The following is a 114,455-nucleotide window of genomic DNA, read 5'->3' on the forward strand; positions in this document are numbered from 1 at the left end:
CGTCCCCGAACTGGTGCTCCCGGACCAGCCGGAAGGGCAGCCCAGCACCTCGGACAACAGGATCATCAGGCACTTGTCCGATGCGTTGCGGTTCTACTTCGAGTTCCACCGGCGCTACGACCAGGGCTACCTTGCCCACGTCCATGACTTCTTCGCCGCCGGGGTGGCCGCGGGAACGCTGGAGTACACGGCCCGGCCGGCTACCGTGGACGTTGAGGCGGAATCGCCGCTTTTCGCCGGAACAACGGTTGCCGATTTCCGCGGCCTGTGGGGCATCGAACCCAACGCCAGGATCGTCTCCGGCAACAACCCGGAGCAGGCCTTCCGCGAACTGGTATCCGCCGTCGGAAGCCTCGCAGCCAGGCTGGGCTGAAATACTCCACCACCGGTAGAATGGTCCCCGGCCCGCCGGTTGGTAATCCGGTGCGGCTGCTGCCGAGGTGACATAGGTGGCGTCCCGCACGGCCCGGCATTTCCGGGCCCTGAAGTGCCGCACCCCAGAAGGAACCCCATGTCATCGCCCTCCCTGACGTTGCCGTCTCCAGCCCCCGCTGCCGCCCGCAGGCGCCGGCTGCTGGAAATCCTCGGCGGCCTGGCCATCGCCGCCACCTACATCTACCTGGTGCTCAACCAGCCTGCCGACATCACCGGCGGCCCCGGCAGCGCAGCGGCCCTGGTCGCCCTGTCGGGCTTCCTGGCCGGGGCTGTCCTGCTGATCGTCGCCATCCTCCCCACGCTTCCGGCCTCCACGGTGGTGCTGATCCCGGTGGCCCTGGTCCTGAACATCGTCCTCGGCCAGTTCGTGGGCAGCACCCTGGTCCCGTTCTACCTGGACGCGATCGGCACCGTCCTGATCGCCGTCCTGGCAGGACCGGCAGCCGGTGCCGCCACCGGCGCCCTCAGCAGCATCGTCTGGTCCTTCTTCAACCCCACAGTGCTTCCCTTCGCCGCCGGTGCCGCACTGATCGGCTGCCTCGCCGGGCTGGCCGCGCGCTACGGCCTGTTCCGCCGCTTCTACCTCGCGCCCGTGGCCGGCTTCGCCACCGGGATCATCGGCGGCGTGGTGTCCGCACCGGTTGCGGCCTTCGTGTTTGGCGGCACCTCCGGGGTGGCCACGGGTGCGATGGTCAGCGCCTTCCGCTCGATGGGCGATACCCTCCTGGCCGCCATCACCAAGCAGGCACTCATTTCAGACCCCATGGACAAGGCCATCGTCTTTACCGTGGTGGCTGTGCTGGTCTACGCACTGCCGCGCCGCGCCAGCCATCAGTTCCCGTTCGTCCGCCGGCACCGCGTGCTGGCCGGCAAGGCCCCCGCGCCGGAAGCAACGCGGACCGAAGCGACGGTGCAGCGGCCGGGTCAGGCGTCCTAGGCAGACCCGTGAGGATTCATCCGCTGACCGGAATGGCAGCGGCCGGCAGCACAGCAGTGATCACGACGGCGGCGGCGAGCCTTCCGCTGTCCGTCGCCGTGTCCGCCGCTGCGCTGGCGCTCTCGGTAGCCGCGGGCACCGCCCGCCGGATGCTGCCCGCTGCCGCCGCCGTGCTGCTGCCCCTGGGACTGTCCCTGCTGATAGTGCACGGGCTGTCCTTTCCGGAGGGGCTGACGGTTCTCGCCCAGTGGGGTCCGGTCCGCGTCACCGCAGAGGGTCTGTCCTTCGCGCTCGAGCGGGCGGCCCAGCTGTCCGCGGTGGTCCTCGTCCTGCTGGCCTACTCCTTCAGCGTCAGCGTCCCGGACCTGGTGGCGGCCCTGTCCGCGCGCGGCATCCGCGGCCGGTTCGGGTTCGTGCTCGCCTCCACCCTCACGTTGCTGCCGGCCATCGCTGCCCGCACCGGGCGGATCAGGCAGGCCCAGGAATCCCGCGGTCTGGTGATCCGGCGCGGGCTCCTGCACCGGGCGGCCGCCTTCCGCCTCCAGGCCGTCCCGCTGGTCCTGTCACTGGTGGAGGACGCCGGAACCCGGGCCGCTGCCCTGGAGGCCCGCGGCTTCAGCAGCACCGGGCCCCGCACCAGCTACCGGGTGGTGCCGGATTCGCCGCCGCAACGGGTCCTGCGCCTGGTGCTGGTGCTTGCTGCTGCGGCCGCGGTTGCCGTGCGCCTGTGGCACTACGCAGAGGGGAACTGACGTGCACCACCTTCTCCGCCCGGTGCTGGCAGCAGGCATCCGCAGCTTCGCCTACCACGGCGGCGGTGCACCGGTCCTTTCCAGCGTGGATCTGGAGCTCGCCCCGGGAACACTCACCGCAGTCCTGGGCGCTTCCGGCAGCGGCAAGACGACGCTTGGCAAACTTCTCGCCGGCTGGCTGTCCCCGGGTGCGGGTGGCGTGCTGGCAGGATTCCTGGAACTGGCCGGGCAGCGGCTGGAGTTTGACGGAAGCGCCACGGATCCGCGGATCGATCCGGCGCAGTGGGGCCGGCAGGCGGGGTTCGTCCCGCAGGATGCGTCTGCCATCCTGTCCACGGTCAAGGCAACGGTGGCGGAGGAACTCGCGTTCGGCCTGGAAAACGCCGGGATGGAACGCGAGGACATGCGGGCGGCGGTGGAACACACTGCTGGCCTGCTCGGGCTCACCGGACTGCTGGAGCGGGACCCTGCCCGGCTCTCCGGCGGCCAGCTGCGGCGGCTGGCCATCGGCTGTGCCATCATCACCGGCCCGCCGGTGCTGGTCATGGACGAGCCGTTCGCCTCCCTCGACGCCCCCGGTGTCCGCGAAGTGGAGGTGCTGGTGCGCCGCCTGACCGCGGCCGGAACCGCCGTCGTCATCCTGAGCCAGGTGCTCGACGCCCCGCTGCTGGACGCCGTAACGTGGGTTGTCCTGGCGGAAGGGACAGTCAGCGCCAGCGGACCGCCGGCCCATTTCCAGGCTGGCGGTGCGCTGCCGGCGGGAATCCGGCGGCCGCACGGGGCCCCGGCGCGGGAAACCGCGATTTCCCGCCGCAGCGGCAGCACGGCCCCGGCCCTGGAACTTCGGAACGTGACCTTCGGCTACCGCAACGATGTACAGCGCAGACGGGGCTTCAGGCGCAGGCCAGGCCAGGACTCTGCTGCCGGCAGCCTCCCGTCCCCGGTACTGCAGGGCATAGACCTGGCCGTCCACCCGGGTGAGGTGGTGGCCATTACGGGTCCCAACGGTGCGGGCAAGTCCACACTGCTGCGGCACTTCAACGGCCTGCTCAGGCCGGGAAGCGGGTCAGTGCTTGTCCAGGGCACCGACATTGCACGGCGACCCGTGGGCAGCACCGCGGCATCCGTTGGAATTCTCTTCCAGCAACCACGGGACCAGCTGTTCGAGCGGAGCGCCCTGCGCGAGGTCCGGTTCGGCCTGGACCGGCACGTCGGCCGGGCCGCGGCGGGGGAACGGGCGGAGGCGGCACTGGCCGCCGTCGGGCTGGAGGGCGAGGAGCACGCGCATCCCGCGGAATTGCCAGCATCCGGCCAACGGCTGCTGGCCCTTGCCACAGCCCTCGCCCGCAGGCCGGCCGTGCTGGCGCTCGACGAACCCACGGTGGCGCTCGACGGCGCGGGCCTGGCGATCCTTGACGCTGCCGTCCGGTCCGCAGCGGAGGAGGGCGCCGCCGTCGTGCTTGTCACCCATGACCTGGCATACGCGCGGCAAGTGGCGCACCGCATCCTGGCGCTGGACGGCGGCCGGCTGGCGGAAGCCTGAGGTACCGCCTAAGCCGCTGCTGAGGGGCTTGAAGCCACGCCCGCCGGCAGGAAGCGCCTGCCGTTGACCCGCTCCGATGCCCCCACGCGGTCCAGGTAGGGGGTGATGCCGCCGAGGAACAGGGGCCAGCCGGCGCCCAGGATCATGCAGAGGTCGATGTCTTCGGGACCCGCCACCACGCCCTCGTCCAGCATCAGGCCGATCTCCTCGGCAAGGGCGTCCTGGGTGCGCCGCAGCACCTCTTCACGTGAGGACGGTGCGGTGCCAAAGGACATCAGTGCCATGGTGGACCCGGGGATGGCGCGGGTTCCGTCCGGAGCCGTTTCCCAGAGGCCCTTGACGCCGTTGTCGATGAGTTTCTGAAGGTTGGCGGAGACGGGGAAGCGGCTGCCGAATGCAGCGTTCAGGGATTCCTGGACGTGCTGGGCCACCGGAAGTCCCACCATCGCGAGCAGCGTGAACGGGGTCATCGGCAGGCCCATCGGGCGCAGGGCGTTGTCAGCCACCTCCGCGGGCGTCCCTTCGTCGAAGGCCGCGGTCACTTCGCCCATCAGCCGGAGCAGGATCCGGTTGACCACGAAGGCGGCAGCATCCTTGACCAACACTCCCGTTTTCTTGAGGGTCCTGGCGAGCTCGAACGCGGTGGCGAGGACCTCGTCCCCGGTCCGCGGGGCACGGACGATCTCCAGCAGCGGCATCACGGCCACCGGGTTGAAGAAGTGGAACCCCACCAGGCGTTCCGGGTGCTGCAGGTCCTCGGCCATGGCGGTGACTGACAGCGAGGACGTGTTGGTGGCCAGGATGCAGTCGGGCCGGACGATGCCCTCCAGCTCGGCGAACACCTGCTTCTTGGTGCCCAGCTCCTCGAAGACGGCCTCGATGACGAAGTCGGCGTCGGCGAAGGCTTCCTTGGACACGGAACCGGTGACCAGCGCCTTGGTCCGTGCAGCGGCATCAGGGCTGATGCGCTCCTTTGCCAGCAGCTTGTCCACCTCGGCTTGGACGTAGCCAACACCTTTGTCCACCCGGGCCTGATCGATGTCCGTCATGACCACGGGGAGCTTGAGCTGGCGGGCGAAGAGCAGCGCCAGCTGGCTGGCCATCAGTCCGGCACCCACCACGCCCACCTTGGCGACCGGCCGGGCCAGGCTCCGGTCCGGGGCGCCGGCCGGGCGCTTGGAGCGCTTCTGGACCAGGTCGAGGAAAGCGTAGACCGTTGCCCGGAACTCATCGGTCTGCATCAGCTCCGCCAGGGTTTCGCATTCCAGCGCGGCGGATTCCGCCTGGCCCAGGGTGCGGTTGGCTTCGAGGAGGTCAAGGACCTTGCCCGGGGCGGGAGCCGCGTCCGAGGTCTTTGCTGTGACGAACTGCCGGCCTGCCGCCACCGCGGCGGCCCACCGGGCGGCCGTGTCCGGCGCGGAAGGGTCGACGGCGTTGGGGCGGTCCGGAACAACCTCCCCGGTGATGACTCCCGCAGCCCAGGCCAGGGACTGCTCCAGGAAGTTGTCCGGGCCGAAGAGGGCGTCCGCCATGCCATGGTCGAAAGCCTGGGCGCCGGTCAGCGTCCGGTTGTTGCTGAGCGGGTTCTCGATCATCACCTGGACTGCGCGTTCCGGGCCGATCAGGCGGGGAAGTAGGTAGACGCCGCCCCAGCCCGGCACCAGCCCGAGGAACGCTTCCGGTAGCGCCAGCGCTCCGGCGCCCGCCGAGACCGTCCGGTACGTGGACTGCAGGGCCACCTCGAGGCCGCCGCCCAGGGCCGGGCCGTTGACGAACGCAAAGCTCGGAACCCCCAGGTTGGCAAGGGTCCGGAACACCTCATGGCCAAGCTGTGCCATCCGCAGTCCGTGTTCGCGCTTCGCCAGGGATTTCACCGCCGAGAGGTCCGCGCCGGCAACGAAGTAGGAGGACTTGCCCGTGATGCCGACGCCGGCGATCTCCCCGTTCGCAGCCCGTGTCCGCAGACCCTCGAGCACGGTGCCGAGTTCCACCAGGGTGTTCGGTCCCAAGGTTGTGGGCTTGGAGGCGTCCAGCCCGTTGTCCAGGGTGATGAGGGCGAATGTGCCGGCCGCGCCGGGCAGGTCGACGTCCCGGACGGTGGCGTGGGTGACGGTCTCGTCGGGGAACAAGCTGGCGAAATCGGAAAAGTCTGCGGCGCTCAAGACGGGGCTCCTTAGGACGGGGATGTATCCCAGATGTTACTCACCGGTAACTTTGCCCGCAAGGCCACCGTCCCGCCCTCATTCCCCGGCTGCTGCCACGGCGGCTTTGGGTTCCTTGGGCGGCAGCGGCTGCGGATTGAGGAAGGCGCCGGCAATCAGCGGCGCGGTGAGTTCCACCTGCCAGTCCCGTGCGCCCAGGGCTCGCAGCTCGGCAGCCACGGACGCCTCGCTGATGTGGGCTGGCGGCCGCCATGCCACCCGCCGGAGGAAATCAGGGGTCAGGAGGTTCTCCAGCGGCAGGTTCAGCTGTTCGGCCTTTTCCTGCAGCAGGGGCCGGGCCGTGGCCAGCCGCGCGGCGGCGTCCGGGTCGCGGTCCGCCCAGACGCGGGGCGGGGGCGGGGCGTTCGTCGCCAGGTGCAGCGGAGGCAGTTCCTCGAGGTCCCGGGCGGCGGCAATGCACCGCAGCCAGCGTGGAGCCTCCCGCTGTGCCGCCCTGCCATGGAATCCCTTGGTGCCCAGCAGTTGCGGCACGGTGGCGGGCATGGCCTTCGCGGCCGCCACCAGGGCGGAGTCGGGAATCAGCCGTCCCGGTGCCACGTCCCGTTTTTGTGCCAGGGAGTCGCGTTCCAGCCACAGCTCCCGGACGGCAGCGAGCTGGCGGCGGTCCCGGATCTGGTGCAGGCCGGAGGTCTTCCGCCAGGGATCAACCCGCGGCGGGGCCACGCCGGCAGCGAGGATGGCGGCAAACTCCTGCTCGGCGTACCCGAGCTTCCCGTCGGCTTCCAGCAACTCCACCAGCTCTTCACGCAGCTCGCTGAGCACCTCGACGTCGAGGGCAGCGTAGCGGAGCCAGGGTTCCGGAAGGGGCCTGGTGGACCAGTCCGCTGCCGAATGTTCCTTGGCGAGGCTGAATCCCAGGAGCTGCTCGATGACCGCGGCCAGGCCAACCCGGGGCAGGCCCGCCAGGCGTGCGGCGAGTTCGGTATCGAAGAGCTTGTCCGGCCACATCCCCAGCTCCAGGAGGCAGGGCAGGTCCTGGGTGGCCGCGTGGAGGATCCATTCGACGCCGCGGAGGGCGTCGTTGATGATGGTGAGGTTCTCGAAGGGTTCGGGATCGATCAGCCAGGTGCCGGCGCCTTCGCGGCGGATCTGGACCAGGAACGCCCGCTGCCCGTAACGGAAACCGGAAGCGCGTTCGGCATCAACCCCCGCCGGGCCCGTGCCGGCGGCTATGGCGGCGGCGCACCGCTCCAGCCCGGCCTGGGTTTCGATGACCAGTGGCACGCCCTCCCGGGGTGCTGCCAGCTCGATGATTTCGGGGATGGGGCTGTCGAAGCCTTCCACCGTGATGTGGGGTGCGGTATCAGCAGCCGGGACGCCGGCCGTGGTGTTTTCCGGAATGTTAGGGGTCATGATGCCCTTAGTTTACCGGGCAGCCCCGGAAAGGCTGCCTGCCTGCACGCCGGCAGCGGTGCGCGTGCACTAGTTCCGGCGCCGATGCGGCAGGGGCGTCACGCCGTCGGGCAGCGGAGGCAGCCCGGCGAACGTGCACACCATGTCGGACCACGCTTCAAGGTGGGCAGTGACGTGGGAGGACGCCGGGGTCCACGACGCCCGGAGCTCGATGTCGATGGACCCCGGCCGTTCAGCGAGGGTGCCGAAGCTTTCGGACAGGACCCGCGTGGCCGTGCCGCCCGCTGCCCGGTAGGGCGCCTTGTGGTTCTCCAGCGCTTCCACCAGCCAGGTCCAGGCCACCGTTCCGAGCATTTCGTCGTTGCCCATCTCCGGCTCCAGCTCGGCCCTGATGTAGGTCACGATCCGGAATTCGCCATCCCAGACGGCCGAGCCCTCGGGGTCGTGGAGAAGGATGAACCGCCCGGTTGCCAGCTCCGTTTCGGAGTCGTCCCCGGAACCCGCCGCGGCCGCCAGGGCCATGGCGGCGGGTCCGTGCAGGGGAGTGGCAGGAGTGGCGGCACCGGGCGCCATGACTTCTGCTCCCAGGGCGACGGCGAAGGGCGCAAGGCGCGCGGGCGCAGGAATTTCCGCGAGGCGGAGTTCCTTGCGGCACTGGGCTTTCCTGAGGGTTCCCAAGGCGTGGAGAAAATCCGGGGGAACCTGGTCAAGTGCGTTCACCTTGGCAGATTACGCAACAGGCCAAGCCAGAACGGGAAGGCTCGCCGTCACCGGCGGCCTAGGTACCCTGCCCGCGCCGGTAATCGCGGAGTTCGTAGCGGATTGCGGCAGCGAAGGCATCAACATCCTCCTCGGTGGTGTCGAAGGAGCACATCCAGCGGACTTCCCCGGCGGCCTCGTTCCAGTCGTAGAACCGGAAGGACGTGCGGAGCCTGTCTGCCACGCCCGGGGGCAGCATGGCAAAGACGCCGTTGGATTCGGTTTTCTGGGTGGGCCGGACGCCGTCGATGGTGTCAACGGCGGCGCGCAGGCGGGCAGCCATGGCGTTGGCATGCGAGGCCGACCGCAGCCAGAGGCCGCCCTCGAGGAGGGCGATGAACTGGGCGGACAGGAACCGCATCTTGGAGGCCAGCTGCATGTTCATCTTGCGGAGGTAGACCAGCCCGTGCGCGGCCTCCGGGTTCAGTGCCACCACCACTTCACCGAACAGCAGGCCGTTCTTGGTGCCCCCGAAGGAGAGGATGTCCACGCCGGCATCCCGGGTGAAGTCCCGCAGCGGAACCTGCAGGTGGGCGGCCGCGTTGGCCAGCCGGGCGCCGTCCATGTGCAGCTTCATGCCCCGCGCGTGGGCATGGTCCGCGATGGCGCGGACTTCCTCCGGGGTGTAGCAGGTGCCAAGCTCGGTGGTCTGGGTAATGGAGACGGTGAGCGGCTGGGCGCGGTGTTCGTCGCCCCAGCCCCAGGCCTCGCGGTCGATCAGTTCGGGCGTCAGCTTGCCGTCCGGGGTGGGGACATGCAGCAGCTTGATGCCGCCGATCCGCTCGGGGGCGCCGTTCTCATCCATGTTGATGTGCGCGGTGGAGGCGCACACCACGGCGCCCCAGCGGGGCAGCAGCGACTGCAGGGCCAGGACATTGGCACCGGTCCCGTTGAAGACGGGAAAGCATTCGATGCCTGGCCCGAAGTGCTCCGCCATCAGTTCTTCCAGCCGTGCCGTGTAGTCATCCTCCCCGTAGGAGACCTGGTGCCCGCCGTTCGCGGCGGCGAGGGCCGCGAGGACCTCGGGGTGGACGCCGGAGTAGTTGTCCGAGGCAAAGCCGCGCACGCCGGGATCGTGCAGCCGCGCCGCGTGCCCGGTTTCTGCCGTTGTTGTTGTCATGCTTTTGCTCACGCTTTCAGTCTAGGTACAGTCACTGCGGCGGCTGGCCGGCCAGCCGGAGGCGCGTGCCGTTCAGTTCGTCCGCGGGCGCCTTGAAGAGCCGGACGACGGCGGCCGCCAGCTCCTCCACGTCCGTGGCCCCCGGGAAGGAACGTTCCGGGTGGCTGCGCCGCAGGCCTTCGTCCACCAGGGCCTTCACCACCAGCACGACGGCGGCAGCCTGCCCGCCGTCCACCTTGCGGAAGCCGTCCGCCATCGCCATGGTCCAGGCTTCAGCGGCCGCCTTGGCTGCGACATAGCTGGCCACACCTGCCGTGGGGTGGTCAAGGGCCGTGGAGGAGACCATAACGAACCTGCCGTTGCCCGAGGCGGCGATGTCATCGAAGAACACACGGGAGACATTGCGCAGCGTGGTGACTGCGCCCTGGTGCAGGAAGTCCCAGTCCTCGTCGGACTGGTCCGGGATGCCGGAGGCGCCACGCCAGCCGCCCACCAGGTGGATCACCGCGTCCACCGGCCCCGCGGCTGCGGAAACTTCTTCCCGCAGCCGCCGAACGTCGTCGAGCCTGGCAAGGTCGCACACCAGGGGGGTGACGCCGTCGCCCGCCTGCTGTGCCGCCGCCTCGATCCGGTGCCGGTCGGAGCCGACAGTGAAGACCCGGCAGCCGGCCTGGTGGAGCGCGCGGGCCACCGCCACGCCGGAGGCGCCGCTGCCGCCCGTGACCAGGACGTTCAGCGGTAGTTCGCCGTTCCGGGGGCTGCTCACAGTGCGGAGCTGCCGGTGATGCCGGCGGTGGATTCGATAACGGGGCGCATTTTCTTTTCCAATGCCTCGTAGAACATGGACAGCGGGAACTCGTCGTCCAGCACCTGGTCAGTGAGGCCCCGCGGCGGACCCGCGAGGGGCAGCGCCTCCGGTCCCTTGGCCCAGACCGACGCCGGATTCGGGGTGACGGTCGCGGAGATCAGCTCGTAGGCGGCCAGCCAGTGTGCGGTCTTCGGCCGGTCGATGGAGCGCCAGTACAGGTCATCGATGGCGTTGCCGAGGGCAATGACGGCGTCAGCCACTTCATCCCAGTCGATGGTGAGCCGGGTGTCGGTCCAGTGGAGGACATGGTGCTGGTGCAGCCACGCGAAAAGGAGCTGTCCGCCCAGGCCGTCGTAGTTGCGGACCCGGCTGCCAGTGATGGCGAAGCGGAAGATGCGGTCGAAGATGATGGCATACTGCACCAGCTTCGCGTGCCGGCGTGCCTCCGGATCCGCGTTCTCGTCCTGCTCGATCCGCACGGACTCGCGGAAGGCAGTCAGGTCGCAGCGGAGCTCTTCCAGGGAGTACAGGAAGAACGGCATGCGCTGCTTGATCATGAACGGGTCGAAGGGCAGGTCGCCGCGCATGTGGGTGCGGTCGTGGATCAGGTCCCACATCACGAAGGTGGCCTCCGTGAGGTCCTGGTCGGCGAGCATGTCCGCGGCACCTTCGGGCAGTTCCAGGCAGGTGATCCCGGCGGCCGCCTTCAGGACGCGGCGGAAGCGGGCTGCTTCCCGGTCGGCGAAGATCGCGCCCCACGTGAAGGTGGGGGTTTCGCTGACGGCAACGGTTTCGGGGAAGAGGACGGCGGAGTTGGTGTCATAGCCGGCGGTGAAGTCCAGGAAGCGGATGGGGACGAACAGCTTGTTGGAGTAGTCTCCGCTTTCCAGGCCGGCGATGAATTCCGGCCAGATGACCTCGATGAGGACTGCTTCCACGAGGCGGCTGCTGCTGCCGTTCTGCGTGTACATGGGGAAGATGACCAGGTGCTGCAGGCCGTCGCGGCGCTGCTCCTGTGGTTGGAAGGCGAGCAGGGAGTTCAGGAAGTCGGGCACACCGAACCCGCCGGCCTGCCACGCTGCGAAGTCGCTGCAGGCGGCGTCGAGGTATGCGGCGTCGTGCGGGAACGCGGGGGCCAGGGCCCGGACCGCGGCGATGATCCCGTCAACGGAAGCGGAAGCCGCGGCATGCGCTGCCGTGTCGGGGATTGAACCGTCCTGCGCCTGCAGGAGCTGGAGTGCCGCGGCCGCGGCCTTGAGCCGGAGCCAGTCCGGGTTGGTAGCGGAGATTCCGGTCAGGGCGGTGGTCAGGACTTCGGTCATCGTCGGCTGCCTTTCTGGTTGCTTGCTGTCTATGGGGAGCGTAGCAAGCAGCCAGAAGAACTAATCTGAAAAGGGGTCCAGCCCAAGAAAGACTGTTGCTTCGGGCTGAACCGGAGGGCCCGAGCCCTCCGGGTGCTGGGGGATCAGGCCTCGGGGCTTCCGCCGCTGACCTGCGGTTCTTCCCGCGGAACCAGCTTCAGGGACACGGAATTGATGCAGTAGCGCTGGTCCGTGGGAGTGCCATAGCCTTCGCCCTCAAAGACGTGGCCAAGGTGGGAGTCGCAGGTTCCGCAGCGGACTTCCACGCGGTCCATGCCAAGGGTGCGGTCATGGATGTAGCGGACCTTACCCTCAGCCAGCGGAGCCCAGAAGGACGGCCAGCCGCAATGGGAGTCGAACTTCTCGTTGCTGGTGAACAGTTCCGTCCCGCAGGCGCGGCACTGGTAGGTGCCCGCCGTGTGCGTGTCCCAGTACTCTCCCGTGAAGGGACGCTCGGTGCCGGCCTGCCGCAGGACGTAGAACTCCTCCGGAGTCAGTTCCTGCCGCCATTCGGCATCGCTTTTCCGGACGGTGCCGGTTCCGTCGGCGGGTTCCGTGGGGGACTCCTCCTGGGCGGTGTCCTGCCCCGCGGCAGGATCCGCGACGGCATGGGTGGCCCGGTTACCGAAGATGCTGTTTCCGAAGATGTTCATACGGTTGTCAACGCTCAGGAGTCGCCGATAAATCCCGAGCCCGCATACAGGTGCAGCACGGGCACGCCCAGCCGGTCCTGCGCCTTGTTAGCCCAGTCCGTATGGAAGGTGTCGGCCACGGCATGGGGCCGGGTGATCACCACTGCCTGGGACGCGCCGGTCTCGCGGACTTTGGCCACCAGGCCGTCAACCGCTCCGCCCTCCACCACCTCACCTGAAACGCCGCTGCCCAGTCCTTCGAGGGCAGCGACCGAGGCCGACAGTGTTTCCGCCGCGCGGGCCCGCTCGGTCCCCGGATCAGGTGCGCCCGCTGTCAGTTCCCGGAAAGCCTTGGCAATGTCCAGCAGGGAAAGGTTCTCGAGGAAATCCACCAGCAGGTGCCGCTCGGTGTTGGCGGGCACCAGGACAAGGAGGCGTGTCTCTGCTCCGTCCACAAGCCGTTCGATGTTCACGCGGTCGTCCGCGCCCAGGGGTTCTTCGGTCAGGATGACGATGGGTTCGCTCATGGCCTTAGCCTAGCCCTGCGCCCGGGGAGCCGCACCCGGTCACCGACCGGCTCCCGGGTGCGTCCGCGGTCCATGAATGCGGGCTACCGTCCGCGGGCGGTAAGAATAGTGCCATGGCTCTTTTCCAGCGCACCGGCCCGGTTCCCGTATCACCCGCCAGCGAATCCGGCGGCATGTCATCGCGGGCCAAATGGGCCATCGGCGGCGCGATAGGCGGCGGAGCCCTGGCCGGACTCCTTGCCACCGGCTCGTCGGCCCTGGCGGTCTACTTCGCCCGGCGGGTCATCACCCCCTCCCGGCAGCGGACCGCGGACCAGGAGGTGCTGGCCGTGATCCGGGACGGCCAGAAACAGCAGGTGATCCTTGCCGCCACCGACGACACAACCGTGGACGGTGTGTATGGGTTCTTCTTCGACGGCGGCCAGGGGCACGCGCGGATCGGCCGGATCGTGTCTTATTCTCCGTCGGAGCGGACAGTGCTGCGCGACGTGGAAGCCGTGTACGCCGGCGACCTTTCCACTGCACGCTGGGGCTGGTGGAGCGGGGCTGTCTACCCGGACCCTGCCGCCGTCGGGCTTCCAGCGGAGGACGTGGTGATTCCGGTGGACCGCGGCGAGGCGCCGGCGTGGCTGGTGCGTGCCGGTGGCACTGCCCGGACGTGGGCGGTAATGGTGCACGGCCGGGGCGCCAGCCGGCAGGAGGCGCTGCGTGCGGTGGGCCCGGCGCTGGAACTCGGCCTGACCAGCCTGCTGGTCTCCTATCGCAACGACGGGCTCGCGCCCTCGGCCGGTGACGGGCGGTATGGCCTGGGCTCCACGGAATGGCGGGACATTGAATCCGCCATTGAGTACGCGCTGGCCAACGGCGCCGAGGAAATCGTGCTGTTTGGCTGGTCGATGGGAGGTGCCATCTGCCTGCAGACCGCCGACCTGTCCCGGTACCGGCACCTGATCCGTGCCATGGTGCTCGATGCCCCGGTGATCGACTGGGTGAACGTCCTGGCGCACCATGCGCAAATCAACCGGATTCCGTCCCTGGTGGGCCGGTACGGGCAGCTGATGCTCGGGCATCCGCTGGGACGCCGGCTGACCGGGCTCGCCGCGCCCGTGGACCTGAAAGAGATGGATTGGGTGTCCCGTGCCGTGGAACTGCGGACACCCACGCTGATCATCCACAGCGTTGACGACGAATATGTGCCGTACAAGCCGTCCACGCTGCTGGCGGAACGGAATCCGGAGATGGTCACCTTCGAGCCCTTCCACCAGGCCCGCCACACGAAGGAATGGAACGTGGACCCGGAACGCTGGGAGCGGCTCGTGAAAGCGTGGCTGCGGCAGCAGCTTGCGCCACGGCTCAATCCGGGCGCCAGGTAGCCCCCTCCGGCAACTGTTGAGCCGCAGGCGGTCCTAGGCCAGGGAGCTGATGGGTGCCGTGGCGGCGTTGGTTAGGCGGACAAGGTCCGCCGGGGCGAGTTCGATATCCAGGCCCCGCTTACCCCCGGAAACGAGCAGGCTTTCCAGCGTGAGGGCGCTTGAGTCCAGCACAGTGGGGGAGGGCAGCCGCTGGCCAAGCGGGGAGATGCCGCCAAGGACATAACCGGTCCTCCGCTGGGCGGCAGCGGGATCAGCCATTGCCGCCTTCTTCGCCCCCATGGCGGCGGCAAAGGCCTTCAGGTCAAGGCTTCCGCTGACAGGCACGATCCCCACCGCCAGCTTTCCCTCCACCTCGACCATCAGCGTCTTGAACACCCGGGCCGGATCGATGCCCAGGACTTCCGCGGCTTCGGTCCCGTAGCTGGCCACCGAGGGATCGTGGGTATAGGGGTGCAGCACAAAGGGAACCCCGGCCGCGGTCAGTGCCGCTGTGGCCGGGGTTCCCTGGAAAGCGCTCTTGCGTGCCACCGGTACGCGGATCAGGCGCGGACGCCGCCGGCAGCGGCCACCTTGCGCTTGATCCTTCCCAGCATTGCCGTCATGCCGCGCATCCGCAGCGGCGTGATGGCCCTGGTAAGGCCGAGAAGTTCGGGCATGTCGTCGGGCACCGAGAGGATCTCTTGGGGAGACAGCCCGTCAAGCCCCTCATGCAGGACGCCGGCGAAACCGCGCGTGGTGGGAGCCTCGGCCGGGGCCTTGAAGTACAGGCGCACGGCAGGCGCCTGCCCGCCGTCGTTCTTCTCCGTCTCAATGGTGAGGAACAGCGGCGACTGGCACTCCACCACCTGCTCGAGGAGCTCGGGATGGTCGTTCAGCCGCTCCGGAAGCGGCGGCAGTCCCTCGGAGAACTCCAGCAGCAGCTGCAGCCTCTCGGGTTCGCTGAGGGCCTGAAAGTCGTCGACGATGGCCGCCAGGGCGGAGGGCAAGGCTTGAGTAGTCATCAGTCCAAGTTTACGCGGGACGGTGCCCGCGTCAGACTCCTGCCGGGACGGAAACGGAACCGCGCTCGGCGCCCTTGACGATCGGGACGCGGACAGCATTGCCCCACTCGGTCCATGAGCCGTCATAGTTGCGGACGGACTCGAAGCCCAGGAGGTACTTGAGGGCGAACCAGGTGTGGCTGGAGCGCTCGCCGATGCGGCAGTAGGCCACGACGTCGTCGCCCGCGGTGAGGCCGGCCTCGCCCAGGTAGATGGCCTCGAGTTCCTCGCGGCTGCGGTAGGTGCCGTCAGCTGCGGCGGCCCGTGCCCAGGGGACGGAGGCGGCAGTGGGGATGTGGCCGCCGCGCAGGGCGCCTTCCTCCGGGTAGGCGGGCATGTGCGTGCGCTGGCCCGTGTACTCCTCGGGGGAGCGGACGTCGATCAGCGGCCCGGTGCCCAGGTGCGCCAGGACGTCTTCCTTGAACGCGCGGATGGGGGCGTCATCGCGCTCCACCACGGGGTAGTTGCCGGCGGCGGGTGCGGGCTTGTCCTTGGTCAGTTCCCGGCCTTCGGCAATCCACTTGTCCCGGCCGCCGTCGAGCAGCCGGACGTCCTGGTGGCCGAAAAGGGTGAAAACCCACAGGGCATAGGCGGCCCACCAGTTGGACTTGTCGCCGTAGATGACCACTGTTGTGTCCCGGGAAATGCCCTTCGACGCCGCGAGCTTGGCGAAGGCGGCTCCGTCCACGTAGTCGCGCGTCACCTCGTCGTTCAGGTCCGTGTGCCAGTCGATCTTCACGGCACCGGGGATGTGGCCTGTTTCGTACAGGAGCACGTCCTCGTCGGACTCCACGACCACAAGGTCGCCGTTGGCCACGGCACCCTCTGCAAGGGCTGCAGCAAGCCATTCAGTGGAGACCAGGCGCTCGGGGTGGGCGTAGGCGGCGAACTTCTCGTTCTGCTCAACGGGGTAGGGCATTGGTGATGGCCTTTCATTAGAGACACGGGAGGACCGCTGGACCTGGAGTGGCACCGGCGTCGGGACCTGTTCCCACACTAGCCAGCGCCCAGCACGTTGTCCGTATTCCGTTAACAGGACGAAATGTTCGCTTCATCACTGCGGCGCCGGCAGCAGGCCGGGGAACCGGGCGGGGCACCGCATTGCCGGTATCCTTTCTGGGGACCTCCTACCAGCAGAACGGACCACCTTGGTACAGATCGAACAGCTTGCCGCCCGCACCCCGGCAGTTTCGGTGGGTGAACTCCTCCAGGGCTTCTATCCCTCGCCCCGGTTCGGCCAGGTGTCATTCGCCAGCTACCGTCCGGACCCCAAGCAGCCGAGCCAGGCCGCGGCAGTCCGGGCACTCCAGGGTTTCGCCGACGGCGTGGGCCCGGCCAACGGCGGCGGCGGCCTGTTCAAGAAGCTGTTCGGCAAGAAGGACGACTCCCGCGCCGGAATCTACCTGGACGGCGGCTTCGGCGTGGGCAAGACCCACCTGCTGGCCTCGCTGTGGCACGCGTCCCCCGGCCCCAAGGCCTTCGGCACGTTCGTTGAATACACCAACCTGGTGGGCGCCTTGTCCTTCCGGAAAACCGTGGATGCACTCAGCAGCTACAGGCTGGTCTGCATTGACGAGTTCGAACTGGACGATCCGGGCGACACCGTCCTGATGTCCCGGCTGATGCGGGAACTGGCCGACGCCGGCGTCAAACTCGCCGCAACGTCCAATACGCTGCCTGGTTCCCTGGGTGACGGGCGGTTCGCAGCAGTGGACTTCCAGCGTGAGATCCAGGTGTTGGCGGACCAGTTCGACGTCATCCGGATCGACGGCGAGGACTTCCGGCACCGCGGGCTGCCAGCCGCGCCGGCGCCCCTGAAGAACAGCGAACTCTCCTCGCACATGAAGGCGGAGTTCGACGGCAAGACGGTGGCCCAGGACGAATTCTCCACGCTGATCCACCACCTCGCGGGCGTGCACCCCAGCCGTTACCGGCAGCTGATCGACGGCATCGACGGCGTGGTGTGGCGCAACGTGGAAACCATCACCGAGCAGGCCGTGGCCCTGCGGTTCGTGGTCCTCGCCGACCGCCTCTACGACAAGGACGTCCCCATCCTTGCCAGCGGCGTCCCGTTCGACAAGCTCTTCACCGAGGAAATGATGACAGGCGGCTACATGAAGAAGTACTTCCGTGCCGTATCGCGCCTCACCGCGCTGGCCCGCGAGGGCCAGAACCACGAACCCTCCTAGCGGCTAGGCTGCAGCCCGGGGGAGGCGGGGCTTCAGTACGGCCCGGACCAGCAGGCCCGCAGCCAGTGCCCAGAATGCCGAGCCGATGCCCAGGAAAGCCAGCCCGGACGCCGCAGCCAGGAAGGTGACGGACGGGGCAATCCTGTCCTCGGGATCGGCCAGTGCCGCGGAGACTGCGGCGGCCAGGGTCCCCAGCAGCGCCAGTCCGGCCACGGCTTCCAGCATGCCCCCGGGCGCGGCGTTGACCAGGGTTACGAGGGCCGCCGAGAAGGCAGCCAGGACCAGGTAGGCAAGGCCGGAGGTGACACCGGCAACCCACCGCCTGCTCCGGTCGTGGCCGGCCTCTTCACCCGCGGCAAGCGCGGCGCTCAGCGCGGCGAGGTTGATGGCATGGCCACCGAAGGACGCGCCGAGGGCAGTGCCCGCGCCGGTCACCAGCATGGCCGGCCGCCACGGTGTGTCGTATCCGAAGGAGCGCAGGACTGCCACCCCGGGCACATTCTGTGAAGCCATGGTCACCACGAACAGCGGCAGGGCTACGCCCACCATGGCCTGCAGGCTGAACGACGGGGTGGTCCAGACCAGCGTGGGCAGCAAAGTTGTTTGCGGGATGCCTGTCCCGCTGGCCGCCAGCGCAACGGCGATCACTCCGAGGGCAACCAGCAGGGCACCCGGCACTGCCCAGCGCGGCGCGAACCTCATCAGCAGCAGCCAGCAGATGATGACCGGACCCACCAGCAGGGGGACGGTGCCCAGGGCCTTGAACGGTGCAAGGCAAAGCTGCAGGAGCACGCCGGCGAGCATGGCCTGCGCCAGCGACGTCGGGATCCGTGCCATCAGCCGGCCCAGTGCCGGCACCAGGCCGGTCAGGGCTACCAGTACCCCCGTGGCAAGGAACGCGCCGACGGCGGCCGGCCACCCGCCGTCGGCCGCTCCGGATGTGGCAAGCAGCGCCGCCCCGGGCGTGGACCACGCCAGGGTAACCGGCACCTTGGAGCGCCAGGCCAGCAGCACAACGCCGAGGCCCACCGCCAGCGTCAATGCCAGCAGGCCGGACGCTGCCTGGGCGGGGTCGGCGCCCACGGCCTTCAGGCCGGCGAGGACAACGGCGAAGGATGAGGTGAAGCCCACCAGGGCGGTGACCATACCCGCAACGATAGGCCGCGAATCCAGCCTCGATGGAGCGCCGGCCGATTGCAGTTTGAGGGATGCAGGGGACTTCGCCATACCCGCAGGTTACCGGTGCCGGACGGCATGGCAGGAATCGGACAGCCTAAGCCCGATGCGGGATCCGGGCGGAGCGGGTTAAACGCCAAAGGCGCGGGTGCCGCCTCCCGGCGGGACCCGCGCCCCGTTGACGTACTAGGGCAAAGCCCTGGCCAAATCCTTTACGGTGTCCTGTCAGCCGGCGGAACCGGGTTGACGGGAGGGACCGGGGGAACCTGCCCGGCGGCAGGTGCCTGGCCTGGGGTTCCGTTCTTGTCAATGAGCTTGGAAGCGCCATTCTGGACCTTGTCGACGTGGCCCGAGTACTTGCCTCCGGTCTTGGTGTCGACGAAATCACCGGCCTTGCTGATGCCGTTCTTGATGGCCTGCTCGTTGCCACGGATGAGACCCTGAGCTTTGCCCTTTAGATCGCCAATTAGTCCCACGAGCACCTCCCTTCAATCGCGGAGCCAGGTCGCTCCTCGCGCATTCGATCCTAGACCCGCCGGAAAGGCCTGCCAAGGACATCGGGAGCTTTGGCCGTTCGCCGGCAGCGCAATCACGGGGGTGCAAGAGTTCCGGACAACAAAAAAGCAGCTCCGAAGAGCTGCTGCAAAGTGTGGGCGATACTGGGATCGAACCAGTGACCTCTTCCGTGTCAGGGAAGCGCGCTACCGCTGCGCCAATCGCCCGGAACCGGAAGACCGGCGTATGGGTTGTGTAAAAGGTAAGAGAGCGGACGACGAGATTCGAACTCGCGACATCCACCTTGGCAAGGTGGTGCTCTACCAGCTGAGCTACGTCCGCATGTGCGTTCCGGCCGAAACCGGACTGCGTTGTGGCAAGTGACCTTGCCGAGTGGGCGATACTGGGATCGAACCAGTGACCTCTTCCGTGTCAGGGAAGCGCGCTACCGCTGCGCCAATCGCCCATTGCACCGGATGGCATCCGGAAACCATGGTTTTCACCGAGGTGGGTACGGGATTCGAACCCGTGTATACGGCTTTGCAGGCCGCTGCCTCGCCTCTCGGCCAACCCACCGTGTAAGCGCTGATTCCGGGGAACCGTTGCTGTGACAGTGTCCTGCGAGCGGACGACGAGATTCGAACTCGCGACATCCACCTTGGCAAGGTGGTGCTCTACCAGCTGAGCTACGTCCGCATTTTGGAGGGTGATTCGCTGCCGTTCCCGGCATTTCCTCGCGTTCCAACGAGTAAAAACAATATAGGAGGTTCCGGGATTCTCCAAATCGGGGGCGCCGCAGCCGGCGCCGATGTGCCTGCTTCCCTGCAATGGCGCGGAAGTGGCCAAGTTACAGCTGTGTAATTCCCGACGGCGGCGGGCCGGAGTTCTCCTAAAGGGGGACCTGCCTGTGTCTTCTTGAGTGACATTCAGGGAATGTCGATGCCTGGGTGCCGCCGATTTTTGAAATGGCGGAAACGTGGGCTAGCATTCAAATGCATCAGGGCGATTGGCGCAGTGGTAGCGCGCTTCGTTCACACCGAAGAGGTCACTGGTTCGAACCCAGTATCGCCCACCAGAGATTGGTCCGTTTCCGCTCAATGAGCAGGGGAAGCGGACCTTTTTTGTGCCCGGAGCATCGCCCGGAGACTTTGTCGGCCCCCTGTGAAAGAGTCTTTTCCATGACTGATCCGCTTCTTGCCCACGCCACGGAATACGGCCGGATGTACGCCCGGTCCACGTCGGAGCAGTTTTCCGTGCCGTCCATTACCACCGTCATCAGCCAGCAGCCGCATGGCATGGACGGGTGGTTCGGGTACATGGGGGCCAGCAGCCTGGCGAAAGATCCCCTGCTGGCGGACTGCCTGGGAAGCCCAGCCAAGATCAAGCAGGCAATCAACCGGGCGGCCAAGGCGGCCGAAACCTACCGGGATGAGGCAGCCCGGCGCGGAGACCGAGTGCATTACTACTGTGAACAGGTGGCGCTCCGGGCACTCGGCCGCCCCCATGCCATGAAGGAAGCCCGGGAAGCCCTGGCGGCCAACGGTGAAGAAGCGTTCGCTGTCCGGTTCGACGAATGGTGGGAGCTCTTCCGGGTTGAACCAATCGCGCCGGAAATCACTGTATGGAACAACTCCGTGGGGTACGCCGGAACGCTTGACCTTGTTGCCCGCATCAACGGCCGCGTCTGCCTGATCGACTACAAGACCAAGGGCACAACCCGTGACGGCACGGTCAAACCGCTGGATGACAAGGTGGTCATGCAGCTGGTGGCGGGCATGAAGGCGGAGGAAAGCCTGGTGGACCCGGTCGCGGGAACCTGGGAGCCCTGGAAGTACGGTGACAACCCCGTGCTGCTGGCAGTGGCCATCGGCGAAACCGAAGTCCGTCCCGTGCGTGCCAACCCCGAGGTCCTCAAGCACCACTGGTGGAAGTTCTGCGCACTCCGCCGGGTGTGGGAGTTGTCCGCGGACACAATCAGCGCCGGAACGGCGCTGCTTCCCATCGCCCCGCCGCCCCTGGTCCCTGCCCGGACGGCCTGACGCCGGTTACTGCACCTAAACTGTATTGGTCCCCTTTGCCGCAACCGTGAGGAAAAACAGCGCATGGCTATCCTGAATATCCGCATCATCGGCGATCCCGTGCTGCGCACAGTCGCCGAGCCCGTGACGGAATTCGGACCCGAGCTTGCCAAACTTGTCGCCGACATGACCGAGACCATGGAGGACGTGGAGGGCGCAGGCCTCGCCGCACCGCAGGTGGGCGTCAGCCAGCGTGTCTTCACGTACCGCATCGGCGGCGTGGAAGGACATATTGTCAACCCGGTGCTGGAAAACAGCACTGACTACCAGGAGGACGAGGTGGAAGGCTGCCTCTCCATCCCGGGCCTCGGCTTCCCCGTGCGGCGGTTCCGCGCAACCCGCGTGACCGGCGTGGACATTCACGGCAACCCGGTGTCCGTCGACGCCGAAGGGATGCTGGCACGCTGCTTCCAGCACGAAAACGACCACCTGGACGGCATCCTCTACACCGACCGGCTTGAGGGGGAGGACCGGAAGGCGGCCCTGCGCTCCATCCGCAACGCCAATTACGACGCCGTCACGGAACGGACCACGGCCAAGCGCGCCAAGACCGTCGGGTCCAGTTTCGGCGGCTCCAGCTTCGGAACCGGCGCCGCCGGCAGCGCCGGGTGAGGGTCCTTTTCGCGGGCACCCCCGCCGTCGCCGTCCCGTCCCTGAACGCCCTGGTGGAGGCCGGCTTCGACGTCGTCGCCGTGCTGACCCGCCCGGATGCCCCGATCGGGCGTAAACGCGTGCTCACGCCGTCGCCGGTTGCCGCCCGGGCCGCGGAACTGGGCATCGACGTGATCCGGGCGTCCCGCGTCGACGCCGAAGCAACGGCCAGGATCGCGGAAGCCGAACCGGACGTCGCAGCCATCGTCGCGTATGGCGGCCTTGTTCCGCCCGCTGCCCTCGGCATACCCCGGCACGGCTGGGTCAACCTGCATTTTTCCCTGTTACCCGCCTGGCGCGGCGCAGCGCCCGTGCAGCGCGCGGTGATGGCCGGGGACGATATCACCGGGGCTGTGACGTTCCAGCTTGAGGAAGGCCTGGATACCGGGCCTGTCTTCGGCACCCTCACCGAGAGGGTGGGGCCGGAGGACACCGCCGGAGAGCTGCTGGAGCGGCTCTCCCACAGCGGTGCGGTCCTCCTGGCGCAGACCCTTTCGGCCATCCAGGCAGGGAAGGCGTCACCGGTCCCGCAGTCCGGCGACGTTTCCCTGGCACCGAAACTCACGCTCGAGGACGGGCACCTCAACTGGAGCCACCCTGCCCTCGCCATCTCCCGGCAGGCCCGCGGTGTCACCCCGGAACCCGGCGCTTGGACACTCCTGGACGGGCAGCGCGTGAAACTGGAACCCGTCCGGCTTCGGTCCGACGTGGACGGGCTGGCGCCCGGCGCCCTGTCCCTGCACGGCAAGAGTGTCCTGGTGGGCACGGGGTCGCATGCCGTTGAACTGACCCGGATCCAGCCCGCCGGGAAAAAGATGATGTCCGCTGCTGATTGGGCACGCGGCCTGGCTTCACTGGAAGGCGTGGTATTCGAATGAGCGGTTCCGGCGGGAATCAGGGAGGACCCGGAAAAGCGGGCGGCCGCGGCAACGCCGGCGGGCAGGGCGGCAACTCTGGCCAGGGCGGTCCGAGGGGCGGCCGCGGCCAAGGTGGCCCCCGGGACAACAGCCGGCGGAACGCCCAGGGCCGTGAGCGCAACCGCGGACCGCAGCGGAACTTCACTGAAAGCGCTCCGTCTCAGCGCACCCGGCGGGCGGATCCGGCGCGTCTGGTGGCCTTCGAGGTCCTGCGCGCTGTCGCGGCCGAGGATGCCTACGCAAACTTGGTGCTGCCGGCACGGATCCGGCACCACGGGCTGGACAAGCGTGACGCCGGCTTCGCCACGGAGCTCAGTTACGGCGCCCTCCGGGGCCAGGGAACTTACGACGCCATCCTGGCGCGGTGCGTGGACCGGCCGCTGGACCAGCTGGACCCCGCCGTCCTCGACGCCCTGCGCATCGGCACGCACCAGCTGCTCGCCATGCGGGTCCCGGCGCATGCAGCCTTGGACCAGACCGTGGGGCTGGCCAGGGCCGTGATCGGGGCAGGACCATCGGCCTTGATCAATGCCGTCCTCCGCAAAGTCGCGGCCCGGAGCCTGGACGAATGGCTGGACCTCCTGGTGGAGGGCGAAACCGACCAGACCCGGATCGCCGCGCTGCGGCACGCCCACCCTGAATGGATCGTCCGCGCCATGCGCCAGTCCCTTGTGGCGCACGGCCGTCCGGCGGCTGAAATCAACGAGCTCCTGGAAGCGGACAACGCCGCCCCGGTGGTCAACCTCGTGGCCCTGCCCGGGCTGGGAAGCCTGGACGAGGCACTGGAGAGCGGCGCCACCCCCGGCGAACTCGTGGAGGGGTCCGCCCTGTCCAGCGGCGGGGACCTGGGCCGGCTCTCCTCGGTCCGCAACGGCACCACCCGCGTCCAGGACGTGGGCTCGCAGCTCGTGGCCCGGGCCATGGCGGCAGCGGACCTCGGCCCGGGCGGCGCCGGTACCGGCGAGGCGTGGCTGGACCTCTGCGCAGGCCCCGGCGGGAAGGCCGCCCTGCTGGGCGCGCTTGCCCGGGCGCGCGGCGCCACGCTGCTGGCCAACGAGCCGGCCCCGCACCGTGCCAAGCTCGTCAGCCAGGCACTGTCCGCGGTACCGGGGGACACGTGGCAAGTCCGCACCGGCGACGGCCGCGAGGTCGGTGCCGAACAGCCGGAGTCCTACCACCGGGTCCTGGTGGACGTTCCCTGCAGCGGCCTCGGCGCGCTCCGGCGCCGGCCCGAGTCCCGCTGGCGCCGGTCCCCGAAGGACCTGACCGATCTCGCACCCCTGCAGCGTGAACTGCTTGCCTCGGCACTGGCCGCCGTCCGGCCAGGGGGAGTGGTGGCCTACGTGACGTGCTCGCCGCATCCGGCCGAGACCAAGGCCGTGGTGGCCGATGCCCTCCGCAAGCGGGACGACCTTGAGCTCCTCGACGCCGGGGCTGCCCTCGACGCCGTCAGCCTGACCGGAAACCTGGGTGCAGGCCACGAATCCACGGCGCAGCTCTGGCCGCACATCCACAGCACCGACGCCATGTTCCTGGCCCTCATCCGCAAGAAGGCCTGACCGGCGCAGTCGAAGCGTGGCTGCCGCGCAGGCCAGCCCTGCCCGGACCGACCCCTCCACCAGAACCAGTGAAAGGCATCCCCGTGACGCAATGCTGCATCAACCCGAGCATCCTCTCCGCCGACTTCGTCAACCTTGAGGCTGAACTGCAGCGCATCAGCAATGCGGACGCCGTGCACGTGGACGTGATGGACAACCACTTCGTGCCCAACCTGACCATCGGGCTTCCCGTGGTTCAGCGCATCCAGGCCGTGAGCCCGGTGCCGCTGGACGCCCACCTGATGATCGCCGATGCTGACCGCTGGGCTCCCGGTTTCGCCGACGCCGGCCTGGCCTCGGTCACTTTCCACGCCGAGGCGTCCATCGCCCCGGTGAAGCTTGCCCGCGAACTCCGCAGCAGGGGCTCCAAGGCGGGGATGGCCCTGCGGCCCGCCACTCCGGTTGAGCCCTACCTGGACATGCTGCCCGAACTGGACATGCTGCTGATCATGACCGTGGAGCCCGGCTTCGGCGGCCAGGCTTTCCTGGACATCACCCTCTCCAAGATCCGCCGGGCCAGGGCAGCCGTCGACGGCTCGGGAGTGGGCGTGGCCATCCAGGTGGATGGCGGGATCACCGAGGAAACCATTACGCGCGCCGCCGAAGCCGGGGCCAACGTCTTCGTGGCCGGCTCCGCCGTCTACGGTGCCGACGATCCCGCCGCCGCCATCGACAGGTTGCGGGAAGAAGGCGCGCGGACGTTACGCGCGGCGACGGAATAACAGGGCACCCCTCCTGTTGTGGCACAATAACAAAACACATACGTGCTCCGGGGTCGGTGTAAGTCCGAACCGGCGGTGACAGTCCGCGACCCGCGAGCCGGTGCTTCTCCCAGGAGAAGGCCCGGCGGACGGTTGAACCGGCGAAATTCCGGTACCGACAGTTAAAGTCTGGATGAGAGAAGCACGTACAGCTGTATCTGCAGGGCCGTCCGGCCCCGCAGCGTTCTGCTGTCGTATACCCCCGGAGCCATCGCGGTTCGAGAGGGAAGGAACGACGCAGGAATGAACCCCATGCGATGGCTCTTTGATGATGCCGAAACTGCTGCTGCCTCCGCAGCCGCCACCACCACCGGTTTAGCGGTTTCCGCATGACCGTCAGCAACCCGCCGTCCAGCCGGACCATTGCCTCCAGCCGGACCATTGCCTCCAGCCAGGCAGAGGCCGGCCGCATGGCAGGACACCCGGACCTCCGGCCGGCCAGTGGGACCGTCACTGCTTTCAGCCCCGCCGAGACCTCGGCCATGGAGGCTGCGCTCGAAGCAGCCCTGCAGGGACCACGCGGGGCCAACCCGCTGGTGGGCGCCGTCGTCGTTGGTCCTGACGGGATCCCACTGGTCACCGGATACCACCGCGGCGCCGGAACGGCCCACGCCGAAGCCGACGCGATCGCGCAGGCGAAGGAGGCCGGGCTGGACCTGGCCGGCTGTACCATGGTGGTCACCCTGGAGCCCTGCGACCACGTGGGCCGCACCGGCCCCTGCACTGAGGCCATCATCGCCGCCGGCATCACCGACGTGGTGTACGCCGTGGATGATCCGCACGACCCCGCTGCCGGCGGGGCAGCCACGCTGCGCAACGCGGGCGTGCGCGTCCGCAGCGGCCTCGGGGCCGAGGAAGCACTGGACCTGAACCGGCAATGGTTCGAGGCAGTGGCCGCAAAACGCCCCTTCGTGACGCTTCATATCGCGCAGACTCTCGACAGCCGCATCGCCGCCGAGGACGGCACCAGCCAGTGGATCTCCAGCCCCGAATCCCTGGCTGACAACCACGCCATCCGCGGGCGGATTGATGCCATCCTGGTGGGCACCCAGACGGTGCTCGTGGACAACCCGCGGCTGACTGCCCGGGACCGCCAGGGGGTGGCGGCCGCGAAGCAGCCCGTCCGCGCCGTGATGGGGCTCCGGGAGATTCCGGCCGACGCCGCCATCCGCGGGGAGGACGGTCTCGCCGTCCATCTGCCCACCCGGGACGCCGGCGATGCGCTGTCCCTGCTCTACACCTCCGGCGCCCGGCACGTCATGGTGGAAGGCGGCTCCCGCATCCTCAGCGCCTTCCTCACCGCAGGACTCGTCGACGAACTCGTCGTCTACCTGGCGCCCACGCTGCTGGGCTCGGGAACGCCCGCCCTCAACGGCCTGGGCATCACCAGCCTTCCCGATGCCCAGCAGTGGGAATGGGACCCGTCCGACGGCGGCGCCGTGCGCACGCTGGGCCGGGACCTTCGACTTCACCTACGACCGCAACGGTCTGTTGCCCTCGATCCACAACCGTCCCGCCACAGCGCGGAGCAAGCCCAGGGAGGCCACTGATGTTTACCGGAATTATTGCCGAACAAGGGCACGTGCTGTCCGTTGACCGGGATGGCGATACCAGCGCCACCATCCGGCTCCACGCACCCGGCACCACCGAGGGCCTTGCCCTGGGCGGCTCGATCGCAGTCAATGGCGTCTGCCTCACGGCCACCGAAATCGACGACAAGGAGTTCAGCGTGGACGTCATGGGGGAGACCCTGGTCCGCAGCACCACCGGCGAGCTGGCTCCCGGCGACTCCGTTAACCTCGAACGCTGCGTCCCGGCCGGCGGACGGCTGGACGGCCACGTTGTCCAGGGACATGTGGACGGCGTGGGTGTGCTTTTGGAGCGGGAACCGCTTGGCAACTGGGAACGGCTGCGGTTCGGCGTGCCGGCGAACCTCGCCCGCTACATCGCGGAGAAGGGCTCCATTGCCATCGACGGCGTATCCCTCACCGTCACGGCCGTGAGTGATGCCGGGGAAGCGGAGCCGTGGTTCGAAGTGGGCCTCATCCCCACCACCCTCGCCGAGACCGGTCTGGGTGCCAAGCGGACCGGCAGCCGCGTTAACCTGGAAGTGGACGTGCTGGCCAAATACACCGAGCGTCTGCTGGCATTCCGCGATTCCTCGGCACCCGCCGGTGGTGCACTGTGAACGCCGCTGTCCGGCTGAAGCCGGAAACAGGGCAGCCCGAGGCTGTGGCACCGGAAACCGCCCGCGGAGCCGCAGCAGGACAGGAGCATGTCCTGAATTCCATCGAGACCGCCGTCCGTGCCATCGCGGCCGGAAAACCTGTCCTCGTGGTGGACAACGAGGACAGGGAAAACGAAGGCGACATCATCTTCGCGGCCCAGCACGCCACGCCGGCCCTGATGGGCTGGACCATCCGCTACAGCTCCGGCGTTATTTGCGTGCCGCTCTCCGGAGAACGGGCCGACGCCCTGGCACTGCCTCCGATGGTGACGGTCAACGAGGATGCCAAAGGCACCGCCTACACTGTCTCGTGCGACGCCGCCGTTGGCGTCAGCACGGGAATTTCGGCCACCGACCGCGCCCTCACCGCCCGGGTCCTGGCCGACCCGCAGGCCGGACCGTCCTCAGTGACCCGGCCGGGGCATATTTTTCCGCTCCGGGCAGTTGACGGAGGTGTGCGGGAACGCCCCGGCCACACAGAGGCCGCAGTGGACCTGTGCCGCCTTGCAGGCCTGGAGCCCGTGGGCGTCATCGCGGAAGTGGTGTATGACGACGGTGAGATGATGCGCCTGGACGGTCTTCGGACGTTCGCGGCGGAGCATGGCTGCCCACTGATCTCCATCGAAGATCTGGTGGGTTACCTTGCAACCGGGGCGGGGGATGCTCCGGGGCACGGCGTACGGCCTGCACCGGCCGGGGAGAAGGAGGAACGATGACGGCATCTGCAGCCAGCAATGGCAACCACCAGGACGGCCACCACCAGGACAGCCATCACAGCGGGCGGACCGGCAGCGGGGTGGTGCCCCATCCGGTGAGCGGCGGCCCTATCGTGCAGCTGCCCACCGCCTTCGGCGACTTCGTGGCGCAGGCCTGGACAGACATGGTCACCGGTGTTGAACACCTGGCCGTCAGTTCCCCCAACCCGCCCCGTGACGGCAAGGCCCCGCTGGTCAGGCTGCACTCCGAATGCCTCACCGGCGACGTGTTCGGCTCCTACCGCTGCGACTGCGGCGAGCAGCTCGCGTACGCCCTGGAGCTGATCCAGGAACAGGGCGGAACCCTGCTGTACCTCCGCGGCCAGGAGGGCCGCGGCATCGGCCTGGCGAACAAGATCAAAGCCTACGCACTGCAGGAGGCCGGGTTCGACACGGTCGAAGCCAACGAGCAGCTGGGACTGCCCGTGGACGCCCGGTCCTACAACGCCGCCGCCCAGGTCCTCGCCGAAATGGGCCTGCACGAGGTCCGCCTGCTCAGCAACAACCCGGACAAGCAGAACCGGCTCGCCCGGGCAGGCGTGAAGGTGGTGGAAATGGTTCCCACCGAAGTTCCTTCCCGTGACCAGAACATCCGCTACCTGCAGACCAAGAAAGACCGGATGGAGCACCGCCTCCTCCTGGACACCCACGTGGCACCCGTGCCCGTCACCACCCCCGACACCCTCATCCACGAACAAGACTGAACGGAAACAACGTACCTATGAGCGGACACGGCGCCCCCGACATCGACCTCACCACCCTCAGCCCGGCCGAAACCTCCCAGCTGCGGCTGGCCATCGTGGCAGCCAGCTGGCACACCCAGATCATGGACGGACTCCTCGACGGGGCCCTGCGCGCCGCCAAGGACGCCGGCATCAGCGAGCCCACCGTCCTGCGCGTCCCGGGCAGCTTCGAACTTCCCGTTGCCGCCGCCCGGCTGGCGCCGCACTTCGACGCCGTGGTGGCGCTCGGCGTCGTCATCCGCGGCGGCACCCCGCACTTCGACTACGTCTGCCAGGCCGCGACGTCGGGACTCACCGACGTCAGCGTGAACACCGGCGTGCCGGTAGGCTTCGGCGTCCTCACCTGTGACACCGAACAGCAGGGCCTGGACCGCGCCGGCCTGCCGGGCTCCAAGGAAGACAAGGGCCATGAGGCCGTCACCGCGGCGCTGGCCACCGCCGTCGTCCTCAAGCAGTACAAGAGCTAACTGGCCGCATGATGGCGGGCGCGTGTGTGTTCCCTCACATCGCGCCCGTCATGCTACGGCCCGGGAAGCGCCCTCCCGCCCGCAGCAAGTAGGCTGGAGGGCGTGAAGAATTTCGAGACGCTGTTCGCTGAGCTCAGCGACAAGGCAGCCACCCGCCCGGAAGGCTCCCGCACCGTCGCTGAGTTGGAGTCCGGTGTTCACGGCATCGGCAAGAAAGTCGTTGAGGAAGCAGCCGAAGTATGGATGGCTGCCGAATATGAATCCGACGAAGCCGCGGCCGAGGAAATCTCCCAGCTGCTATACCACCTGCAGGTCCTGATGCTCGCCAAAGGCCTGACCCTGGAAGACGTCTACAAGCATCTGTAGCCACCGGCCCGGCGCGCTTCCCGCCGCCGAGCCCGCTGTGGCCTGCACTGCCTGAACACCCAGACCTTCCAATCCAGAAAGACATTTTCCATGCTGCGAGTAGCCGTCCCCAACAAGGGATCCCTGTCCGAAGCCGCCTCCGCCATGCTGTCCGAAGCCGGATACCGCCAGCGCCGCGACACCCGCGAACTGGTCATGGTGGACCCGGACAATGACATCGAATTCTTCTTCCTCCGTCCCCGCGACATCGCGGTCTACGTGGGCCAGGGAACGCTCGACGTCGGCATCACCGGCCGGGACCTGCTGCTGGACGCCGAGGTGGAAGCCGAAGAACTCCTTCCCCTGGGATTTGCTGCGTCCACGTTCCGCTTCGCCGGTCCGGTGGGCGATTTTTCGGCCGCCGAGGAACTCGAGGGCAAGCGCCTGGCCACCAGCTATGACGGACTCCTCCGCGGCTACCTGGCCGAACGCGGCATCAACGCCAAGGTGGTCCGGCTGGACGGCGCCGTGGAATCCTCCGTCCGCCTGGGCGTGGCCGACGCCATCGCCGACGTCGTGGAGACGGGCAACACCCTGAAAGCCGCCGGAATGGAAATCTTCGGCGAACCCATCCTCAAGTCCGAGGCCGTCCTGATCCGCCGCACCGGTGAAGGCGGCGCCGCCAACGGCACCGCCCGGGAAATCGACGTCCTCATCCGCCGCCTCCAGGGCGTCCTGGTGGCGCGGCAGTACGTCCTCATGGATTACGACATCCGCAAGGAACTCGTGGAGAAGGCCGCCGCGCTGACCCCCGGCCTGGAGTCGCCCACCGTGTCCCCGCTGCGGGACTCGGACTGGGTTGCCGTCCGGTCCATGGTGCCCAAGAAGGAAACCAACCGGATCATGGATGAGCTGTACGACCTTGGCGCCCGTGCCATCCTGGTCAGCAGCATCCACGCCTGCCGCATCTGAGCCCTTTAACCCCAGCGCAGCAGGACCACCAAAGATTTCCAGGAGTTTCCCATGGCAGTAGCAGTACGCGTCATTCCCTGCCTTGACGTGGACGCCGGGCGCGTCGTCAAAGGTGTCAACTTCGAGGGCCTCCGCGACGCCGGCGACCCCGTGGAGCTGGCGCACCGTTACGACAATGCCGGTGCCGACGAACTGACGTTCCTTGACGTCACCGCCTCATCCGGCAACCGCGAAACCACCTTCGACGTGGTGCGCCGCACCGCCGAGGAAGTGTTCATCCCGCTGTGCGTGGGCGGCGGCGTCCGCGGCGTGGCTGAAGTGGACAAGCTGCTGCGCTACGGCGCGGACAAGGCTGCCATCAACACCGCGGCCGTGGCCCGGCCGGACGTGATCGATGAAATCACCCGGCACTTCGGCTCCCAGGTCCTCGTCCTGTCGGTGGACGCCCGGCGCACCCGCCCGGGGTCAGAGCCCACGCCGTCGGGCTTCGAAGTGACCACCCACGGCGGCCGCACCGGCACGGGCATCGATGCCATTGAATGGGCCAAGGAAGCAGCCGACCGTGGCGTGGGGGAGATCCTGCTCAACTCCATCGACGCCGACGGCACCAAGGACGGTTTCGACCTGGAGATGATCCGCGCTGTCCGCGCCGCCGTGAAGGTTCCGCTGATCGCTTCTGGCGGGGCAGGTGAGCCGGCACATTTCCCGCCGGCAGTTGCCGCGGGCGCCGATGCCGTACTGGCTGCCTCGATCTTCCACTGGGGCCCGAACGACATGATGCACCAGGTCAAGGACGCCATCAGGGCGGCCGGCTTCGAAGTCCGCTGACCGGCAGCTGCCGGTTACAGCCCCACTTCGGCTGACTGGAGAAGCGCGACGGCGTCCGGCTGGCCCTCGAATGTAACCAGGGCGTGGCGCGTGCGGCCGTGGGCGTGCATCAGCAGTTCCCCCGGGTCACCGACGATGGCCACGGAAACCGGAGCACGCCTGGCGACGTGCCGGGGGCCTGACGGGCGCACCAGGACGATACCGAGGTCCACGCCGCGGTAAAGGATGGCGGCACGCTTGACCAGTTCATGCCAAAGGGCGTCCGAGTAGGCCTCGTCCAGGGCCCTGGGGGCCCAGCGGTCAACGGCGCGGCGGACATCCTCCGTGTGCACGAAGTATTCGATGAGGTTGGAGCTTTCGTCCAGGGCCTTGATGTTCATCGGCGAGAATGCCGGCGGGCCCGCGCGGAACGTGTTCACCAGTCCGGCGTAGTCCTCGGGAGCGGTCAGCTTGGCAGCGAGCTTTGCCGTGGCCTGGTCCGAGGCTTTGGCCAGGCGCTTGATGATCAGGCCCAGCCCCACGGCAGCTTTCCGCTCACGCAGGTAAAGGTGCGCGGCGAGATCCCTGGTGCGCCAGCCCCTGCATAGCGTGGGCGCATCAGGACCGGCCGCAAGCAGGGTCTCGGCCAGGACTTCTCGGGACGGTTCGACGAAATGCATCACTTGGAAAACTAGCACGACAGCCGCGAAGTTGGGCACCTTCCGGGGCGCTGCTGGCGTGCCGTTGTTCACATCCGGAACGGCTCCACCGAAGGCACTAGACTTGACCTGATGTCTGAGCAGCCCGCCCCCGTCCAAGCCTCCGGTTCCGCCGTGCCCGAAAGCCCCGCCGCCGCTGAAACAGGCCCGCTCCCCGCGGAGCTGGCAGCCGCCCTGAAGCGGGACAGCGCAGGCCTGGTGGCCGCCGTTGTGCAGCAGTACGACACCAACGAGGTCCTGATGCTCGGCTGGATGGACGACGAAGCCCTCCACCGCACCATGACCACGGGCCGTGTCACCTTCTACTCGCGCTCCCGCCAGGAATACTGGCGCAAGGGGGACACGTCCGGGCACGTCCAGTGGGTGAAGTCCGTCGCCATGGATTGCGACGGCGACGCACTGCTGGTGCGCGTGGACCAGGTGGGTGCCGCCTGCCACACCGGCACCCGCACCTGCTTCGACGGCAGGGAACTGAACGTCACCACGGCCCAGGCGGTCTGAACCGCACCGGCGGCCCTACCGGCGCCCGCAAGACAGCGGCAGCCACGGCCCGATGCAGGAAAATTTAGGCGTCCGGCGCTGCCGGCCCTCACGAGAACAGGCGGAAACCATAGCCATGCAGGACCTTGGAACCATCAGCCCGAGCCTGGAGGAGTTCCGGGAACTCGCCGGCCACAGCCGCGTTATCCCCGTCCGGCTGAAGGTGCTTGCCGACGCCGAGACCCCCATCGGCCTGTACCGCAAGCTGGCCCAGGGCCAGCCCGGGACATTCCTCATGGAGTCAGCGGCAGTGGGCGGCGCCTGGTCCCGCTATTCGTTCATCGGCGCAAGGTCTCGGGCCACGCTGACCACCAAGGACGGCAACGCGCACTGGCTGGGCGAGCCCCCGGCCGGAGTGCCGGTGGACGGCAGCCCGGTGGACGCCATCCGCGACACCATCGAAGCCCTGCGCACTGACCGCTTCGAGGGGCTCCCGCCGTTCACCTCCGGCCTGGTAGGGTTCCTGGGCTGGGAAACCGTCCGGCACTGGGAGCGGCTGGTCAGCCCTCCCGAGGATGACCTGCACCTGCCCGAAATGGCCTTGAACCTGGTCACCGACATGGCGGTCCACGACAACGTGGACGGCACAGTGCTGCTGATCGCCAACGCCATCAATTTCGACAACAGCTCCGAACGCGTTGACGAGGCCTGGCATGACGCCGTGGCCCGGGTCAAGGCCCTCCTGGCAAAGGTCAGCAGCCCCGTGGCGCAGCCCGTGTCGGTCCTGGCTCCGGCAGCCCTGGACTTTGCCTCCAGCGTCCAGGAGCGCTGGGACGAGAACGAATACCTGGCCGCCCTGGACCGGGGCAAGGAAGCAATCGTCGACGGCGAGGTCTTCCAGGTGGTCATCTCCCGCCGGTTCGAGATGGAGTGCAAGGCCTCCGCGCTGGACGTTTACCGGGTGCTGCGCAACACCAACCCCAGCCCCTACATGTACATCTTCAGCCTGGCGGACGCCGACGGCCGGGAGTACTCCATCGTGGGCTCGTCACCCGAGGCCCTGGTCACCGTCACGGGCGGGGAGGTCATCACGCACCCCATCGCCGGCTCGCGTCCCCGCGGGAAGACCGTGGAGGCGGACAAGGCCCTTGCCGAGGAACTGCTGGCCGACCAGAAGGAACGCGCCGAGCACCTGATGCTCGTTGACCTGTCCCGGAACGACCTCTCCAAGGTTTGCGTTGCCGGAACGGTGGACGTCACGCAGTTCATGGAGGTGGAGCGCTTCAGCCACATCATGCACCTGGTGTCCACGGTGGTGGGCCAGCTGTCGCCACAGGCCAAGGCCTACGACGTCCTCAAGGCGACTTTCCCTGCCGGCACGCTGTCCGGTGCCCCGAAACCCCGGGCGCTGCGCCTGCTCGATGAACTGGAACCCCATCGCCGCGGCATCTACGGCGGCGTGGTGGGCTACCTCGATTTCGCTGGTGACATGGACATGGCCATCGCCATCCGGTCGGCGCTGCTCCGCGACGGCCGTGCCTACGTCCAGGCCGGCGGCGGCATTGTGGCCGACTCGGTGAACCCCACCGAGGCGCTCGAAACCGTGAACAAGGCCGCGGCACCGCTTCGTGCAGTCCACACGGCCGGCTCCCTGCAGAACATTTCCGTGGAGTCACTTCCCGGCGGGACCGACGTCTGATGCCCCAGCAGGGAACGGCGTCCGGGCAGGCCGGCAGCGAAAAGAGGGCTGCCCCCGCCTGGGCACGGAAGTCAACGCTGGTGCTGCTCATCGCGGTCCTGGCGCTGGCGGTTTTCGGCACTACCACCCAGACCTGGATGTCCGTCACCCTGGATCCCAACGAGGTGGGCCAGGCAGGTGCCGGGCAGGAACCGCTCACGGTCCAGGGCAGTGATGCCGCCACCACAGTGACGGCGCTGGCCTTGGTGGCGCTGGCCGGGGGACTGGCAGCAGCGATCGCGGGCAGGATCGCCCGGTGGGTCATCACCGCCATCATCGTCCTTGCCGCGGCAGGCATCATCGCCGCGGCTGCTACCGTACTCGCGGACCCCCTTGCGGCAGCACAGGGCTCCATCGCAGCCGCAACAGGCGTGAGTGGCAGCCAGGCGCAGGTGGACGTGACCGCCTTCCCCACCCTCGCCGTCGCCGCCGGCTGCCTGCTGGCACTGGCCGCCCTGCTCATCATTCCTGCAGGCCGGCACTGGAAGACGCGGAGCAAATATGACGCGCCGGGGGCGGCGGGCAGCGCCCCTGCGGCGGGGCCGGTGGACGAGATCGACAGCTGGGACCGGCTCTCCCGCGGAGACGATCCCACCTGACCCGGCCGAGCCCCGCACCCGGTGACGGGACGGGCAGCCGCCGATAAACGGTCACGGCCCAAAAAATGGCAGAATGTAAGCAGTATTCATCCTGAGGAGATTTTCCATGAGCAAAGCACCTGCGTCCGTTTCCAAGTCCGGCACCCGCACGGTAGCCCCCGGCGCCATCGACCACAGCCAGGAACTCGGCCACGGCAACAGCCCGGCAGCCTGGACCTGTGTCATCACCATGCTGGTGGGCGCGCTCATCGCATCGATCGCGTTCGTCATCGCCAGCACCCCCATCTTCATCGCCGGGGCCGGCGTGATGGTGGTCGGCCTCATCCTCGGTTACGTCATGCGCAAGGCAGGCTACGGAGTCGAAGGCAGCAAGCTGAAGAACTCCGGCCACTGATGGCAACTGTTCTCGACGACATCAATGCCGGTGTCCGGGAGGACATGGAGGCCAGGAAGCGCCTCGTTTCGCTGGCTGAACTAAAGGACCTGGCCCAATCCGTTGCGCCTGCCCGGGATGCCTGGGCCGCCCTGGGCGGTCCGTCACGGGACCGCAAAGAGCTCAAGGTCATTGCGGAAATCAAACGGCGCAGCCCCTCCAAGGGCGACCTCGCCAGCATCGGCGATCCCGCGTCCCTCGCCCGGCAGTATGCCGACGGCGGGGCTTCCGTCATCAGCGTCCTCACCGAGCAGCGCCGCTTCAACGGGTCCCTGGCGGACCTCGATGCCGTCCGTGCCGCCGTCGACGTCCCCCTGCTGCGCAAGGACTTCACGCTGGACGAGTACCAGATCTGGGAAGCCCGCGCCCACGGCGCGGACCTCGTCCTGCTTATTGTCGCGGCACTTTCCGACGCCCAGCTCAACGACTTCAGCGCCCTCAGCGCCGAGCTAGGCATGAACGTGCTGGTGGAAACGCACACCGAAGAGGAAATCGACCGCGCCGCCGCGGCCAACGCCCGCATCATCGGCGTCAACGTCCGGAACCTGAAGACCCTCGACGTCGACCGTTCCCTGTTCGCATCGCTGGCCGGACGCATTCCGTCCGGGGCGCTGGTAGTGGCGGAATCGGGCGTCCGGGACGCCGACGACGTCACGCACTACGCTGCCAGCGGCGCCAACGCGGTGCTGGTGGGGGAGGCGCTGGTAAGCCACTCCACCCCACGGGAGCGGATCGCGGAGTTCACGGCCGCTGGCGCGGCCGCCATCGCCGCCCGCGGCTGACCTGCTGCGCTGTCCTCCTCGCGGCTGCACGGCCGTGGACGAACGGCAGCGATGCCCGGCACTCATCCCGGCCCCGGCCGGACCAAACTTTTGACCGATCAACTTCGAACAGGACGGGACTGATGGCCGACGCACCCTCAGGAAACGCTGACAACAAGGCCGCGGACGCATTCCTGGCGGGCGGCTCCCTCCGGCACGCCCCGGGGCCGTACTTTGGCAGCTACGGCGGACGCTGGATGCCCGAGTCCCTGATCGCAGCCCTGGACGAACTCGAGGAGACCTTCGACAAGGCGAAGAACGATCCAGAATTCCGGGCCCAGATCGCGGACCTGAACAAGAACTACTCGGGCCGCCCCTCGCTGCTGACCGAAGCCAAGCGGTTCTCCGAACACGCCGGGGGCGTGCGGGTGTTCCTCAAGCGCGAGGACCTCAACCACACCGGATCGCACAAGATCAATAACGTGCTGGGCCAGGCCCTGCTCGCCAAGCGCATGGGCAAGACCCGCGTCATCGCCGAAACCGGCGCCGGCCAGCACGGCGTGGCCAGCGCAACGGCCGCCGCCCTGATGGGGCTGGAGTGCGTGGTCTACATGGGCGCCGAGGACTGCCGCCGCCAGGCGCTGAACGTGGCCCGGATGGAACTGCTGGGGGCCACCGTCATTCCCGTCACCAGCGGCTCACAGACCCTCAAGGACGCCATCAACGAGGCCCTGCGCGACTGGGTGGCGAACGTGCACAACACCCACTACCTGCTGGGCACCGCTGCCGGGGCCCACCCGTTCCCCGCCATGGTCCGCTACTTTCACGAGGTCATCGGCGAAGAGGCGCGCGCGCAGATCCTGGAGCAGGAAGGGCGCCTCCCGGACGCCGTGTGTGCCTGCATCGGCGGCGGATCCAACGCCATCGGCATTTTCCACGGTTTCCTCGATGACCCCTCGGTCAGGATCTACGGCTTCGAAGCCGGCGGCGACGGCGTGGACACCGGACGCCATGCCGCCACCATCACGCTGGGCAAGCCCGGCGTCCTCCATGGCGCCCGCTCCTACCTCATGCAGGACGACGACGGCCAGACCATCGAGTCGCACTCCATCTCCGCGGGCCTCGACTACCCGGGTGTGGGGCCGGAGCACTCCTACCTCGCCGACATCGGGCGGGTGAACTACGAGCCCATCACGGACGGCGAGGCCATGGAGGCCTTCCGGCTCCTCTGCCGCACGGAGGGCATTATCCCGGCCATCGAGTCCTCGCACGCCCTGGCCGGGGCCATCAAGGTGGGCCAGCGCCTCGCCGCGGAGGACGCCGCTGCCGCGCGGGACAAGATCGTGATCGTGAACCTGTCCGGCCGTGGCGACAAGGATGTGGCCACCGCCGCCGAGTGGTTCAACCTGTTGGACAAGGATTCCGCGGAATCGGAAATCGGCAAAGAGGGAGAGCAGTTGTGAGCAGCGCGCAGATGACGGGCAAGGCACAGACGACCAGCAAGTCGGCGGCGGCCATCGACAAGGCCCGCGCCGAAGGCCGTGCCGCGCTCGTCGGCTACCTGCCCGCCGGCTACCCCACCGTGGAGGAAAGCATCGCCGCGGGCATCGCCCTCGCGGAGAACGGTGCCGACCTGATCGAGGTCGGCATCCCGTACTCCGATCCCGTGATGGACGGCCAGGTCATCCAGGCCGCCACCACGCAGGCGCTGGCCAACGGCTTCTCCGTCCGGCAGGTCTTCGACGTGGTCGCCGGCATCACCAGCAAGACCGACGCCGCCGTCCTGGTGATGACGTACTGGAACCCCGTGGTCCGGATGGGCGTGGACGAATTCTCCCGCCGCCTGGCCGAAGCCGGGGGAGCCGGGCTCATCACGCCCGACCTCATCCCGGACGAGGCCGACGAATGGATGGCCGCCTCGGACAAGTACGGGCTGGACCGCGTGTTCCTCGTTGCGCCGTCGTCCACTGCCGAGCGCATGCAGCGGACCGTCGACGCCAGCCGCGGCTTCGTCTACGCCGTCTCCATCATGGGCGTCACCGGCGCCCGTTCCTCGGTGAGCACCGCCGCCCGGAACGTCGTGGCCGCGGCGCACGCCGCCGGGGCGGAGCGCGTGTGCGTAGGCCTGGGCGTCTCCAACGCCGACCAGGTCCGCGAAATCGCCGCCTATGCCGAGGGCGTCATTGTGGGCACCGCTCTCGTGTCCGCACTGGGTAACGGCGGCGTGGACGCCGTCGGCTCCCTTGCCAGGGAGCTCAGCTCCGGACTTGCCAGGGAAGAAGCCTAACCAATGCAGAGCCTCCTCCAGGCAGCAGCCCTGGTACCCGCCAGCATTCCCAGCCCGGACTGGTCCGGATTCGACATCCCCCTGCCGTGGGGGACGCTGCGCATCCACGCCTACGCCCTCTGCATCCTGGCGGGCATCGTGGCGGGTCTCTGGCTGACCTCGGTCCGCTGGGCCAAGCGCGGCGCGCCTGAGGGAAGCGTTTGGGACATCGTGGTCTGGGCCATTCCGTTTGGCATCATCGGCGGCCGCCTGTACCACGTGTTCTCGTCGCCCGACGCCTACTTCGGTCCCGGCTTCGACGGCACCGGCGACCTTTCCCTCATCCCGCAGATCCAGCGTGGCGGCCTGGGAATCTGGGGCGCCGTGGTGCTCGGCGTCCTGGGCGCGTGGATCGGCTGCCGCCGTGCAGGCGTCAGGCTTCCCGCCTTCATGGACGCCGCCGCGCCGGGCCTCCTGCTGGCCCAGGCCATTGGCCGTTGGGGCAACTGGTTCAACCAGGAACTCTTCGGCGGGCCCACCACGGTGCCGTGGGGCCTGGAGATCGACGCCGACAACGCGAACTTCCCCGCGGGCGTTCCCGCCGGGACCCTGTTCCACCCGACGTTCCTGTATGAATCGCTCTGGAACCTTGCCGGCGTCGCGCTCCTGCTCGTCCTGGACCGCAGGTTCAACTTCCGCCGCGGCCGGCTGTTCTGGCTGTACGCCATGTACTACACCCTGGGACGTGTGTGGATTGAGGCCATGCGGATCGATGACGCGGAGCAGATCTCGTTCTTCGGCCTCACCACCCGGCTCAATGTCTGGACCAGTATTTTCGTCTTTGTGACTGCGCTGGTGGTCTTCATCCTGCTGGGCAGGAAGGGTCGCCCGGAGCCCGACACCGTCTATCTTCCGGGGCGGGAACCGGCGGAACCGGCCGTCAGCGGCGACGCTGGGGCCACTAAAGACGGGGTCCGTGATACGGACCCGGTTGTCTCAGATAGTGAAGCGCGTGATAATCTCCCTGATAACCAAAACGGTTCCAGGCTCGATTCCGCCCCCACGGAAGAGGCCACGGCGGCACCCTCCGGCGCAAAGCCCGGGACGGATGCCACCGCTGCCGGACACTCCGGCAGCACAGCCACAGGATCCGCATCGGAGGCCGGCACCAGCAAGTAAGCGCCGGCCACCCGAGGGCAGCAGAGCCACCGCTCGGAGCTCCCGGAACCACAATGTCGTGGCATGGGGCCCCACCCGCGCAGCATAGAGCTGCTGCCGGCTGGAGCCTTGGGCAGGGGCCTCTGCAACCGTTAGTTCAGCAGGCCGGGCTGACCTACAATTTCCATGTAGTAACACTTTGTTGTGCCCATCATCTGGGGCCTGACGAGTGGGGCCAACGGTGTCCCTTCCATACGCACGATCAGGAGGAAGGACGTCTTCCATGACCCAAACTCTGCACACTCCCAGCTGGTCCGAACCGGATCAGCCCGAGGCTGCCTTGTCGCCGTTCAAGCGCTTCGCAGCCCTGCCGGAGGCCGCCGGGCTCTACAACCCCGAGCAGGAGAAGGACGCTTGCGGCCTTGCGATCATCGCAACGCTCCGCGGCGAACCCGGGTACGACATCGTTGACGCCGCACTCACCGCCCTGCGCAACCTCGAGCACCGTGGTGCCGTGGGCGCCGATGAAGGCACCGGTGACGGCGCCGGCCTCCTGATGCAGATCCCGGACGAGTTCTTCCGGGCGGTCACCGAGTTCGAACTTCCCGCTCCCGGCCAGTACGTGGCCGGCACGGCGTTCCTGCCTGCTGAGCGGCGGGAAGCCGATGCCGCGAAAGCCGGCATCGAGGGCCTCGCCGCAGACGAGGGGCTGAAGGTCCTGGGCTGGCGCGAAGTGCCTGTCGTCGCCGACTTGGTGGGCGCGATGGCCCGCGCCTGCATGCCCTACTTCTCCCAGCCCTTCCTCGCGTCCGCCGCGGGCGAGGAACTGGACCGCAACGAACTCGATGCCCGCGCCTGGCGTATCCGCAAGCGCGCCCAGAACAAGTTCGGCGTCTACTTCCCGTCGCTGTCCTCGCGCACCATCGTGTACAAGGGCATGCTCACAACCGCCCAGCTGGAGCCCTTTTATCCGGACCTCTCGGACAAGCGCTTCAAGACCAAGCTGGCTATTGTCCACTCGCGCTTCTCCACCAACACGTTCCCATCCTGGCCGCTGGCGCAGCCCTTCCGTACCATCGCCCACAACGGCGAGATCAACACGGTCAAGGGCAACCGCAACTGGATGCGTGCACGGCAGTCCCAGCTGGCCAACCCGCTGCTCGGCGACGCGCCCGAAGAGCTGTACCCCATCTGCACGCCCGGCGCCTCCGACTCCGCATCGTTCGACGAGGTGGCGGAACTCCTGTGGCTCTCCGGCCGCCCCATCACGCACGCGATCATGATGATGATCCCGGAGGCATGGGAAAACCACGCCACCATGGATCCGGCCCGCCGCGCGTTCTACGAGTACCACTCGTTGCTGATGGAGCCGTGGGACGGTCCCGCCGCCGTGTCCTTCACCGACGGCAACCTCGTGGGCGCAACCCTGGACCGCAACGGCCTGCGCCCCGGCCGCTTCTGGATCACCGAAGACGGCCTGATCGTCTTCGCCTCCGAGGTGGGCGTCATCGACGTCGAACCCTCCAAGGTGGTCAAGAAGGGCCGCGTCTCGCCCGGCAAGATGTTCCTGGTGGACACCGACGCCGGCCGCATCATTGACGACGAAGAGGTCAAGGCGGAGGTTGCCGCCGCCAACCCGTGGGCGGACTGGGTCAAGGACAACCTGATCGACCTGAACGACCTTCCCGAGCGCGAGCACGTGGTCCACACCGCCGCGTCCGTGAACATCCGCCAGCGCACCTTCGGCTACACCACTGAGGAACTGAAGATCCTGCTGGGCCCGATGGCCCGCACCGGTGCCGAGCCGCTGGGCGCCATGGGCTCCGACACCCCGGTTGCCGTGCTGTCCAAGCGCCCCCGGCTGCTCTTCGACTACTTCGTGCAGTCCTTCGCGCAGGTCACCAACCCGCCGCTGGACGCCATCCGCGAAGAGTTGGTCACCTCCCTGACGTGCGCCATCGGCCCCACCGGCAACCTGCTGGATACCAAGCAGGTCCGCCAGCCGCAGGTCCAGCTGCCGTTCCCCGTGATCAACAACGACCAGCTCGCTAAGATCGCCAACATCGAGGACGCCGACGGCAACCGCGTGGCCATGAGGGTCCGCGGCCTGTACCGCCCGGAGGGTGGCGAGTACGCCCTGCGTTCTCGGCTTACCGAGATCTGCGAGCAGGTTTCCGGCGCCATCAACCGCGGCGTGCAGTACATCGTGCTCTCGGACCGTGACTCCAACGCGCAGTGGGCACCCATCCCGTCCCTGCTCCTGGTCAGTGCCGTGCACCACCACCTGCTCCGCAGCGCCAACCGCACCAAGACCGCCCTGGTGGTCGAGGCGGGCGACGTGCGCGAAACGCACCACGTGGCCGTGCTCATCGGCTACGGCGCGTCCGCCGTGAACCCTTATCTGGCCATGGAATCCGTGGAGCAGCTGATCGCTGCCGGAGACGTCACCGGCGTCACCCCGCAGGACGGCGTCTACAACCTGATCAAGGGCCTCGGCAAGGGCGTCCTGAAGATCATGTCCAAGATGGGCATCTCCACCGTGGCGTCCTACACCGGCGCCCAGACGTTCGAAGCACTTGGCCTCGGCCAGGAGCTGGTGGACGAATTCTTCGCCGGCACCCACTCCCAGCTGGGCGGCGTGGGCCTGGACGTCATCGCCGCCGAGGTCTCGGCACGCCACCAGATGGCGTACCCCGAGGGCGGCATCGAGCAGCCCCACCGCCCCCTGTTGGGCGGCGGCGAGTACCAGTGGCGCCGTGACGGCGAACCGCACCTGTTCAACCCGGAGACGGTCTTTCGGCTGCAGCACGCCACCCGCGAACGCCGCTACGACATCTTCAAGGCGTACACCAAGGGCGTGGACGACCAGTCCAGCAACCTGATGACGCTGCGGGGCCTGCTCAAGTTCAAGAACGAGCGCCCGGCGGTTCCGCTCGAGGAAGTGGAGCCCGTCTCCAGCATCGTCAAGCGGTTCTCCACCGGCGCGATGAGCTACGGCTCCATCTCGCAGGAGGCCCACGAAACGCTGGCCATCGCCATGAACCGGCTGGGCGGCAAGTCCAACACCGGTGAGGGCGGCGAGGACGTGGACCGCCTGATGGACCCGGAGCGCCGCTCCGCCGTCAAGCAGATCGCCTCCGGCCGCTTCGGCGTGACCAGCCTCTACCTGACCAACGCCGACGACATCCAGATCAAGATGGCCCAGGGCGCCAAGCCCGGCGAAGGCGGCCAGCTGATGGCGCAGAAGGTCTACCCCTGGGTGGCCCGCACCCGCCACTCGACCCCCGGCGTCGGCCTCATTTCCCCGCCGCCTCACCACGACATCTACTCCATCGAGGACCTGGCGCAGCTCATCTACGACGCCAAGCGCGCCAACCCCTCGGCCCGCGTGCACGTGAAGCTGGTGTCGGAAGTCGGGATCGGCACGGTGGCATCCGGCGTGACCAAGGCGAAGGCCGACGTCGTGCTTGTCTCCGGCCACGACGGCGGAACCGGCGCCTCGCCGCTGAACTCGCTCAAGCACGCCGGTGTCCCGTGGGAGCTCGGCCTCGCCGAGACGCAGCAGACCCTGATGCTCAACGGCCTGCGCGACCGCGTGGTGGTGCAGGTTGACGGCCAGCTGAAGACCGGCCGCGACGTTGTGATCGCAGCCCTGCTGGGCGGCGAGGAGTTCGGCTTCGCCACCGCCCCGCTGGTGGTGGAAGGCTGCATCATGATGCGCGTCTGCCACCTGGACACCTGCCCGGTGGGCGTTGCAACCCAAAACCCGGAGCTCCGCGCCCGGTTCACCGGCAAGCCCGAGTTCGTGGTCAACTTCTTCGAGTTCCTGGCCGAGGAAGTCCGCGAGATCCTGGCCGAGCTGGGCTTCCGCAGCCTGGAAGAGGCCATCGGCCACGCGGAGGTCCTGGACACCCGCGACGCGATCGACCACTGGAAGGCCGACGGCCTGGACCTGGACCCGATCCTGCACGGGCTCGAGTTCGACGACGACGCTCCGCTGCGCAACATGACCGGCCAGAACCACGAGCTGGACAAGCACTTCGACCAGCGGCTGATCACCATGTCCACTGAGGCCCTGACGGACCGCAGCCCGGTGAAGATCACCGTGGACGTCATCAACACGGACCGCTCCGTGGGCACCATGCTCGGCCACGTGGTCACCAGGACCTTCGGCACCGACGTGCTCGCCACGGACACCATCGACGTCACGCTGAACGGCACCGCCGGCCAGTCCCTGGGCGCCTTCCTGCCCGCAGGCATCACCCTGCGGCTGTACGGCGACTCGAACGACTACGTGGGCAAGGGCCTCTCCGGCGGCCGGATCATCGTCCGCCCGGACCGCACCAATGTGTTCAAGGCGGAGACCAATGTCATCGCCGGCAACGTGATCGGTTACGGCGCCACCAGCGGCGAGATGTTCCTGCGTGGCCAGGTGGGCGAACGCTTCCTGGTCCGCAACTCCGGTGCCACCGCCGTCGTCGAAGGCATTGGCGACCACGGCTGCGAGTACATGACCGGCGGCCAGACCCTGATCATCGGCCGCACCGGCCGCAACTTCGGCGCCGGCATGTCTGGCGGTACCGCGTACGTCCTGGACCTGGATACCGCCAAGGTCAACAAGGACGCCCTGCAGTCCGGCGAACTCCAGCTCCGCGAGCTGGATGCCGAGGACCGCGACATTGTGCACGGCCTGCTGGTCAAGCACGTTGAAGAAACTGACTCCCAGCTGGCTGCGCGCCTCCTCGAGAACTTCGACGACACCGCCGCCCGCATCACCAAGGTGCTGCCGCGCGACTACGCGGCCGTGCTGCAAACCCGTCTCGACGCCATCGAAGAGGGCCTTGACCCCGACGGCGAAGAAGTATGGTCTCGAATCCTGGAGGTGACCGGTGGCTGATCCACGCGGATTTCTGAAAGTACGCCAGCGTGAAACCCAGCCGCGCCGTCCCGTTCCTGTCCGCATCATGGACTGGAAGGAAGTCTACGAAGCGCAGGAAAAGGGCACCCTGAAGGCCCAGGCCGGCCGCTGCATGGACTGCGGCGTCCCGTTCTGTCACCAGGGCTGCCCGCTGGGCAACCTGATTCCCGAGTGGAACGACCTCATGTGGCGGGACAAGGGCGAGGAAGCGATCGAGCGGCTGCATGCCACGAACAACTTCCCCGAATTCACCGGCCGGCTCTGCCCCGCCCCCTGTGAGGCGTCCTGCGTGCTGGGGATCAACCAGCCTGCAGTCACCATCAAGCAGGTTGAGGTGTCCATCATCGACGAAGCGTGGGACAACAACTGGGTCCACCCGCTGCCGCCGGCGCGCCTCACCGGCAAGACGGTCGCCGTCGTAGGCTCCGGCCCTGCCGGCCTGGCCGTGGCCCAGCAGCTCACCCGCGTGGGCCACACCGTTGCCGTCTACGAACGCGATGACAAGATCGGCGGCCTGCTCCGCTATGGCATCCCGGACTTCAAGATGGAAAAGGAGCAGGTGGACCGCCGCGTCGAGCAGATGAAGGCGGAAGGCACCCGCTTCCGGACCGGCGTCGCCGTCGGCACCGACGTGACGTGGGAGCAGCTGCGGCGCCGCTACGACGCCGTCGTGGTGTGCACCGGCGCCACCGTTCCGCGCGACCTGCCCATCCCGGGCCGGGACCTGGACGGCATCCACTTCGCCATGGACTACCTGGTGCCGGCCAACCGCGCCGTGGCGGGGGAGACCATCGAAAACCAGATCCACGCCCAGGGCAAGCACGTGGTGATCCTCGGCGGCGGCGACACCGGCGCCGACTGCCTCGGCACCGCGCACCGGCACGGTGCTGCGTCCGTGACCACGCTGGCCATCGGCAAGCAGCCGCCCGCCGAGCGCGCCGCGCACCAGCCCTGGCCGACGTTCCCCACCCTGTTCGAGGTGGCCAGCGCCCACGAGGAAGGCGGTGAGCGCACATACCTCGCCTCCACCGTCGAGTTCGTGGGCGAGGACGGCAAGCTGACCGGCGTCAAGGTCGCGGAGACGGAATTCGTTGACGGCAAGCGCCTGCCTAAGGCCGGCACGGAACGCATCATCCCCGCGGACCTGGTGTTCCTGTCGCTGGGCTTCACCGGCGCCGAGCCGGCGGGCATCACCGAACAGGTGAAGGCCGAATTCGACGGCCGCGGCAACGTGGCACGCGACGGCTACTACATGACCAACACCGAGGGCGTTTTCGTGGCCGGCGACGCCGGGCGCGGACAGTCCCTCATCGTGTGGGCCATCGCCGAAGGCCGCGCAGCGGCTGCCGCCGTGGACAAGTACCTGATGGGAAGCACCATCCTTCCCGCTCCCGTCGCGCCGACGGACCGCGCCATCGCCGTCCTCTAGCGCTCCACCTGCGGGCAGAAGTTCACCCCCGCGACAACTTAACCAATGCAAGTGACCAATAGGGTAGGTATATGAGACGCGCAAAAATTGTGGCTACTTTCGGCCCGGCGATTGCCAGCTATGAAAACACCCTCGCGGTGCTGGAAGCAGGTGTTGACGTCGCCCGGATGAACATGAGCCACGGCGACTACACCGTGCATGACAACACCTACGAAAACGTCCGCAAGGCGGCAGCGGACCTGGGCAAGGCCGTGGCCATCATGGCCGACCTCCAGGGTCCCAAGATCCGCCTGGGCCGTTTCGTCGACGGCCCGCACGCCCTCGCCGTCGGTGACGCCTTCACCATCACCACCGAGGATGTTCCCGGCACCAAGGACATCTGCTCCACCACGCTGAAGAGCCTCACCGAGGATGTCAACGTGGGCGACGCACTGCTGATCGACGACGGCAAGGTGGCCCTGCGCGCCGTAGCTGTCGACGACGTCAAGGTGGTCGCCGAGGTGACCGTGGGCGGCATGGTGTCCAACAACAAGGGCATCAACCTGCCCGGCGTGGCCGTGAACGTACCGGCGCTGAGCGAAAAGGATGAGGACGACCTGCGCTGGGCGATGCGCCGCGGCGTGGACCTGGTGGCCCTGTCCTTCGTCCGTGACGCCTCGGACATCACGCGGGTGCACGAGATCATGGACGAGGAAGGCCGACGTGTGCCGGTCATCGCCAAGATCGAAAAGCCGCAGGCTGTTGACCAGCTGCCGGAAATCATTGACGCGTTCGACGCGATCATGGTTGCCCGTGGCGACCTGGGCGTGGAGCTTCCTTTGGAGGAAGTGCCGATCGTGCAGAAGCGCGCCATTGAGCTGGCACGCCGCTGGGCCAAGCCCGTCATTGTGGCAACCCAGGTCCTGGAGTCCATGATCGACAACCCGCGCCCCACCCGTGCGGAGGCCTCCGACTGCGCCAACGCCGTGCTGGATGGTGCCGACGCCGTCATGCTGTCCGGTGAGACCAGCGTGGGCAAGTACCCGATCGACACGGTCAAGACCATGGCCCGGATCATCGAGTCCACCGAGGTCCACGGCCTGGAGCGCGTCCCCCCGCTGGGGACCAAGCCCAAGACCCGTGGCGGCGCCATCACCCGTGCCGCCGTCGAAATCGCCGACCAGCTGGACGCAAAGTACATCTGTGCGTTCACACAGTCCGGCGACTCGGCCCGCCGCCTGTCCCGCCTGCGCCCGATCAAGCCGGTGTTCGCGTTCACCCCGGTGGAGCAGGTCTGGAACCAGCTGGCGCTGACCTGGGGAATCCAGCCGGTCCTGGTACAGATGGTGGACCACACCGATGCCATGACCGCGCAGGTTGACCGCAGCCTCGAGGAAATGGGCCTGGTGCAGGACGGTGACTTGGTGGTCATCGCCGCCGGTTCCCCTCCCGGAAAGGCCGGTTCCACCAACTCGCTGAAGGTCCACAAGGTGGGCGACCTTGCCGACTCCACCCGTGCGGGGGACGTCATCAGCAACAAGGAAAAGCTCGGCCCCTGGCCGGAAAGGAAGAAGAAGGCTTAGCCTTTCTGACAACGAAAAGGACCCCTGCCGGATTGAACTGCTCCCCGGAAGTTGGACTGAGAAATTCAGTTCTAACTCCCGGGGAGCAGTTTTTGCGTGTAGATAGTTCGTTGTCCGAGGATCAGCGTGAGGCGGCTGTAGCGTGGTTTGAGAAAGGTCTTGCAGATAAGGCGACAGCTAATCTGCTGGGCGTGTCCATTTGGCCGGTCAAGAGGCTGTATCGGCGGTGGAGGATTCGTGGTCGAGGAGCGCTGGTGACCAAGCCGACGAAACAGTCATACTCTTTCGACTTCAAGCTCGCTTTGGTCGAACGGTTTCTCGCAGGCGAGACTGCCTCTGATCTGGCAGCAGAGGCTGATTTACCTCTCACCGGTCATGGACCTCTTCGACCGGCAAATCATCTCCCACACCATCGGCACGTCTCCGAACCTTGACCTCAGCAACACATCGCTGCGCAAGGCCCTGACCTGCCTGAAACCGGGCCAGCATCCGCTTGTGCATTCAGACCAAGGATTCCAGTACACTCACCCGTCCTGGAGGGCTCTCCTTGAAGGTGCCGGCGCGGTCCAATCCATGTCCCGAAAGGGCACCTGCTACGACAACGCAGTGATGGAGAACTTCTTTGGCCACCTCAAAGAAGAGATGTTCCACAACGTCCGGTACATCAGCACCGATGCATTGTCCACGCACCTAAATGAATACATCCACTGGTACAACACCAAACGGATCTCAACAAAGCTCGAGGGCCTGAGCCCGGTGCAATACCGAACCCAGGCCCTCGCGGCTTAGGATCTTATTTGGCCAGTCCAACTATCGGGGACCAGTTCAGATGGCAGGGGTCCTTTTCGTTGGGCTGCGGGGTGGTGTCGGGTGGCAGGAATCCGGCAGGCCGCCGTCGTGCGTTACCTGCCGTGACGCCGAGGTTAGTTGACCTGGTTGATGATGGTCTCGGCGACTTCGCGCATGCTCAGGCGGCGGTCCATGGAGGTCTTCTGGATCCAGCGGAACGCTTCGGGCTCGGTGAGGCCCATCTTGGTGGTGAGGAGGCTCTTGGCGCGCTCCACGAGCTTGCGGGTGGCGAACTGCTCCTGCAGGTCCGAAACCTCGCTTTCGAGGGCCTTGATTTCCTCGTGCCGGGAGAGGGCGATCTCCAGGGCCGGAATGAGGTCCGCCGGGGTGAAGGGCTTCACAACGTAGGCCATGGCGCCGGCGTCGCGGGCCCGCTCCACGAGTTCCTTTTGGCTGAAGGCGGTCAGAAGTACCACGGGGGCGATCCGGGCCTTCACGATCTTCTCTGCTGCGGAGATGCCGTCCATCACGGGCATCTTGACGTCCATCAGGACCAGGTCCGGCTTGAGTTCCTCAGCGAGCTGGACGGCCTTCTCGCCGTTGTCCGCCTCACCCACGACGTCGTAACCTTCGCCGCGCAGGATCTCGATGATGTCGAGGCGGATGAGGGTCTCATCCTCGGCAACAATGACGCGGCGCGCCGGCTGGGACGTGGGCTTGGACTCCGTCTGTTCAGTCACGGGATCTCCTTGAAAAGGTACGGCGGGACATCACTATCTTAGGTGCCACCGCGGCTGTACTTGGCTTGCATGGTCATCCGCGGCGTCGGCGGCGCGATTCTGGAATTCAGCCTATCTGCATGTAGAGTAATTCCGCGTACGTGAAGCGATCGCGTTGCTCACAGTCAGCTGTGGGCGTACCTTGTTGCTCAACGTATTCCGCGCCCGAGTGGCGGAATTGGCAGACGCGCCGCACTCAAAATGCGGTATCGAAAGGTGTGTGGGTTCGAGTCCCACCTCGGGCACGACGTTTTCCCTCGTCAGAGGCGATTTTGCTTTGACGTGTTGACAAAGCTTGCAGTCGCGTCGCTCTGACGGGTGGTTCGCGGTCTTTGGCCTGGCCGCCGCGGTGGCCTATTCAGATGTGTGGGTAGCGGGGTTCGATTCCCTGGCTAGTGGGACTTCCGCCTGCTGCGGGCTGGGATCATATGGTTCCTCTTTCCGGTTCTGCCGGGTTGGTCCTGGTTTGCCAACACCTGTTCATGGCCTTGGTATGCGGGAACGACATGACCAAGAACTCTCCGAAGCTTCCCGGTCTTGGAAGGCCGCTTGGTTGCGCGGGGGAGTCGTGGTGCAGGATTGTCCTACCAAATGAGGTGTGGACAGTGTCCACACCTCATTTGCTTTATGGAGCGGCCATACAGGTGGTGTCCACTGTCAGCTTTGGGTACCTGAGTTCACGGCGGCGGTGTCAATAAAAGAAGAGACCGAGCCCAGCAGGACATCCTTCACACCACCGGTTGACGTCAGGTTGGGGTGTACGCGAATTTGACGGGCATCGCTGCCACTTACGCGTCTGGTCTTCTAACGCAGGGACCCCCGCAGCTCAGAGGCGCGCGGGGCGACCGCCCCCCACGGCGTTTGCGAGAGTGCGCGGCAGCCGGTTCGGGCGACACTGCGGCAGCGTCGGGCCGAGCGCCACGGCGGGACGGCCTAGCGCAACCGACCCTAAGCGCAAGGGTGCCCTGACCCGCCATAGTGAGTCAGGGCAAATGCCTGGAGCAGCTCGCCGGTAGCGTGGCCGCCAGTGTGAAGGGCGACGGAGACGCCACTTTTCGGGGTGCTGGTACAGACCGGGTGTCAGGATTTAGAGCTTGGTCGACCAGGGATATGGCTAAGAATGGACTTGGTAAAGCCGCCATCGACGCAGATGTCTTGCCCCGTGACGTACCCCGATAGCGGGCTTACGAGGAACTCGATCACGTTCGCAATGTCCACGGGTTCTCCAATTCTTGCCAACGGGATGATGTTTTCCCTAGCCTTTTTGATTTGGGGATCGGCATACATATTTTCGGTCATCCGCGTGTGGGTCATGCCTGGTGAGACGACGTTGACGCGAATTCCTTCGGGTGCCCATTCCAGCGCAAGTGTTTGGGCCAGCATCGTCAGCGCGGCTTTGCTGGGGCTGTAGGCGCCTGATCCAGCATGCGGTACCTGACCAGACATGGAAGAGGTGAAGCAGGCGGATCCGCGGCTCTGCCTCAAATGTGGGTAGCTTGCTTTCGCGAGAAGCCACGGGCCGCGAAGGTTGACGGCGAACATTTCGTCCCAGTCTTCAAGGGACACGTCGCAGATGGCGCCGGGGTTTGCGATTCCCGCGTTTGCTACGAGTGCGTCCAACCCGCCAAATTCGGTTACCGCGGCTTCTACCAATTACCTGGCACCTCTGGGTCGCCAAGGTTGCCTGCCAATGCAATAGCGGTACCCCCCATTGACTGGATTGAACGAACGACTTGTTCCTGGTTGCCGTTCGAATCGTGCCCTGCCACGGCGATCATCGGGTGCACGCCACGAGCCAGAGCCGCCTCTGCGATTCTGAGGCAGGTTGCTGCTCCTATACCGCTGCTTCCGCCACTAACCAAAGCTCTCATCGCTCATACTCCTTTATCAGCGGTTCACATGCCAAAAATTGCTGCTGCAAATCTCATGCAAATCATGACCTGCCACATTCCTGGCGTTGATGATCGATTCGCAATGTGAACTATTTACAAATTTTCCTGCGGATCTTCCGCTACCGCGCCACGTCACCGGACATCGGGCTAGTTTGCCAGTTCCCAGCCCTGATCTTTGAGGTCCTGCATTGCCTTCTGAAATTCTTGGACGGGGTTCTCTTCGCGAATGATCTCAAGATGTCGTATCCGCCGGCGTTCAGTGACCTGATTTTGGCGCCATATTCATTAAGTCTTTCACGGATTGCCGCACGTTCGCGGGCGGATATTTCATCCGGCCAGCAATGTGGGGAGCTGACCGGAACTTCGAAAGTTTTATACCCGTTGTCGACTAATTCGGTGATTGCATCAATTGCCGAAGATGACCATAGGTAGGAAAACGTGTTAATAATCATTTGGTTCATGTGGGAACACCCTTTAGTTCTGCGCCTATGGAAAAATTGTTTCGTTCATACGGCAATGTCTATTTCGATCGTGCTTAAGGGATCGCACCCTTCACGAGTCGGGCGGCTCGACGAGGCCCGGGGCCGTCACGCCCCTTGTGCCCGGTCGAGCCGCCGCGGCTTCCCAGGGCGACAGCGTGCCTAGTGGGAACGCTTCACCGCGCCGGTGGCCTGCGAGGTGCTCGCGAGCAGGTGTTCGCCTTCGAGTACTTCAGGGTCAGCAAGCGCCACGGTGACACGGTCGCCGCGGTTGCCCGTCTCCGGGAGGGTGAAGTAGACGATGAGGCTGAGGGCGACAATGGCGATCATGTAGACCGCGACGAGCATGGGCTGTCCGGCGCCGACGAACGCTGCGGCGATCAGCGGGGCGGTGCCACCGAAGACGGCGATCACGATTTGGTGTGCGAGGCCGATGCCCGATACACGTACCGAAGCTGGGAACAGTTCGGCCTGGATGGTGGGGTAGACCGACTGCCATATGCCGAGAACCACCCACCCGGATGCCGAGACCAGAACGTACACGCCGAAGCCGGGCTGGTTCAGCAGCAGGAGCATGGGGTAGAAGAGAACGATCATGCCGATGGCGCCGACGATGGGGAAGATTTTGCGTCGGCCGAGGCGGTCGGAAAGGTATCCGCAGGCCGGAACGATGATCACGAGCAAGACCAGCCCGATCACGCTCCCGGCCAGGGTGGAGGACAGGTCCCGGCCGGTGGTGAGCTTTGCGTAGGTAGGAAGGAAGGTGGCCCAAGTGTAGTACGCCACCGCCGGGGCGGACAGCGCAGCTGCCTGCAGCAGCGCCTTGGGGTGTTCGCGGACCAGGTCCACCAGGCGGGCCGCAGCGGACTTTTGATCAACCAAGGACTCTGCCTCAAACTCAGGCGTTTCCTGTGCGCGGGCCCTCAAGATGAGGCCGACTATACCGAGGATGCCTCCAATGACGAACGGGATGCGCCAACCAAAGGCGGCAAGGTCCGCTGGGGCAAAGGATGCTGTCACCATTGCCGCGGCCCCGGTCGCCGCGAGCGTCGCCAGACCGCTCGCCATGTTGGTGAACGAACCGAACAGGCCCCTCCGGTTCGCGGGGGCGTGCTCGACCATGAACGCGATGGCGCTCTGACCCTCACTGCCGGCGGAGATGCCCTGGATGATGCGTGCAACCAGGAAGAGAACCGGCGCTGCATAGCCGATGGTCGCAAATGAAGGCGTGAGGCCGATGATGAGCGAGCCGAGCGCCATCCCGGAGACGGACAGCGTCAGGATGAGCCGCCGGCCGAAGCGGTCGGCCAGTGGGGAGATGATGATGCCGCTGAGCGGGCGGACAACAAACCCGACCGCGTAGGTGAGCAGTGCTGCGACCAGGGAGGCGAACGGGTCATCGCTTGGGAATATCTGTGATGAGAACACCGCTGCCAGGAGCCCGTAGATGTACCAGTCATACCACTCCACGAAGTGGCCGATCGTGCCCGCCACGACGTTGCGGTAGCCACGACCGGGGGCCTTGAGATCGGTAGGGCCCGGGCTGCCGGGGACGTCTTGTGAGGTCTTCATTGAACTCTCCATATTTTTCCGTGTACTAGGAGGGGTGTTGGGGTATTCCCGGCCACCTGAAACGGTACGCGGCTCTCTCCCGGCTGCAACCCGGTTCAACCGGACAACCGCCGGCTAAAGCCAAAAGCCGAGCCGCAACGCCTACGCGCTGCCTGCCTTCACGTGGGAAGGAAAGCAATCCAGCCCCTCCACATGGTCAGTGAGATCGGTTGCTGAGATCGGTTGCAAAGAACGATACGGACCCCATGTGATCCTTGTCAATGTCTTGTGAGGTTCTAGCGCGAATTTGGATGAAAGGTCTTTACTTCGGAGCAAATACAGGGTCAAGGCTGTGACTTCTCCGTGCCCCGTTGATCATCGTGCGCGAGCCGGTGCCCCGAATGCGCGGCGCGAGTTCACTTCAATCGACTTGAAGGGGTGCCTCATTGTTGAAGTCTTGGAAATCCACTCCGGACCAAGCGCACTCCAGGCTGCCGTATACAGACCAGTAGTCATCCCAGTGGGCAAGTTTCCACTGGTCCCGCTCCAGTCCGCGCCGGGTGAGCCGGGTACGCAGGACGTCTTGAGGTACCTGGACACGTATCACGGTGATCACGGGGGACGGCCATTGGAAGTCTTCTGCTACACGCGTCAAATAGTCTGGTTGTCGGAAATAGGCTCCGAAGGGAGCATCGAGGACAACGGATCGGCCGAGGCGCAGGTTTATCCCCGCGACATCCATGAGAGTTTCATACTCGAGGGGCAGCAAATGATCGCGATAGTAGTCGTTGGACTCGCGGTCGCTGGGATCATGCCCGGTGGCGGTTAGCGCGAACTCGACGAAGCGGCCACTGACCCGGTCCTTGTCCAGGTAGGCAGCCTCATGCTGTTGAGCTGTCTGCTGGGCAATGGTCGTCTTTCCCGATCCGGCAGGACCGATAACAATAAAGACGCGGGGCGACATTATTTGCGTGCCTCTGCTACTGCTGTGAGGAACGCCCGGGCCGCCTCCGTGACACGGGCGAAGTCGCCGTCGCGTTGCCATGCTTTTGTCACGTAGCTGCCCACGCCGACTCCGGCCACGCCCGCCGCGAACCAGTCGCCGACATTTTCAAGGGTGACGCCGCCTGCCGGCATGATCGGCAGGTGTGCCAGCGGTGCCAGCACGGACTTCGCATACGGGATGCCACCGGCTTCGGTGGGGAAGAGCTTGAGGATGTCAGCGCCGGCTTCGGCGGAGTTAATGAGCTCGGTTGGCGTGTAGGCCCCGCTGACGGTTGGTACCTGGTACCGGTTCGCTGTCCGGATCATCGCGGGGTTCACCTGAGGGCTGACCAGGAACTGGGCGCCGGCCCGGATGCACTCGTACGCTGCGTGCTCGTCGAGTACTGTCCCGGCACCGATGGCCACGCCGCTGGGTCCATGTTTGGCGGCGAGCCGACGGATCACGTCTACGGCGCCGGGAATTGAAAGCGTGATTTCGAGGGCACGGAAACCTCCTGCGATGGCAGCTTCCGCAACGCGCTCGGCAACCTCGGCGCTCTCCAGTCGCACAATGAGGACGGCCCCGGACTCGTCGATGGTTTGCAGGGTGCGAAGTTTCTTATACATGCTGGCCTCTCTCTGGCCGGGTATGCCCTAACTTCTTCAGCGTCCCGGCCCCTATGGGTGTTGGTTCCATTGACAAACTCTCCCACCATCCATACGGTTATTGCAACCGATCTCAGCAACCGATCTCATGCAAGGGGGTATCGCGGTTGACTCACGTACGCACAATCATTCTGGGTGCTTCGCACTGGCATGTTCCGCTCTGCGCGCAGGCGATTGCCGAAGAGCACGAAGTTATCGGGGTCGGTGACGATGATGTTTCCCTGGTGCAGGTGCAGGAGCTGGCCAAAGTTTGGGGCGCACCGCTTGAAGCCGACTGGCAGAAGCTGGTTGATCTCCCGGACGTCGGGCTGGCCTATGTCTTTGGTCCCCATGACGGTATGGCCGAAAAGTGTATGGCCCTGATCGAGCGCGGTATCCCGTTCGTCGTCGAAAAGCCATTGGGCACTTCCCTCAACGAGCTTTCTGCCGTGCGCCAGGCCGCCGAGGCAGCTGGAGTGCCTGTAACTGTCCCCCTGGTCCAGCGCGGCGGACCCACCGAAAAATGGCTTGCCAAGGCAGGCCCGCCTACCTACCAGCGGACCTCATTTATCGCTGGTCCACCATCCCGGTATCTTGAAAATGGCAATCCCTGGATGCTCGACCCCGTGAGGGCGGGCGGGGGTTGCCTGGCCAACCTTGCACCGCATTTTGTCGATCTGTTCCTCCGGGGCTGCGATGAGTCGGCAGCACATGTGGACTCCCGGCTCTCATCTGTTCTTCACCACCAAGCCGTTGAGGATCATGTAAGCCTCATCATCACGACACCGCAAGGACGTGAAGCCATTGTGGAGGTCGGCTACGCATTCCCTGGCTCTCCGCTTAAGCGCTACTGCAGCTTTACATCGGTCGGTGAGGCAGGATTCGCCTCCGTTGATTCGGACGGCACAGCTACTTTCACGGCACTGGACGGCACCACGGAGGTCGACAAGATCAATGTGGACAGCGACCCTCTCTACGATCCGTTTGTGCGGAGCGTTGCCCGGACGCTGGAAGATGGATTCCGGGGCCTGACTACGCTGGCCCAGCTCGAAAATGTCATGCGCCCCATCTGGCAGGCCTATGACGACCAGCACGGAGGAAAAGAACATGCCTGACTTGAGTATCGACGTCGTTGCAAAAGCTGCCGGTGTCCACCGCTCTACGGTTTCCCGGGCGTTCTCACGCCCTGAGGCTGTGAAGAGTGAAACCCGCGAGCACATCCTCCGGGTCGCCGAGGGACTCGGCTACACGATGAGTCCGCTCGCCCAGGCGCTTCGGACCAAGACCAGCACGTTCATCCCGCTGATCGTCCCGGACATCACCAACCCGTTCTTTGCAGAACTTGCCAAGACGATGACGCAGGCGGCAGACGAGCGCGGCTACCAGCTGTTGCTCTGCGTGACCAATGGCGACCCTGTCAAGACCGACGGATATTTCACCGCCATGCAGGCTATGTATGCCCCCTTCGGTATCGTCGCGCCCTCCACAAAGGTCGATACCGAGGCCCTGAAACGCTTCGACTTCGGCCACAAGGTGGTGGTGATCGACCGGGTGGAAGGGGACGATGCGGTCCCAACCGTCACCGTCGACAGCCGGCGGGGCATCATGCTCGCACTGGAGCACCTGCACGGCCTCGGGCACACTTCGATCGGCTATGTTTCCGGCATCGCCGGAACGCACACCGCCCAGGACCGGATGGACGCGTACCTGGAGCTGTCCGCAGAGAGCGGCAGCACGCCTGTTGTGCTCGACAGCGGGTCGGATCTGGATGCGGGCACGCGCGGCGCCGAACATTTCCTCGAAATGGACAATCCGCCGACCGCCATCATCGCGGCAAATGACATGGTGGCCTTTGCAGTCATGTCGGCGCTCGGCCAACGCGGGGTGCGGGTACCAGAGGACGTATCGGTCATCGGGTTCGACGGTCTCGCTCTCGGCGCCCGGTTCAACCCTCCTCTGACCACGGTTCGGCAGCCCATCGCCGACATGGGACATATCGCCATTGAACTGGCTGAGAAGCAGAACGCGGACGGCTCCGTGGACCATATCGTCCTCGAACCTGAACTCCTGGTCCGCGGCTCCACCTCGGGACCGCGCAAATGACCGCGCAGACTAACGGCGCCCCGGCAGGAACACTGCGGCGGCTACCGGGACTCCAGCACACAGACCACGTCGGCCTAACGGTGCCCAATCTTGAAGACGGGATCCGGTTCTTCGTTGAAGTCCTGGGGGCTGAAGAGCTGTACCGCTCCGAACGCGGGCCCGACGAAGACTTCATGCCCACAAACTTTGAAGTCCCGGCCGATGCCAAGCTCACACTGGCGATGCTGCGCCTGCCACCGAACCTGAACATCGAGCTTTTCGAGTGGAGCAGCGCTGAGCGGCGCGAGACGCCGCCGCGGCACTGCGACGCCGGCGGGCACCACCTGTGCTTCGTCGTGGACGACGTGGATGCAGCGATCGCAGTGCTGCAGGAAACACCTGGGGTACGCGTGCTTGGTGAACGCAAGGAAGTCGCTGGCGACAGCCCCCGCGTAGCCGGCAACCGCTGGACCTACTTCGTCACCCCGTGGGGATTGCTGATGGAAATCGTGGACCGGTCCCGCGTCGCAGCACCGCCCCGGCTGGTCGGTCCTGCGGACTGGACAGCAGCTCCAAACATCTCAGAAAGGACATAACCAATGCGGCTAGCCGGCCACACCCTAGGCACCCCGGACCACACGGTTCCCCAAGCACTTGATCTCTTCCAAGCCGCTGGGCTCGACGCCGCCGAGGTCATCTACCAGAATGACTACAAATCAGGATTGCCGTTAGGTGACCGTCGCGCCGCGATGGAGGCATTGAGAGCAGCCGAAAGCGCAGGCGTACCCATCGTGGGTCTGACGCCTTACACCACCGCCATCAACTCACTGAATAACGTCGAATGGCGCACAGCAGTCGATGAATTCCGTGGCGCCATAGAGACCGCACACCTGCTCGGCGCTGACCGGGTCCGCGTCTACGCCGGATCCTGGCATCACGGGGACAACGACCACGCAGCGCATTGGGCAAAACTGCGCGAGGCACTGGAAACTCTCGCGCCCGTTGCAGACCAGGCCGGGGTTCGCCTTTGCGTGGAAAACCACTTCGGTACCATGACCCAGACCGCGGCGGATACCGCTGGCCTGGTCCGGGAAATAGACCACCCTGCCGTCCGCGTTCTGTACGACCAGGCGAACCTGACATTCACGCACGACGAAAAGTATGAACAAGCCCTCGCTGTTCAAGGTGACCTGATCGGTCACGTCCACGTGAAGGACCTTGTCTTCACGGATCCCGACGCGGCCTTCCGCGCCACGGAAACGGCCCGGGTCAACGCTTCCGAGCGCGCTGTCCGGTCCCGCGTCGTCGGAAACGGCGTCGTTCCGTGGCCTCAAATCCTCGCCGGGTTGCTGAAGCATGGCTACGACGACGTGCTGAGCATCGAGCTCGAGTACCGTTGGCACCCGCAAGACCTCCCTGCGCCCGAGGACGGATTCCGGGAATCTGCCGCCGTCCTGCGCTCAATGCTCTCTAATTTGGCTGAAGTGAGGAACGCCTGATGAACACCACCCGTCTCCGAGTCGGAGTTGTCGGCGCAGGCAACATCGCTACCATCGCCCAATTACCCACCCTCGTCCAACGCGATGACGTTGAGCTGGCCGCCTTGGTGTCCCGGCGTGAGGATCCAAGCAGCCTGGTCCGGCGCTGGGGGTTCAACACCGCCTACAAAACGGTGGAGGACATGCTGGATTCACAGGAACTGGATGCAGTCTTCGTGCTGACGCCCCGCTCAGAGCACGCCCACGGCGTCCAACTGTGCCTGAACCGTGACGTCGATGTGTTCTGCGAAAAGCCATTAGCCCCGGAAACCGATGAAGCAGAACGCCTGGCAGATCTCGCCGACGAGCGGGGCCGGATCCTGATGGTGGACTTCAACCGCCGCTATGCGCCCGTCTATACCGCCGGTCGCGAAGTCTTTGGCGCCAAAGGCGCCACCTTCTGCGTCGCCCAAAAAAACCGCCCGGGATCGGAATACCGTGCAACATTCGAGAACGCCATTCACATGGTCGATCTCCTCCGCTGGTACTGCGGCGGTGAACCGGTAGACGTCGCCGCCCACGCCGCCGGTGACGACCCCTGGGAAGAAGACGGTGTTGCAGCAACCATCCGCTTCAGCACCGGGAACACCGGAGTGCTGATGGCAGCCCGCACGGCAGGAGCATGGAACGAAAAACTGGACGCCTACGGCGACGGGAAGACCGTCGAAGTCAGGGCACCGGAGACGGTTTCGACCACCGTCAAGGGCGTTACCACATCACGGGAACTCAGCGCTGAGGCATATGGCTGGGCTACGGCGACAGACACTCTGGGATTTTCGGCCGCCGTTCATCATTTCCTGGACCGGGTTGCTGACAGGGCGCAGCCACTTACTTCAGGCCGGGAAGCTGTCCACACCCAGCGCTTGCTCGACCGGATTCTCGCTGCCTCCGGTTTGCCCACAGAAGAGCAAGCCGGCCGGGAATGGGCCAGCCACGCAGTAAACGGAAGCTAACAACCAACCGAGGTCGCCCTTCTGCACAACACTCGCAACCCTTGAGCACTGCGGAACTGTGGCTTGAACAAACCTGCTGAAAAATTGGAGGTGCAGACATAGCTCTACTTCGCCTCCGTCAGGGCAGACCACAAGCCGGGGAAGCGGGGGGACAACCGCTACGCGGCCGGCTCGCCGCGCTTGCCGGTATCGTGCTGGTCGCGTTCAGCGCCAGAGAAGCGGTTTCGGCGGTGTCCCCCCTCCTTGATCCGATCAGCGGGGATCTTCCCCTCGATGCGGTGACGACAGGGATCCTTGGGATGCTTCCGACCGCGGGTTTCGCAGCGATGGGCTTCCTGGCTATGCCGCTCCTCCGGCGAATCCAACTGGAACACCTGCTACTGGTTTCGATCCTGCTGACGACACTTGGTCAGGTCGGCCGCGCACTGGGGTGGAATACCCCGACATTTTTGGTGTTCACCTGGGTCGCCATGCTCGGGATCGGGCTGGTCAATGTCGTGGTTCCGCCTTTGCTGGTGAAGTACTTTCCCGACAAAATCGGGATCCTCGCAGCGCTCCACGTAACTCTCCTGGGCGTCAGCACCGCTGTGGCCGCCCAATCTGCCATACCCTTGGCAGATCTTTATGGCTGGCGGTTCTCCGTCGGCATTTGGGCGGCCTTCAGCGCGGTCGCCGCGGTGCCTTGGTTGATTGTTCTCGCAGGCAAGCGGACTGTGGCCCGCTCCACGACATCACCAGCCAACGATGGGCGGTCTCGGCCAACGAACGCGATCAAACCTTGGAGATCATCGATTGGCTGGGGTGTAGCACTAGTCTTCGCAGGGTGTTCAAGCAATACTTTTGCGGCGCTCACGTGGCTTCCGGCTGTTCTTATTGACAGAGGAATGAGTCAGGGAACCGCTGGATCCATGCTGGCGCTCTATTCGATCCTCGCCCTGCCTGTCGCCTTGGTTGTGCCTCTGGTAGTAGTGAGAATGCCTCGTCCGCTACCCGTCGCAATCCTGTTTGTCGTAGCATTCGCCATCGGCTACGGGGGCATAATCTTTGCTCCACCAGCCTCTGCAGTGGTCTGGGTGGCTATTGCCGGACTTGGCCAAGGCGTGTACTCCTTCGCGTTCACGATGATCAATAAGCGAACACGAACGCAATCCGGTTCAGGGATCCTCTCCGGGTTTGCTCAAGGAGTCGGTTACGCCCTGGCAAGCGTTGGCCCGTTCCTTTTTGGTCTGCTGCATCATCCAGGAGACGGCTGGCAGCCCTCGTTCGGCATGCTCGGAGCCTGGCTCCTGGTGCTTTCGGCAGGAGCCGTGATGGTCAACAAGCCACGCTTTCTCGAGGATGCCTTCCAACTGGCACAGCCAGGCACTAAAGAAACCACTGCAGAGCCGGACTGCAGCAGATCAACAAGCCGAAATATTCCTCGCCGAAAGCGGAGAACGCCGGGCAAGAAAATTCGAACCGAATAGACCCCTGACAGACCCTTCCTGCAACCGACCTTTATTTGCAACCGACCTCGAAGGAGAGATGTGATGATCAGCTGGTTCCTCCCGTGCCCGACCTTTGGCGGTATTACACGATGACCGGGGTGGGAAATGCTCCTCGCGTCGCTGTCGTAGGCGCGGCCGGCTGGGCCGGATCACGGCACGCGCGGGCATTTACCGCGGCAGGTGCTATGATCACCGTCCTTGTGGAGAGGGACGAGCGCGGCGTCGCCCTCGCGCAGGAGCTCGGCGCACAGTTGATGCCCACTACCGCAGAACTCCACCCCGAACATTTGGACCTGGTGGTCGTAGCCTTACCCACCACGGTGCAACCGGTCCTATGTGCAGATCTGCTGAACCGGGGATTCCGGGTGCTGACTGAAAAGCCGGTGGCCGCAGATTCGGAAGGTGCTGCCGTCCTGGCTGCCGCTTCCGGGGTGAACGAGAGGCTCATGGTCGGGTATACGCTCCACCAGCATCCCGCCGCCGCACAGATCACTCAATGGATCAGGGACAAGAACGTGATCGCCGTTTCTGTCCGTTCGGTCGCCCACAAACAGAACGTCAATTCATGGCGCGCTGATCCGAAGGAGGGCGGCGTCGCTGTCGTGAACGGCATTCACGCCATCGAATTAGTCTCATCATGGTTTGACGGCGACCCGAAAGTACTTGCCACCAGCGCCAGCAGCAGCCTATATGGGTCGCCGGTACCGGAGCACGTCGTGTCTACCCTCGAGTTTCCTGAGGGCGTCGTATTCACCATGCAGAGCTACTGGTCTCCCTGGCAGGAACCTCAAGGTCTCAATCAGGGCGACTGGAGCCTCACCATCGATGTCCTGGCCAGTGAAGGCCGGATGCTCTGGACCAACGACTCCCTTCAGGTGTGGGAGCGTGAGGGCGACCACTACGAAAAGACCTTCGAGCCCTCCGACCTCTTCCTGCGCCAGGCAGAGACGGCGCTGAAGTTCTGCGCCGGTGGAACCCCTCCGGTCACGTTCGCCCAGGCACTCCGCGCCACGCAAATCGCCGATGCTGTCCTGGCAGCATCCGGCGCTGACACCACGATCGCCCGGTAGGGTCACCAAAAACCTGAACACTGCCCACCGTCCATTGCACAACCTTAAGTAAGGAACTAGACATGAAACCAGCAACCCGCGTTCCGACCGCAGGAGATCCGCGCGGAGTCCAGAGCGGAGAGAACCGATGAGCCTCAAAGACCAGGTGGTTCTGGTAACCGGATCAAGCGGAGGAATAGGCGATGCCGCCGTCAGTGCATTCACAGCTGCCGGCGCCACCGTCATCGGTGCTGATCGTTCCGCTAAAGACGACCAAACCCTGGACGCCTTCTACCCCCTCGACATCACCTCGGAACAACAGTGCGCAACGACTGTGAAGGACATCGCGGCGCGGTATGGCCGCATCGATGTCCTCGTCCATGCAGCTGGAGTGCTTGGTACAACCCCCGACATCATGGAGACAACCACCGAAGAATTCGATTCCATTCTGAGGATCAATGCCTCTGCAACGTTCTCGATGGTACGAGAGACAGCAAAATCAATGCTCGGGTCCGGCACGGCTGGCTCAATCGTGGTCTTATCCTCAGTGGCGGCCAAGGAAGCACGCCTCAACTACCTGCCCTACAATGCGAGCAAACTCGCAGTCCTGCACATCATGTGGTCATTCGCAGAACTGCTGGGACCTCAAGGCATTTCCGTCAACGCCATCGTCCCAGGTCCAGTGAACACACCCATGCGGGCACAGTTTGACAACGATTCGAGCCCGGACGCGGCAGCCAGCCGCGCGAAGAGGGCAGCGCAACTGCCGATGCGCCGGTTTGCCGAACCCGACGAAGTCGCCCGCGCCATCCTTTTCCTGACCGATCCCGACAACCGCTACATCACCGGAGTGTCTCTGGATGTCGCCGGCGGGGCACACCTGGGAATAGGAACCTGAACCCCCTGTACCGTGCCCCGCAATCGTAGAGGCCCGTGCCACACCTATTTGCAGTGCGGCACCACGCATGCCCATATGCCAGGCAAACCAGCACGGCCCCTCAAGGCTGTGTCTGACCAACCCTGACCAAGTTTAGGTCCGCAACGACGAGGAGAAGACCTGATGTCTGTTCTTTTGGTCCAGTTCAAGCCCCTGGGAATGTTTAGGCGGGAGAAATGAAAACTGCAATTCGACATCATCACACTGCCCTGCACGTTACGGACATGGAGCGCAGCGCACGGTTCTACGTGGAAGGGCTTGGCCTTACCCGCGTGAAAGCGTGGACGTCGGGTCCATACGTGGGCGAACTTTACGGCCGTCCCGACGTCAAGGTCAAAGCCCTAATGCTCTCAACGGGTGACGGGACCTTCAACTTGGAGCTGGTCCAGGTTGAGGATCCGCTACCCGCTGTAAATCCATCAGAGGCGCAGCCGGGGACTGCCCATCTTGCCTTTACCGATATTGACTTGCGCCAGGTTTACGCCAGAATGACAGCGCTCGGGTACAGGGCTTTGTCCGAACCGGTTGCCCCCACGTCGGGGCCGGTTTCAGGAGGCCTGCTGATCTACCTGCTCGATCCGGACGGAAATCGCGTGGAGCTGATTCAGCCGCCCGACTGGCGGCCAAACGACAACTCTTGAGCTATCCGCATCCGGAGAAATTGACTTGTGACGCGGGCTGAGGGGCCTGCCAGGGTCTAGAGATTGCAGATCCGGTGAGCTGCTCTACACAGGCACGCACATGACCGCTCGGAAGCGGTCATGTGGCGTGCTTTCTGGGTTGGGCCCGGCGGGAGAACTCTTGCTTCAGTTATCCCTTAACACCACCGGACGTCATGCCGGCAACAAACCAGCGCTGGAACGCCAGGAAGATTGAGAGGACGGGGATGAAAGCAACGACGATGAATGCGGCGAAGAGTCCCCAGAAGCTACCGAAGCCGGTGGTTATGTATCGCACTATGCCGTTCTGTACGGTCTTCATGTCTTCTGTCGTGGCGAGGACGGTGCCCACAAGGAAGTCGTTCCACACGAATACGAAGATGAAGATGGCTACGGCAGCGATACCGGGACGGATGAGCGGGAGGATGATTCGCCACAATATCTGTATCCGGGAGCAGCCATCGATCGCGGCCGCTTCCTCAATCTCAACGGGGATATTCTCAATAAAGTTGCGCAGGAACAATATGGTCTGTCCACAGATAATGGCCGTGTAGACAACGATCAGCAGCGGGTAGGTGTTGATCAAGGCGGTTCTGACGAACATGGAGTACAGGGCGATGAAGACCACGATCGCGGGAACCATCGAAAGCACCAGTATGCCGGTCATCAGAGTTTCCATGCGCCGGCTTCGGTACCTGGTGGCAACGTATGCCGCAGGAATGGAAATCGCCAACGCGAGAATGATAGAGCCCACAGCGTAGATGAGGGAGTTAATAAAGAACCGGCTGTTCGTTGAGGTCAGCAGGCCAACATAGCCCTCGAATGAGAGCGGGTCCGGGATCCACCGTGGCGGGAACTCGATGGTATCCGAGGCGGTTTTCAGCGAGGTGGAGACGATCCATGCGACAGGCGGCAGAACGACTGCGGCTGAAAGGATGACGTATGCCCAGGCCGGAACCGCCCGAAGGACCGCGCCGAGCCGACCTTGGCGACGCGAGGTTGTGGTGCTCACAGGCTTTCCTTCCGTCGGAAGCGAATCGCGACAAGGGTGAGGACGATATTTACGGCAAAAAGGAGGATGGCCGTTGCTGATGCCCCGGAAAGATCGAACCTGTCGAACATCTGGTTGTATACCCGCATTGACAGCGTCTCGGTCGATCCGATAGGACCGCCTCGTGTCGTCACCAGGATGATGGTGACCATCTGTACATAGAGCATGAGTAGAACGATCACCACGGAGACGATCGTGTTGCGCAGGTGAGGCAACGTGACGTTGAGAAATGCGTGCCGAATGCCCCCGCCGTCCACTTTGAGGCTTTCGTACAATTCCACTGGAACGGTCTGAAGGGCACCGAGAAAGAGAAGCATGGCCTGCGGGTAGGACCACCACGCCGTCATCAGAGTCACAGCAACGAGCGCGCTGTTTGGGGACGAGAAAACATCAGTAGGACCGAACCCAAGGGCTTGGGTGATAGCTGAGGCCGGCCCGTAATTGGGGTTAAGAAACCAAAGCCAGATTGTTCCTGCTGTGGCCTGGGAAAAAAGCCACGGCAACAGGAAAAGACTGCGGACGGAACGCTTGAACCGATGCAGGTTGTTCAGCACAATCGCAGACAAGAGTCCAGCAGGCAACGCGATGACCAGCGCCCCGAGCGAAAATACAAGCGTTGTCCAGATGCGGGCGGGAAGCTCGGAGTCCGAAAACAGCTCCGCAAAAGAGTTCAGACCCGAGAATTTGCCAATCTGGTAATACGAAGTCTCGTGAAGCGCTGTCCATGCCGTGTAGATAAGCGGTCCAACGAAGACAAAGAGAAACACGGCAGTGACGGGGACGACGTACACCCAGACCATGCGGTCTTTACGAGCCCGGCGGAAAGCCTGGATTCCTGTGGGTGGAGTGGCCGTCTCATATGAAGTGCGGGTCGGGTTGTTTGTTGACATTATCTCTCCCTTCCGGGGAGAGCCTGATTTTCAGGCTCTCCCCGGACGTTGGGCACTATTTCTTGTTGGCCGCATCTTGGGCGGAACGGATAAACTCGCTCCCCGATAGATTGTTGAGGGTTAGTCTTTGCCCGGCCTGGGAGAGTCCGGTGGCCAGCGAGGTCCAGTTATTGGAGTATGTGCGGGGTTCGCTGTTGCTCTTGACGTAGGCGGCGATGTCGTTCACCGTTTTCGCTTCGGGTGTGGAGAAGAACGGCTGCTCATAAGTGGCCGCACGCGTGGGGACCTCACCGCCGGTGGCCATCTTCGCACCGGCTTCAGGGCCGGTCATGTACTCGATAAACTTCCAGGCCGCCTCTGTATTCTTGCTCCCAGAGCCTATTCCCAGAGTCCACCCAATGGTGGTGCCGGTGGTGTCTCCGGTAGATGCCTTTGGCAGAGCGGTCCACTTGATATCCGGGTTTTGGGAAGCGAACGAAACGATTCGTTCGGTGCCCATGACTGACATTGCGACAGTGCCGCTGGCCATGCCGTCCGCTACGGTGCCGTACGTGTCGGAAACAACGTTGCTACCCAGCGCCTTTGCGTCCCGGAGCTTGGCTAGGAAGTTGCCAAACTCCTCGGCCTTCTGGGTGGCGAAATCCGCTTGTCCGTCTTCAGTCCATATGTCCTGATCAACTTGCGTCATGAAGCAGTTGAAGAAAGTGCTGATGATGGCTGAGTTGTCGGTGTCCGAGAACCCGGTTCCAAACCCGGTGAATCCAGCTGCTGCAGCTTTCTGTGCAACGTCAACGACTTCCTCGTAAGTGGTTGGAGCGGTCGCACCGATCTGAGACAGGATTTTTTCGTTGTAGTACAGGGCGCAGGTGCGGTACTCATAGGGCACCGCGACCTGCTTGCCGTCAGGACCCGCAAAAGTGTCGGTAGGACGGAGCCAGTCGGTGACCTCCGACGCAGCATCAGGCAGCGGCGAGTAAACGCCGGCAGAGGCCATCTGGGGGACGAGAGGGGTGAACATCTTAAACACGTCCGGCGCCTGCCCAGCCGCTGCTGACTGCGGCAGCCTGTTCAACATATCGCCCAGCGAAACCACCGAGAGATTGATCTTGATGTCGGGATTTGCCGCCTCGAAATTGGCGACGTTTTCCTTCAGTGCCTTCGATCGCGGATTGTCTTGGCTGGGATCGAGGAAGTCCCAATAGCTGAGCGTCACCGGCCCCCCGGGTTCCGAAGTTGAGGGGGAGCAGCCGCTAAGGGCAAGGCTGACTGAGACGGCTGTGACGAGTGCCAGGCCCCATCGCTTTTTGATCATGAGTTTCTCCTGTGGACTGGGTTGCTGATGCGGGAGCATGCCGTACTCAAAACGACGCCTGCTAACTGTGGGGCCACCGAAGGTCCGGGGATGAGCCAGTTGATCATCGAGTCTCTCCTTTGAGATCGGTTGCATTCGCTGGAGCAGTGAGATCGGTTGCTGAGATCGGTTGCAATAAACATAGGGCTACAGGAAGGCTCTGTCAAGGATTCTTTTTGTTCGGATCTTTGGGGTCCGGATTTCTGGACGGTCATCGAATATTTCGTTTGTGCTCTGCCGCGATAGGGCTCTGTATCAGCTTCTTGATTCGTTCATCTATGGAAGATTTGCCTTGGTAGCCGCCAAAAGGGCGAGTCGCGCCATGGTGGGCGCGGGCTACGGGCAATCTGCGATCTGCCTAGCACAGGAAGATGCCAGGCGACGGACTGGGACGAGTCATCCCATCCACCTCTACTCGTCCCACTCAAAGGCCAATATTGGACCTTTCGTCAGTCTGCCTCGGCGGGGCAAACGCGTGCTCACTGACCACGCGACCGGTTCTGGTGGCGACTTTGATCCGTCATGGCTGGAGTCAATTCAGGTTATCCACTGCCGGAAAGTAGGAGCCGTCGGTGTGCTCCCTGGCAGCAGTAGCGGTGGATAACCTACGAGAATTGTCCCCGGCTGTGGGCGGGCGGACCCGACTTCTCGTTGAAAGTAGATCAGTTCCGGTTGTTCCGCGGACCACGGCAAGGAGCCGTGTGTCAGCTTGGAGTTGCCGCTGTGAAAGGCTGCAGTTATGGACACCTCATCTCGGGAACATGACCTCGTTCTCTACGGAGCGACGGGTTTCGTCGGCAGACTGATCGCCGGCTACGTCGCGGAGCATGCACCGGCAGGTATGCGAGTCGGACTCGCGGGCCGATCGAGGTCCAGACTCGAGGCGGTTCGGTCGCAGTTGCCGGTCGCGGCGCACGGATGGGCCCTCATCGAAGCCGACTCGGAGGACGCGGACTCGATCGCCGCCCTGGCCGCGGGCACACGCGTGCTCTTCACAACCGTCGGTCCATACGCGAAACACGGACTACCCGTCGTCGACGCCTGCGCACGGGCCGGTACCCACTACGCCGACCTCGCTGGTGAGGTGTCCTTCATCCGGGAGGCGATCGATCGCTACGACGCTCTGGCCAAGACGAGCGGGGCCAGGATCGTGCACTCCTGCGGCTACGACTCCGTGCCGTCCGACCTCGCCGTACTGCTGCTTCATCAGGCAGCAGAAGCCGATGACGCTGGCGGTCTGGGCGAGGTCCAACTCGTTGCTACGGCCAAGGGCGGCATCAGCGGAGGCACGCTCGAATCGATGCGCGGGCAGCTCGACGCGATGCGATCGAGCACCGCCCTGAGGTCATTAGCCGCGGACCCCTACGCTCTGAGCCCCGACCGCACAAGGGAGCCGACGACTCAACAGCCTCCTGACACCGGTCCTGTGCGCCGTACCGATGACGGCACCTGGACCGCGCCTTTCATCATGGCCCCGGTCAACACTCGGATAGTGCTCCGCAGCAACGCATTGCAGGGCTGGGCCTATGGCCGCTCCCTTCAGTACGGCGAGGTGATGGGGGTGGCCCCCGGACCGGCCGGAGCTGTCATCGCCAGGGCAATCGCCCTCGGGATCCGGGCATTCACCGCCGTGATGGCAGGCGAGACTGCACTCGCTTTAGCCCTCGACGGTGACCGGCTGCCGCCCGCCAAAGGGTCACTGACACCGGCCACCGCACTCGGCAACGTGCTCATACAGCGACTCCGCACGGCCGGCCACACTTACCAAGTAACAAACAGGGGAGCGTGCCTCACTCCACCTAGGGGGATCGGCCCCGGGGCGAAAACTTCGTCTCGGAGCCATCCACCTCACTCCGGGAAGTTTTCGTTCCCGGGGTCGGCGCGGTAGCGCCTTGGTTGCACGGAGGATTCGCCCAGCGATCATGGGGGCATATCAGAATGACGAGCAGCCGTGGCACTTTTGTCTGTCCATTGACGCCAAGCAATAAAGCGGCTGGACTTCTGCAAGGCACAGGCGACGGGGATCGCTTAAACGCTCATGAGTGCGGCTTTCGAATTATGACGGTGACCGCACCTGTCTGATCTTCTTAGTGTCGGCTGGTCGCGGGTACCTGCGGCATGTGCCGCCAGTTTCCGAGCCTTGGTCTCCTGTAAGTTCCGGCTCGGTCATGCCCCTGCCCGATTTCTACCGGCGACGATCAGCAAGAGCAAGGACGGAAGACCGAGAGGGCCGGGCTTCGTCTACACCTCCGCCAGATGCACCTTTGGGTTTTTGGCCGGAATCTCTTATTTTGTTCAGCAGACGCGGCCCTGATGGAGCCTGCAGGCTAGGCAGTCGCAGATCGGATGCTCACGGAACATACGGCGACTGAGTGCACAAACTCAACTGATGACACGGTTCCTCCCGGACAGTACGGCCATGACGCATAGAACGAGCATCAGCATGGCGGTGGCGGTCAGCGGGAGAGTCCAGCTGCCGCTGAGATCGTGGAGGGCGCCGAATGCCACGGGCCCGGCGGCGGCGATCGCGTAACCCACCGACTGTGCCATTCCCGAAAGCGAGGCGGCCTGCACGTGGTTCACGGCGCGGAGGCTGAACAGTGACAACGCGATCACGATGAGGCTCCCGCACCCCAAGGCTCCGACCACCACCCACAGCAGGGTGAGTTGCGGCGCAAGGGCGAGGCCCGCATACGCGCAGAACGCGAGGATGCTGCTGCCAAGGGCGATCGGCCGCTGGTCAGATGTGTGGTGCAACACGGCTCCGGCGGCTAGGCTTGCCAGCACGCCAACCAACAGGAACACCGAGGTGTGCAGGCCGGAGGTGGCCGCAGGAATCCCTTGTTCATGTTCAATTCCGGGTAGCCAGGCGACCATGACGAAGAACGCCAGCGACTGGAGCCCCATGAAGAGCGTGACCTGCCAGCCCAGCGCTGACTTCCACGGGGAACGCAGATGGCCTTGGGCATGGCCTTCGACCTTGGCCGCGATGGGATTCCGGGACCGCAGCTTTGGGAGCAGGATGGCCAGCGCGATCAGCGCCAATCCCGCCCAGACGCCAAGCGCCAGCCGCCAGCCGTATGTGCTGGCGTTGGCAATAGGAACGACGACGGCGGCACCGGCCGCGGCAACGGCACCTTGAACGGCAGTGTAAATTCCGGTCGCCTGACTGACTCGCGTAGGCAGGTCTCTCTTGACCAGCGATGGCAGCAGGACGTTCAGGAAGGCGATGCCGCTTCCGATGAGCACGGTACCGGTCCAGACAGCGGCTTCCACCGGAATAGAGCGGCCGAGGATTCCTGTCGCGAGCAGCAACAGCGATACCCACAGTGCCCTCTCTAAGCCCAGCCGGCGCGCCAGACCCGGGGCGACGGGGGAGAAGACGGCGAAAGAAATCAACGGCAGCCCGGTCAGCAGGCCCGCAGTGCTACCGGACCAACTAAATTCGGCGCTGATGTCTGAGAGCACCGGACCCACGATGACGAAGGCTACGCGCAGGTTCAGGGCGATGAGCAGGATGCCGAGGAAAGCCGCGCCAGCCTGTGCCGTGCGTATCGTTGTTACCCGTTCAGTCACCGGCACGCGCCCTACTCCTGCTCCCGTTTTTGGTTCTGGCACTGACCCGCAATTACGGCGGAAGCTCCCATTGTGGCACGGTGGATGAAGGGCAATCTTTCCAGTGACGGCAGGACACTGTGTGTCTTTGCCGGTAACGTTCCAAATAGGGCAAAAAAGAAGAGTGTGGACAATGTCCACACTCTTCGCTTCGGACCCGGACGTACAGGCCACGGACTGCTCCGAATTCCGCATGTTTCGGGAGTTCCCAGTGTTTGCAAAGGCTTGGACTGCAGTTCAAGTCCCACCTCGGGCACGATGTTTTCGCAGGTCAGGAGCTTTTTGTCTTCTGACTGTTGACAAAGCTTGACTTTTAGCCACGCAAGGTGTCGTTACGGTGCACCATTACGAGGGCTGGTACGGGCACCGTAATGAGGGACATAAGGCCCCGGACCGCGCTCACGGCCCGTCTTTGCACATATCAGGGCACAATTACATCGACACATAGCTGAACAGAGTGTCGTTGAGCGCTGCAATCTTCTAAGCATCGGGGCTTCCAGACAGAGCGGCCGCAGGGCGTGCCTGCCAACCGGCAGCTGTGTCGGACACGACATACGTGTATCTTCAGGCCGTTCTAATCGAGCAGATCTGGCAGCAACTGCGGCGCTCCGCTCCCAGAAGGACGGGCGAGCTGCAAAAGGCGACCGTCAGGGTACCAATGACTTCATGCAGCACCCGATCCGTATGGACGCGTGATCGCCTCGAGGAAATGCCCGTCAGGATCCGCGAAGTAGACGCCACGTCCGCCGTCGTTGTGGTTGATTTGCTGCGGGCGGGAGCGTCCCGGGTCAGCCCAGTAGGGGATGCCCTGGGCCTGGATCCTTGCGAAGATTCCGTCGAAGTCCTCCTCGCTGACGAGAAAGGCGTAGTGCTGCGGGGAGATGGGCCGGTCCGCGGTGGCGAAATCGAGGGCCACTCCGTGGTCGAGGGGCACGGTCATGAATGACCACATGGCTTGGGGTTTCGGCAGTCCGAGCACGTTCGCCAGGAAGTCCGCCGAACGGCGCTTGTCCGTTGCGTAGACGATGGTGTGGTTGAAAGTGATCGTCATGGTGTCTCCTCAGCTGTTTTGTCCAGCAGTCGGGGAAGCTCTCACTGCTGATGGCAACCACTCGGTGTGAGTACCTACAACGGGTGCTACCCCAACATAACCGTAGCGCTCGGGGCGGTCGACCGATCGGCCACGTGCCCCTGTCGGCGACTCACGCTTTCGGTAACCCCTCCAACACGGACGAGTTCCAAATCGTCCGATCGACAGTTTTCGCCGACGACGGCAACTGAGTGCGGGAACGGACGTTGCACCTGCGGTTATTCGCTTCAAAGAAGTGAGGGGGCAGACCGATTGAAGATCTTGGGAGCCCGTCTTCCCCGGGGCAACCCCGGAGCAGCTGCGGCGCGCTTAATTTACACGCGGCAGCTGTTCGGACGTCACTTGGAATGTGGCAAAAAGGAAGTGTGGACAGTAATGTCCACACTTCTGGCTTCGGATCGGTCCGTATAGCGGCCGGTTGGGCTACTGCATGACCAACGGGTTGCTTTCGTCTTCTTGGCCAGGCTCGATCGGCAAGCTAGCTGACCCCAAGCATCGGGATTCCCGCTGGCAGGGCGGCCTGGTACTCGGGCTCTGCCTCCAGGCCTTCCAGTTCGCGGCCAATGGATCGGGGCGTCGTTCTTGCAGCGGAGCTACCGCTTGCGGCCCTGGTTGCGCGGAGGCCCCAGCGACGATGAAGCATCAGAATGACAGGCAGCGATGATTCGTCTGATCACTCGGGACAGTTGGATCAAGGCAGTGTGTCGCGCGGTGTAGATTTTTGCAGTGAGAAAGCCATGTGTTAAACGGGAGCCAGCCCAGAATGAACCCCTGATGCTCGCATGAGGCTCGCGGAGTTCTTGAGTCCAGTTGTGGGTTATCGTCGACTTTCTTGATGCGAAATGGGCTCGATCGCCCGAATTCTGTGCTACCAAGCCAAAATTCCACCCCTTAGATAGGCTGTCCCAGTGACAGACGAGATAGAGTGGCCCGCCTTGCCAGCTCCTCACGCACGCGGCCAGGGCTGCGGCCGTGACCGTCTCACGCGCTGGCGCTAATCCGCCCACGCGTGCCGAACTCGACTGCATTGAAACCGCCGCAGAGGACGCTCCTGCCGTCGGGTGCGGAGCTTGACAGCAACTGAAAGGCAGCCATGAAAACGCATGATCCATTTGCACCAACATCCGGGATCGAATCCTTCGAAGTCATCAGCGAATCCTTCGAGGATGGCCAGGTTCTTCCGGAAGCCCAACGCAGCGCCGTCCTGGGAGCCGGCGGGCGGGACGAATCGCCCCAACTCACCTGGTCGGGCGCGCCCGAGGGAACCAGGAGCTACGCAGTCACCGTCTTCGACCCCGATGCCCCAGGCGCGGGCTACTGGCATTGGGCTGTGGTGAACATCCCGGCAGACGTCACCTCCGTCCCGGCCGGTGCAGGTTCCCGGGACAACTCCCGGTTACCGTCTGGTGCAGTGCAATTGAAGAACGATGCCGGATTTGCCGGTTTCGTGGGAGCTGCCCCGCCTCCCGGGCACGGTCAGCACCGGTATTTGCTGGTGGTCCACGCCATGGATGTTGAACGGCTGGACCTTCGCACTGATGACACCCCGGCCGCCCTGCAATCCGCGCTCTCCACCCACACCTTGGGCCGGGCGAGGCTGACGGGAACCTTCGAACGCCGCTAGCGTGTCTCCCAAGCCCTGAGGCGGTGTCCGGAATGCGTGATGGGTGTCTCGTATTTCTATGTTTTGATTTGACTGATGAGCAGTGGGCCCTTATTTAGCCGTTGCTGCCGTCTTCTATTGGTCGCCGGGGTCGCCCCTTCCGGGACGACCGGCGGGTGGTCGAGGGCATTATTTACCGATACCGCTGCGGGATCGCTTGGCGGGATGTGCCGGCCGAGTTGGTCCGTGGCAGACGCTTTGGAAGCGGCACCGCCGCTACAGCGGTGACGGAACTTGGGACAGTATCCTGGCCGCGCTGTTGACGGTCGTGGATCGGCGTTGCCAACTTAACTGAGACAGGACCCTTGCTGGTACTGTTTTGGTACCATTGGTGGATGGCTATGAATCTGCGTGTTCCCGAAGATCTTGATCGGCGTTTGGACCAGCTGGCTGCCGAGGAACATACGTCCAAGTCCGCGCTTCTGTTGCAGGGCGCAGAGTTGGTTCTGCAGCGCCACGCGCGCCGACGTGAAATCAGCGCAGGTCTTGATTTTGTTATGAGTCATGACGCTGATCTGCTGAAGCGCCTTGAAGACGCGTGACAGCGTACTTGGGCATTGAGGATGCACTTCAGGTAGTTGATCGGTACGGCTTCCATATCCGTGATGTCGGGTTGTTGGCCTCGGCATTGGCCAGGCCGGCTACGACTGTCCTGGGCGCGGAAGCCTATCCGGAACTCGCGGTGAAGGCGGCAGCCTTGTTGGAGTCGGTCGCCCGGTTCCATCCACTCATTGACGGCAACAAACGGACGGCGTGGACGCTCATGGTGCTGCTGCTGTGGATCAACGGTTACCGGCATGACTTCACCACGGAAGAAGGCTTCGACCTCGTCGTCGGAGTCGCCGCGGGCACTATCGACCTGCCGAACGCTGCCGCCGAGATTTCCAGGCATCTGGTGCCCCGGTAGTCCTCCAGCGCCCCGAAAGGGGGTGTGGACAATGTCCACACTTTTCGTCTCGTACTGGGCCAACCAGCCTTCGTACTGGCTAGGATTCCGCATGTTTTCGCGGGTTCCCAGTGTTTACAAGGGCTGGAATGCAGTTCGAGTCCCACCTCGGGCACGGTGTTTCGGCAGGTCAGTGCCTTTTTCCAAGTTCCGTTCGACGACGCTGCGGGCTTTGTAGTCCTCTTTGTCGAAGGCCGGAGGCCTGCCTCCCGTGGACCCGCGCCGCTTCCGGTGGCCCGATCTGGTCAGATGGTTGCGGGATGACAGCGGTGATGCCGCGGTCGCGCGAGTGGGTCCGGATTGCCTTGGATGAGTAGGCCTTGTCACCGCGGACACGGTCCGGACGGGTGCGTGGCCTGCCCTTGCCATCGACCAGGGCGTGAATCCTGGTACTCAGTCCGCCGCGGAACGGCCAATGGCATGATCATCCGGTTCACCAAACAGATTCATGTAATTCGACCGGTCCCCCTGTGACGCGCGGAAGATTGGTGCCGTGCTGGTGGGCGCGGTTGACCGTCGAGTCCACCGAAATTGACCAGTCCACTTCGCCTTGAGCGTCTGCGACCGTTAGCAGCCCGGCCAGGATCCTGTCCCAGGTACCGTCACGCTGTAGCGGCGGTGCCGCTTCCAGATCGTCTGCCATGCCCGAATTCGGCAGGCACGTCAGGCCAGGCGATCCCGCACCGGTATCGGTAAATGATGCCTTCCACCACGGCCGGTCATCCCGGAACGGACGACCGCGGCGGCCATCAGAAGCCGCCAGCAACGGCTGAATACGGGCCCACTGACCATCAGTCAGAACAGAAGTACGAGACACCCGTCCAGCATCCCGAACAACTAACCCAGGCTTTAGGAGACGCCCTAGTTCCTCGTTGGGTATAGGAACCACGTGGTAGCCCTCGGATGCCGTTGCCCCAATGAAAGGATACCCAATGACGCCCACCCGTCCGCCGTTACGGCAGTAACGGTCAAGTTCTGCCGCCAGTTGGGCGTTGCTTCCTTGGTCCTGCTGCCGGCTGGATCGTGAGCCGGCAATGACGATGGAATCCGCCCGATGGGCCGCGAACGCCCGCGACGGCGGCGCATTCAACGTCTGGTGTGCCGTCGGTGGTTGCCAGCAGGACCCTCTTATGTTGCTCACGCGCGGCCTGCTGGACGCCGCAGGCTATGCCGGCAAAGTAGGGGTCGGCGATGTCGTGGCCGGGTTTCCTCATGGAGCCGTTGAGGACCCGCGAGGCGGTGGAGAGTGAAACGCCTGCCGCGTGGGCGACTTCCGAGAGCGTGCTCACCGCCATGGGTTGCTCTTCCTGGCTTTATGCCGGTTGGTGCGGGGGCGTTCGAGTCTGGACGAGCAAGGGGCTGTGGTCATTGATGAAAATGACCACAGCCCACGATTCACAGCTCTTTTGCGTCTGCCTAGACGGCAGTCTCGTGTTCGTGGGTCCTGGCGTAGACCGGCCTTGTGGTGGGCCGCGACGTTTGCGGGGTCGTCGACGGCGTCCTTGAGGCTGTCCAGGTCACGACCAATGGTTTCGGGCGTGAAGAAGATAGCGATTATAGTGATCACGGTCAGGAGTGACAGGTACGCGGCGATGGGTACCCAGGCACCCAGTCCTGCACCGTCAACCCCGGGGCCGCCGTCCGCGGTGACGACCAGGGAGATGATCCATGCGCCGAGGGGGTGCGACGCCACCAGAGATCACGGCGGAAATTTCTCGGGCGACGGACACTCCGAGGTAGCGCTGACGGGAGCCGAAGAGTTCGGACATGAAGGCGCTCTGGGATCCGAACATGCCCCAGGTGCCGATGCCGAGCGCGAGGGAGATAGCGAGTTCTGTATTGGATTGAAGAATGGACACTAGCGGTTTCTATCAGCCTCGTCCTGTTTAGGCGCCGATGACCTGCCTTCCGTCAAGCTACGTCTGGGCGCCGCGACACAAGGACGGCGCTGGCAGGGCAGCGTTCAGGTTGACCGAGGCCTCGAAGCTCCTGTCAGGTTGAGTTCCATGGAGCGGGAAGGCATCCGTGACGCGATCACTAATCCGCCCTTTGCCGATCATGGATATTCCATCAAGCTATCTGCCCTAACAGGTTAGGGAGGTGACGACTATTTTTCGTCCGGCCCCAAGTCCGGGCCGACCACAAACTGTACGTCCCGAGTGGAGCTGGCCTGGAGTTCGAGGATGGCGAGTTCGTTGTTGCCCTGTCGGATCAGTGGGCCGGGAACGTAGAGGGTACGTTGGGGGCCGCGGCTCCAGTAGCGGCCCAGGTTGAATCCGTTGATGAAGGCGTTGCCCTTTGTCCAGCCATCCAGCCGCAGGTACCGGTCGCCTGGCCCGTCGGCCTCAAATGTTGCGAAAGCCATGGATGGACCGGCCATACCGCCGCGCCCCACAAGCTCGCTGGCGGCGGCCCGGAAGGCGGCCAGCGACGAAAGGTCGACGGGCCGGATACTCCAGTCCAACACCTCATCCCCGTCCAGCAGCGCAGGTCCGATCAAACCTTTCGCTTCGCCGATGCGCAGCCCGTAGTTGACCCTGCCCTGGTCCTCGACGAGGATTTGCAGCAATCCGGCGTGAGGGAGGGCGATCGAACGCTCTTCGAGTTCGCGGCTCAGGGTGCCCAGCGGTGCTCCGTCGAGGAAGAACTGTGCCCTGTCCCGGACTTCACTGAAGGTGAGGACGCCGCCGCCGGTCAATTGTCGTTCGTAGAGGAAGAAGCCGCGGTACTGGCCGGTCACCTCGCTGACAGGAAGGGGCCCTGCCACTGCTACGGATTCCGGAAGCCCTGCCAGGACGTCCAGCAGTGAAACGCCGTCGGAGACGGACACCGTTGATTCCGCAGTGTCGACCCGTGGCGCGGGGACCTCCATGGGGACCGGGAAGTGTTTTGCGATGACGTCCCGGAAGGCGAAGTACTTGTCGGTGGGGAAGCCGTCCTCAGAGAGGGGTGCGTCGTAGTCATAGGACGTGATGGTGGGTTCGTAGATGCCTTTGTCGTTGGCGCCGTTGGTGAAGCCGAAGTTGGTTCCGCCGTGGAACATGTAGATGTTCACGGACGCGCCGGCGGACAGCAGCGCGTCCAGTTCCGCGGCGGAGGCGCTGGCGTCGGTGGTGTGGTGGTAGGTTCCCCAGTTATCGAACCAGCCGTTCCAGAATTCGGCGCACATCAGCGGCCCGGTGGGTTGCCGCTCCCGCAGAAACCCAAGCCGCTCCTCGGCGCGGGAGCCGAAGGTTCCGGTGTTGTGCAGCGCGGGCAGCGATCCGTCTTCGATCATGCCGCCAGACGGCTGGTCGCAGGTGAACAGCGGAACCTCCACGCCGGCGCGCTTCGCCTCGTCCACGAGGTGTTGCAGGTACGCCTTGTCGTTGCCGTAGGCGCCGTACTCGTTCTCGATCTGGAACAGGATGACCGGCCCGCCGCGGGTGATTTGGCGGTCCACCACGACGGGCAGCAGCTTGGCCATAAAGGCGTCGACGGCGGAGAGGTAGCCCGGTTCGCTGCTTCGGACGCCAATGGTTGGATCTGTGAAGAGCCAGGCAGGCAGGCCGCCGTTGTCCCACTCAGCGCAAATGTAGGGGCCAGGCCGGACGATTGCCCGCATCCCTTCTGACTGGACCAGGTCCAGGAACCTTCCGAGGTCGAGCCCTCCATCGAGGATAAAGGTGCCCGGCGTAGGCGAGTGTTCGTTCCACGGCACGTAGGTTTCGATGGTGTTCAGGCCCATCAGCCGGGCCTTGCGGATCCTGTCCGTCCACAGGTCAGGGTGGACCCGGAAGTAGTGGATGGCGCCGGACAGGATGCGGAAAGGTTCGCCGCTAAGCAAAAAGTCCTTGTCGCCAATCGCGAAAGTTTCCATCAATTCCTCAAGATGGTCAGGGCGAACGAAGCGCAGTGTGGAAGGCGTAGGCGGCGTTGCTCCAAACAACGAACAAAAGCGGAGCGGGCGCCAGTGCCACGCCGAGGACCGGCTGCACCAGGGCGGCCGCGGCGATGATGCCCAGGAGCACCAGCATGGCCACGCTCAGGTACCAGCGCTGGACCGACAGGTAGAGGGAAGCCTTCATCAGGCCTCGAAGGCCTGCCTCGGGGAGGAGTACGACGCCGGCAATCGCCATCACCGCGACGGTCACCGTGAGCGCCGCAACCACGGTTATCACCGGAACCAGCACGGCGGCCGCCGGCATGGACTGGACGATCACCAGATCCACCCCGAGAAACAGCAGCACTGCGACGGCAGCGAGCCCCAGCGGGGCTTCCCGCGGGAAGCTGCGCCGGTAACCGCGAAGGAACGCGGCAACCGGCTTGACCGCACCGCCGTCGTCGTTCAGTGCCTGGAAGGAGGCAAACAGGCCGGCGAGCGACGGCGGAACGGTGACCGAGAGCGCCAGGAAGAACGGCCAGGCGGCGGTGGGGTCCGCCACCAGGGCCAGGCACAGCACCAGCGGGGCATTGGCCAGCGCCATCAGCACGTTTCCGGCCAGGAAGGTGTAGATGAAGCCGAAGATCCCGCCGAACGTCTCGAAGCCCGGGCTGGGGATGCGGCCTGCGAGGCCGCGCCGCCGCGTTGAGTGCTGTGCCACGGACGTCATCCTTTCATGCCGCTCGTGGCGATGCCCTGGATGAAGTACCGCTGTCCGATCAGGAAGATGACCAGGATGGGGATCACGGAGATCACCGAACCGGTCATGATCATGGCGTACTCCGCGTCGAACTGGCCCACGAAGGACCGCAGGCCCAGCTGGACGGTCCACAACCGGTTGGACGTCAGGTAGATGAACGGGCCCATGTAGTCGTTCCACGTGTGCACGAACGTCAGCAGCGCCAGGCTGGCGAGGGCCGGCTTGGACAGGGGCAGGATCACCCGCGCCCAGATGCCGTATTCGCTGAGCCCGTCAATGCGGGCCGCTTCGCAAAGCTCGTCCGGAATGGTCATGTAGTACTGGCGCATCAGGAACACTCCGAACGCTCCAAACGCCTGGAGCAGGATCAGTGCGTTGAAGCTGTTGGTCACGCCCAGATTCTGCATCATGATGTACTGCGGCACCATATAGGCCTGCCAGGGCACGGCAATGGTACCTATGTACGCCAGGAACAGCACGTCCCGGCCGGGAAACCGGACCTTCGAGAAGCCGTAGGCGGCCAGGGACCCGGTTAGCACCTGGAGGCAGGTGATGATCACAGCAAGGTATAGGGAGTTCTGCACGTACCCCATCATGGGGATGCGGGTCCAGATGTCCGTGTAATTGCTCCACACGAACTCGGTGGGAATCCACTGGATGGGCACCGTGAGGACCTGGTTGTTCTCCTTCAGCGAGGAGGACAACATCCAGATGAACGGCACCATGAGTGCCACCACCAGGACGGCCAGCACGGCGTAAATGACCATGTCGGTGGTGCGCTTTTTCTGCTCCCGGAGGGAGCGCCTGCCGTTGCTTGGCCCGGGAGTACGGCGGCGGTCTTCCGCAGCGGGTGCCAGGCCGGTCCCGATGAACGGTGCCTCGGCCTTGAGGTCTTCGGCCATGTTGGTCATCAGCGTTCCCTCCGCTGTTGGATCTTGAACTGCAGGACGGTAACCGTCAGCACGATCAGGAACAGCACCAGGGAGATCGCCGACGAATAGCCGAACTTCCCTTCGCCGATGCCCTCCTGGTAGATGAGCTGGGACAGCACCGTGGTGGAGCGCCCCGGACCGCCGTTGGTCATCACCACGATCAGGTCGAACACCTTGAAGCTGGAGACCGTCAGCATGACCACCACAAAGAACGTGGTGGGCCGCAGGGACGGGATGGTGACATTCCAGAAGCGCTGCCAGGCGCTGGCGCCGTCCACTTCGGCCGCCTCGTACAGCTCGGGGGGGATGGCCTGCAGGCCGGCAAGGTAGAGAACCATGTAGTAGCCCATATCCCGCCAGACGCTGGTGATGATGACCGCGGGCATGGCCCAGTCGGAGCTGGAGGTCCAGCCCGGGGCGTTGGCGATGCCCACTGCGTGCAGGAACTGGTTGATGGGGCCGTTGTCCGGGCTGAACAGCATGTTCCAGACGACAGCGACCGCCACCAGGGAGGTGATGTACGGGAAGAAGATGGCTACCCGGAAGAATCCGATGCCCTTGAGTTTCCGGTTCAGCAGCATGGCCAGGAGCAGGGCCAGCGCCATCGTGAGGGGCACGTGGCCGATGGCGTAGACCACGGTGTTCCGCAGCGCCACCCAGAAGGTGTCGCTGGCGAACATCCGCTGGAAGTTCTCCAGGCCGACCCAGCGCGGCGCCGTGAATGAGGTCCACTCCATGAAGGAGAGGGCGAATGCGGCGAGGACGGGAATGAGGGTGAAGGCCAGAAATCCCAGGAAGTTCGGCAGGATGAAGGTCCAGCCGACCAGCGTGTTGCGGCGGGCCTGCTTCCGGTTGCCCCGGCTGGTGACAGCCGGGGCCGGAGTGATTGTCTTAGTCGCCATGATGGGTTTTTACTGACCGAGGATTTCGCTCTTGACGCGTTTGCCCATTTCCGCGATGCCGTCTTCAACGGAGCGTTCGCCCACCATGATGAGGTCGTGCTCCTGGCTGAGGATCTTGTCCGTGGCTGCGGATTTGTCGCTGACCGGCATCTCGAGGGCGGTTTCATCCGGCGCGAAGGCCTTCTTAGACAAGTCGTCCGTGGGCAGGCCCTCGAGCTGGAAATAGGTCTCCGTCACGGCGTCGTTCTGCAGCGCGGGGACCACACCAATCTTGGAAACGGCCTTGGCCCCTTCTTCACCGGCTGCCCATTCGATGAACTTCCGGGCTTCCTCGGAGTGCACGGCGTTCTTGTTAACGGCGAAGGCCGTGGGGGAACCAAAGGTGCTGACCTTGCCGTTGGACTCCTTCTGCGGCAGCGGGGCCAGGCCCCAGTCCACGTTTGTCTTGCCGTCCCTCTTGGCCTGCAGGACCCCCGCGATGTACCAGGTTCCCATCGGCATCATGGCGGTCTGGCCGGTTTCGAACATGGTGCGGTAGCTCATCTTCTGGCTTTTGGCGGTACTAAAGCCCAGGGTGGCACCGCTCTTCTGCAGTTCCAGGGCGGTGGCGTACTGGTCTTCAAAGAAGCTGTACTCGCCACTGATCTGGTCGCCGTTGTTCTGGGCGGCCGCGATGGCCTGAACTACCGAGCGCCAGATGTGGTGGTAAGTGCCGTAGACAGCCTTGCCGTCGGCGCCCTTGGTCGTAAGCTTCTGGGCCAGCGCGGTGTACTCGTCCCAGGTCAGGTCCGCGGGGGTCTCCACACCGGCGGCCTTGAGGAGTTCCTTGTTGTAGTACAGCAGCCAGAAGTCCTGCCGGTATGGCGCCGCGTAGTACTTGCCGCCAATGTCGAAGGCGTCCAGGCCGGCGAGGTCCTCCTTGCCGATGCTGTCCACCACGCCGTTGATTTCCTGAAGCTGGCCGTTGCTGGCGTACCTGGCATATTCGGTGACGTTCTTCATGGTCAGGACGTCGGTGGTGTCCCCGCCGGCCAGCATGGTGGTGACCTTCTGGGAGTAGTCATCCGCCAGGATGTCCACCGGTTCAATATCGATGTCCGGGTTGGCGGCCTCGTAGCCGTCGAACAGTGCCTTGAACTCCGGCGTACCTTCGTAGTTCCACACGGATACAGTCAGGCGGGTCTTGCCCTCCTGGCTCTGGGGTTCAGCGGGCCCGGCCGCGCCGGCGCAGCCGGACAGGCCGAGTCCTGCTGTCACTGCCAGGGCGATGGCGGCGAGGGTTGTGCGCTTCATTGCGTTCTCCTTTGTAAGGTTTCAAGGCGGCCACAGCTGCGGCCGGGTTTTGTCAGGCGCTGAGTGAGAGGTCTTCGGAGACCACCTGCGCCACGAGCTTCTGTCCGGTCAGGTAGCGTTCCAGGTCGTTCAGGGCGGCATCGGACATCCGCCGGGTTTCGGTGCCAAGGGAGCCTGCGATGTGGGGAGTGATCACCACGTTGGGCAGGTTGTAGAGCACCGAGTCACCCGGAAGCGGTTCGGGTTCGGTGACGTCCAGCAGGGCCTGGATTCGTCCGGTGGCGCATTCGGCCTCCAGAGCTTTGGTGTCGACCAGGGAGCCCCGGGCTGTGTTGATCAGGGTGGCGTTGTCCTTCATCGCCCGCAGTTCCGCCGCGCCGATCATGTGGCGGGTTTCGGGCAAAGCTGGTGCGTGTACCGACACAATGTCAGATGCGGCCAGCAGTTCCGGCAGCGGCACCAGTTGGCCGCCGGCTGCGGCTACGGCAGCAGGATCTGCATGAGGGTCGGACACCATGCACGTGACATCCTGCAGTTGCTGGACGAGCTCCACTACCCGCCGGCCTATCCGTGAGAAGCCGATGATTCCGATCACCCGGCCGATGTTGCCGAGCTCACCCCGCCGCCTGATGTAGGACCAGTCTTCACGGAAGGTGCGGGCGTCGTTGGCCAGCACCTGCGCCTTTTTGCCGGCCAGGACGATGGATGCGAAGGTGAACTCCGCGACCGGGATGGCGTTTGCGTCGGCGCCGTTGGTTACCAGGATGCCGCGGTCCCACAGTTCCTGGCTGACGAAGCTGCGGACGGTGCCCGCACAATGGAATACAGCGCGGAGGTTTGGCATGCGCCGCAGCGCCGCTCCGTCCAGACGTGGTACGCCCCAGCTGGTAAGGAGGATTTCGACCTCTTCGAGGTGTCCGGCGAGCTTGGGGTATTCAAGGGAGTCGGTCCACGGCTGGCCGCCGAGGTCCACCAGGCCCGCCAGTCGCTCCAGCCGCGTGGTATCAAACTGATCCGCATACGTTCCGCGGTTCATGACCAGCAGGGCCCTGGGTTTTCGTGACATAGGGGCTCCTTTCTGTGTGTTGGTCCTCTCCGCCGGCGGCGAGGCAATGTCTTGCATCACATCTAACAATCAGTAGATACTCATAAACAAGACGATCCAACCAACGTGATCAGGATCGTTCTCGATCAATCTAATTCAAACAAAGATGTGATGCTGATGGCTCCGCCTTCCTCCTTACTGCAGCCCCGGGGGCGCCCTCCAACTCCACTGGCAACTGCATGGGGGCCTGCGGCAAAGGAATCCGCGCTGGGTGCCCTGCTTACAGGTGCACGCACACGTATTGTGATGCCCCCGGCTGGCCACGCCGCTTGGGCGGGCTTGCCCCGGGTGGCCTTGGATGCCATGGGGGAGCAGGCGCGGCAGGAGAAGGGTCTGCCATGGCCGCAACCGTTGGTGTCCCATTACGCACGGTACTTCCGGGGTGGAAACCGCACTGCCTACGAGGGGCTGGTGGCTGCGCGCCAGCAGCGGCTTACGCGTGCTGTGGTGATGGCCTTGGTTTCCAGCCAGGCGCACGGGGCAGCATCGGGCCAGCCGTGTTCGGATATGAATGGTTGGCTGGATGAAGTGATCGATGGTGCCTACCTGCTATGTGAGCAAAGCTCCTGGAGCTGGGCGGCGCACGATGACGTTTTCAGCCGTTCCGGAGAAGTGGTGCCGGATATGTCCCGGCCGTTCCTGGACCTGGGAGCCGGTGAAGTGGCCGCACAGCTGGCGTGGATTGATCACGTCCTGGGCGGAGATCTTGGGCGGCGGGCTCCCGGGCTGCGGCGCCGGATCCGCGAAGAGACGTCCAGGCGGGTTATCCGACCGTTCCTTGAGCGGATGGACTGGCACTGGCTGGGTCTGGGCGGCGACGTCCACAACTGGAATCCCTGGATCCACACCAACCTGATCGCCGCAGCACTTTTCCTGATCGATGACCTCGACATTCAGGCCCGGACCGTTTCCCGGTGCATCGAGGGCCTGGACCGCTTCCTGGCCTCGATCCCCGACGATGGCGCCATCGACGAGGGCTTCGCCTATTGGTGGAACGGTGCGGGACGGGCGCTGGAAGGGCTCACACTGCTCGAGCAGGCCACCGGGGGAGCGCTCGACGGCGGCCTGTCGGTGGTCCGCGAACTGGTCGCCTTCCCGCACCGCATGCACATCGGTGGCAGCTGGTTCGTGAACGTTGCCGACGGGCCGGCGAGGGCCGCGGTAGCCCTCCCCTGGGACATGCTTTATCGCTGGGCCCTGCGACTTGGGGACAAAGACGCTGCCGCCCATGCGGCCGCCATGATTTCCGGCCACCCGGAAGCCGCCGCGGGACTGGGCAGAGTCCTGCATGCACTGCTGAACGGCATCGCGCGGGCTGATGAAGCAGGGCCTGGTAGCGGAGACAACCCACCTCTGGTTCCCCTTACTTACTTTCCTTCTGTACAGATCATGACTGTGCGGGAAACCGCTGGAAGCCCAACGGGCCTCTTCCTCGCGGCGAAAGGCGGCCACAACGGTGAGCACCACAACCACAAGGATGTTGGCTCGGTGGTGGTCGCCGTGGACGGCGTTCCGTTGCTGGTGGACGCCGGCCAGCCGACCTATACGGCCAAGACGTTCGGCCCTGACCGCTACGACATCCAGGCCATGCAAAGCGGCTGGCACAGCGTCCCGGCGCCGTTCGGGCTGGAGCAGGGCGCCGGCAAGGAGTACGCCGCCAGGGTCCTCGCCGCCCCTGACACCGAGAACCTCCGACTGGAGCTGGCGCTCGGTGCGGCCTATGGCCTGCAGCCGGAGCAGTGGCTCCGCTGCTCCGCGCTGGACCGCACGGCCCGCCGCATCACCATTACGGACCGCTGGGAATTACAGCCCGCGCGGGAAGACGTCCCCGCGGGGGGCAATACTTTCGACGTCGACGTCACCTACCTTGCGGCCGGCACCGTCCGCCTGCGGGAGGGTGAGGCAACGGTCCTGCCGACCGGCATTCCCGGCGCCGGAACCGGCAGGGGAGCGGCCCTGCGCTGGGAGCCCTCCTCCGCCGTCGTCCTGGTGGACGAATGGCACCTCGACGATCCGCTCCTGGCGGACGTCTGGGGCGCTAAACTCACCCGCCTGCGTTTCCGCATGTCCACCGGGCTCCTGCCCGAACCATCCAGTGCCGCCGGCGCACTCACCCTCACCGTGGAGGCAACATCATGAACCCCGAAAAACCATCCGAGCCTGCAGGGAAGTCCCTGTTTTCGCTGCAGCGCCGTGAGCGTCTGATGGAGGAGCTCCGCGCCCATGGTGCCATCACCGTCCGGGGGATTGCCGCGAAGCTGGGCGTCAGTGAGCTCACCATCCGCCGTGACGTGAACATCCTCGCCGACGAGGGGCTGGTGTCCCGTGTGCATGGCGGCGCCACGCTGCCCAGCCCACTGGACCGTGCGACGGCGGCCGGCCGGCCGGCCGCGCACAGCTACTCCATCGGCATGGTGGTGCCGTCCCTGGGCTACTACTGGCCCCAGGTTATCAGCGGTTCCCGCGCGGAAGCGGAGGAGCAGAACTTGCGGATTCTGGTGCGCGGTTCAGCGTACGACGCCGGGGACAACCGCAGGCAGGTCCAGGCCCTGCTGGACACCCAGAACATCGACGGGCTGATCGTGGCGCCGGATATGAGCGGTGTACATGGCCAGGACCTGTTGCGCTGGCTCAACGCCCTGCCCATCCCGGTGGTGCTGGCAGAACGGCGGTCGCCGACCGAAATTCCCGCGCACCGGCTGGAATGGGTTGCCACGGACCATGCCTTCGGCGCCGGGATGGCTGTCCGGCACCTTTGGCAGGAAGGGCATAGGAGGATCGGCTGCCTCACGGACCGGTCCAGCCCCACCAGCCCCCATGTAGTGCGGGGCTGGCGCCAGGCGCTGGCTGCCCTGAAGATTCCCGAGCAGGTTACGGTTCACGAGGACTCGGGCATCCAGGAAAACGATGACCGGGCTCAGCACTTTGACCGTGTGCTTGAGCTGTGCACCAAGACCGGAACCACGGCCATGCTGGTCCACTCGGACACCCAGGCGGTGGCGTTTGTGCAGCACTGCGTGGACCGCGGACTTGCCGTCCCGGGTGACATTGCCATTGTCAGTTACGACGATGAGGTGGCTTACCTGGCCGAGCCCGCCATCTCAGCAGTGCGCCCGCCCAAACAGTACGTTGGCAAGGTGGCGGTGCAGCTGATGGCTGCCCGGCTTGCCGAAGGGCGGATGCGGCCTGTCCACCGGATCGAGCTCAATCCGGAACTGATCCTCCGGGAATCCTCCGTGGGGGCCCCGCGGGTACCAGTGTCCGGTGTCCTGGAGGATTCGATGTGATGGCGGGAACAACTGCACCCATGCCAAAAGCGCTGCTGCTCAGCGGCACCGGGCGGTACGCGGACCCCTGGCATCCCTTTGCGGAGACGTCCCGCGCGCTGGCGGGCGTGATCGGGGAGGCGGGGTTCGACGTCGAAATCCCCGCCGACGTGGACGCCACTCTGGCCCTTTTGGGGCGGACGGACGAGCCGGACCTGCCGGCGTTGCTGGCCGTCAATGTGGGCCTGCCGCGGGACGGCCTGCCTTCCCCCTGTTCTCCCGAAGCCGCTGCGGGGCTGACCCGTTGGTTGGACTCAGGGCGGCCGTTGTGGGTCAGCCACTCAAGCTCCACGAGCTTCCTGGACTTGCCCGCGTGGGAGGACGGGCTGGGCGGGCGCTGGATCAGGGGCACGTCCATGCACCCCGAGTATGGGCTGGCACGGATTTCGGTGCGGCAGGGCTCCGGGCCGGTGGACGGCGTTCCGGACTTTGAACTCCTGGACGAGTGCTACAGCTACCTCCGCACTTCTCCCCGCATCACGGTCCACGCCACGCATCTGCATGACGGCGTCGAGCATCCGGTGCTGTGGTCGCTGGAGCGCAGTTCAAGGGACGGCGGTCCTTCCGGCCGGACGTTCTATGACGCGCTGGGCCACGATGCCGCCTCCTACGAATCGCCTGAGCATCGGGACGTGGTGCTCAGGGCGGTCGCCTGGCTCACTGACCGCAAACCTTCAACCTCTTCCAAACCCTAGGAACCCATGCCCTCCATTGCTCCGCCCCTTGACCTGGTGCTGCCGCCGCTGGATCGGAAGCTTTCCCCGTACACCGGACTGAGCCGGGACCACTGGTGTACCTACGCCGACTATTTGTTGCGCTCGGCGCACCGCTACGCCACGGACGACCACGCCAACCTGCACCTGCCCGGCGCCACCAGCGCCTACGGGACGCGCAGCGATTCGCTTGAAGCCTTCGCCCGCACCTTCCTGCTGGCCTCCTTCCGGATAGCCGGGGACCCGGGCGGCAGCGGGTGGATTGTCGACTGGTACGCCGAGGGGTTGGACGCCGGCACCAACCCGGCCAACCCGAACCGCTGGCCCACCCCGGGCGAGCTGAACCAGGCAAAGGTGGAAGCAGCCTCACTTGCCGTGGGGCTGGCACTGACCCGGGAAGTGCTCTGGGACAAGCTGCCGCAGCGGGTGCAGGAGCAGCTGATCGCCTGGTTTGAGACGGTGATCTCTGAAGAGTACCCGCCCATCAACTGGGTGTGGTTCCAGATTGTCGTGGAGATGTTTTTGGCCAGCGTTGGGGGCAGGTACTCGGATGAGGACATTGATACCGGACTTGCCCTGCATGACTCGCTGTACCGCGGCCACGGCTGGTTCGCGGACGGCCCCGAGCGCGCCTACGACCATTATGTTGGCTGGGCATTCCAGGTTTACCCGCAGCTGCTGCAGCTGATGGCGCCTGAGGATCCCCGCGTGCAGGCCCGGGCGCAGCGCGACGGCGAACGGCTTGCCGACTTCCTGGACGACGCCGTGCATTTGATGGGCGCCAACGGTGCGCCACTGATCCAGGGGCGCAGCCTGATCTACCGCTTCGCCGCGGCCGCCCCGTTCTGGAGCGGGCAGCTGCTGGGCAACAGCCGGATCAGTCCGGGCCTCTCCCGGCGTGCCGCCTCCGGAATTCTGGACTACTTCGTCCAGCGCGGAGCAGTGAATGACGACGGCCTGCTCACCATCGGCTTCCACGGCGAGTTTCCGGGGATGAAGCAATCCTATTCCGGGACCGGGTCGCCGTACTGGGCGGCCAAGGGCATGATGGGCCTCGCGCTGCCGGCAGACCATCCGGTGTGGACCGCCGTGGAGGAACCGCTGCCCGTAGAGGTAGCGGACACCCGGCGGTTCATCGAAGCGCCGGGGTGGCAGGTGGAGGGGACGGTTGCGGACGGGGTGGTCCGGATCCTGAACCATGGAACGGACCACGCCAATCCCGGGGTGAAGGTGACGGATTCACCGCTCTACGCCCGGCTGGGTTACTCCACCGCCACGTTCCCGGACCTGGAACCGGAGTCCCTGGACAACGCGGTCGTGTTTGTCGATGCGGATGGCCGGCTCACGCACCGCACCGGCTTCGAGTTCCTGGGCCAGTTCGAGGTTGGCGGGGTGCAGGTGGGCGCCTCCCGCGCGGCCACGAACTGGATCACCATCGACCCTGACGGCGGACCCGACCACGGCAGTGGTGCCACAGGGACGGCCAGTCCGGGGCCCGAGATGACCGTGGCGTCGCTGACCCGCGGTGCTGTAGAGCTGCGGCTGGTGCGGGTCAGGGGTGCCAGTGGCGAAGCCAAACTGCGGATCGGCGGGTGGCCGGTCGATGCCCCGGCTTTCCTGGCCAGTGAAGTCCGCCCCGTCTCCTGGGGAGGGGTGCTTGACGACGGCGGCACTTGGGAACGGCAGGCCCCGCACCCGATGGGGGAGCACCTGACCATTCCCTGGATTGGTACCTCCGGCGCGGCTGCAGACGGTGACTACGCCGCCGCCGTCGGACTCGGCGGAAAAGGCGTGCGATCCGAACTCGACGCCGCGCGCTTCTCCGAGGCCGGCCTCTTTGTGTTCGCCGACGGCACGGTGGTGGACCCGGAAGCCGTGTGGGCGCAACTGGGGTGAGCAACAGTTGGCGTAAACGCAAAGTAGCCCTTGGCCGGAATTCCGGCCAAGGGCTACTTTGTTTAGATCAGGGGCTACTTGGAGCTGAAGAAGCTCACACATTCCCCTTCGTTCCGGAACCCGGGCTCCACATTGGTGGCCCAGCCGCCGTTGGCGCACGCATCCTTGCCCGTCACGAAGTTCACCGTGTACTGCCTGGTGGTCCCGTTCGGGGCAGTCACGGCGACAGCCGCCGTCGGGCTCTCCGCGGTCGCTTGGGCCACTGCGACCTTGGCGTTGGTGTCCAGCGGGTGGGCGGCGACAGTTGGCACCGCCGCCGATGAGGTCAGCACCGTGTAGCCGGTGGTTTCGGCAGTGAAGCTGTTTACCGATTTCTGGTCCACGAGCAGCCGGCCCAGATCGACGAGTCCTGCGTCAGCCAGCCGCGAGCCGCTGATGGCAACCTCGGCCACCTTGGTGTAGGAGCCGGTGGTGGTGAAAATGACCCGGATGCCGCGGGTGCTGACCGGCGTGTACGCAACCTTGGCCGGGGCCGCGGTAGTCAAGCTAGTAACGGTCCCGGCGGAGGTGTCCTGCCAGGTTCCCGCAGCGTCCAGGTACTGCACCTTCAGGCCCTGCGCCGCCTTCTCGGCCAAGGTTACCGTCACCGAGTCCACGGTGTAGTTGCGCCCGAAGCTGTAGGTGAGGCTATCGCCGGCCCGGCCGCCGCTCACCCAGTTGGACCAGCGGGTGGAGGTGTTGCCGTCGCAGGTGTTCCGGGCGATGTAGGAACCTTCGGTGTAGCTGGCCGTGACGGCGGTGGCAGAGTCGTCCCTGCAGATGTTGCTGCTGGCAACGCGGTCCACCACCAGGATAGTCAGCAGGGCGTCCAAAGGCTTTTCCTTCTCGGCCCCGGTGTCCGCTTTGCCAGTTACGGTGACGGTGCCTGCGGTCTGCAGGGCGGCGGGAGCAATGGTGCCCCAGTCCCAGGTAACAGCGAGGTCGTTCCGCGCGGCCGAAATGCCCACCTGGCCGGGGACTGTTGCCGGAGCCGCCGCCTGCACGTCGGCGACGGTTGCCCCGACTCCGACCGTAGCGGAGACCGGGTCCGTGGCCGCATATTTGCCCACCGTCACGGTGACTTTGGCGTCGGTGAAGGCCTGGCCGTACACGTCGGCGCCTGTTCCGGTGAGGGTGACCGTGCCCTTTTTGTTCCACACGGCCGGATCAACGGACTGCCACTGGACAGGAACCGGCCGCCCTTCACCCCTGGCATAGAGCGGCGTGACGGTCACCGGCAGCGACGGGGCCACTCCGGTGGGCGTGCTGAGTTCCACCGGTTTGGTGCCGAGCAGCTTCAGATCCTCGAGGTCCGTGAAGCCCCACGACTGGGAAGTGTTGCCGGTTGCGGTGGCGGTGGCGCCGGTGGAGGAGGCAAGGGAGACGCCGGTGCCGGCGGCGGTTTGATTTCCGGTTACCTGCAGGGCGATACCGGCCGAGGCATTCACCAGGGACCACTGCTTGCCGTTCTCGGTGGTCACGATCCATTGCGCGGCCGTCGCGCCCTTCGCCTGTTCGATGGTCATGGCGGTGAGCGCCGCGGCTCCGGACGTGCTGCCGTTGGGCACGCCGCCCGTTCCCGTCAGCACGCGGCCGTCCTTGTTGCTGACCACCCAGCGGCGGTCGTGGGCGAACTCGTCACCGCCGGCAGCGGTGAAGGTCCACAGCTGGGAGGTGACATCCGCCGTCGTCGCGCCCAGTTCCTGGATGGACGCCGTGCCGTCGGGACGGGCCGTGAGATACTTCCCGCTTGCATCGCCGGTGAGGTGGTAGGTGTGGCCGTCCTCCACTGGTGCAGCGTCGGCTGACACTCCGCTGACGCCGTCGACGACGAACGTCACCACGGACGCGGCGGGAACCTCAAGCGTGGCGGACTTTGCCGCGGCGTCCACGGCGACCGGCGCGCCCCTGACGAGCGCGTTCCGCTCGATGTCCTCCAGCGGCGACTTGGTGGTGACCACCGGGGTGACCGTGGCGCCAGGGGCGATGGCGCCGAAACGGCTGAGGTCGATGGTGACCTTTTCCGCCGTCGGAGTGTCATTGAAGTGCACCAGCGTGGCTCCGTTGCCGTCGGCGTCCAAGGCGCTCGCGGTCTTGGCGTTGTCGTTCTGGATCAGGAAGTCGCCGGGCCGGATGAAGTGTGTGAAGTTGCGGGCGGTGTTGTACTTCTGGTTGGTCAGCACCTTGCATTTGGCCTGATCCGGGCTGGCGCCGTCGTTGAGGCGTCGGTTGGAGAAGCCTTCGCGGCCCTCATAGTTGCAGTCGAAGTCGATGTAGATGGAGCCCCATCCCTTGTCGGCCTTTTCCTGCTTGTAGGTGTCCTCCACGGGCTGCCAGAACACCCAGGCGTCCGGCTCGAGCTCGCGGAGGTCGTTGACCATCCGCCCGGCGATGCCCAGCCCGTTGGTGATGTTCGAGCGGTCCCAACCGCTGGCGGAATCGCCCAGCGCCGGGTTGCCGGCCCAGAAGCCGCCCACCTCGCTCATCCACAGCGGCTTGTCCGTGGACTTGGCGAGGTCGCGGACGCGGCGTCGGTCGTTGGTGCCGTACGTGTGGACGTTGAGTTGCGCCACAGCGTCCTTGGCCTGCTGGCTGTAGCCGTGCCAGTTGGTCATGAACTTAGCTGGATCCGTCTCGTCCATGGCGGAGATGACGGCGTCTGTGGTGGTGCTTTCCTTGGCGAGTTCCTGGGCGAGGAGCTTGGTGACGCGGTCCTGGGCTGCCGGGTAGATCAGGGCGCCCTCCTGCTTTTGGGTGTAGCTGGTGGGTGGTTTGCCGGTGGCCTTGTCGATGTCCGTGCCCCAGTAGCCGGAGTTTGGCTCATTGAAGGGGTCGATGGTGTCCACGGTGATCCCGCTGCCATCCTCGAGGAGTTCGACGGCGTGCTTCATGTAGGCGGCGAACTTGGCTTCCGCTTGCGGCAGCAGGTTTTCGCCCCTGGCGGGGTTGATTTGGCCGGAGACGTAGCCGCTCTTGGTCATGAACCAGGGCGGGGAGTTGCTGAAGGCTTCCCAGTGGGTGATTTGCTGGTCTGCGGCGAGTTTTTCCACCCACCAGCGTTGGTTCTGGTCGGCTTCCGGGTTGTAGGAGGCGGGGTCGTCCGGGTTCCACTGGTCCAGAAAGGCGAGTTTGTTGGCCTGTGTCGGGTCCACCGAGCCGTCGGGGTTGTAAAGGTTGGAGGCCGCTTTACCCTCCTGTGGTTCGCTGACCGGATTCCACCAGCCCTCCACCGCGCTGCCGTCGTTGAGGTAGTTTCGCACGTCGGAGGCATTGCCGCGGCCCACGTTATAGCGCGCGATGTTGAGGTTGAGTCCGTCCTCGCCAAACACCTTCTGGTACAGCTCGTCGCGCAGCTCAGGGGAGTAGCCTGCCGTCGCGTTGGCGAACCAGACCAAGCTGGTGCCCCAACCCTCGAAGGCCTCCCCGCGGCTGGCTGGGTTGGGTGTGATGGTCACGGGCGTAGCATCGGCGGCTGCCGCCGGCCCGGCCGTGCCGGCGGGCAGCATGACCAGACCTGCTGCCGCCGTGACCGCAGCCGCCAGTGCGGCCACCGGCCTTCGCGTTTGTCGTCGGGCGGAAAACATTATTGTTGTACCTCTCTGCGTTTCGAGTCTGCGGCCGGGCCTCCTCTATTCGTGCCGCAGAGAGGAGGCCTAAGCACAGCGAGACTATGAGCACCGGGGAGACCCTACAAGGCACCTAAACACTTTCGTTCACGCTCGATCATCTTTGCTCACGTTGTTGAGGTGGCTAGTTGCAGGGTTTTAGGAGAAATTGTCTTCTGTTGTGTCGAAAGACCAGGTCGGATGCACACCACATGCCGGTTGTCGTTGCGGGCCTCACGGCCGTATTCCTGCGCGTTACCTTGAGGACGCGAAGTCGTGGCATCAGGCGCCCTGGAGCAAGGCTCCGCCCGTTCTTGAACACCAGTGATTGTCCGCCCTCGCAGGGGACGTGGCTCGTCACAGTGCTGTTCCGAAGTGACCTCTACCCGGAATGGTACCGGCGCCTAACGGCCTGACCATGTCCGCGAAATGAGGAAGGTGCCAGAACCGCTATGACTAGCGTTGCGTATTCCCGCTCGTTTGTCCTGGGTGTCGACACCGACGCCCGGAAGCACGTTTTCGCCATCATTGCGCGGCAAGCGGCGAACGGATCGATAACCGTGATTTCCCAGCGACGGGCGCCGGGATCAACCGTGTCATTGCTTGGGTTGCGCGTCGCACCGAGGCCGATGGCCACTCTATGGGTGATTGAGGGCGCGGCTTGTTATGGTGCCGTGTTGGCCGGTGCTGTCGCAGCTGCCGGCTACCAGGTTGACGCGCACCGGATCGCTTCCGCCGTCCTTTCCTTGGAAAAGGATAAGTTGCGCCGGCCACGGTTGAACGAAGGGGTCCGCGCAGCGTTGCGGGTCCTTGTAACTGCGCGTCATTCGATGACAACCGGCCGGACCAGGACCGTGACCGCGTTGACCGCGCCGCTCCGGATCAATGATTTGGGTTTGGATGCGCGCAAGTCGTTGAGCGGAAGTCACATACTGGAGGTGTCTCGGTGGCGGGTCCGTGAAGAAGCTCTTGCTGTATCGGTGGCCCGCTCTGAAGCGGTCAGACTGGCTATGCGCATCGGCGACCTTGACGCTGAGATCAAAGCAAACGGCTCCCGGATCGCCGGACTGGTTGACGTAACCGAAGCGGCGCCGCTGCTGCAGGAATCCGGCTTCGGACCGGTCACGGCAGCTATTTGTCTTACCGCTTGGTCTCATCAGGGCCGGGTACGTGCCGAGGCGGCTTTCGCCTCCCTGGCCGGGGTCAACCCCATTCCCGCTTCATCTGGAAATACCGTCAGTCATAGGCTCAACCGCGGCGGCGACAGGACCCTGAATAAAGCCCTTCACATGGTTGCTGTTACGAGGATGGCGTTCGATCCAGCGACCGTCGAATGCGTAGCGAAACGGCAAGCAGAAGGGCGAACCAAGAAAGAAATTCGTCGGTGCGTGAAGCGCTACCTCGCCCGACGGATCTACCGCACACTCAGTGCCAGCAGTCCCCAGCCATTGCTACGTTGACAACCATAGAAGAGTCTGTGAGGCAGCTCATGTATTTGGTATAGGTCATTTGACGCATACAAACTATTCATCGGGCAAATACTTTTACCGGCTCATGGAATGTACTAGGTCTCTAGGGCTTCGGTGCTGCCAGCGCACGTGCTCCGCGTCCTGATGAGGGCGAGGTAGCTGGCAGGATACGCTGGGGCTATCCCTAGGGAAGGGCAGGTCTAGGCAGTGGCTAATTCAGCCTCTGGTGATTCCGTAGTGGATCGGGTTGTCCGGATTATCTCGGCTTTTCCGCAGGATGTCGGTACCCTCCCGTTGTCTGAACTGGCGGCCCGGGCCGGGCTGCCGCTAACGACTGCCCACCGGCTGGTGCGACAGTTGGCCGAGCATGACCTGCTGGAAACCGCGCCAGGAGGCATGGTACGTCCGGGCGTGCGGTTATGGGAGCTGGTCAATCGGACCTCGCCCACCCTGGCTCTGCGGGAGGCGGCCATGCCGTTCATGGAGGACATCCAGCAGGTCCTGAACCAGAACGTGAACCTGGCGGTGCTGGATGGCTGGGAGGCATTGTTCGTCGAAAGGCTCTCGCGGCGCGGGTCGGTGGCAAACCGCGCGCAGGTGGCAGGGCGGATGCCTGTCCACATCACGTCTGCAGGGCTGGCGCTGATGGCGCACCAGGACAAGGCCCTGCAGGCGGAGTACCTTGACCAGTTCAGCGACCCCGACGGTAAGGTCACTGTGGACGCGCTGCGCGCGCTGCTCAGCGAAACAGCGCATCTTGGCTTTGCCCAGCTGAAAGGCGTGGTTGATCCGGACACCTGGGGGATTGCGGTCCCCGTCCTCAACCGCCGGCAACGTGCGGTGGCCTCACTCGGCGTCGTGGTTCCCTTGCGTGAGATGCGCCTGCAGGCCCTGGTTCCGGCCCTGCAGACGGCAGCGCGGGGCATCGCCCGCGCACTCGGTAATCCCTGACGCTTCCCATTGAACGGAATTGCTGTTACAGCTGTCACTCCTGCTGCCGCACACTGATTGCCAGATACGGCAAATCCGGCCCGCAGGGCCCCGCAATGAAGCGAGACAAACCATGGCAACACGAGAAATCATCACCACCCAGGTGGCCATCATGGGAGCCGGCCCTGCCGGACTGATGCTCTCCCACCTGCTGGCCAAGGCCGGTATCGACTCCACCGTTATCGAGGTCCGCAGCCATAACGAGATCTCCGAAACCGTCCGCGCCGGCATCCTCGAACACGGAACGGTCAATATGCTCGTGGACAGCGGCGTCTCGGACCGGGTCCTGCGTGACGGGGACCGCCACGACGGCATCGAACTGCGCTTCAACGGGGAGAGCCACCGCGTGGACTTCAAGGACCTGGTGGGGGAGTCCGTGTGGCTGTACCCGCAGACAGACGTGTTCCTGGACCTCACCGCCCGGCGGGAAGCCGACGGCGGTGACGTCCGCTACAGCGTCACGGACACCGCAGTGCATGACCTGGAAAGTAAGCCGAAGGTCTGGTTCACCGACGCCGAGGGTGTGGAGTTCGAGATCCAGGCCGACTTCCTGGTGGGCGCTGACGGTTCCCGCAGCCACTGCCGGTTCCAGATCCCGGAAGCGCACCGCAAGTGGTACTTCCGCGAGTACCCCTTCGCCTGGTTCGGCATTCTGGCCGAGGCCCCGCGCAGCTCAGACGAACTGATCTACGCCAACTCCGCCAACGGCTTCGCTCTGATCAGCCAGCGCACCGAGATGGTGCAGCGGATGTACTTCCAGTGCGACCCCAAGGAAAACGTAGCCGAGTGGGACGACGACCGGATCTGGGCCGAATTCCGCAGCCGGGTGAACGGCAACGGCTTCGAACTGAAAGAGGGGCCGGTCATCGAGAAAATGGTCCTGCCGTTCCGCAGCTTCGTCCACACCCCCATGCGCCACGGCAACCTGTTCCTGGCCGGCGACGCCGCGCATACGGTCCCGCCCACCGGTGCCAAAGGCCTGAACCTGGCCATCCACGACGTCAAGGTCCTCTTCGAGGGGCTGGACAGCCACTACAACTCCGGCTCTGACCTCCTGCTGGAGGCCTATAGCGACCGCGCCCTGGAGCGGGTGTGGAAGGCCCAGCAGTTCTCCTACTGGATGACCACCCTGCTCCACACGCCCGCCGACGCTGATGATTTCTCCCGCGCCCGCCAGCTGGGCGAGCTTAACTCGGTGGTGTCATCCCGGCACGGCATGGCGTACCTCGCGGAGGCCTACACCGGCTGGCCCGCACGGCAATGAGACGGGAGGCTGAGTCCGATATGTCCTGTCCGTAAGAACCGTCACAAGAATCGACTTTCGTACAAGAACTGTTATTACGTCCCCCTGTTCGCCAGACGAACTGTTGTGCGCTGCATGAACGAGAGCGTAGACTGGCTCACAAGTTGGGCTAGCCAGCCCTGAACACATGCTGTCTGCGTGACCGCATCAACAGGTGGCCTCATAGGCAGCTTTCATCGGCTGTCTAGTCGTCGCGGATACTTGCCAGCACGCACTCCCGTTAAATGCGGTAATGGCCAACAAAACTTAAAAGTGCTCCACGCCATTGAAAACTTATGCCCAAAACATCCGAAAGGAGCCAGCCGTGCCGCACGAATTAAACGCCCCCACGGACGAGGCTGTCCCGGCTGCCGAACCAAAGGCAGGACATGCGCCCCTGGACGCAGCCGTGGAAACCCAGCAGGAGCTCAGCGCAGAGATTAACGGCCTGGCCGACGCCTACGCCCGAGCCCTGAAGGACGGCGCCCCGGCGGAAACCCAGCCCCGGCTGGACTACCCGCCGTACCGCAGCAGCATCCTCCGGCACCCCACCAAGAGCCTGCACCACGCGGACCCGGAAACCATCGAACTGTTCTCGCCGGCCTTCGGCCACCAGGACGTCCACGCCCTGGAATCGGACTTGACCATCCAGCACAACGGGGAACCCCAGGGCGAACGCATCATCGTGGCCGGCCGGGTCCTGGACGGCGACGGCCGCCCGGTGGCCGGGCAGCTGGTGGAGATCTGGCAGGCCAACGCCTCCGGCCGCTACATCCACAAGCGCGACCAGCACCCCGCGCCGATCGACCCCAACTTCACCGGCATCGGCCGCTGCATCACCGGACCTGACGGCTCCTACCGTTTCACCACCATCAAACCCGGTGCCTACCCGTGGAAGAACCACCTCAACGCCTGGCGGCCGGCCCACATCCACTTCTCGCTGTTCGGCACCGAATTCACCCAGCGGATCATCACCCAAATGTACTTCCCCGGCGACCAGCTCTTCCCGCTGGATCCGATCTACCAGACCATCGTGGACCAGGACGCCCGCGACCGGCTGGTGGCCAGCTACGACCACAACCTCACCGAGCCCGAGTGGGCGCTCGGCTACAACTGGGACATCGTCCTGACCGGTCCCAAGCGGACCTGGACCGAAAACGAGGCGCTGGGCGCAGAAAGTGATCAGGAGTAGTCACATGAGCACCAAACTGGTTCCCACACCGGGGCAGACTGTGGGCCCGTTCTACGGCTACGCGCTGCCGTTCGAGAAGGACAACGAGCTCCTTGCCCCGGGCTCGCCCGGTTCCATCCGGCTCCAGGGCACCGTGTACGACGGCGCAGGCGAGCCGGTGCCGGACGCCATCCTGGAAATTTGGCAGCCTGACGCGGAAGGCAAGATTGTCCAGCAGACGGGCTCGTTCCACCGTGACGGCTACACCTTCACCGGGTGGGGCCGCTGCGCCGTCGGCTACACCGGCACCTACACCTTCACCACCGTCAACCCCGGACCCACCAAGCCCGGCGCGGCCCCCTTCATCTCGGTGGCCGTCTTCGCCCGAGGCCTGACCAACCGGCTCTTCACCCGCATCTACCTGCCGGAAAACGAAGAGGCCCTGGCCAACGATCCGCTGCTGTCCTCCCTGGACCCGGAACGGCGCAAGACCCTCATCGCCCGGCGCGATCCCGACGGCGGCCTGACCGTCGACATCCGCCTCCAGGGCGAGGGCGAGACCGTCTTCCTGGACTTCCAGTGACGGACGCCGCTGCCCCCGACACTGCTGCCGGCGCAGGTGCAGGCCTGCTCCGTCCCGCCTCGGCGTCACCCCTGGTGGCGGCGTTGACGGGTGACGGGGCGGTGCTGGCCGCGATGCTCGCCGTCGAGGCCGGCTGGGCCGCGGCGCTGGAACAGGCGGGCCTCGCACCCGCCGGTTCCGCCGCCGTCGTAGCGTCCGCCGCCGAACCGGGCCGCTATAACCCCGCCGATATCGCGGTGCGCGCCCAGGGCGGCGGCAACCCTGTCATCCCGCTGCTGGCGGACCTCCGCCGGCACGTGACGGCGCTGGATACCTCTAACGGAGGCGCCGACGGTGTTGGTGCCCTGCGTGCGGTGCACACCTCGCTGACCAGCCAGGACGTGCTGGATACGGCGCTGGTGCTGGTTGCCCGGAACACCATCGAGGCGTTGCTGGCTGACATGAAAGGCACGACGGCGGCGCTTGCCGCCTTGGCGGAACAACATGCGGACACGCTGTGCGTGGGCCGGAGCCTGACGCAGCATTCCCTGCCCTACACCTTCGGGCTCCGGTCAGCGCAATGGTTCCACGGGCTGGCGGCCGCAGGACGGCAGCTCGCGGCCCTGGAGTTTCCGGTCCAGTTTGGCGGGGCGGCAGGCACGCTTGCCGCCGGAACAGTGCTGACGGAAGGCTCGGCGGCCACCCCGTTCAGTCTCGCCGATGCGCTGGCTACCCAGCTGGGCCTCGCCCCCGCCGCCGCGCCCTGGCACACCAACCGGCTGCCCATCACGTCCATTGGCAACGCCGTGGCCGCAGTACTGGACGCCCTCGGCAAGATCGCGGCGGACGTCCTGTTCCTCAGCCGCCCAGAGGTGGCAGAGGTGGCCGAACCCCGCGCCGCCGGCCGGGGTGTCTCCTCTGCCATGCCGCAGAAACAAAACCCCGTCCTCTCTGTGCTGGTCCGCAGCGCAGCCCTCCAGGCACCCAGCCTGGCAGCCCAGCTGCACCTGGCCGCCGCAACCTTCAACGATGAGCGCCCCGACGGCGCGTGGCACACCGAGTGGCCCGCGCTCCAGCAGCTGCTGGCCCTGGCACTTGGTGCTGCCGGACACATCCGGGAGCTTGCCGAAGGCCTGCAGGTCCACCCGGACGCGATGCGGCACAACCTGGACCTGGCCGGCCCGCTGCTCCTGGCGGAGGGCGTCAGTGCCGCCGTCGGCCCGCTGCTTCCGGAGCTGGACGGTAAGAGCGGCAAGCAGCAGCTGCAGGACGTGGTGGACCAGACCCTGCAGGCCCAACCGTCCGAACAGGCGTCCACCTACCGGAAACTGCTCCGGGACGCCATCCCGGCCGGCCTGCTCACCGACCTCCGGCTCGAGGAGCTCCTGGACCCGGCCAGCTACCTTGGCCAGTCCCGGGAAATCTCCCGGCGGATCCTGGCCGCCTACCCGGACTTTGCCTCCCCGGACCTCCCCCCTTCAGCTACCGACGCGAACGGAGCACACCGTGGCTAAACCCGCCCTCAAAGCCGCACTGCTTTCACCCCAGCGCCCCCTGGGGGACCACCCCCTCCTGGTGGTGGGGTCCTCGCTGGGCACCTCCTCCATCCTCTGGAACCGTACCGCCTCCCTGCTGGGCAACGACTACGACGTGGTGGCCTGGGACCTGCCCGGCCACGGCGTCTCACCGGCCATCAGCGAAACCTTCGACGTTTCAGACCTGGCAGAGGCCGTGGTGGACCTCGTCGACTCCATTGCCCCCGGCGAAGCCTTCCACTATGCCGGTGTGTCGCTGGGTGGTGCCACCGGCCTGCAGCTGGGCATCAAGCACGGTGAACGCCTCAAGAGCCTGTCCGTGCAGAACAGCGGCGCCAAGCTCGGCACCCCCGAGGGATGGCTGGAACGCGCCGAAACGGTCCGTACCCAGGGCACCCCCGTGATGATCCAGGGTTCGGCGCAGCGATGGTTCGCCCCCGGCTTTATGGACCGTGAACCGGAGGTCAGCAGCCGGCTCCTGCACGCCCTGCGCGACACCGACCGGTTCAGCTACGCCCTTTGCTGCGAGGCCCTGGCCGGGTTTGATGTCCGCGCCGAACTTGGCAGCATCCGGGTCCCCACCCAGGTCATTGCCGGTGCGCTGGACGGCGTCGCGCCGCCGTCGAAGGCTGAGGAAGTGGCCGCCGGGATCAGCGCCGGCGGCGGCACCGCAACAGCCGTCACCCTGGAAGGCGTGGCGCACCTGGCTCCCGCGGAGGCCCCCGCGCACACCGCCGAGCTGATGCGCAGCCTGCTGGCTTGGGCCGAATCACAGGCCGAAAAGACCGGAGGAAGCAGATGAGCGGGACGGAGAGGCACGGTGTGGTCCAGCCGGACGCCACCAGCAAGGAGATTTACGACGGCGGCATGGTGGTCCGGCGCGAAGTCCTGGGTGACGCGCACGTGGACCGGGCCAACGCCAACATGGACAGCTTCACCGAGGATTTCCAGGACATGATCACCCGGATCGCGTGGGGCGGCATCTGGACCAGGCCCGGCCTGTCCCGGCAGATGCGCTCGGCCGTGACCCTCACCGCGATGGTGGCGCACGGGCACTGGGAAGAACTGGCCATGCACATCCGCGCGGCGATCACCAATGGCCTGAGCAGGGACGAGATCAAGGAAGTCCTGCTGCAGACCGCCATCTACTGCGGAGTGCCTTCCGCCAACACCGCCTTCAAGACCGCCCAGCAAGTGTTTCGAGAAATGGACACCACCCCATGAACCAGGCTTTTGTGTACGACGCCGTGCGCACCCCGTTCGGCAAGTTCGGCTCCGGCCTCGCCGCCGTCCGCCCGGATGACCTCGCCGCGCACGTGATCAGGGAGTCCGTGAAGCGCGCCCCGGCGCTGGATCCGGAGCGGATCGACGAGGTTGTCTTCGGCAACGCCAACGGCGCGGGTGAGGAGAACCGGAACATCGCCCGGATGGGCACCCTGCTGGCCGGCCTGCCCGTATCGATCCCGGGCACCACGGTCAACCGGCTCTGCGGGTCCTCCCTGGATGCGGCGATCATCGCGTCCCGGCAGATCAATGCCGGCGACGCCGAGCTGGTGCTGGTGGGCGGGGCGGAGTCGATGTCCCGTGCCCCCTGGGTGCTGCCCAAGACGGAGAAACCGTACCCCGCGGGGGACATGACGCTGGCGTCTACGACGCTGGGCTGGCGGCTGGTGAACAAGGCGATGCCGAAGGAGTGGACCATCTCCCTGGGCGAGGCCACCGAACGGCTGCGCGAGAAGTATGGTGTGACCAGGGAGGCGCAGGACGAGTTCGCTGCGGACTCGCACAACCTGTCCGCCGCGGCGTGGGACGAGGGGTTCTATGACAACCTGGTGGCGCCGGTGCCGGGTACTGACCTGGTGCGGGACGAGGGCATCCGCCCGGGTTCCACTGCCGAGAAGCTGGCCGCGTTGAAGACGGTGTTCCGCCATGAACCCGAGGGTGCCGAGGTGGGCGGCACGGTCACGGCCGGGAATGCGTCGCCGTTGTCCGACGGCGCTTCCGCGGCCTGGATCGGATCCGAGAGTGCCGCCGGGCTGCTGGGCCTGGACCCGCTGGCCCGGATCGCCGGGCGCGGTGCGCACGGCAATGATCCTCAGTACTTCGGTTACGCGCCGGTGGAGGCGGCGAACAAGGCCCTCGCCAAGGCGGGCATCGGTTGGGACCAGGTGGGCGCCGTCGAACTTAACGAAGCGTTCGCCGCGCAGTCCCTGGCCTGCATCAACGCCTGGGGCATCGACCCCGCCATCGTGAACCGGCACGGCGGCGCCATTGCGATGGGCCACCCGCTGGGTGCATCCGGGACCCGGATCCTCGGGACCCTCGCCCGGTCCCTGCAGGCCTCGGGCGAACGCTGGGGCGTTGCTGCGATCTGCATCGGCGTCGGGCAGGGCCTGGCCGTGGTCCTGGAAAACGTAACTGCTCGAAAGGCGTAGGGGAATGCTGAACTTTGTAGATTCGGTCCAGGAGGCCGTGGCCGGGATCAAGGACGGTTCCACCGTGATGATCGGCGGGTTCGGCAATGCCGGGCAGCCGTTCGAACTGATCGACGCGCTGATGGACTGCGGCGCCACGGACCTGACGGTGGTGAACAACAATGCCGGCCAGGGCGACCAAGGCCTGGCGCTGCTGATCAAGGAAGGCCGGGTGCGGAAAATGATCTGTTCGTTCCCGCGGCAGTCCGACTCATGGCACTTCGACGCCAAATTTCACGCCGGTGAGATAGAGCTGGAACTGGTCCCGCAGGGCAACCTGGCCGAGCGGATCCGCGCAGCGGGGGCAGGGATCGGCGGGTTCTTCACCCCTACCGGCTACGGCACCATGCTCGCCGAGGGCAAGGAAACCCGGATCATCGACGGCCGCGGCCACGTGTTCGAAACCCCCATCCACGCCGACGTCGCACTGATCAAAGCCCTGAAGGCCGACGGCAAGGGCAACCTCGTCTACCGCAAGACCGCCCGCAACTTCGGCCCCATCATGGCGGCCGCGGCCAAGCACACCATCGTCCAGGTCTCCGAAATCGTCCCCACCGGCGGACTGGACCCGGAAAACATCGTCACCCCCGGCATCTACGTCAACAGCATCGTCCAAGTGGCCGGCAGCAGCGCCGGCACGAACCCGAAGGCGGCCTGACATGAGCCTCACCGAAACCAGCATCAAGACCTCCGAAACAGCCCTCAACCGGGACGACCTCGCCCGCCTGGTGGCCCGCGACATCGCCCCCGGGTCCTTCGTGAACCTCGGCATCGGCCAGCCCACCCTGGTCTCCAACTACCTCACCGCGGAACAGAACATCACCCTCCACACAGAGAACGGGATGCTCGGCATGGGACCCGAAGCAAAGGGCGACGAAATCGACGGGGACCTGATCAACGCCGGCAAGATCCCCGTCACCGAACTCCCCGGCGCCTCGTACTTCCACCACGCCGACTCGTTCGCGATGATGCGTGGCGGGCACCTGGACATCTGCGTCCTAGGCGCGTTCCAGGTCTCCGTCACCGGTGACCTCGCCAACTGGCACACCGGCGCTCCGGGCGCGATTCCCGCCGTCGGCGGAGCCATGGACCTCGCCACCGGCGCCAAGGACGTCTTCGTCATGATGACCCTGCTGACCCGCGAGGGCGCCTCCAAAATCGTGGAATCCTGCACCTACCCGCTTACCGGCGTAGGCTGCGTCACCCGCGTGTACACGGACAAGGCCGTCTTCCTCACCGGACCCGACGGCGTCACCGTCCGCGAAACCTTCGGCTGCACACTGGAGGAACTCCAGGAACTCGTCCCCTTTCCGCTCAAGGCCGCACCCGCCGTCGCCGGCGGCTGAGCCCGGGGCGGGAACCTGGCTCTCCACCGCCATAGGATTGGGAACCATGACCACAAGAGCAGCCGACGGCGGCACCCCGGTGGCACCGCAGGCGGGCGACCAGTACGTCCAGTCGCTGGCCCGCGGGCTGGCCGTCATCCGTGCGTTCGACACGGATCACCCGCTGATGACCCTCACCGAGGTGGCAGCCCGGACAGGCCTGACCCGGGCCACGGCGCGCCGGTTCCTGCACACCCTGGTGGAGCTTGGCTACGTGCGGACCGACGGCAAGACCTTCGCGCTCACGGCCAAGGTCCTGCAGCTGGGTTATGCGTACCTTTCGGGATTGTCACTGCCCCAGCTTGCACAGCCGCACCTGGAGGAGCTGTCCCTGAAGCTGGGGGAGTCCACCTCGGCTGCCGTGCTGGACGGCACCGATATCGCCTACATCGCCCGGGTGACCACGCGCCGGATCATGACCATCGGCATCACGGTCGGCACACGCTTCCCGGCGTATGCCACGTCCATGGGCCGCGTTCTCCTGGCGCACCTGCCACCCGCGGACCTGAAGGCGTACCTAGCCGCCGCAGACATCACGCCCCTTACGCCGCGGGCCCTGGGAACCGTCCCGGAACTGCTGGCCGAGCTGGAAACGGTCCGAACCAAGGGCTGGTGCGTGCTGGACCAGGAACTGGAGCTGGGGCTGATGTCGGTCGCCGCACCCGTGTATGACGGGCCCAAGGTGGTCGCTGCGGTGAACGTGTCCCTGCAAGCCCAGCCGGTGGACGCCAAGGCCGACCGGGATGCCTACCTTGACTTCGTGGCGCAGGAGACCGTTGCCACGGCAAAGCTCATCTCCGCGGACCTCACCGCCCGCGGTTAGCGCCCCTTCTTCCCGGTACGAATTACCGTCGGGGACGTTGTTGAAGGAGACGGTCGCATAGTAGTCTCTGCCCAGTCCCGCCAGTCGTGCTGTTCCAGCCGGGTGACATCGTATGGGCAGGCTGTACCCGGCCCGGCGCGCAATCCGTACATTCATGCTAGCTGCCGGCCGGGCAGATCTGCCGCCTCGGCGCCGCATAATGGCCACCAGTGCGGTCTAGGGCTTTCTTTGCCCGGAAGCCCCTACTTGGAGCGAATCAGGTCAAGCAGAGCAGGCAGCCTTGTGATGCCATCTTCTGCCATGAAGTGTCGTGCTCCCGGGTGGACCTGCAGGCGTGCGCTTAGACGTCTGGCGAGATCATCGGATGCTTCCGGCGGCACGAAAGGATCTGTGTCAGAGCGAAGTACTGTTCGTTTCCGAATGCTCGTTGCCATCCGCTCTACGGCAACGTCAGTTGCGAGGAAACCATCGAGTTCCGGCAATGTTTCCAGTGGTTCAGTGAACCCGGCGACCAACACGAGACCGCCCAGCTCCCATGGTTCCGGCAGGGTCTCGAGTACCCGTAGGACGGTGACCACACCGAGGGAATGTGCCACAACCACTGTTGTCGCATCCGGCATTCCGAGTGCCGTGCTGACTGCGTTCTCCCAGGCTGCTTTGTCAGGATTGTCCGGGTTGGGGAGTGGAACGACTGTGACTTCTATGTCTTCAGCTTCGAGGGCGCTTTGAAGCCAGGGGAACCAGTTTGCATCCGGAGACGATTGGTATCCGTGGACGATGACGACGCGCTGGACGGGTCGGACCGGGACATTACTGGTTGAGGCGTTCATAGGCAAAGACTCTAGAGGGTTCAGCTGGCAGCGCAGTTATGCGCGGGCGAATATATCGCCACCGTACGCCCGCCTCGCGTGGGCGCCCCGGAGCTTAGATTGCGCTGCTTCTCCATTCGACGCTGACGGTACACGTCGTTACCCCTTCAGTCGTGACCGTTATGCGCTTGGCGTGGGGGCGTAATCCGGCTGCTGTCAGGGTGCATGGTTCCGTTCCTCGTCGTTGATGAAAACTTGCACTGCCACGACGTGGGCTTCTGTCAGGCCCTCTTCAGGGTCAGGCTTCTCCAGCAGGACGGGTTGGTGGTACTGGTGGGCCCAGTCGTGCACGTCAGCCTCTAGTGCGTCGTCGATCCATACTATGGCGTCCCAGTCAGCGCCGCCTTCGGCCTCCATTTTGTTCAACCACCTGGATACTGACCCCAGTTTGGGCGTCTGCTGGTCCTCATCGTCCGGCTCCGGCATGATCTCCACGCGCAGCGGTTTCACCTCAAGCTGTAGCTGCGCTTCGAGGCTGTCCACAAGATCCTCATTTGACGTCGATACCCACGCGAGCGTCCCCTTGGTGGCGAGCCGACGCACCAGGGCAACCTTTAGATCAGAGAGCTGGGCATTCTTCCCATCAGACTTGTCACCCGGCTGAAGCTTAGGGTTGAGCACGCCGTTGATGTCGAGGAGGATGATCGGTTTCATGACCGAGACCATAGCCGCTCCGCAGGCAGGAGGGTAGTCTCCAGGTCCTACTTTGCCCGTTCTGAGTGGCGGCTGCCGCCACTACGGGGTTTGACGCCGGTCACTCACCAAAACCTTTTCGATCGCCGATGATTTATCTTTTTGCGGAGCCTGAGGATTCTGTGCGCGCTTGGGGGGTGAATCAAGCTCTGATCCCCGCTGCCTTCTCGTGCTTTACGGCATTGCGTAGGGCAGTGTTTTGTAGGCGGTGGTTTTGTTCATGGAGGAATTGGTGTGTTTTGCTGCCTTTGCCTTCCCGCCAGTTGATGTAGCCGATGGCGGTGAGGACGGGTGCCTGGTGTTGGGGGCTGGTGCGGGTGTAGGCGTGCAGGAGCAGTTGTTGCGCCCATTCGATGCGGAACCAAGCGGGTGCGCCTTCGGTTCGGGCGAACAGGGTGCGTTGCATGGGTTCGTCCAGGCCGGGGATGTCTGCGATGAGCCTGTCGCGGATGGGCGGGAACTGGAGGTTTGCGCCAGGACGTGGGAGTCGTCGTCGCTGGGGAAGGCGGCGCCTGTCACAAGCGGGTGCCGAGGTAGTGCATGATCGCCCTGGCCGTTTCCTCCGGAGCGCTAACGTGGGGGCAGTGGCCGGTGGCCTGAAGCTGCACCAGGGTGCTGTGTTCCAGATTCTTGTGCAGGTAGGCGCCCACTTCCGGCGGGGCAAGCCGATCGTCGGAGCACTGCAGAATCAGGCAGCTGGTCCGCACCTTTTTCAGTTCAGCGCGGGTGTCGGAAAAGAAAGTTACCCCGGCGAAGTGCCGCGCGATGGCGGGATTTGTCCGGCAGAAGCTGACACGCAGGTCCTCCGCCAGTTCCGGCTCCTGGGGGTTGCCCATCACCATGGGCGCCAAGGCTGCGGCCCAGGCGAAATAGTTGCTGTCCAGAGATGCGAGCAGGCCCTCGATGTCTTCTCGCGAAAATCCGCCCACCTAGCCGTCGTACGGGTCATCCGTATGGCGGGGTGAAGGAGCAAGCAGGACCAGGTGGGAGAAACGGTTGGGGTCCTGCACTGCGGCGATCACGGCGATCATCGTGCTGACGCTGTGGCCCACCAGGATGACGTCCTCAAGTTCAAGGGCGGCGCAAATCTCCAGCAGGTCTGAGGCGTAACCATCCAGGGACCCGTACTTCTCCCAGTCATAGGCGCTGATATCGGAGTGTCCTGCACCAACATGATCAAAAAGCACAAGACGGTATTCATCAACGAAATAAGGCAGCAGCTTCTGCCACATAGCCTGATCACAGCCAAAACCATGGGCAAACATCATCACCGGCCCATCATCGCGGCCCAACATGGTGACATTGTTCCGGCCAATAACGGCAGCAGCTGCTTCGATCACGTTCTCACTGACCCTCGCGATACGGTGGTGTCCTGTCCCAGATACTATCCACGGGAAATTGAGGATCCCAGGGATCCTTCCACTATGACCTTCAAGGTGCCGTCGATCCAGCCCTTGGATGCGAAGCGGCGTACGCGACTACTCCGACAGGGACCATGTTCGCCATCAGAGCGTTGACGGGTCGTCGCGGGCGTCCCACGTTCGGTCAGCACTTGGAGAATGCCTGCGTGAAATCAGCAAGCGCCCGTTTGGAAAATGACGATTTCGCACCTTTTGTTAGCTGTGGCAGAGGGCCCAGGATGCGGCGGCCGGGGAAGTACTTGGTTAGTTTCCGAAGACTCCTGCCGCCGTCCAAAAGAGCTGCGACGGCCGACCTCGGGATGGCTTCCGGAGTTGCTCTAGCTTGGATAAAGGGGGCTGTGGACATTGTCCACACCTTCGGGCTTGGATCGGCTACCTCATTTACCCTCGGGCAAGCCAGCCCTGGCAAGTCTTTTAGCCGGGGGCGACAACTTCCCGTTGTGCCTTGCCGGGCACGCAGCATCACCTTGGGGTCTAGGACTGGCCCAAGAATACCGAAAACTGAATCGTGGCTGAAATCGACGGCGCGGGCCGGTTTTCAGCCTTGTCCAACCTCGTCGCGTCCGACGCATTCGATGTAGCAACCACATAAGGACAGAATTTGGCGGGGATCGCGGCAAAGAGCGATGGGGGCCTGTTTTGTTATCCTGCGGCGATACGAAGGGTGTTGCTGATTTGTTCGGCCGAATCCCGGACGGCCTTAATGATCTCCTGGCGTTCTTCAGCGTCCACGCGGCTGCCCAGGGCCACCACGCTGACACCGGCGGCGACCTCGCCGCGCGGATCGAAAATGGGGGCGGCGATGCCGAGGGCGTCGGGATCGACCTCTGCGTGGGTCATCGCGTAGCCAGCCGCGCGAATCTCATGCAGCCGGGCCAGGAGGTCTTCCGGCTCAGATAAGGTGCGTTCGGTGAATCGTGGCCGTTGAATGGCGTCAAACAGCTGGCGGGCCTCGGCGTCGTCCAGCCATGCGAGCAGGACCAGCGCCGAAGCGCCAGCTGTCAGGGGCAGCTGGCTACCGCGCTCATAGGAGATGCGTAGCAGCTGGCCCAGGGGTACTTCACGCTCGAGGCATACGACGGAAGTTCCGGCCCGTCGCGTGAGCAGTACTGCCTGTCCGAACCGATCGCACAGCGCACGCATCTGAGGCAGCGCCACCTCGGACAGCCCGTAGCCTTGTCGGGCCACGTGCGCCAATTCAAGGATCCGGAGTCCCAGTCGGAAGCCTCCGGCGGGCGACTCTTCGAGGAAGCCGCGCGAAACCAGTGACTCGAGGTACCTGTAGGCCGTGGACCTGGCCACTGACAGTACTGCGGCCACCTCTACGGCGGAAACCGAGAACTTCGCCTCGTTGAACATCTCGAGGATGGTGAGTGCACGGTCCGCTGTGCTGTTGCGGTCTCGATATCCGCTGGTGGAAGCATGTGAACTCATGTGCCTCAGCTTATCGATAAGCCGATCCGTGATCGGAAACCTGGACGTCGTCTGGTTTCGCTGGGCACGGCCCTGCGGCCTGGTGCTGTTCGTGCAGCCACCAGGCCGCGGGAGGTCTCTACAGGGCTTCGGCGACGACCTTGTTGGTTACCCGGCCGATGCCCTCGATCTCGACGGTGACCGTGTCGCCGTCGTGCAGGAATATCTGAGGGTCGCGGCGAAAGCCGACTCCGGAGGGGGTGCCGGTGAGAATTACGTCGCCGGATTCGAGGCGGGTGAACTCCGAGACGGTTGCTATCAAGCGCGGGATGCTGAAAATCAAGTGCGACAGGTCGGACTTCTGTACGACTTGGCCATTGAGCGTGGTGCTGATGCCCGCGGAGGTGAGGTCCACCTCCTCCGGCGTCACGACGTAAGGGCCGATCGGGGTGGAGTTGTCCCAAGCCTTGCCCTGCATCCACTGGTGCGTCTTGTACTGGTAGTCGCGCATGGTCACGTCGTTGCAGACCGCATAGCCCAACACATGTTCCAACGCGTCCTCTTCCCTGATGCGGCGGCCGGCCTTGCCGATAATGACGGCGAGTTCGCCTTCGTAGTCGACCTGCTGCGCCTCAGGCGGCAGCACGATATCGTCGGTCGGGCCGATGAAGCTGGAGGCGTATTTGGGGAACATGACGGGGTAGGTGGGTAGGTCCCGGTTTGTTTCCTCGATATGCGACTTGTAGTTCAGCCCCACGCAGACGATCCGTGCGGCCGAGGGGGAGGCCGGCCGCAGTCGCACCGCCTGGACGGCAACTTGCTCGTCGTCCAGCAGGGCCGCCCCGCGCAGGATCTCCAGGGACGTGTTCGGGCCGATCTCCGTGATGCCGTTGAGCGGAACCAGGAAGTCGCCCTGGACCTCACCGACCCGCAGGCGGCCGTCGTGTTCGTAGTTTGCGTATGCCATGAGAGTTCCTTACTTCCTTTTGGATGATTAGTTGGGCTGGCTTACCTTGCGCCAGTTCGGCAGTTGGCCACCCCAGAGGTTTACGCTGTGGGCAACCGGTTCCCAACGGCGCGGGACGTAGGTGACGCGGTCGTCGTAGAACTTCTCCATCTCGGCGGACAGCTCGATGTGGTTACCGGCCGGGTCATCGAAGAAGACGAAGAGATTGTTGCCCGGACCGTGGCGGCCCGGGCCCCAGGCAACGTCCACGTTGAGTTCGGTGAGGCGGTCGCACCAGACCTTGAAGTCCTGCCACTCCGCAAGGTCGTAGGAGTAGTGGTCGATGTCCCCGCCCGCTCCGACGTACACGACTGCGAGGGTGTGGTGGTCTTTGTCCGAACGCAGCCAGCAGAACTTTCCGTCCTGGAGCTGGTCGGAGATGCGGAAACCAACCACGTCGGTGTAGAAGGAGACCAGGCGGGCGACGTCGCCGGTGCCCAGCGTGGTGTGCTGGAACTTGATCGGGCGGCGGCCGGTGTCGGCGGTGTTCTCTCCCTGGCGCTGGACCTGGGTATGGAAGTGGACCTCGGTGCCGTCCGGATCGGTAACGGCGATGCCTTCGGGCTTGCCCAGGGGGGCGGTTATGTAGGAGGTGTCGAGCTCGCGCAAGTCGTGCCCTGCGGTCTCGAGGCGTTCGCGGATGCCCGCCAGACCGCCGGCATCGCGGACCTCGAAGCCGTAATAGGCCAGCCCCTTGGGGCCTTCGATAAGGTCGAGGACGTGGTGGCCGCCGCCCCAGCCGAGGCGGACGCCGTCGGGCAGCTCCGCGTGGCGGACCAGGCCGAGGACCCGGCCGTAGAAGGCCTCGGCCGCCTCGACGTCGGGGACACGGAAGCCGATGTGGGAGACCGTGGTTTCACCCAGGGCGCCGGCGGCGCCCTTTTCCTCGAGGATGACGCGTGCTGGACGTTCCATGGTGTTTCCTTCGTTCAATCGGTGGGTTTAGCAGGTTCTAGCGGGCAGCGGTAGGAAGTAGCGGGCCGGACAGCTGCAGTGAGGCGGTTTTGTCCAGGACGGCGGGCAGTCCTGCTGGGGCGAACACCGCGGAGGTGAAGCGGTCCGGGCGGAGGAGTACGAAGTACCCGCGGTAGCCTTCGAATTCGCGGTAGAGCGAACCATCCAGGTCGATTAGCAGCCCGTCGACGTCGGCGTTGCGCGGCTGGATGTCGTCAAATGGGATGTACCAGCGCGAAGCGCCGAAGCGCTGTGCCAGTTGGTTGGCCTCCGTCCAGTCCCCTGGGACCACGTCGACGCCGAACAGCACCCAGCCGTCGCCGACGATGTGGTCCATACGTGCGGTGGTCCGCGAGCTGGTGTCGAACACCAGCGGTTGGCCGATGGCACGTCCGGCGTTCTCGGTGACCGTCAGCTCCGAGTCGAACTGGGCGACGGGGCGGTAGCGCATTTCCTCGAAGAAGGCCCGGCCATCATCGGTGGCGAGTGACTCGCGGATGATCTTGTCACGGTGGCGGGCCAGCCGCTCGGATGTGCTCATCACGACGCTGCCCAAGCGGACGGACTGCGCGATGATCGCGCCGGCGTGGGGCTTGCGCTCGGGCTCGTAGCTTTCGAGAATGCTGTCCGGCGCCTTGCCTTGGATGACCTCGGCGACCTTCCACGTCAGGTTCGCGGCGTCGCGGATTCCCGAGTTCAGGCCTTGGCCCGCAAATGGCGGCATCATGTGGGCCGCGTCGCCCAGCACGAAGAACCTGCCTGCGCGGTAGCGGTCAGCGTTGGCAGCGTTGAAACGGTAGTTGGTGGCGCGTTCGACCTGCTGAGGTTCGATGCTGCGGTACGGGGCCACCAGCTTCTTGATCAATTCAAAGTCCGGGGCATGGCCCGGTTCTCCTTCGCCGTCGAAGAGCCGGAATTCGTAGCGGCAGCGGCCGTTCAAACCTGGAACGATCACGTGCGGGCGGTTCGGGTCGCCGTGGTGCATCGCGTAGCGCTCAATGTGCGGATCCTCGAGGGTGTCGGCCACCAGCCAGACGTCCGAATAGCTGCGACCGGACATCGCGTTGTCCATTACCAGTTCTCGGACGATCGATCGGCCCCCGTCTGCGCCGAGGGCGTAGCGGGCGGCGATAGTTTCCGTACCTGCCGGGCCTTCGGTGGTCAAGTAGGCGAAGGCATCGTCCTGCTCTACGTGCGTGACCTTGGTGTTGTACTCCAAGGTCACCAGATCGTGGTTGATCAGGCCCTGGGCCAGGACTCTTTCAAGGTCGGGCTGCGCAAAGGGGTTTTTGAAGGGGTGGCCCAAACGGTAGGGGATCGCGCCGCGGGCCTGGAACATAGGACGGTTGTCGGCGTCGTAATAACGGGTTCCGGTTCCCGGCACAATGATGCTGGAAATTTCCTGGTCGATGCCTGCCTGCTGGTAGGTCCGCAAGGCCTCGTCATCGATGCTGATGGCCTTCGGTTCCTCGCTGGTGCCGGAGCGCATTTCCAGGACCATCACCGTGATTCCGCGTGCGGCCAGCAGCGCAGCCGTCGTCATCCCGACCGGCCCCGCTCCAACTACCACTGCATCCGTGCAGCGTCCCACCTTGCGTTCGTTCATCTGGGTGTCCTCTCTCGAACTGTAAAGCAGCATACGAGCCGCATGTCCTAATATCAAGGACCCGCGACCTGATAGTCAGGAGAGTTTGGACCGATAGTCTGCAGTTGAGCACAGATTGAGGGGTTACCCCAGAATGGACATTTTACTTAACAATGCATTCCGGTGATGATTGTGGAATACCTTCGGCATGCCGCTTCGGCTGCCAACACCTATCCGGCACCGTTCAGAATGCCTGCCGGACCGGACTCTCAGGAGCACCATGACCGCCACATTCCTTGATAGGGCCGCATCCATCGTTGGTGAACAGAATGTGGTCCGGCCGGGGGGCGAGAGGGCATACGCTGACCCATTTCCGCTGCACACCGGCCGCGACGCGGTCGCGGGCGTGCGCCCCGGAAGCGTCGAAGAGGTTCAAGAGGTTGTCCGTCTTGCCAACGAGACGAGTACGCTGCTTTGGACGGTCTCCCGGGGCAAGAACTTGGGTTATGGGGGGTCGGCGCCCCGCACCCAGAACCAGGTCGTCTTGGACCTGAGCAGGATGGACGCCATCCACCAGGTAGACCCGGAGTTGGCTTACGCGGTCATCGAGCCCGGCGTGACTTTCTTCAACCTCTACGACCACATCCAGGAGAACAAGCTTCCCCTGTTCGTCTCCGTGCCAGCCCTGGGCTGGGGGTCCGTTCTCGGCAACGCGTTGGACCGCGGCTACGGCATGTCTCCGTATGGAGACCACGTCCAGCAGCTGTGCGGGCTGGAGGTAGTCCTGCCGGACGGGTCTCTGCTTCGCACCGGTATGTGGGCACTGGAGGACAGCCCGTTGGCCAATGTCTTTAAGGGCGGTTTCGGACCCAACATCGACCAGCTGTTCACCCAATCCGGCCTCGGGATCGTTGTGCGCGCCGGCCTCTGGCTGATGCCCTGGCCCGAGGTCTTCGCCTCCGGTGACATCACGGTAGACCGGGTGGAGGATCTTCCCCAGCTGATTGACACCATCGCTGATCTGCGCCGGCGCGAGGTTTTCCAAAACAACTGCCTGGTCGGCAACGTAGTGCGTGCCGGGACTATGCAGGGCCCTCGGTCCACTTGGTATGAGGGCAAAGGATCCATCCCCGACGATGTCGTGGAACAGATGCGCGACAAGATGGGCATCGGGCACTGGAACGCGCGTTTCGCCCTCTACGGGGATCCGGGCATGGTCCGCGAACGGCTGCGTATCATCGAGGCTGCCTTCGACGGTCCCGGATTTCAAGTGCAGGCACGTATATATGAGGGCAAGGACGGCCAGCCTGTCACCTACGACGACATTGACCCGAAGGACCATACGACGATGGCCGGAGTCCCGTCTCTGAAGGCCTACGACACCCTAGGGTGGTATGCCGAGGACGGCGGCCACATCGACATCGCACCCCTACTGCCCGCTCGCGGCGATGCGGTAATGGATTTCTACAACGTGGTCAAAGCTCTTTACACTAAGTACGGCTTCGATCTCTACATCGGCTACCACATCTACGCCCGGCACCTAGTGCACGTCACCATGATCTTCTTCGAGAATGGCAACGAGGAGCAGCTGGCTCGGGCACGCGCACTGTACGAGGAGGTCCGGCAGGCCGCGGCTCGCCGCGGCTACACCCCCTACCGGGGCCACATCGACAATATGGACGACATCGCCGCCGAGTTCTCCTTTAACGATCATGCGGTCCTGCGCTTCCAGGAGACCCTGAAGGATGCCTTGGATCCCAATGGAGTCGTGAACCCCGGCAAACAGGGCGTTTGGCCGGCCCGGCTGCGCGAGCAGCGCTGAGTCGGCGACACGAGAGGAAAGCACCTGCCTATCGGACAGGCTCTTTTCAGGGCCTTGTCTACCGATACCAACACCGGTACCGGTGCCGGGGTCGCCTGGCGCGATCTACCGCCTGCGTTCGGCCCTAGCGGACGGTGTGGAAACGCCACCGGCGGTTCAGCCGAGACGGCAACATGCTATTGTCCCAGCACGCACGGTGCGCCCACTGACAATCGCATGCCCAGGCGGTCACCACGGCTCTAAACTCCGGTCGAGGTTGTAGACGCTGCGCCGACCCGACTGCCATATCGCCAGAGGCTCGATTAGGGTCGTGGCGGCGTTCTTGAGCGCATCGGTGATGAGATCGGTAGGCATGGGATCGCCGGTGGACCAGCCCGTTTTCTTCAAGTAACAGTCGATGACAGTGGTGTGGTGGACAAACCCTGCACAGGTTGGATGAAGGTGATCACCGACGATTCACCCCGGGCGCTCGGCGGCAAGAATAGCTGCTGGCCGCGTCGGCCCGGCATGGTTTGCGCCCCCAGCCGTTTCGTGATCGGGGGTGCCACCGGGGCCGGCCCGGGGGAGCTGATTGATGTAAGGACAAGACCAGCCGGAGATTGTTCAGGGCCACCAGGAAGGTAACGCCTGTAGCCACGAGTACAGGGGTTTTAACAGATTTGGACAGACAGCCACGGACAAGAATGCACAGATTAGTCTGCAATACACAAAGGTGTAGAGCGTGACATCTTTGCGTAATTTAAAGTATATTGCAGTCATGGCTCGAAGCGGCACTTCCGAAACCCTCAGCACCGGCTTACGCGACCGGATACGCAAAGACATCCTGGCGGGGCGCTGGGTCCCGGGGCAGAATCTTCAGCTGATGCCCTTATCCAAGCATTACGAGACCTCCAGCACCGTCGTGCGGGAAGCCCTAACCCGACTCTCTGGTGACCGGCTGGTGGAGCTCAAGCCGAATCGTGGCTTTTTCGTTCCCCAGATCTCGCTCGATGAGCTGCGGGACTTCAACGAGCTGAGGTGCCGCGCCGAGGA

101 protein-coding genes, 7 tRNA genes, 6 pseudogenes and 1 riboswitch (2 of these 115 cut by a window edge) are annotated in these 114,455 nt (G+C 65.0%); of the genes and pseudogenes, 66 read left to right on the forward strand and 48 right to left on the reverse strand.

Annotated elements, in window-relative coordinates; genetic code table 11:
* The 4 genes from AC5RT3_RS05645 to AC5RT3_RS05660 all read left to right on the forward strand — a co-directional run.
* Positions 1-373 carry the 3' end of a nucleoside hydrolase gene (locus AC5RT3_RS05645; protein ID WP_494123690.1) on the forward strand. 653 nt of this gene lie to the left of the window's left edge, so only the last 373 of its 1,026 coding nucleotides appear in the window; its start codon lies off the left edge, out of view; the stop codon is at positions 371-373.
* A 138-nt stretch (positions 374-511) separates the two neighbouring features.
* The gene (locus AC5RT3_RS05650; protein ID WP_494123691.1) at positions 512-1,372 is read left to right on the forward strand and encodes an ECF transporter S component; all 861 of its coding nucleotides are present in this window, start codon (positions 512-514) and stop codon (positions 1,370-1,372) included.
* A gap of 8 nt (positions 1,373-1,380) precedes the next feature.
* Positions 1,381-2,124 (forward strand): energy-coupling factor transporter transmembrane component T, encoded by a 744-nt coding sequence (locus AC5RT3_RS05655; protein WP_494123692.1) that lies wholly within the window; start codon positions 1,381-1,383, stop codon positions 2,122-2,124.
* Between the two features lies 1 nt (position 2,125).
* Positions 2,126-3,667 (forward strand): ABC transporter ATP-binding protein, encoded by a 1,542-nt coding sequence (locus tag AC5RT3_RS05660; protein ID WP_494123693.1) that lies wholly within the window; start codon positions 2,126-2,128, stop codon positions 3,665-3,667.
* Between the two features lie 8 nt (positions 3,668-3,675).
* Here AC5RT3_RS05660 and AC5RT3_RS05665 read toward each other — a convergent pair whose 3' ends face one another.
* The 8 genes from AC5RT3_RS05665 to AC5RT3_RS05700 all read right to left on the reverse strand — a co-directional run bounded on the left by AC5RT3_RS05665 (position 3,676) and on the right by AC5RT3_RS05700 (position 12,449).
* Positions 3,676-5,829 (reverse strand): 3-hydroxyacyl-CoA dehydrogenase NAD-binding domain-containing protein, encoded by a 2,154-nt coding sequence (locus tag AC5RT3_RS05665; protein ID WP_494123694.1) that lies wholly within the window; start codon positions 5,827-5,829, stop codon positions 3,676-3,678.
* Between the two features lie 78 nt (positions 5,830-5,907).
* Positions 5,908-7,242, reverse strand: coding sequence for an HRDC domain-containing protein (locus tag AC5RT3_RS05670; protein WP_494123695.1), 1,335 nt, complete (start codon positions 7,240-7,242; stop codon positions 5,908-5,910).
* 69 nt (positions 7,243-7,311) lie between these two features.
* A complete protein-coding gene (locus AC5RT3_RS05675) occupies positions 7,312-7,962 on the reverse strand; it encodes a DUF3000 domain-containing protein (RefSeq protein ID WP_494123696.1) in 651 nt (216 codons plus the stop codon).
* Between the two features lie 58 nt (positions 7,963-8,020).
* Positions 8,021-9,121: a threonine aldolase family protein gene (locus tag AC5RT3_RS05680; RefSeq protein WP_494123794.1), complete on the reverse strand. Its 1,101-nt coding sequence runs from the start codon at positions 9,119-9,121 to the stop codon at positions 8,021-8,023.
* 31 nt (positions 9,122-9,152) lie between these two features.
* Positions 9,153-9,887, reverse strand: coding sequence for an SDR family NAD(P)-dependent oxidoreductase (locus tag AC5RT3_RS05685; RefSeq protein WP_494123697.1), 735 nt, complete (start codon positions 9,885-9,887; stop codon positions 9,153-9,155).
* Positions 9,884-11,251, reverse strand: a complete 1,368-nt coding sequence (locus AC5RT3_RS05690; protein WP_494123698.1) for a DUF6421 family protein — start codon at positions 11,249-11,251, stop codon at positions 9,884-9,886. Before AC5RT3_RS05690 ends, AC5RT3_RS05685 begins: the two co-directional genes overlap by 4 nt.
* Before the next feature lie 143 nt (positions 11,252-11,394).
* A complete protein-coding gene (gene msrB / locus AC5RT3_RS05695) occupies positions 11,395-11,943 on the reverse strand; it encodes a peptide-methionine (R)-S-oxide reductase MsrB (protein ID WP_494123699.1) in 549 nt (182 codons plus the stop codon).
* A gap of 14 nt (positions 11,944-11,957) precedes the next feature.
* The gene (locus AC5RT3_RS05700) at positions 11,958-12,449 is read right to left on the reverse strand and encodes a hypothetical protein (RefSeq protein ID WP_494123700.1); all 492 of its coding nucleotides are present in this window, start codon (positions 12,447-12,449) and stop codon (positions 11,958-11,960) included.
* A gap of 113 nt (positions 12,450-12,562) precedes the next feature.
* Between AC5RT3_RS05700 and AC5RT3_RS05705 the strand changes: the two genes are divergently transcribed.
* Positions 12,563-13,822, forward strand: a complete 1,260-nt coding sequence (locus AC5RT3_RS05705) for an alpha/beta hydrolase family protein (protein WP_494123701.1) — start codon at positions 12,563-12,565, stop codon at positions 13,820-13,822.
* A gap of 33 nt (positions 13,823-13,855) precedes the next feature.
* Here AC5RT3_RS05705 and ybaK read toward each other — a convergent pair whose 3' ends face one another.
* Genes ybaK through AC5RT3_RS05720 form a run of 3 tightly spaced genes read right to left on the reverse strand, consistent with a single transcriptional unit; the run spans position 13,856 to position 15,781 of the window.
* Positions 13,856-14,350 (reverse strand): Cys-tRNA(Pro) deacylase, encoded by a 495-nt coding sequence (ybaK, locus tag AC5RT3_RS05710; protein ID WP_494123702.1) that lies wholly within the window; start codon positions 14,348-14,350, stop codon positions 13,856-13,858.
* A gap of 11 nt (positions 14,351-14,361) precedes the next feature.
* The gene (locus AC5RT3_RS05715) at positions 14,362-14,823 is read right to left on the reverse strand and encodes a SufE family protein (protein WP_494011049.1); all 462 of its coding nucleotides are present in this window, start codon (positions 14,821-14,823) and stop codon (positions 14,362-14,364) included.
* Positions 14,824-14,854: 31 nt separating this feature from the next.
* Complete coding sequence (locus tag AC5RT3_RS05720; RefSeq protein WP_494123703.1) at positions 14,855-15,781, reverse strand: sulfurtransferase; 927 nt, start codon at positions 15,779-15,781, stop codon at positions 14,855-14,857.
* Positions 15,782-16,010: 229 nt separating this feature from the next.
* Between AC5RT3_RS05720 and zapE the strand changes: the two genes are divergently transcribed.
* Positions 16,011-17,051 carry a cell division protein ZapE gene (gene zapE / locus AC5RT3_RS05725; protein ID WP_494123704.1) on the forward strand — a complete coding sequence of 347 codons (1,041 nt, stop codon included), beginning with the start codon at positions 16,011-16,013 and terminating at the stop codon, positions 17,049-17,051.
* 3 nt (positions 17,052-17,054) lie between these two features.
* On the opposite strand, the gene AC5RT3_RS05730 is transcribed toward zapE, so the two are convergent.
* From AC5RT3_RS05730 to AC5RT3_RS05760, 7 genes are all read right to left on the reverse strand, one after another.
* Complete coding sequence (locus tag AC5RT3_RS05730) at positions 17,055-18,278, reverse strand: benzoate/H(+) symporter BenE family transporter (protein ID WP_494123705.1); 1,224 nt, start codon at positions 18,276-18,278, stop codon at positions 17,055-17,057.
* Between the two features lie 161 nt (positions 18,279-18,439).
* On the reverse strand, positions 18,440-18,703 hold the full coding sequence (locus AC5RT3_RS05735; protein WP_494123706.1) for an antitoxin: 264 nt from the start codon (positions 18,701-18,703) through the stop codon (positions 18,440-18,442).
* Positions 18,704-18,877: 174 nt separating this feature from the next.
* Positions 18,878-18,949 (reverse strand) — tRNA-Val (locus AC5RT3_RS05740).
* A gap of 42 nt (positions 18,950-18,991) precedes the next feature.
* A tRNA-Gly gene (locus AC5RT3_RS05745) sits at positions 18,992-19,064 on the reverse strand.
* A 52-nt stretch (positions 19,065-19,116) separates the two neighbouring features.
* Positions 19,117-19,188, reverse strand: a tRNA-Val gene (locus tag AC5RT3_RS05750).
* Between the two features lie 39 nt (positions 19,189-19,227).
* A tRNA-Cys gene (locus AC5RT3_RS05755) sits at positions 19,228-19,298 on the reverse strand.
* Positions 19,299-19,345: 47 nt separating this feature from the next.
* Positions 19,346-19,418, reverse strand: a tRNA-Gly gene (locus tag AC5RT3_RS05760).
* Between the two features lie 304 nt (positions 19,419-19,722).
* Between AC5RT3_RS05760 and AC5RT3_RS05765 the strand changes: the two genes are divergently transcribed.
* The 14 genes from AC5RT3_RS05765 (at position 19,723) to hisF (ending at position 31,064) form a co-directional block, all read left to right on the forward strand.
* A tRNA-Val gene (locus AC5RT3_RS05765) sits at positions 19,723-19,797 on the forward strand.
* 103 nt (positions 19,798-19,900) lie between these two features.
* Positions 19,901-20,761 (forward strand): hypothetical protein, encoded by an 861-nt coding sequence (locus tag AC5RT3_RS05770; RefSeq protein ID WP_009357996.1) that lies wholly within the window; start codon positions 19,901-19,903, stop codon positions 20,759-20,761.
* A gap of 63 nt (positions 20,762-20,824) precedes the next feature.
* The gene (def, locus tag AC5RT3_RS05775) at positions 20,825-21,412 is read left to right on the forward strand and encodes a peptide deformylase (protein WP_494123707.1); all 588 of its coding nucleotides are present in this window, start codon (positions 20,825-20,827) and stop codon (positions 21,410-21,412) included.
* Complete coding sequence (gene fmt, locus AC5RT3_RS05780; protein ID WP_494123708.1) at positions 21,409-22,329, forward strand: methionyl-tRNA formyltransferase; 921 nt, start codon at positions 21,409-21,411, stop codon at positions 22,327-22,329. Before def ends, fmt begins: the two co-directional genes overlap by 4 nt.
* Positions 22,326-23,927 carry an RsmB/NOP family class I SAM-dependent RNA methyltransferase gene (locus tag AC5RT3_RS05785; protein ID WP_494123709.1) on the forward strand — a complete coding sequence of 534 codons (1,602 nt, stop codon included), beginning with the start codon at positions 22,326-22,328 and terminating at the stop codon, positions 23,925-23,927. The genes fmt and AC5RT3_RS05785 overlap by 4 nt, the downstream gene beginning before the upstream one ends.
* A gap of 83 nt (positions 23,928-24,010) precedes the next feature.
* Positions 24,011-24,688 carry a ribulose-phosphate 3-epimerase gene (gene rpe / locus AC5RT3_RS05790; protein WP_494123710.1) on the forward strand — a complete coding sequence of 226 codons (678 nt, stop codon included), beginning with the start codon at positions 24,011-24,013 and terminating at the stop codon, positions 24,686-24,688.
* 38 nt (positions 24,689-24,726) lie between these two features.
* Positions 24,727-24,877: riboswitch (FMN riboswitch) on the forward strand.
* Positions 24,878-25,137: 260 nt separating this feature from the next.
* Positions 25,138-26,277, forward strand: coding sequence for a bifunctional diaminohydroxyphosphoribosylaminopyrimidine deaminase/5-amino-6-(5-phosphoribosylamino)uracil reductase RibD (ribD, locus tag AC5RT3_RS05795; protein ID WP_494123795.1), 1,140 nt, complete (start codon positions 25,138-25,140; stop codon positions 26,275-26,277).
* Complete coding sequence (locus tag AC5RT3_RS05800) at positions 26,277-26,915, forward strand: riboflavin synthase (RefSeq protein WP_494123711.1); 639 nt, start codon at positions 26,277-26,279, stop codon at positions 26,913-26,915. Before ribD ends, AC5RT3_RS05800 begins: the two co-directional genes overlap by 1 nt.
* On the forward strand, positions 26,912-27,670 hold the full coding sequence (ribB, locus tag AC5RT3_RS05805) for a 3,4-dihydroxy-2-butanone-4-phosphate synthase (RefSeq protein ID WP_494052946.1): 759 nt from the start codon (positions 26,912-26,914) through the stop codon (positions 27,668-27,670). Before AC5RT3_RS05800 ends, ribB begins: the two co-directional genes overlap by 4 nt.
* Positions 27,667-28,413 (forward strand): GTP cyclohydrolase II, encoded by a 747-nt coding sequence (gene ribA / locus AC5RT3_RS05810; RefSeq protein ID WP_494123712.1) that lies wholly within the window; start codon positions 27,667-27,669, stop codon positions 28,411-28,413. The genes ribB and ribA overlap by 4 nt, the downstream gene beginning before the upstream one ends.
* A 17-nt stretch (positions 28,414-28,430) precedes the next feature.
* Entirely contained in the window at positions 28,431-28,919 is a 489-nt protein-coding gene (gene ribH / locus AC5RT3_RS05815) for a 6,7-dimethyl-8-ribityllumazine synthase (protein WP_494123713.1), read from the forward strand.
* A 102-nt stretch (positions 28,920-29,021) separates the two neighbouring features.
* On the forward strand, positions 29,022-29,285 hold the full coding sequence (locus AC5RT3_RS05820) for a phosphoribosyl-ATP diphosphatase (protein ID WP_494123714.1): 264 nt from the start codon (positions 29,022-29,024) through the stop codon (positions 29,283-29,285).
* Between the two features lie 90 nt (positions 29,286-29,375).
* The gene (gene hisG, locus AC5RT3_RS05825) at positions 29,376-30,236 is read left to right on the forward strand and encodes an ATP phosphoribosyltransferase (protein ID WP_133350834.1); all 861 of its coding nucleotides are present in this window, start codon (positions 29,376-29,378) and stop codon (positions 30,234-30,236) included.
* Positions 30,237-30,287: 51 nt separating this feature from the next.
* Positions 30,288-31,064, forward strand: coding sequence for an imidazole glycerol phosphate synthase subunit HisF (hisF, locus tag AC5RT3_RS05830; RefSeq protein WP_494052949.1), 777 nt, complete (start codon positions 30,288-30,290; stop codon positions 31,062-31,064).
* Between the two features lie 14 nt (positions 31,065-31,078).
* Here the strand turns inward: hisF and AC5RT3_RS05835 are convergent, their stop codons facing one another.
* Positions 31,079-31,723 (reverse strand): TIGR03085 family metal-binding protein, encoded by a 645-nt coding sequence (locus AC5RT3_RS05835; protein WP_494052950.1) that lies wholly within the window; start codon positions 31,721-31,723, stop codon positions 31,079-31,081.
* Positions 31,724-31,834: 111 nt separating this feature from the next.
* Between AC5RT3_RS05835 and hisI the strand changes: the two genes are divergently transcribed.
* The 12 genes from hisI to AC5RT3_RS05895 all read left to right on the forward strand — a co-directional run bounded on the left by hisI (position 31,835) and on the right by AC5RT3_RS05895 (position 47,895).
* Entirely contained in the window at positions 31,835-32,263 is a 429-nt protein-coding gene (gene hisI / locus AC5RT3_RS05840; RefSeq protein WP_494123715.1) for a phosphoribosyl-AMP cyclohydrolase, read from the forward strand.
* Between the two features lie 115 nt (positions 32,264-32,378).
* Complete coding sequence (locus AC5RT3_RS05845) at positions 32,379-33,941, forward strand: anthranilate synthase component I (RefSeq protein WP_494123716.1); 1,563 nt, start codon at positions 32,379-32,381, stop codon at positions 33,939-33,941.
* Positions 33,941-34,579, forward strand: coding sequence for a Trp biosynthesis-associated membrane protein (locus tag AC5RT3_RS05850; protein ID WP_494123717.1), 639 nt, complete (start codon positions 33,941-33,943; stop codon positions 34,577-34,579). The genes AC5RT3_RS05845 and AC5RT3_RS05850 overlap by 1 nt, the downstream gene beginning before the upstream one ends.
* A gap of 106 nt (positions 34,580-34,685) precedes the next feature.
* Positions 34,686-34,973: an HGxxPAAW family protein gene (locus AC5RT3_RS05855; RefSeq protein ID WP_494011069.1), complete on the forward strand. Its 288-nt coding sequence runs from the start codon at positions 34,686-34,688 to the stop codon at positions 34,971-34,973.
* Positions 34,973-35,794, forward strand: a complete 822-nt coding sequence (gene trpC / locus AC5RT3_RS05860; RefSeq protein ID WP_494011070.1) for an indole-3-glycerol phosphate synthase TrpC — start codon at positions 34,973-34,975, stop codon at positions 35,792-35,794. The genes AC5RT3_RS05855 and trpC overlap by 1 nt, the downstream gene beginning before the upstream one ends.
* Positions 35,795-35,916: 122 nt before the next feature.
* A complete protein-coding gene (gene trpB / locus AC5RT3_RS05865; RefSeq protein ID WP_494123718.1) occupies positions 35,917-37,236 on the forward strand; it encodes a tryptophan synthase subunit beta in 1,320 nt (439 codons plus the stop codon).
* 11 nt (positions 37,237-37,247) lie between these two features.
* Positions 37,248-38,060: a tryptophan synthase subunit alpha gene (gene trpA, locus AC5RT3_RS05870; protein WP_494053010.1), complete on the forward strand. Its 813-nt coding sequence runs from the start codon at positions 37,248-37,250 to the stop codon at positions 38,058-38,060.
* 3 nt (positions 38,061-38,063) lie between these two features.
* The gene (lgt, locus tag AC5RT3_RS05875; protein ID WP_494123719.1) at positions 38,064-39,218 is read left to right on the forward strand and encodes a prolipoprotein diacylglyceryl transferase; all 1,155 of its coding nucleotides are present in this window, start codon (positions 38,064-38,066) and stop codon (positions 39,216-39,218) included.
* Between the two features lie 262 nt (positions 39,219-39,480).
* On the forward strand, positions 39,481-44,094 hold the full coding sequence (gene gltB, locus AC5RT3_RS05880; protein WP_494123720.1) for a glutamate synthase large subunit: 4,614 nt from the start codon (positions 39,481-39,483) through the stop codon (positions 44,092-44,094).
* Complete coding sequence (locus AC5RT3_RS05885) at positions 44,087-45,544, forward strand: glutamate synthase subunit beta (RefSeq protein WP_494011074.1); 1,458 nt, start codon at positions 44,087-44,089, stop codon at positions 45,542-45,544. Before gltB ends, AC5RT3_RS05885 begins: the two co-directional genes overlap by 8 nt.
* A 71-nt stretch (positions 45,545-45,615) precedes the next feature.
* The gene (gene pyk / locus AC5RT3_RS05890) at positions 45,616-47,106 is read left to right on the forward strand and encodes a pyruvate kinase (RefSeq protein WP_494123721.1); all 1,491 of its coding nucleotides are present in this window, start codon (positions 45,616-45,618) and stop codon (positions 47,104-47,106) included.
* Between the two features lie 354 nt (positions 47,107-47,460).
* Positions 47,461-47,895, forward strand: coding sequence for an IS3 family transposase (locus AC5RT3_RS05895; RefSeq protein ID WP_494123796.1), 435 nt, complete (start codon positions 47,461-47,463; stop codon positions 47,893-47,895).
* Between the two features lie 134 nt (positions 47,896-48,029).
* On the opposite strand, the gene AC5RT3_RS05900 is transcribed toward AC5RT3_RS05895, so the two are convergent.
* Positions 48,030-48,635, reverse strand: coding sequence for an ANTAR domain-containing response regulator (locus tag AC5RT3_RS05900; protein WP_009358190.1), 606 nt, complete (start codon positions 48,633-48,635; stop codon positions 48,030-48,032).
* 202 nt (positions 48,636-48,837) lie between these two features.
* Between AC5RT3_RS05900 and AC5RT3_RS05905 the strand changes: the two genes are divergently transcribed.
* Positions 48,838-48,919 (forward strand) — tRNA-Leu (locus AC5RT3_RS05905).
* 835 nt (positions 48,920-49,754) lie between these two features.
* Here the strand turns inward: AC5RT3_RS05905 and AC5RT3_RS05910 are convergent.
* Complete coding sequence (locus AC5RT3_RS05910) at positions 49,755-50,327, reverse strand: SDR family NAD(P)-dependent oxidoreductase (RefSeq protein ID WP_494123722.1); 573 nt, start codon at positions 50,325-50,327, stop codon at positions 49,755-49,757.
* Positions 50,328-50,650: 323 nt separating this feature from the next.
* On the opposite strand from AC5RT3_RS05910, the gene AC5RT3_RS05915 reads away from it, so the two are divergent.
* Positions 50,651-50,998 carry a hypothetical protein gene (locus tag AC5RT3_RS05915; RefSeq protein WP_494123723.1) on the forward strand — a complete coding sequence of 116 codons (348 nt, stop codon included), beginning with the start codon at positions 50,651-50,653 and terminating at the stop codon, positions 50,996-50,998.
* A gap of 209 nt (positions 50,999-51,207) precedes the next feature.
* On the opposite strand, the gene AC5RT3_RS05920 is transcribed toward AC5RT3_RS05915, so the two are convergent.
* The 3 genes from AC5RT3_RS05920 to AC5RT3_RS05930 all read right to left on the reverse strand — a co-directional run bounded on the left by AC5RT3_RS05920 (position 51,208) and on the right by AC5RT3_RS05930 (position 54,207).
* Positions 51,208-52,617, reverse strand: coding sequence for an MFS transporter (locus AC5RT3_RS05920; RefSeq protein WP_494123724.1), 1,410 nt, complete (start codon positions 52,615-52,617; stop codon positions 51,208-51,210).
* 400 nt (positions 52,618-53,017) lie between these two features.
* Positions 53,018-53,560 carry a P-loop nucleotide/nucleoside kinase family protein gene (locus tag AC5RT3_RS05925; protein WP_494123725.1) on the reverse strand — a complete coding sequence of 181 codons (543 nt, stop codon included), beginning with the start codon at positions 53,558-53,560 and terminating at the stop codon, positions 53,018-53,020.
* Complete coding sequence (locus tag AC5RT3_RS05930; RefSeq protein WP_494123726.1) at positions 53,560-54,207, reverse strand: bifunctional 4-hydroxy-2-oxoglutarate aldolase/2-dehydro-3-deoxy-phosphogluconate aldolase; 648 nt, start codon at positions 54,205-54,207, stop codon at positions 53,560-53,562. The genes AC5RT3_RS05925 and AC5RT3_RS05930 overlap by 1 nt, the downstream gene beginning before the upstream one ends.
* A gap of 146 nt (positions 54,208-54,353) precedes the next feature.
* On the opposite strand from AC5RT3_RS05930, the gene AC5RT3_RS05935 reads away from it, so the two are divergent.
* The 9 genes from AC5RT3_RS05935 (at position 54,354) to AC5RT3_RS05975 (ending at position 62,912) form a co-directional block, all read left to right on the forward strand.
* Entirely contained in the window at positions 54,354-55,340 is a 987-nt protein-coding gene (locus tag AC5RT3_RS05935) for a Gfo/Idh/MocA family protein (protein WP_494123727.1), read from the forward strand.
* The gene (locus tag AC5RT3_RS05940; protein WP_494123728.1) at positions 55,333-56,328 is read left to right on the forward strand and encodes a LacI family DNA-binding transcriptional regulator; all 996 of its coding nucleotides are present in this window, start codon (positions 55,333-55,335) and stop codon (positions 56,326-56,328) included. Before AC5RT3_RS05935 ends, AC5RT3_RS05940 begins: the two co-directional genes overlap by 8 nt.
* Positions 56,325-56,903 carry a VOC family protein gene (locus AC5RT3_RS05945; RefSeq protein WP_494123729.1) on the forward strand — a complete coding sequence of 193 codons (579 nt, stop codon included), beginning with the start codon at positions 56,325-56,327 and terminating at the stop codon, positions 56,901-56,903. The genes AC5RT3_RS05940 and AC5RT3_RS05945 overlap by 4 nt, the downstream gene beginning before the upstream one ends.
* A 3-nt stretch (positions 56,904-56,906) precedes the next feature.
* The gene (locus AC5RT3_RS05950) at positions 56,907-57,806 is read left to right on the forward strand and encodes a sugar phosphate isomerase/epimerase family protein (RefSeq protein WP_494123730.1); all 900 of its coding nucleotides are present in this window, start codon (positions 56,907-56,909) and stop codon (positions 57,804-57,806) included.
* The gene (locus tag AC5RT3_RS05955) at positions 57,806-58,798 is read left to right on the forward strand and encodes a Gfo/Idh/MocA family protein (RefSeq protein WP_494123731.1); all 993 of its coding nucleotides are present in this window, start codon (positions 57,806-57,808) and stop codon (positions 58,796-58,798) included. Before AC5RT3_RS05950 ends, AC5RT3_RS05955 begins: the two co-directional genes overlap by 1 nt.
* A 191-nt stretch (positions 58,799-58,989) precedes the next feature.
* Positions 58,990-60,264, forward strand: a complete 1,275-nt coding sequence (locus tag AC5RT3_RS05960) for an MFS transporter (RefSeq protein ID WP_494123732.1) — start codon at positions 58,990-58,992, stop codon at positions 60,262-60,264.
* A gap of 110 nt (positions 60,265-60,374) precedes the next feature.
* Complete coding sequence (locus tag AC5RT3_RS05965; protein WP_494123733.1) at positions 60,375-61,355, forward strand: Gfo/Idh/MocA family protein; 981 nt, start codon at positions 60,375-60,377, stop codon at positions 61,353-61,355.
* A gap of 127 nt (positions 61,356-61,482) precedes the next feature.
* The gene (locus tag AC5RT3_RS05970; RefSeq protein ID WP_494123734.1) at positions 61,483-62,232 is read left to right on the forward strand and encodes an SDR family NAD(P)-dependent oxidoreductase; all 750 of its coding nucleotides are present in this window, start codon (positions 61,483-61,485) and stop codon (positions 62,230-62,232) included.
* A gap of 215 nt (positions 62,233-62,447) precedes the next feature.
* Positions 62,448-62,912, forward strand: a complete 465-nt coding sequence (locus tag AC5RT3_RS05975) for a VOC family protein (RefSeq protein WP_494123735.1) — start codon at positions 62,448-62,450, stop codon at positions 62,910-62,912.
* Between the two features lie 169 nt (positions 62,913-63,081).
* Here AC5RT3_RS05975 and AC5RT3_RS05980 read toward each other — a convergent pair whose 3' ends face one another.
* Genes AC5RT3_RS05980 through AC5RT3_RS05990 form a run of 3 tightly spaced genes read right to left on the reverse strand, consistent with a single transcriptional unit; the run spans position 63,082 to position 66,183 of the window.
* The gene (locus AC5RT3_RS05980) at positions 63,082-63,942 is read right to left on the reverse strand and encodes a carbohydrate ABC transporter permease (protein ID WP_494123736.1); all 861 of its coding nucleotides are present in this window, start codon (positions 63,940-63,942) and stop codon (positions 63,082-63,084) included.
* Positions 63,939-64,871 carry a carbohydrate ABC transporter permease gene (locus AC5RT3_RS05985; RefSeq protein WP_494123737.1) on the reverse strand — a complete coding sequence of 311 codons (933 nt, stop codon included), beginning with the start codon at positions 64,869-64,871 and terminating at the stop codon, positions 63,939-63,941. The genes AC5RT3_RS05980 and AC5RT3_RS05985 overlap by 4 nt, the downstream gene beginning before the upstream one ends.
* A 55-nt stretch (positions 64,872-64,926) precedes the next feature.
* Positions 64,927-66,183 (reverse strand): ABC transporter substrate-binding protein, encoded by a 1,257-nt coding sequence (locus AC5RT3_RS05990; protein ID WP_494123738.1) that lies wholly within the window; start codon positions 66,181-66,183, stop codon positions 64,927-64,929.
* A gap of 778 nt (positions 66,184-66,961) precedes the next feature.
* Here AC5RT3_RS05990 and AC5RT3_RS05995 point away from each other — a divergent pair.
* Positions 66,962-68,110, forward strand: a complete 1,149-nt coding sequence (locus tag AC5RT3_RS05995; RefSeq protein ID WP_494123739.1) for a saccharopine dehydrogenase family protein — start codon at positions 66,962-66,964, stop codon at positions 68,108-68,110.
* Positions 68,111-68,604: 494 nt separating this feature from the next.
* On the opposite strand, the gene AC5RT3_RS06000 is transcribed toward AC5RT3_RS05995, so the two are convergent.
* Positions 68,605-69,804 (reverse strand): MFS transporter, encoded by a 1,200-nt coding sequence (locus AC5RT3_RS06000; protein WP_494123740.1) that lies wholly within the window; start codon positions 69,802-69,804, stop codon positions 68,605-68,607.
* Between the two features lie 697 nt (positions 69,805-70,501).
* Positions 70,502-70,888 (reverse strand): VOC family protein, encoded by a 387-nt coding sequence (locus tag AC5RT3_RS06005; protein WP_494029258.1) that lies wholly within the window; start codon positions 70,886-70,888, stop codon positions 70,502-70,504.
* A 1,132-nt stretch (positions 70,889-72,020) separates the two neighbouring features.
* On the opposite strand from AC5RT3_RS06005, the gene AC5RT3_RS06010 reads away from it, so the two are divergent.
* The 4 genes and pseudogenes from AC5RT3_RS06010 (at position 72,021) to AC5RT3_RS06025 (ending at position 73,497) form a co-directional block, all read left to right on the forward strand.
* Positions 72,021-72,551: a YbhB/YbcL family Raf kinase inhibitor-like protein gene (locus AC5RT3_RS06010; protein WP_494123741.1), complete on the forward strand. Its 531-nt coding sequence runs from the start codon at positions 72,021-72,023 to the stop codon at positions 72,549-72,551.
* Between the two features lie 101 nt (positions 72,552-72,652).
* Positions 72,653-72,864 (forward strand): annotated as a pseudogene (locus AC5RT3_RS06015) (transposase); the annotation flags it as partial.
* Positions 72,865-72,925: 61 nt separating this feature from the next.
* Complete coding sequence (locus AC5RT3_RS06020; RefSeq protein ID WP_494123742.1) at positions 72,926-73,132, forward strand: ribbon-helix-helix protein, CopG family; 207 nt, start codon at positions 72,926-72,928, stop codon at positions 73,130-73,132.
* A complete protein-coding gene (locus AC5RT3_RS06025; protein ID WP_494123743.1) occupies positions 73,129-73,497 on the forward strand; it encodes a type II toxin-antitoxin system death-on-curing family toxin in 369 nt (122 codons plus the stop codon). Before AC5RT3_RS06020 ends, AC5RT3_RS06025 begins: the two co-directional genes overlap by 4 nt.
* A 189-nt stretch (positions 73,498-73,686) precedes the next feature.
* Here AC5RT3_RS06025 and AC5RT3_RS06030 read toward each other — a convergent pair.
* The 9 genes and pseudogenes from AC5RT3_RS06030 to AC5RT3_RS06070 form a co-directional block, all read right to left on the reverse strand.
* Positions 73,687-74,353: pseudogene (locus AC5RT3_RS06030) on the reverse strand (IS5 family transposase); the annotation flags it as partial.
* A 36-nt stretch (positions 74,354-74,389) separates the two neighbouring features.
* Positions 74,390-74,831: pseudogene (locus tag AC5RT3_RS06035) on the reverse strand (LacI family DNA-binding transcriptional regulator); the annotation flags it as partial.
* Between the two features lie 327 nt (positions 74,832-75,158).
* Positions 75,159-75,395, reverse strand: a complete 237-nt coding sequence (locus tag AC5RT3_RS06040; protein WP_494123744.1) for a hypothetical protein — start codon at positions 75,393-75,395, stop codon at positions 75,159-75,161.
* Positions 75,396-75,643: 248 nt separating this feature from the next.
* The gene (locus AC5RT3_RS06045) at positions 75,644-77,395 is read right to left on the reverse strand and encodes a glycoside hydrolase family 35 protein (RefSeq protein ID WP_494123745.1); all 1,752 of its coding nucleotides are present in this window, start codon (positions 77,393-77,395) and stop codon (positions 75,644-75,646) included.
* Positions 77,396-77,411: 16 nt separating this feature from the next.
* Positions 77,412-78,128, reverse strand: coding sequence for a hypothetical protein (locus tag AC5RT3_RS06050; protein ID WP_494123746.1), 717 nt, complete (start codon positions 78,126-78,128; stop codon positions 77,412-77,414).
* A complete protein-coding gene (locus AC5RT3_RS06055; protein ID WP_494123747.1) occupies positions 78,125-79,069 on the reverse strand; it encodes a carbohydrate ABC transporter permease in 945 nt (314 codons plus the stop codon). The genes AC5RT3_RS06050 and AC5RT3_RS06055 overlap by 4 nt, the downstream gene beginning before the upstream one ends.
* Positions 79,069-79,992 (reverse strand): carbohydrate ABC transporter permease, encoded by a 924-nt coding sequence (locus tag AC5RT3_RS06060; RefSeq protein WP_494123748.1) that lies wholly within the window; start codon positions 79,990-79,992, stop codon positions 79,069-79,071. The genes AC5RT3_RS06055 and AC5RT3_RS06060 overlap by 1 nt, the downstream gene beginning before the upstream one ends.
* A gap of 9 nt (positions 79,993-80,001) precedes the next feature.
* Positions 80,002-81,285, reverse strand: coding sequence for an ABC transporter substrate-binding protein (locus tag AC5RT3_RS06065; protein ID WP_494123749.1), 1,284 nt, complete (start codon positions 81,283-81,285; stop codon positions 80,002-80,004).
* A 52-nt stretch (positions 81,286-81,337) separates the two neighbouring features.
* A complete protein-coding gene (locus AC5RT3_RS06070) occupies positions 81,338-82,351 on the reverse strand; it encodes a hydroxyacid dehydrogenase (protein WP_494011108.1) in 1,014 nt (337 codons plus the stop codon).
* A 393-nt stretch (positions 82,352-82,744) separates the two neighbouring features.
* Here AC5RT3_RS06070 and AC5RT3_RS06075 point away from each other — a divergent pair, with 393 nt between their 5' ends.
* The 4 genes from AC5RT3_RS06075 to AC5RT3_RS06090 are packed head-to-tail and all read left to right on the forward strand — an operon-like array spanning position 82,745 to position 88,325.
* Positions 82,745-84,529 (forward strand): heparinase, encoded by a 1,785-nt coding sequence (locus AC5RT3_RS06075; RefSeq protein WP_494123750.1) that lies wholly within the window; start codon positions 82,745-82,747, stop codon positions 84,527-84,529.
* Positions 84,526-85,677, forward strand: a complete 1,152-nt coding sequence (locus AC5RT3_RS06080) for a LacI family DNA-binding transcriptional regulator (protein ID WP_494011110.1) — start codon at positions 84,526-84,528, stop codon at positions 85,675-85,677. Before AC5RT3_RS06075 ends, AC5RT3_RS06080 begins: the two co-directional genes overlap by 4 nt.
* Complete coding sequence (locus AC5RT3_RS06085) at positions 85,677-86,411, forward strand: ThuA domain-containing protein (RefSeq protein ID WP_494011111.1); 735 nt, start codon at positions 85,677-85,679, stop codon at positions 86,409-86,411. Before AC5RT3_RS06080 ends, AC5RT3_RS06085 begins: the two co-directional genes overlap by 1 nt.
* A 6-nt stretch (positions 86,412-86,417) precedes the next feature.
* Positions 86,418-88,325 carry a DUF2264 domain-containing protein gene (locus AC5RT3_RS06090; protein WP_494123751.1) on the forward strand — a complete coding sequence of 636 codons (1,908 nt, stop codon included), beginning with the start codon at positions 86,418-86,420 and terminating at the stop codon, positions 88,323-88,325.
* Positions 88,326-88,399: 74 nt separating this feature from the next.
* On the opposite strand, the gene AC5RT3_RS06095 is transcribed toward AC5RT3_RS06090, so the two are convergent.
* Entirely contained in the window at positions 88,400-91,915 is a 3,516-nt protein-coding gene (locus AC5RT3_RS06095) for a discoidin domain-containing protein (RefSeq protein ID WP_494123752.1), read from the reverse strand.
* A 506-nt stretch (positions 91,916-92,421) separates the two neighbouring features.
* Between AC5RT3_RS06095 and AC5RT3_RS06100 the strand changes: the two are divergent.
* The 12 genes and pseudogenes from AC5RT3_RS06100 to AC5RT3_RS06155 all read left to right on the forward strand — a co-directional run bounded on the left by AC5RT3_RS06100 (position 92,422) and on the right by AC5RT3_RS06155 (position 103,660).
* A pseudogene (locus tag AC5RT3_RS06100) lies at positions 92,422-93,429 on the forward strand (transposase).
* A 216-nt stretch (positions 93,430-93,645) separates the two neighbouring features.
* Entirely contained in the window at positions 93,646-94,389 is a 744-nt protein-coding gene (locus tag AC5RT3_RS06105; protein ID WP_494053300.1) for an IclR family transcriptional regulator, read from the forward strand.
* Between the two features lie 112 nt (positions 94,390-94,501).
* Entirely contained in the window at positions 94,502-95,692 is a 1,191-nt protein-coding gene (locus tag AC5RT3_RS06110; RefSeq protein ID WP_494123753.1) for a 4-hydroxybenzoate 3-monooxygenase, read from the forward strand.
* A 343-nt stretch (positions 95,693-96,035) separates the two neighbouring features.
* Positions 96,036-96,902 carry a protocatechuate 3,4-dioxygenase subunit beta gene (gene pcaH / locus AC5RT3_RS06115; protein ID WP_494123754.1) on the forward strand — a complete coding sequence of 289 codons (867 nt, stop codon included), beginning with the start codon at positions 96,036-96,038 and terminating at the stop codon, positions 96,900-96,902.
* A gap of 4 nt (positions 96,903-96,906) precedes the next feature.
* Positions 96,907-97,464 carry a protocatechuate 3,4-dioxygenase subunit alpha gene (gene pcaG, locus AC5RT3_RS06120; protein ID WP_494053297.1) on the forward strand — a complete coding sequence of 186 codons (558 nt, stop codon included), beginning with the start codon at positions 96,907-96,909 and terminating at the stop codon, positions 97,462-97,464.
* Complete coding sequence (locus AC5RT3_RS06125) at positions 97,461-98,957, forward strand: lyase family protein (protein WP_494123755.1); 1,497 nt, start codon at positions 97,461-97,463, stop codon at positions 98,955-98,957. Before pcaG ends, AC5RT3_RS06125 begins: the two co-directional genes overlap by 4 nt.
* Positions 98,950-99,780, forward strand: coding sequence for an alpha/beta fold hydrolase (locus AC5RT3_RS06130; RefSeq protein WP_494053295.1), 831 nt, complete (start codon positions 98,950-98,952; stop codon positions 99,778-99,780). The genes AC5RT3_RS06125 and AC5RT3_RS06130 overlap by 8 nt, the downstream gene beginning before the upstream one ends.
* Positions 99,777-100,202, forward strand: a complete 426-nt coding sequence (pcaC, locus tag AC5RT3_RS06135) for a 4-carboxymuconolactone decarboxylase (protein ID WP_494053294.1) — start codon at positions 99,777-99,779, stop codon at positions 100,200-100,202. The genes AC5RT3_RS06130 and pcaC overlap by 4 nt, the downstream gene beginning before the upstream one ends.
* On the forward strand, positions 100,199-101,413 hold the full coding sequence (locus AC5RT3_RS06140; protein WP_494123756.1) for a thiolase family protein: 1,215 nt from the start codon (positions 100,199-100,201) through the stop codon (positions 101,411-101,413). The genes pcaC and AC5RT3_RS06140 overlap by 4 nt, the downstream gene beginning before the upstream one ends.
* A gap of 4 nt (positions 101,414-101,417) precedes the next feature.
* Positions 101,418-102,110: a 3-oxoacid CoA-transferase subunit A gene (locus AC5RT3_RS06145; protein WP_494123757.1), complete on the forward strand. Its 693-nt coding sequence runs from the start codon at positions 101,418-101,420 to the stop codon at positions 102,108-102,110.
* Position 102,111: 1 nt separating this feature from the next.
* Positions 102,112-102,798 carry a 3-oxoacid CoA-transferase subunit B gene (locus AC5RT3_RS06150; RefSeq protein ID WP_494123758.1) on the forward strand — a complete coding sequence of 229 codons (687 nt, stop codon included), beginning with the start codon at positions 102,112-102,114 and terminating at the stop codon, positions 102,796-102,798.
* A gap of 46 nt (positions 102,799-102,844) precedes the next feature.
* Positions 102,845-103,660: an IclR family transcriptional regulator domain-containing protein gene (locus AC5RT3_RS06155; protein ID WP_494011124.1), complete on the forward strand. Its 816-nt coding sequence runs from the start codon at positions 102,845-102,847 to the stop codon at positions 103,658-103,660.
* Between the two features lie 242 nt (positions 103,661-103,902).
* Here AC5RT3_RS06155 and AC5RT3_RS06160 read toward each other — a convergent pair whose 3' ends face one another.
* The 9 genes and pseudogenes from AC5RT3_RS06160 to AC5RT3_RS06200 form a co-directional block, all read right to left on the reverse strand.
* Entirely contained in the window at positions 103,903-104,490 is a 588-nt protein-coding gene (locus AC5RT3_RS06160) for an RBBP9/YdeN family alpha/beta hydrolase (RefSeq protein ID WP_494011125.1), read from the reverse strand.
* A 195-nt stretch (positions 104,491-104,685) separates the two neighbouring features.
* Complete coding sequence (locus AC5RT3_RS06165) at positions 104,686-105,183, reverse strand: HAD domain-containing protein (protein ID WP_494123759.1); 498 nt, start codon at positions 105,181-105,183, stop codon at positions 104,686-104,688.
* Positions 105,184-105,364: 181 nt separating this feature from the next.
* Complete coding sequence (locus AC5RT3_RS06170) at positions 105,365-105,628, reverse strand: hypothetical protein (protein ID WP_494011127.1); 264 nt, start codon at positions 105,626-105,628, stop codon at positions 105,365-105,367.
* A gap of 109 nt (positions 105,629-105,737) precedes the next feature.
* Positions 105,738-106,517: pseudogene (locus AC5RT3_RS06175) on the reverse strand (alpha/beta fold hydrolase).
* A 768-nt stretch (positions 106,518-107,285) separates the two neighbouring features.
* A complete protein-coding gene (locus AC5RT3_RS06180; RefSeq protein ID WP_494053218.1) occupies positions 107,286-108,077 on the reverse strand; it encodes an IclR family transcriptional regulator in 792 nt (263 codons plus the stop codon).
* 118 nt (positions 108,078-108,195) lie between these two features.
* Positions 108,196-109,023: a fumarylacetoacetate hydrolase family protein gene (locus AC5RT3_RS06185; RefSeq protein WP_494053217.1), complete on the reverse strand. Its 828-nt coding sequence runs from the start codon at positions 109,021-109,023 to the stop codon at positions 108,196-108,198.
* 27 nt (positions 109,024-109,050) lie between these two features.
* Complete coding sequence (locus AC5RT3_RS06190) at positions 109,051-109,977, reverse strand: VOC family protein (protein WP_494053216.1); 927 nt, start codon at positions 109,975-109,977, stop codon at positions 109,051-109,053.
* 37 nt (positions 109,978-110,014) lie between these two features.
* Positions 110,015-110,557, reverse strand: coding sequence for a hypothetical protein (locus AC5RT3_RS06195; RefSeq protein ID WP_494123797.1), 543 nt, complete (start codon positions 110,555-110,557; stop codon positions 110,015-110,017).
* Between the two features lie 36 nt (positions 110,558-110,593).
* A pseudogene (locus AC5RT3_RS06200) lies at positions 110,594-111,655 on the reverse strand (FAD-dependent monooxygenase); the annotation flags it as partial.
* 226 nt (positions 111,656-111,881) lie between these two features.
* On the opposite strand from AC5RT3_RS06200, the gene AC5RT3_RS06205 reads away from it, so the two are divergent.
* Entirely contained in the window at positions 111,882-113,423 is a 1,542-nt protein-coding gene (locus AC5RT3_RS06205; RefSeq protein WP_494011132.1) for an FAD-binding oxidoreductase, read from the forward strand.
* Positions 113,424-114,144: 721 nt separating this feature from the next.
* A protein-coding gene (locus tag AC5RT3_RS06210; protein ID WP_494123760.1) for a GntR family transcriptional regulator crosses the window boundary here: on the forward strand, positions 114,145-114,455 show its beginning. The gene runs 457 nt beyond the window's last position; 311 of the gene's 768 nt are visible here — the first part of the coding sequence; its start codon is at positions 114,145-114,147; the stop codon falls past the right edge of the window.

This window comes from Arthrobacter sp. Y3221159, from assembly GCF_059089885.1.

What these genes read in the sequence shown, in the direction of transcription:
- AC5RT3_RS05650 (WP_494123691.1), top strand. Translation starts at nt 512, where the DNA reads ATGTCATCGCCCTCCCTGACGTTGCCGTCTCCAGCCCCCGCTGCCGCC.
- AC5RT3_RS05670 (WP_494123695.1), bottom strand. Translation starts at nt 7,242, where the DNA reads ATGACCCCTAACATTCCGGAAAACACCACGGCCGGCGTCCCGGCTGCT.
- AC5RT3_RS05680 (WP_494123794.1), bottom strand. Translation starts at nt 9,121, where the DNA reads ATGACAACAACAACGGCAGAAACCGGGCACGCGGCGCGGCTGCACGAT.
- AC5RT3_RS05690 (WP_494123698.1), bottom strand. Translation starts at nt 11,251, where the DNA reads ATGACCGAAGTCCTGACCACCGCCCTGACCGGAATCTCCGCTACCAAC.
- msrB (WP_494123699.1), bottom strand. Translation starts at nt 11,943, where the DNA reads ATGAACATCTTCGGAAACAGCATCTTCGGTAACCGGGCCACCCATGCC.
- AC5RT3_RS05700 (WP_494123700.1), bottom strand. Translation starts at nt 12,449, where the DNA reads ATGAGCGAACCCATCGTCATCCTGACCGAAGAACCCCTGGGCGCGGAC.
- AC5RT3_RS05705 (WP_494123701.1), top strand. Translation starts at nt 12,563, where the DNA reads ATGGCTCTTTTCCAGCGCACCGGCCCGGTTCCCGTATCACCCGCCAGC.
- AC5RT3_RS05715 (WP_494011049.1), bottom strand. Translation starts at nt 14,823, where the DNA reads ATGACTACTCAAGCCTTGCCCTCCGCCCTGGCGGCCATCGTCGACGAC.
- AC5RT3_RS05720 (WP_494123703.1), bottom strand. Translation starts at nt 15,781, where the DNA reads ATGCCCTACCCCGTTGAGCAGAACGAGAAGTTCGCCGCCTACGCCCAC.
- AC5RT3_RS05730 (WP_494123705.1), bottom strand. Translation starts at nt 18,278, where the DNA reads ATGGCGAAGTCCCCTGCATCCCTCAAACTGCAATCGGCCGGCGCTCCA.
- AC5RT3_RS05770 (WP_009357996.1), top strand. Translation starts at nt 19,901, where the DNA reads ATGACTGATCCGCTTCTTGCCCACGCCACGGAATACGGCCGGATGTAC.
- def (WP_494123707.1), top strand. Translation starts at nt 20,825, where the DNA reads ATGGCTATCCTGAATATCCGCATCATCGGCGATCCCGTGCTGCGCACA.
- AC5RT3_RS05785 (WP_494123709.1), top strand. Translation starts at nt 22,326, where the DNA reads ATGAGCGGTTCCGGCGGGAATCAGGGAGGACCCGGAAAAGCGGGCGGC.
- ribD (WP_494123795.1), top strand. Translation starts at nt 25,138, where the DNA reads ATGGCAGGACACCCGGACCTCCGGCCGGCCAGTGGGACCGTCACTGCT.
- AC5RT3_RS05800 (WP_494123711.1), top strand. Translation starts at nt 26,277, where the DNA reads ATGTTTACCGGAATTATTGCCGAACAAGGGCACGTGCTGTCCGTTGAC.
- ribA (WP_494123712.1), top strand. Translation starts at nt 27,667, where the DNA reads ATGACGGCATCTGCAGCCAGCAATGGCAACCACCAGGACGGCCACCAC.
- ribH (WP_494123713.1), top strand. Translation starts at nt 28,431, where the DNA reads ATGAGCGGACACGGCGCCCCCGACATCGACCTCACCACCCTCAGCCCG.
- hisG (WP_133350834.1), top strand. Translation starts at nt 29,376, where the DNA reads ATGCTGCGAGTAGCCGTCCCCAACAAGGGATCCCTGTCCGAAGCCGCC.
- hisF (WP_494052949.1), top strand. Translation starts at nt 30,288, where the DNA reads ATGGCAGTAGCAGTACGCGTCATTCCCTGCCTTGACGTGGACGCCGGG.
- AC5RT3_RS05835 (WP_494052950.1), bottom strand. Translation starts at nt 31,723, where the DNA reads ATGCATTTCGTCGAACCGTCCCGAGAAGTCCTGGCCGAGACCCTGCTT.
- hisI (WP_494123715.1), top strand. Translation starts at nt 31,835, where the DNA reads ATGTCTGAGCAGCCCGCCCCCGTCCAAGCCTCCGGTTCCGCCGTGCCC.
- AC5RT3_RS05845 (WP_494123716.1), top strand. Translation starts at nt 32,379, where the DNA reads ATGCAGGACCTTGGAACCATCAGCCCGAGCCTGGAGGAGTTCCGGGAA.
- AC5RT3_RS05850 (WP_494123717.1), top strand. Translation starts at nt 33,941, where the DNA reads ATGCCCCAGCAGGGAACGGCGTCCGGGCAGGCCGGCAGCGAAAAGAGG.
- AC5RT3_RS05855 (WP_494011069.1), top strand. Translation starts at nt 34,686, where the DNA reads ATGAGCAAAGCACCTGCGTCCGTTTCCAAGTCCGGCACCCGCACGGTA.
- trpC (WP_494011070.1), top strand. Translation starts at nt 34,973, where the DNA reads ATGGCAACTGTTCTCGACGACATCAATGCCGGTGTCCGGGAGGACATG.
- trpB (WP_494123718.1), top strand. Translation starts at nt 35,917, where the DNA reads ATGGCCGACGCACCCTCAGGAAACGCTGACAACAAGGCCGCGGACGCA.
- trpA (WP_494053010.1), top strand. Translation starts at nt 37,248, where the DNA reads ATGACGGGCAAGGCACAGACGACCAGCAAGTCGGCGGCGGCCATCGAC.
- lgt (WP_494123719.1), top strand. Translation starts at nt 38,064, where the DNA reads ATGCAGAGCCTCCTCCAGGCAGCAGCCCTGGTACCCGCCAGCATTCCC.
- gltB (WP_494123720.1), top strand. Translation starts at nt 39,481, where the DNA reads ATGACCCAAACTCTGCACACTCCCAGCTGGTCCGAACCGGATCAGCCC.
- pyk (WP_494123721.1), top strand. Translation starts at nt 45,616, where the DNA reads ATGAGACGCGCAAAAATTGTGGCTACTTTCGGCCCGGCGATTGCCAGC.
- AC5RT3_RS05920 (WP_494123724.1), bottom strand. Translation starts at nt 52,617, where the DNA reads ATGAAGACCTCACAAGACGTCCCCGGCAGCCCGGGCCCTACCGATCTC.
- AC5RT3_RS05925 (WP_494123725.1), bottom strand. Translation starts at nt 53,560, where the DNA reads ATGTCGCCCCGCGTCTTTATTGTTATCGGTCCTGCCGGATCGGGAAAG.
- AC5RT3_RS05930 (WP_494123726.1), bottom strand. Translation starts at nt 54,207, where the DNA reads ATGTATAAGAAACTTCGCACCCTGCAAACCATCGACGAGTCCGGGGCC.
- AC5RT3_RS05940 (WP_494123728.1), top strand. Translation starts at nt 55,333, where the DNA reads ATGCCTGACTTGAGTATCGACGTCGTTGCAAAAGCTGCCGGTGTCCAC.
- AC5RT3_RS05945 (WP_494123729.1), top strand. Translation starts at nt 56,325, where the DNA reads ATGACCGCGCAGACTAACGGCGCCCCGGCAGGAACACTGCGGCGGCTA.
- AC5RT3_RS05950 (WP_494123730.1), top strand. Translation starts at nt 56,907, where the DNA reads ATGCGGCTAGCCGGCCACACCCTAGGCACCCCGGACCACACGGTTCCC.
- AC5RT3_RS05955 (WP_494123731.1), top strand. Translation starts at nt 57,806, where the DNA reads ATGAACACCACCCGTCTCCGAGTCGGAGTTGTCGGCGCAGGCAACATC.
- AC5RT3_RS05965 (WP_494123733.1), top strand. Translation starts at nt 60,375, where the DNA reads ATGACCGGGGTGGGAAATGCTCCTCGCGTCGCTGTCGTAGGCGCGGCC.
- AC5RT3_RS05970 (WP_494123734.1), top strand. Translation starts at nt 61,483, where the DNA reads ATGAGCCTCAAAGACCAGGTGGTTCTGGTAACCGGATCAAGCGGAGGA.
- AC5RT3_RS05975 (WP_494123735.1), top strand. Translation starts at nt 62,448, where the DNA reads ATGAAAACTGCAATTCGACATCATCACACTGCCCTGCACGTTACGGAC.
- AC5RT3_RS05985 (WP_494123737.1), bottom strand. Translation starts at nt 64,871, where the DNA reads ATGTCAACAAACAACCCGACCCGCACTTCATATGAGACGGCCACTCCA.
- AC5RT3_RS05990 (WP_494123738.1), bottom strand. Translation starts at nt 66,183, where the DNA reads ATGATCAAAAAGCGATGGGGCCTGGCACTCGTCACAGCCGTCTCAGTC.
- AC5RT3_RS05995 (WP_494123739.1), top strand. Translation starts at nt 66,962, where the DNA reads ATGGACACCTCATCTCGGGAACATGACCTCGTTCTCTACGGAGCGACG.
- AC5RT3_RS06005 (WP_494029258.1), bottom strand. Translation starts at nt 70,888, where the DNA reads ATGACGATCACTTTCAACCACACCATCGTCTACGCAACGGACAAGCGC.
- AC5RT3_RS06010 (WP_494123741.1), top strand. Translation starts at nt 72,021, where the DNA reads ATGAAAACGCATGATCCATTTGCACCAACATCCGGGATCGAATCCTTC.
- AC5RT3_RS06020 (WP_494123742.1), top strand. Translation starts at nt 72,926, where the DNA reads ATGGCTATGAATCTGCGTGTTCCCGAAGATCTTGATCGGCGTTTGGAC.
- AC5RT3_RS06045 (WP_494123745.1), bottom strand. Translation starts at nt 77,395, where the DNA reads ATGGAAACTTTCGCGATTGGCGACAAGGACTTTTTGCTTAGCGGCGAA.
- AC5RT3_RS06050 (WP_494123746.1), bottom strand. Translation starts at nt 78,128, where the DNA reads ATGACGTCCGTGGCACAGCACTCAACGCGGCGGCGCGGCCTCGCAGGC.
- AC5RT3_RS06055 (WP_494123747.1), bottom strand. Translation starts at nt 79,069, where the DNA reads ATGACCAACATGGCCGAAGACCTCAAGGCCGAGGCACCGTTCATCGGG.
- AC5RT3_RS06060 (WP_494123748.1), bottom strand. Translation starts at nt 79,992, where the DNA reads ATGGCGACTAAGACAATCACTCCGGCCCCGGCTGTCACCAGCCGGGGC.
- AC5RT3_RS06065 (WP_494123749.1), bottom strand. Translation starts at nt 81,285, where the DNA reads ATGAAGCGCACAACCCTCGCCGCCATCGCCCTGGCAGTGACAGCAGGA.
- AC5RT3_RS06070 (WP_494011108.1), bottom strand. Translation starts at nt 82,351, where the DNA reads ATGTCACGAAAACCCAGGGCCCTGCTGGTCATGAACCGCGGAACGTAT.
- AC5RT3_RS06080 (WP_494011110.1), top strand. Translation starts at nt 84,526, where the DNA reads ATGAACCCCGAAAAACCATCCGAGCCTGCAGGGAAGTCCCTGTTTTCG.
- AC5RT3_RS06085 (WP_494011111.1), top strand. Translation starts at nt 85,677, where the DNA reads ATGGCGGGAACAACTGCACCCATGCCAAAAGCGCTGCTGCTCAGCGGC.
- AC5RT3_RS06090 (WP_494123751.1), top strand. Translation starts at nt 86,418, where the DNA reads ATGCCCTCCATTGCTCCGCCCCTTGACCTGGTGCTGCCGCCGCTGGAT.
- AC5RT3_RS06110 (WP_494123753.1), top strand. Translation starts at nt 94,502, where the DNA reads ATGGCAACACGAGAAATCATCACCACCCAGGTGGCCATCATGGGAGCC.
- pcaG (WP_494053297.1), top strand. Translation starts at nt 96,907, where the DNA reads ATGAGCACCAAACTGGTTCCCACACCGGGGCAGACTGTGGGCCCGTTC.
- pcaC (WP_494053294.1), top strand. Translation starts at nt 99,777, where the DNA reads ATGAGCGGGACGGAGAGGCACGGTGTGGTCCAGCCGGACGCCACCAGC.
- AC5RT3_RS06140 (WP_494123756.1), top strand. Translation starts at nt 100,199, where the DNA reads ATGAACCAGGCTTTTGTGTACGACGCCGTGCGCACCCCGTTCGGCAAG.
- AC5RT3_RS06145 (WP_494123757.1), top strand. Translation starts at nt 101,418, where the DNA reads ATGCTGAACTTTGTAGATTCGGTCCAGGAGGCCGTGGCCGGGATCAAG.
- AC5RT3_RS06150 (WP_494123758.1), top strand. Translation starts at nt 102,112, where the DNA reads ATGAGCCTCACCGAAACCAGCATCAAGACCTCCGAAACAGCCCTCAAC.
- AC5RT3_RS06155 (WP_494011124.1), top strand. Translation starts at nt 102,845, where the DNA reads ATGACCACAAGAGCAGCCGACGGCGGCACCCCGGTGGCACCGCAGGCG.
- AC5RT3_RS06160 (WP_494011125.1), bottom strand. Translation starts at nt 104,490, where the DNA reads ATGAACGCCTCAACCAGTAATGTCCCGGTCCGACCCGTCCAGCGCGTC.
- AC5RT3_RS06165 (WP_494123759.1), bottom strand. Translation starts at nt 105,183, where the DNA reads ATGAAACCGATCATCCTCCTCGACATCAACGGCGTGCTCAACCCTAAG.
- AC5RT3_RS06170 (WP_494011127.1), bottom strand. Translation starts at nt 105,628, where the DNA reads ATGCAACGCACCCTGTTCGCCCGAACCGAAGGCGCACCCGCTTGGTTC.
- AC5RT3_RS06180 (WP_494053218.1), bottom strand. Translation starts at nt 108,077, where the DNA reads ATGAGTTCACATGCTTCCACCAGCGGATATCGAGACCGCAACAGCACA.
- AC5RT3_RS06185 (WP_494053217.1), bottom strand. Translation starts at nt 109,023, where the DNA reads ATGGCATACGCAAACTACGAACACGACGGCCGCCTGCGGGTCGGTGAG.
- AC5RT3_RS06190 (WP_494053216.1), bottom strand. Translation starts at nt 109,977, where the DNA reads ATGGAACGTCCAGCACGCGTCATCCTCGAGGAAAAGGGCGCCGCCGGC.
- AC5RT3_RS06195 (WP_494123797.1), bottom strand. Translation starts at nt 110,557, where the DNA reads ATGAGCACATCCGAGCGGCTGGCCCGCCACCGTGACAAGATCATCCGC.
- AC5RT3_RS06205 (WP_494011132.1), top strand. Translation starts at nt 111,882, where the DNA reads ATGACCGCCACATTCCTTGATAGGGCCGCATCCATCGTTGGTGAACAG.